Here is a 111,093-nt window from a genome sequence, read left to right on the forward strand (position 1 = left end):
GCGCGCATGTTCACCGACCTCCTGTTGCACGAAATGGGTCCCGACCTCGGCGACACCATGCCGGAGCCCGGGGCCAGGGCATCGGAATGGCGCACGGCGCCTTTGGCCGGCCTGTCGCAGGCCCTGGCCCAGGACACCGGGCTGCTGCATGACGGGCGCGCGCGCACCGTCGAGGAAGCCGTCGCCTGGCATGGTGGCGAGGCCGCCGCCGCCGCGCGGCGCTTCGGCGCGCTGTCCGCGACGGACAGGGCAGCGCTGGTGCGCTACCTTTCCTCCCTTTGATCCATGAGACCGGCACGGATGATCATGTTTCGCACTTTTGCCGCCGCCACGGCGCACCTGCTCATCGGCGCGACGCTCGCCGCCGGCATCCCCGCGCCCGCCCGCGCCGCAAGCCCCGTGCTCGATCCCGTGCCGCTGATCGAGGGCTGGCTGCTGCCGCGCTATGACGCCTTCGCCAGCGCCACCGCCGCGCAATCGGCCGCCTGGGCCGGCTTCTGCGCCAAGCCCGAGGCGGCCGGGCTCGGCGCGCTGAAGGACGCCTACGGGCGCGCGGCGGACGCCTGGAACGCGGTGGAATTCATCACCTTCGGCCCCATCAGCCTGTCGCTACGCACGGATCGCATCTCCTTCTTCCCCGACCGGCGCAACGCCATCGCCCGCGGCCTCTCGGAAATCATCGCCGACCCGGACGCCGCACGGCTGGAGCCGGACCGCTTCGCCCAGTCCAGCGCCGCGGTGCAGGGCCTGCCGGCGCTGGAGCGCCTGCTGTTCGAGGAGGGCGCCGCCGCTGCCCTGACCTCCGGCGACGAAGCCGCTCGGCGCTGCGCCCTGGGAACCGCCATTGCGGTCAATCTCGCGACCATCGCAACGCAGGTCCGCACCGCCTGGGGCGACCGGACCACGGGAGCGCTCGGCGCCATCGCCTCCGGCAAGGGCGATCCGGCGCTGTTTCCCGACGCCGCCGCGGTGCCGGCCATGATCCTCACCGACCTGTCCGGCGCGTTCCAGCGGGTCACCGACACCAAGCTTCTGCCGGTACTAGGCTCCGGCCCCTCCGACGCGAAGCCGGCCCTGGCCGACAATTGGCGCGCGGGGCGTGCGGGGCGCGTGGTGGCCAACATGGTGCGCAGCGCCGATGCGCTGCTGGTCGCCGTGGGTGCGCAGATGCCGAGCCGGCCGCAATGGGTGGTGAACAAGGCGGCCTCGGCGGCCGACGTGGCGGCGGAGAAGATTCCGGCCGATCTGGGCGCCGCCGCCGGAACGGCCTCAGGCGCGGCCGCGCTCCAATCGGCCATCAAGGTGTTCAAGTCGGCGCAGGCCACCGTCTACAAGCCCATCGCCTCCTATTTCGGCATCTCGCTGGGCTTCAACGCCCTCGACGGGGATTGAGCGATGCGCCGGCCCTTCGACCACCTGCCGGCCCCCGGCCGGCGCGGCTTCCTCGCCAGTGCAGGCGCGCTCCTCGCAGCGGCAGCCCTTGAAGGCGCCGGCCTTTCGGGGGCGGCCCGGGCGGCGGGTGTCGCCACGGCGGACGGCGCAGGTGTGGCCGGTGCCAGCTGGATCGCCACGGCGGGCGTGGGCGAGGCGTTTGCGGCGGTAGGGCTGGATCCGGCCATGGCGGCGCAGGTGCGGGCCGGTTCCGCGGTGCGGCTGCACGGCATCGAGGCGAGCCCCAGCGGGCCGCTGGCGGTGGCGGTGGGGCGGCGGCCGGGACATATCGCCTTCGTCTTCCACATGGAACGCGGCGGCGTCGTGGCCTCCTTCGGGCCGGGCGAGGGGCGCGTCTTCTCCGGGCACGGACGCTTTTCGGCGGATGGTCGGCACCTGCTCACCAATGAGATCGAGCGGCCGCAGGACGGCACCCACCACATGGGCCGGGGCGTCGTCGCCCTGCGCGCGGTGGCGGACGGCTTCGCCATCGCGGCCGAATGGCCGAGCGGCGGCGACGGCCCGCACGACCTGATGCTGTCGGGGAGCGCCCTCGTCGTCGCCAATGGCGGCATCGAGCCCCACACGCCGGAGGCGCGCGACGCCGAGGTGACAGGCTCGGGCATCACCCTTCTCGACCCGGCCACGGGGACGATGCGCGGCGAGGGGCGTCTGGCGCCGGACCTCGCCAGCCTGTCCCTGCGCCATCTCTCCCGCGACGGGCGCGGCGGCACCGTGGTGGCGGCCCAGGACCTGCTGGCCGACGGGGTGGCGCGTCCGCTCCTTTTCCGCATCGGCGCCGATGGCGTGCTGACGCCGTTCGACGGGCCGGAAGCGGAACTGCGGGCGCTGCGCGGCTATGTGGGCTCGGTGGCCTTCGACCCCTCCGGTGCCTTCGTCGCCTGCGCCTCGCCCCGCGGCGGACGGGTGGCGATCTGGCAGGCGGACGGGCGCTATGTGGGGGCGGTGCCACTCATGGACGGCTGCGGCCTCGCACCGGGACGGGACGCCGGCACCTTCGTCGCCGCCTCGGGCTATGGGGAGGTCATCGCCATCTCTGCCGGCCCGCAGGAGGTGGGCATCATCGCGCGCCGCACCGGTGGCCCGCGCTTCGACAACCACATGGCCCGCGTGGGCTGAAGCCGCCGGCTGTCACGCAGCCCTTTCCCATTCATGCAATGATCGCCATGATCCACGCCCACGGGGGCGCGGCAAGCGCGAGGCATGGCTATGAAATGGGTCGTCCTGGTGGGCAGTGTGCGCAAGGCGTCTCTGAACGGGGCACTCGCCCGCGCCCTCGATGCCCTCGCCCCGGAAGGGGTGAGCGTGGAGATCCTGCCCTCGGTCGCGCAGATGCCCATCTATGACGGGGACATCGAGACGGCGGGCTTTCCCGGCCAGGTGTCCTCCGTGGGCGAGCAGGTTAAGGCGGCGGACGCGCTGGTGATCGTGACCGCCGAATACAATTATTCCATCCCCGGCGGCCTGAAGAATGCGCTGGACTGGCTGTCCCGCCTCAAGGACCGGCCGCTGAAGGGCAAGCCCACCCTCATCATGTCCGCATCTCCCAGCACCATGGGTGGGGCGCGGGCGCAGTATCACCTGCGCCAGGTGCTGGTGGCGGTGGACGCGCACGTCATGAACGTGCCGGAAGTGATGGTGGCGCAGGCCCACGCCAAGGTCGCCGATGGCGCCCTTGCGGACCCCGCCACGCGCGATTTCGTGGCCGGCCAGCTGGCCGCGTTCCATGCCTTCGTGCGCAAGGTGAAGGCGGGCGAGGCGGCGGAAGGCTGAGCGCCGGGAGCCAAGCCGCACTCCGGCCGGCGCCCGGTGGGCTTCACGCGGCGCCGGTATAGTCGGCGAACGACATGGGCGTCTCGTAGACCCGCACGGCGGCCAGCGTCGGCAGCAGCGGCTTCATCCGCGCCCAGATCCAGGCGGCGATGAGCTCGGCCGTGGGGTTTTCCAGCCCCTCGATCTCATTCAGGCAATGGTGATCCAGCTGCGCCAGAAGCGGGCCGAACGCCTGCTCCACGTCGAAGAAGTCCACCACGAAGCCCGTCACCGGGTCCACCGGCCCCTCCAGCGCAAGGTCCACGCGGTAGGAATGGCCGTGCATGCGCCGGCAGCGGTGCGTCTTCGGCACATTGGGCAGGAAATGGGCGGCTTCGAAGGTGAAACCCTGGGTGATCCGCACGCGGCCGGGCAGCGGGCGCTGTGTGGGGTTGGAGGTCATGGAATGCCAATCATCTTGTGGGTCTGAAGGGAAAGCCGCCAGCGCGGGTGGGACAGGCAATAGGCCACCGCCGCCCGGGTGTTGGCGTGGCGCTCGGGGCCGTCCATCGGCTGCAGGAAGAAATGGGCAAAATCGAGCCCCGCGAAGGCGTCCGGGGAAAGCTCCTGTTGCGGGAAGACGAGCTTCAGCTCCTGCCCGCGGGTCTGCACCAGGGGTGCGCCGGCCTTGGGGCTGACGCAGATCCAGTCAAGCCCGGGCGGCGCGGCGAGGGTGCCGTTGGTCTCCACCGCGATCTCGAAGCCAGCGCCATGCACCGCATCCACCAGCGCCGCATCGAGCTGAAGCAGCGGCTCCCCGCCGGTGAAGACGACGAAGCGGCGCGCGGCGGCATCGGCCTGCGGATCCGGCCCCCAGGTGGCGGCGATGGCGGCGGCCAGGGCGGTGGCATCGGCGAAGCGCCCTCCGCCCTCCCCGTCCAGCCCCACGAAATCCGTATCGCAGAAGCGGCAGGTGGCCGCGGCGCGGTCCTCTTCCCGGCCGGACCACAGGTTGCAGCCCGCAAAGCGGCAGAACACCGCCGCGCGGCCCGCCTGGGCGCCCTCCCCCTGCAGGGTCTTGAACATTTCTTTGACAGCATAGGCCATGGGCCGATGCCTTTAGACCGAAGGCGTCCCGGGGGGAAGCCGGGCCTATTGCACCGCGGGCGCCTGAGCGGCAGGCTCCTGACCGGCGGGGGCCGGGCCGGTGGCGTTGGGCCGCAGCAGGCGGAACCGGTCGAGGCCGCTGATCTGCACGCCGTCCATGGACACTGCGGCCGGCGCAGCCTCGGTGCCGGCGGACGCCCGGGCGATGGCGCCCCGCAGTTGCGGCGCCATTTCAGCAAGCTGGGCGAACTTGCCGTGGTTGAAGCTGTCCAGCGCCTTCACGTCGGTCATGTCCACCACGACCGCGCCCAGCTCCACCAGCTCCGCGTCGTTGGTGTAGGCGCCGAGGCGCAATTTGTTGCCGGCGATGAAATCGGAGAAGCCCAGCGCCTTGTCGTCACGCGAGACGATCAGGACGAACGGCTTGGCCGGCTTGCCGAAGCGCTTGAGCTGGCTCTTGAACACGTCCACGTCGATGTCCGGCGCCGCGAGGATGACCTGGCCGAGCCGTTCCACCGGGACTCCGCGCCCGGAGATGCGGATCTGGCGCAGGGCCTCCACCGTCACCCAATTGCCCATGGAATGAGCCATGATGCTCACTTCCTCCGCCCCGCTGCCGAAGGCGAGGCGGATGGTCTCCTCCAGCTTGTCGCGGGCGGCGGTGGCGCTGTTGTTGTCGTAGACATAGGCCTCGGTGGTGGCCCGCGATGCCCAGGTGAACAGCAACGGGACGCCCGGCGCGCGGGAATCGTCGGCCATCTGCGCAAGGCGGAAGAGCGCCTCCGAGAACATGGTGTTGTAGCCGTGGATGAAGATGAACACCTTCCTCTGCCCCACGGGCCGGCGGGCGAGCTCGGACTTCAGATCGTGCAGGAACTCCTGCTCGGTATCGCGATAGAGTGCCTCGCGCACCACCATTTCCGTTCCCGGATCACCCACCGACTGCTTCGGCCATTCGATCTCGCCCGCCTTGTGGGTCGGCGGCACGGTGAGATCGACCTTGGCGAAGCTGAGCGTTGAGGAGCGCTCGCCATTGAACAGCACGCCGGGGCGGCTATCCCGCTCGCGGGTCGAGGCGACGAGGATGACGTGGGGACGGGCCCCGGGCGCGCTGGCCGCGGTGGGGGTGAGGGCATCCGGCCCCGGGCGCGAGGCGCAGCCGGAGAGAAAGGCGGGCGCGAGGACGAACGCGAGAAACAGGGCAACCGGACGCAACGCGTGCACCCATGCGCCCCTCATACCGTCCTGCTGCCACCCTGCCGCGCGCATCTGCACCTGTGCCCCCGTCACTTCATCCACCCTATAGCCGCCCCGGGGCCCGCAAGCCATGGCCGTGGCGGGCAATTTGGCGCGCATGCTGAACAGAACGGTCCACTCAGCGTCCCGCTCCGGGTCATATTCCCTATGGACACCCGCAACAAGCATGCAGCAGGGCAAGTTAGCATGGCGAATTTTACCGATAATTATTGCACCCTCGCAAGCTCGCCTTGCGCGCCCGCGCCTCGCATCCCGCCGGTCCGCAGCGTATTTCGGTGGGGACAGATCAGGCAGAGGCCTCCGCCTCCGGGAGATACCACTATGCAGCTCACCGGCCTCCACCACGTGACCGCCGTCACCGCCGACGCCCCGTACAACCATCGCTTCTACACGCAGACGCTGGGGATGCGCCTGGTGAAGAAGACCGTAAATCAGGATGATACCTCCGCCTATCACCTGTTCTATGCGGACGGGGCCGCCAACCCCGGGACCGACCTCACCTTCTTCGACTGGCCGGTGCCGCAGGAGCGGCGCGGCACCCATGCCGCCGTGCGCACCTTCCTGCGGGTGGCGGATGAAAAGGCACTGGACTATTGGGCGGGGCGCCTCGCCGATGCGGGCGTGACCCATTGCGGCATCGAGACCCGCGACGGACGCGACATGCTCCCGTTCGAGGATCGCGAAGGCCAGCGCCTCGCCCTCATCGTGGACGGCGGGCGCGGACCCGGCGTCCCCTGGGCGAGGAGCCCGGTGCCGGCGCAGCACCAGATCCGCGGGCTCGGGCCCATCCTTCTCTCCGTGCCGGACCTCGCGCCGACGGCGGCGGTGCTCATCCATGTGATGGGCATGCGGGAGGCGCGCACCTATGCGAGCGAGGACGGCCGCGCCGTCCATGTGTTCGAGATGGGCGAAGGCGGGCCGGCGGCGGAAGTGCACGTGAAGGTGGAACCGGGCATCGCCCCGGCGGTGCAGGGCGCGGGCGCCGTGCACCACGTGGCCTTCCGCGTCACCACCTTCGAGGATTACGAGGAATGGGCGAAGCGGCTGAAGGAGATGCGCATTCCCAACAGCGGCAAGGTGGACCGCTTCTATTTCCGCTCGCTCTATTTCCGCGAGCCCAACGGCATCCTGTTCGAGCTGGCCACCGACCAGCCGGGCTTTGCCGCCGACGAGGATGCGGCGCATCTGGGTGAGCGCCTCGCCCTGCCGCCCTTCCTGGAAGGCCGGCGGGCGCAGATCGAGGCCGGCCTGAAGGCGCTGTGAGCGCGCCACGGCCGGGCAGGAACCGCGGCGGGAGGGGGACGGCCCCGCCCCGCCGCCGTTTTGCCTTCATGCCCCGTCAGGCGCGCTCGTCCAAGGGATGGGTGCGCAGGCGCATGGGATCATAGAACGGGGTGCGCACCACGTTGGCCTCGAAGGCCGCATCCGCTTCCTGCACCGTCAGCGTCGTGCCGAGGGCAGTGCAATCGGGACGCAGGGAGACGAGGGCAAGGGATTTCATCAGGTGGCGGCTGTAGGTAGTGGAATTCACCACGCCCACTTCCTGACCGTCCCTGAAGATCCTGGCGTCCGGCGCGATCGCGTGTGGCGCGAGCACCTCGAGCCCGGCCTGGTGGGTGCGCTCGGTACCCTTGCGGGCGAGCAGGGCCGCCTTGCCGCGGAAATCGGACTTGGAGAGGTCCACCGACCAATCCATCAGCACCTCGAAGGGGGTGGTGTCCTTGTGCGGCATGTCGAAGGGGAAGAACAGCAGCGCGCCCTCCACCCGCACGATGTCGAGGCAATCCCACGACACCGCCATGGCGCCGAACGGGGCGCCGGCCTCAAGGATGCGGTCCCACAGGTTCACGGCATCAGCGGCGGTGCAGAACACCTCGTAGCCGCGCTCGGCCGAATAGCCGCCGCGGGCCAGCGACACCGGCACGCCGAACAGGGTGGTGCGGCCGTGCCCGAAATAGGGCAGGCCCTTCAGGTCCATGGGGGTGTGGGGGGAGAGGATGTCGAGGGCCTTCGGCCCCTGCAGGGACAGGATGTGCACGTCGTCGTCGCGCGCAAACGCCACCTCGAAGCCCGCCGCCACCAGCGGCATCGCCTCTTCCAGCGCGCCGCCCCCATGGGAGAGGCGGAAGCTGCCGTCGCCGTCCACATAGACCAGCACGTCGTCGATGAGGCCGCCGTCCTCGCCCACGATGGAGGAGATCATGGAGCGGCCGGCGGGGATCTTCGCGATGTCGGCGGTGAGCAGCCGGTTCAGGAAGGCCAGGGCATCCCTGCCGGACACGGTGATGATCTTGAGCGCGGAAACGTCGATGAGGCCGGCGCGATAGCGCACCGCCGCCGTCTCCTCATAGGGATCGGTGGCGTAATGCTGGGGAATCGCCATGTCGTTCCATGATTCCTCCAGCTTCGACCCCAACTCGCGATGACGCCCGTTGAGGATTGATTGGCGCCAGACGGTTGCGCTCGTCATCCTGTCCCCCTCTTTCCGGCTCTCGGCCTGTGCTGGAGCGGCAAGCGGCAGGGCGGCCCTCGGCCGTCGCACCCGCCGCGACGGGGCACATCCTGTGCGGCGGCGCGCTTGAGTGTCAATTACTTTTCCTCGCAAGAAATTTTTGAAGCCGAGCGCCGTGAAATTGAGCAGCCGGAACGTCTGCAAGCGCTCGCTTCCGGCATTTACAGCCCGGCCGATGGGCAGGCAGCGCCCAACGAATGGGCTTGCACGGTCTGTGATCAATGGCAGAGTGTTTCTACGGCGTCAAAAAAGTTCACTGAGGGGAACAGATCGCCGCCGACAGCCAGGATCGCAACTGCGGGACGGCCCGATCAGCGGCCGGCCCAGGCGGAGCTTAAGTCATGTCCGATGTCAAAATGTGGGGCAAGGAAGAATTCTGGGGCCTCGGCTTCGAATGGGACCCGCAATGGCTCCTCACGCCCGCCCAGAAGGACCTGCAGCGCAAGCTGATCGCCCTGTGCGAATCCACCCTGCGCGCCAACGCCGTGGAAAGCGACGCCAATTACGTCTATCCGCGCAAGAATTTCGAGGCGCTGGCAAGCCTTGGCCTGCTGTCCCTCAACGTGCCGAAGGAACTGGGGGGCCTTGGCGAGAACCATGTCTGCGCCGCCATGGTGGTGGAGACCATCGCCCGCTACGGCTGCCCCTCCACCGCCATGTGCTACACCATGCACCTGGGCGCCACCGCCGCCGCGCTGCTGCGCCACCACGACAACCCCATCCTCACCGACATCCTGAAGCGTCTCGACGCGGACGTGCTCATCGGCACCCTGTCCTATTCCGATCCCGAGACCGGCTCGCACTTCTGGTATCCCATCTCGTCCAAGGCCGAGGCCTTCGGGGACGGCTGGAAGGTGACCAAGAAGGCGTCATGGACCACCTCCGGCGGCTTTGCCGACTGGTACATCATCCAGACCACCAGCCCGGGCTTCGCGGGGGATTACTCAGACCTCTCCTGCTTCCTCGTCACCAAGGACGAGGTGAAGGCCAACCCCTCCGAATGGGACGGCCTGGGCCTGCGCGGCAACCAGTCCGGCCCCATCGTGGTGGAGAACGCCATTCTGCCGAAGGACGCCCTGGTGGGCCCCATCGGCGACGGCGCCAAATCCAACGACGAGGTGGTGGACCCCTTCTTCCTCACCTGCTCGTCCGCCTGCTGGAACGGCATCTCCCTGGCGGTGATCGACATCGCCAAGCGCCACACCACCCGCAAGACCCATAATGACGTGGGTATGCGCGTCGCCGACTACCCCACCATCCAGGATTATGTGGGCGAGGCGATCATGGACACCAACGCCTCGCGCGCCCTCGACTTCCAGATGGCCAAGGCGCTGGACGACGCCACCGGCAATTGCGACTGGTCCATCCACAAGGACCTCGACGCCCTGCCCCGCTCCGCGCTGCTGCATTGGCTGTGGCAGGTGAAGTTCGTGGCCTCCAAGAATGTGGCGCATGTGGTGGACAAGATGCTCCACGCCTGCGGCGGCACCGGCTATCGCCCGGCGCTGCAGATCGAGCGCTACCTGCGCGACGGCAAGGCCGGCTGGGTCATGGGGCCCACCAACGAGGTGCTGCGCCAGTTCGTGGGCAAGGCCTCCCTGCTCGGCTTCGGCTCGCTGGACTATTGGAACAAGTCCATCAACGAGCGGATGCTGAACAACGAGATCAAGAAGATGGACGACGAGGAGAAGCGCGCGCTGGCCGAAAAGCTGCTCGCCGAGATCAAGCCCGCCAAGGTGGCGTAAGCCGCGAACACCACATTTCGCGGCCGGCCTGCCCTTCTCGCGCCGGGAGCGGCAGGCCCCTCACGCATCCGCCGCCAAGAGCGATTATCATGGCGGCGTTCGTCCATTCTTGAGAGCTGCTTTCCAATGACCACCATTGATCTCGACGCCCGAATTGACCCGCGCGAACTGCGCAACGCCCTCGGCCGCTTCGCCACCGGCATCGCCGTGGTGATGGCCAAGGACGAGGAAGGCCCCCTGGGCGTGACCGTGAATTCCTTTTCCTCGGTCTCCCTCGACCCGCCGCTGGTCCTCTTCTGCATGGCGCGCTCGCTGCATTCGCTGGCGCGGCTGGAGAAGGCCAAGGCCTATTCGGTCAATATCCTGCACGGCACACAGGTGGATATTTCCAACCGCTTCGCCCGGGCGGGGGAGGACAAGTTCACCCAGACCGACTGCGTGGACGGGTGCCTGGGGGAGCCCTGCCTCATGTCGTCCCACGCCACCTTCGAATGCGTGCCCTATGCCCATTATGACGGCGGCGACCACGTGATCTTCGTCGGCCGGGTGGTGCACATGCGCGCCGAGGGCGAGGACGATCCGCTGCTCTATTATCGCGGCAGCTACCGGCTGCTGGCGAGCCTGATCCAAGAGGGCTAGATGGACGCATCCCTTCTCCCGCCCGCCGCCCGCCGCATCGCCCCCTCACCGGTTCCGCACGAGCGGGTGAGCGTGCGCGGCGGGGGCTGCGCGGTGGTCCGCCTCCTTGCCGGCGACACCCTGTGCGTGGTCGATCCGGAAGGGCTGCAGAGGGCCGTCGTGCTTGCCGACGACCCTGCCGCGCTGGCGGACCTCGCAGGCCCGGCGGCCGGCACCCTGGCCGACGTGTTGGCGGCGGGGGGAGAAGGCTGCGCCGAGGTCGCGCGGCTGCTGGCGGCGCATGGCGCGCTGGCGCAGGACTTCGCCGGCGTGGCGGTGCTGCCGGGCGACCACCCGGCGGGGGCGCAGGCGCGGCTTGCGGCGCGGGCCGACGCCCTCGTGGTCATCGCCGCGCCCGGCGGCCCCATGGCGCCGGACGCGCAGGATACGGCAAGCGACCTGCGCGTCACCATCGCGCGGGCCGCGGGCCACGGGCGCCCGCTGCCGGAGCCGCTGGCGCCGCTTGCCCTCGACCTGCGGGTGCCGGCGGCGCAGGCCCGCGCCTTCCGGGTGAAGGCGGGCGAGTATATCCAGATCATCGACGTGGACGGGCGCCAATGCTCGGACTTCCTCGCCTTCGACGCGGCGGCTTTGGACGCGGGCCGGGAATTCGGCCTTGACGCCACCACCACCCGCACCCTCATGGGCGCGGCCTATCCGGGACCCGGCCTGCACTCGAAATACTATGACGAACGGCAGATTCCCCTGGTGGAGGTGATCCGCGACACTGTGGGGCGCCACGACACCTTCGCGCTCGCCTGCTCCGCCAAATATTATGAGGACATGGGCTATCCGGGCCACGCTAATTGCTCGGACAATTTCAATGCCGTGCTTGCGCCCTACGGCATCCGCGCGCGGGCGGGGTGGCCGGCCATCAATTTCTTCTACAATACGGCGGTGGACCACACCAACGCGCTCACCATGGACGAGCCATGGTCGCGCCCGGGCGATTATGTGCTGCTGCGCGCGCTGACCGATCTGGTGTGCGCCACCTCGTCCTGCGCCGACGACATCGACCCCGCCAACGGCTGGGAGCCCACCGACATCCACGTGCGCGTCTACGACGCCGCAGAGGCCTTTTCCCGGGGGATCGCGTTCCGCATGAATGCCGAAGCCGAGCCGCGCCTGACGCGCGAAAGCGCCTTCCATCCGCGCCTAGCGCAGATGACCCGCAGCTTCGTGGAGTATCGCGGCTTCTGGCTGCCCACCTGCTTCACCGGCGAGGGGCCCATTGCCGAATACTGGGCCTGCCGGGAGAAGGCGGCCATCATGGACCTCTCCCCCCTGCGCAAGTTCGAGGTGACCGGGCCGGACGCCGAACGGCTGCTCCAGCGCACGGTGACCCGCGACATGCGCAAGCTCAGCGTGGGACAGGTGGTCTATACTGCCCTTTGCTACGACCATGGCGGCATGATCGACGATGCCACCGTCTTCCGCCTGTCGCCCACCAACTTCCGCGTGGTGTGCGGGGAAGAGTTCACCGGAAGCTGGCTGCGCGACAAGGCGTCGGAATGGGGGCTCAACGCCTATGTGCGCAGCTCCACGGACCAGCTTCACAACATCGCCGTGCAGGGCCCCCTCTCCCGGGAGATCCTGTCGGACGTGATCTGGACCGGCCCCACCCAGCCGGCCATGGCGGAGCTGAAATGGTTCCGCTTCGCCGTGGCGCGGCTCGGCGGGCCCATGGGGCCGGCGCTGGTGGTTTCGCGCACGGGCTACACCGGGGAGCTCGGCTACGAGATCTGGTGCCACCCGAAGGATGCCGGCGCGGTGTTCGACGCCATCTGGGCAGCGGGTGCGCCAAGGGGCATGAAGCCGCTCGGTCTTTCGGCGCTGGACACGCTGCGCATCGAGGCGGGGCTGGTGTTCGCAGGATACGACTTCTGCGACCAGACGGACCCCTTCGAGGCGGGAATCGGCTTTGCCGTGGCGGCCAAGGAGGAGGATTTCGTGGGCAAGGCGGCCCTCGCCCGGCGCAAGGCCTCCCCGGCGCGAAAGCTCGTGGGGCTGAGGATCGACGGCAACGACGCGGTGGGCCATGGCGACCCTTTGTACGTGGGACGCGCGCAGGTGGGCGTCGTCACCAGCGCCACCCGGTCGCCGGTGCTGCAGGCGCAGATCGCGCTGGCCCGCATGGACGTGACCCATGCGCAGGAGGGAGCCAGCATCGAGATCGGCAAGCTGGACGGGCTGAGGAAGCGCATCGGCGCCGAAATCGTCCCCTTCCCCCATTTCGACCCGCAGAAGACCCGCGTGCGGGCCTGATGCAGCGGCCTCCGGGCGGGCGCGGCGCGCGAGCGCGCATGTGTGGGTCTTCCGGCTTGCGCGAAGTATTGAAGGCATGCAGCCCGCTGTTGCTGGTCAAAGTCCTGCATGACCAAGTTCCGATCACGCACTGTCCAAAATATAAGCTCGATTTGTCGCCGTCTTCGGCTCATATCGCGATTGACAAAAATTTTTCGTGTTGGGAAAATTCTCAAACAATGAGGGGGCCACGCCGCGCCTGACGGCGACGCGCTGCGAGGCGTCTGCCGGGCACGGCGCCTGCATTTGGGGCCGGCTCCGGCCCGGCGCGGGTGCCGTGGGACCGTGGGAGCACCCATGCCGGCCGTTTATTGTGCGGAGACAAGATGAGCGATCAGGGAATCAAGAGCCGGCCGAAATACGCGCCCCTCACGCCGGAGCCGGCCGGGCGGCATCACCTGCTCGTGGTGGAAGGGGCCGATGTTCCGGCCGAGGCTCTGGCGGCGGGGGTTTCCCCTTCCGCCTTCGAGATCTGGACGGTGGCGCGGCGCAGCGCCGTGCCCGGCAGCCCGGTGATGGAGGCGGCCCCCGGCGCGGTGCGCGCCTTCCGTTCCGCCGCCCAGCTCCTTGCCGCCCTGGAGGAGCGCCTGGCCAGCGAAACCATGGGCCTGCGGCTCTATGCGGCGGGCACGGAGCCCTTCCTCTGGGACACCAGCGGCATCGGCGAGGCCGCGGGCCTGAGCCCGCAGGAAATGCGCTTCGCTCACGTGGGCACGAAGGCCCGCCGCATCTTCTGCGTCCACTGCCGCACGGTGATGGAGAAGGTCACCACCTCCATCGTCGCCTGCAGCGGATGCGGCGCCCAATTGTTCGTGCGCGACCACTTCTCGCGGCGCCTCGCCGCTTTCATGGCCGTCCAGATCGACGCCGAAGTACCGGGCGAGGTGCCCGCGGCGGAGGAGCTTTATTCATGATCGCCGGCGATCCCATCAGCGTGCGGGTGCGCGCGGTCGAAGACCTCGCCCCCAGCCTCAAGCGCTTCTCCTTCGAGCCCGCCCACGGCGGCAGCTTTCCCACCCCGCCGGCGGGCGGCCATGTGATGCTGACCCTGCGCGACGGCGCGCGGGTGATGAAGAATGCCTATTCCCTCGTTTCTCCGCCCATGGAGCGGACACGCTACGACATCATCGTGCGCCTCGTGGCCCAGTCGCGCGGGGGCTCGGTCTTCCTGCACCAAGCGGTGAGGCCCGGCGACGTGATGGAGATGGCCTATCCGGTGAGCCTGTTCCCCCTCGCCGCCAGAGCGAAGAAGCATCTGCTCATTTCCGGCGGCATCGGCCTCACCCCCATGCTGTCCTATCTGCCGGAGCTGAAGGCGCGCGGCGCCCGCTTCGAGCTGCACCAGCTCGCCAGCGGCGAGGAGGCGCCGGTGTTCGAGCGCCTGCTGGCACCCTATGCGGCGGGGGAGGAAATCCGCGTGCATGGCGGCGGCCGGGCCGCCTTCGATCTCGCCGGCCTGCTCGCCCGCCAGCCGCTGGGCACCCATGTCTATGTCTGCGGCCCCCACAGCCTGATGGATGCGGTCACCGGCACCGCCGCCGCCCTGGGCTGGCCCGCGGGCAAGGTGCACAAGGAGAGCTTCGGCGGCGCCACGGGGGGCCTGGCGTTCCGGGCCGTGCTCGCCCGCTCGGGCATCGAGGTGGAGGTGGGGGAGAACCAGACCCTGCTGGAGGCCATCGAGGCGGCGGGCGCCAGCGCCCCCTGCCTGTGCCGCGGCGGCGCCTGCGGCGAATGCGTCACCCCCGTGATCGAGGGCGAGGTGGACCACCGCGACGACTTCCTCTCCGCCGCGGAGAAGGCCGGCGGCAAGCTCGCCATGATCTGCGTGTCCCGCGCCCGCGGGCCTCGCCTCGTGCTCGACCTCTGATCCGTGGAAGGAAACGAGATGACCCTGCAGTTCAAGCCCGCCGAAACCTTCCGCGACACCTTCACCTATGCGAAGTCGCCGGAAGACATCCTGCGCTTTCCCTTTCCCTTCCCCGAAGACGAATACATGTATTCGGTGAACATCGAGCCGCATGTGAAGGGCGGCCCCACCGCCGCGTTCCAGGCGGTGTTCGACATCGACGAGCATTACATCGCCGAGTGCCGCGAGTGCGAGCGGGTGCTGAAGGAGGACCCCAAGCGCTGCCAGGTGCTGCCGCACATGATGGCGGCCGAGTGGGACACCCTGGAACTCATCATGGAGAGCATGGCCGCGGATTATCCCGCGCATTTCTCCCTGACCAAGGCCGGCGACCTGTGGACCTGGGTGAACCGGCCGCTCGGCATCCAGCAGAGCTTCACCTTCGGCAAGGCCGAGACGCTGCCCTGCCCGCCGTTCGAATACATCACCCGCCAGGCGCAGGGCGATTTCACCCTGCAGGACCAGCGCGACGGCAATCTCTATGTGGACGGCGGCCTGGTGACCACCCAGGCCGACTGGTCGCTGGAGTTCGACATCGGCATGAGCTTCCATGAATGGCACGGCCCGGTGCCGCTGGCCCATGAGAAGGGCGTGTTCGACCGGGCGCTGAAATATCTCTTGCGCCTGCAATACGGCCAGCCGGTGCGCCGCCTCAACTGGACCATGACCATCAATCCGCGGCTCGACACCTCGCCGGAGAACTACCCCGTGTGGGGGCCGGACCGCACCACGGTGACGCCGCAGAACGTGGCGGAAAAGGTGCATCTGCGGGTAGAGTTGCAGACCCTGTTCCGCCTGCCGCGCTCGGGCGCCATCCTGTTCGGCATCCGCTGCTATCTCGCCAGCGTGGCGGACATCGCGCGGGTGCCGAAGTGGCGCCGCCGCCTGCACCGGGTGCTGCGCGACCTCAACCCCGCCCTCGTCGAATACAAGGGCCTGGCGCGCTACCGCCCGATGGTGCTGGACCATCTCGCCCCGCTCGACGACGGCGCGCCCACCACCCGGGGCATCGCCCCCGACACCGAGGTGCTGGCGGGCTGAGGCGCGCCTTCCCGCCCCCGGGCAGAGGCGGAGCAGAGGGCCGCCGCTCAGATGGGCGGCAGCCCCAGCCACTTCTGCACGGCGTTGAGCATCAGGTTGACCGAGAAGGCCGCAAGCAAGATGCCCATGACGCGGCGCAGGAGGCTCGTGCCGCTCTGGCCCAGCACCCGGGCGATATGGTCGCCGAGCCAGAAGATCACGAACAGGATCAGCATCATCAGCGTGAGCACGCCCAGCGTCACCAGATGATGCGAGAGGGGCGCATCGCGATTGTTGTCCGAGAACAGCACCATGGCGAGAATCGCCCCCGGCCCGGCGATGATGGGCGTGGCCAGCGGATAGACCGCAAGGGCCGCGACCCCGCGGTCCGGGTCCACCTCCACCGCGCGGTGGGGCATTTCCGCAAAGATCATCGTCAGCGAGAAGAGGAGCAGGATAAGCCCGCCGGACATCTGGAAGGCGAGAATGGAGATGCCCATGGCCTCCAGCAGCACCCGCCCGGCGAAGGTGAACACCACCAGGATGAGGAAGGCGAAGGCCAGGGACAGCGCCGCGGCCCGATGGCGATCGGCGCGGTCAAGGTGGGCGGTGGCGCCGAGGAACAGGCTGAGATGGCTCAGGGGCTCCAGCACCACCCAGAGCGTGACGAGCTGGCTTGCGAACAGATTGACGTCTTCGATCATCGAACCCCCGACAGCCTCTTGTAGCCCGCCCCGATGAACGCGAAAAGAAGCAGGGGGCGACGCATCCGGCCCCGTTCCACCGTCCACCCGAACCGGCTGTGGATGGAGAAGCTGGCGTTCGTTGACCTGACGCAACGCCAACCGAAGGCATGGTATCTTAGGGTGCTCGGGTCTGAGGAGGAAAAGCCAATGATGCAAAACATAAAGAGCGTACTCATCGGCATGACGGAAGAAGGCATCGACGAGCCCTCGTCGGCGCTGGCCTACGGCTTGTCGCTCGCCCAGAAGTGCGGTGCCCATGCCACCATCCAGGCCGCGTCGCTGAAGGTGGTGCTCGGCAATACCTTTGTGAGCAACGTGGCCTCCGGGCTGGTGGCGGCCCATAACCGCCGGCTGCGCCAGCTCGCCGCGGACGTGGCGGAACGTGCGCGGGGCGACGCGGCGGCCGCCGGCGTTGCCGCCTCCGTGGAAACCCCGCAGCTCGCCTATGGCCAGCTGGTGGATGCGTTCGTGGCCCAGGCCCGGGTGCACGACATTGCGCTGCTCGACGCCGAGGTGGCGACCGTGAATGCGGACCGCGGCCTCATCGAAGCCCTGCTGTTCGAGAGCGGGCGCCCGCTCATCGTCGTGCCGCCCGGCTGCGACACGTTCAAGAACCACCGTGTCCTGGTGGCGTGGGATGCCAGCGCGCGAGCGGCGCGGGCGGTCAACGACGCCATGGCCCTGCTCAACTCCGCCGCGGCGGTGGAAGTGCTGGCCATCGGCACCCAGAAGGAGCTGGCCCACGAAGTGCCCGGCGCCGAGCTGGCCCCCCATCTCGCCCGCCACGGGGTGAATGTGACCGTGAAGAACCTGGTCGTCGGCCACGACGGCATTGCGGCGACCCTGCGCGAGCAGGCCTCCCTCTTCGAGGCGGACCTCATCGTCATGGGCGCGTTCAACCACTCCCGCATGCGGGAATGGATTCTCGGCGGCGTGACCGAATCGCTGCTGGCGGACTGCAAGGTCCCGCTGTTCATGTCCTACTGAGCCGGCGCCATGGCCGCCCACCGCCTCGGCCGCTCCGGCCAGAGCACCGAAGGCAAGGCGGCAGCGCCCCATGAGCAAGTGACGGATGCGGAAAAAGGGGGAGCGCTCGCCCACCGCGCAAGCAGTGAAGCGTCACCCTCCGGCGCCCGGATCGCCTCAGGCGACGGGCAGGCCCGCCCTTCGGACATTCCCGCCACGCCCCCGCCGCCCACCTGGCACGCCATCACTCCGCAAGACGCCGCCCGGCGCCTCGGCTGCGGCCTCGACGGGCTGACCCGTGCGCAGGCGCAGGCCCGGCAGGCCAGCCATGGGGCCAATGCCCTGCCCGAGCCCCGGCGCCGCAGCCTTGCGGCCATCATCCTCGCGCAGCTGCGCAGCCCGCTCATCTACCTGCTGCTGGCCGCGGCCGTCCTCTCCGTGGCGCTCGGCGACACCACCGACGCCGCCTTCATCTTCCTGGTGCTCGCCGTGAACACGGCGGTGGGCGCGGTGCAGGAGACCCGGGCGGAGGCTGCGACGGCGGCGCTGAAGCGCGCCATCCGCACCCACACCCGCCTCACCCGCGACGGCACCACCGCGCTGTGCGACGCCGCCGAGCTGGTGCCCGGCGACCGGGTTCTGCTGGAGGCCGGCGACCGGGTGCCCGCGGACCTGCGGCTGATCACCGCCAGCGACCTGAAGACCAGCGAGGCCGCCCTCACCGGCGAATCCCTGCCGGTGGAGAAGGACGCCGCCGCCATCCTGCCCGCCGATACCCCCATGGCCGAACGGCGGACCCTTTTGTTCGCCGGCACCAGCGTGCTCATGGGGCAGGCCGCCGCCCTGGTGGTGGCCACCGGGCGCGACACCGAGCTCGGCCACATCGCCCGCGCCCTCGACGCCCCGGCCACGGCCGCGCCCCTGAGCCGCCGGCTGGAACGCTTCACCCGCATGCTGGGGCTGGCCACCCTGGCGCTGGTGGGGGTGATCCTGGCCGCCCGCCTCGTCGCCGGCGCGCCGCTGGGGGAAACCGTGCTGATGGCGGTGGCCCTTGCGGTGTCCGTCATCCCGGAGGGCCTGCCGGTGGCGGTGACGGTGGCCCTGGCCGTGGCCACCCGGCGCATGGCCCAGCGGCACGTCATCGTGCGCCACCTGCCGGCGGTGGAAGGGCTGGGCGCCTGCACCGTCATCGCCACCGACAAGACCGGCACCCTCACCCTGAACCGCCTTTCCGCCACCGCCGTCATCCTCCCGGACGGCACCAGCGTGGCGGTGGGCGCCGATGCCGACCCCGAGCCGTTCCACCAGGCGCAGGGGCCCAGCCCGGCCGCGGCGCGCGACGCCATCGCCCGCCTCGCCGCTTCCGCCGCCCTGTGCAACGACGCCACGCTTCACCCCCAGGGCGGGCGGCAGGGGGCGAGCGGCGACACGGTGGACATCGCCTTCCTGGTGCTGGCGGCGCAGGCCGGAATCGGCGTGGAGGGACTGCGGGCGGCGCAGCCGCGTCTGCTCCACATCCCCTTCCTGGCGGAGCGCCGGCTCGCCGCCAGCCTGCATGCGGGCGCGGCGGGGCCGGAGCTGCATGTGAAGGGCGCGGCGGAAACCATCCTGCCCCTGTGCGGCCCGGCGGGCGCGGCGCTGCTGGCGCCGGCGGAAGCCCTGGCGCGCGAAGGCCACCGGGTGCTCGCCGTGGCGCGGCGCACCCTGCCCGCCCCGGCCCCCGCCAGCCGCGCCGGGCTGGAGGCGGCGCTGGAAGAGATGGAGCCGCTGGGCCTCGTCGGCTTCATCGACCCCCTGCGCCCGGAGGCCAAGGGCGCGGTGGAGGCCTGCGCCCGCGCCGGCATCGCCGTGAAGATGATCACCGGCGACCATGCCGCCACCGCCCTCACCATCGCCCGCGCGCTGGGCATCGCCCGCTCGCCCGACGACGTGATGACCGGGCGCGACCTTGCCGCCCTCGCCGGGCACCCGGCCGAGGCCGCCCGCCGCATCGCCGCGGCCAGCGTGTTCGCGCGGGTGGAGCCGGCGCAGAAGCTGGAGATCGTGGATGCGCTCCAGGCCCAGGGCCATGTGGTGGCCATGACCGGAGACGGGGTGAACGACGCGCCGGCGCTGCGCCGCGCCGACCTCGGCATCGCCATGGGCCGCGACGGCACCGACGTGGCCCGCGACGCCGCCGCCCTGGTCATCGCCGACGACAATTTCGCCTCGGTGGTGGCCGGCGTGGAGGAAGGCCGCGCCGCTTATGCCAACATCCGCAAGATCATCTATCTGCTCATCTCCACCGGGGCGGCGGAGGTGGCGCTGTTCCTGGCTGCGGTGGCCACCGGGCTGCCCCTGCCGCTGTCCACCGTGCAGCTCTTGTGGCTCAACCTCGTCACCAACGGCGGGCAGGATGTGACGCTGGCGCTGGAAAAGCCCGAGCCGGGCCTGCTCGACCGGCCGCCCCGCGCGCCGGGCGACGCCATCTTCGATCCGCTGATGATCCGCCAGACCCTCGTCTCCGGCCTGTTCATGGGCGCGGCTGCGTTCGGCTGCTTTGCCTGGTGGCTGGCCCAGGGCTGGAGCGAATTCGAGGCGCGCAACGCGCTGCTGTTCCTCATGGTGGCGTTCGAGAACGTGCAGGCCATGAATGCCCGCTCGGAAACCCGCTCGGTGTTCGCCATTCCGCTCTCGGCCAATTGGCCGCTGATGGCCGCCATCGCGCTGGCCCAATCGGTGCAGGTGGCCGCCGCTTATGTGCCGGGCCTGTCCGGCGTGCTGGAGATCGCCCCCATATCGCCCGTCCTGTGGCTGGCGCTGGTGCCCGTGGCCCTCAGCCTGCTGCTGGTGATGGAGGCGGAGAAGGCGCTCAGGCGGCGCCCGTGAGCCCGCCCGCCCCGATTGAGGGCCGGACCACCCCCGCTCAAGACGGCAGGACGCAGCGCTTCACCGCTCAGGTCACCGGCTGCCAGCGTCCTTCCGCGGTGCGGCAGGCGGCGCCGCGGGCGATCTGCGGCCGGTTGTCGATGTAGATGGTGTGGGAATAATCGCGGCAGCTCTGGAAGCCCACGCGATTGTAGGGCGGGCCGGCCACCACCGTGCCCCGGGTGCCGCTGTCGCCCTTCCAGCCGAAGGGGTAGCCGGGGCTGCCGGTTTCCAGGGCGGAGATTTCGGCGTCGTAGGCGCGCTTGCGGTCGGGCTCGTCCAGCCCGTTGCCGATGCTGCCGCTGATGAGCCCGCCGGACACCGCCCCGCTCATGACCGGCGCGGTGGGCAGGGTCGCCATGGCGCTCAGGGAACGGCCGGAGTTGGGATCGGTGGCACAGCCGGCCAGACCCGTCGCGAGCAGCAAGGCGGCGGGGAGGCGGACGGCTACCGTGCGGACGGGCATCTGGTCGATCTCGGGCAACAGGCGACAATGAGGCCGGAATGAGGCGGATGATTGGGGCGACACCGAGGCCTCAATCCCTCATACGCCTGCGCAAGGCACCCCGGAAGGCGGTTTCCCGCCCCCTGTGACATCACGGCCGCACCCGCGGCGCGGGCGGTCAGGGGGCGGACGGGGGCGGCGGGGCCTGCGCCGCGGGCAGGACGATTTCCGCCCGCAGGCCGCCGATGGGGGCGGTGCCCAGCTCCAGATTGCCGCCATAGAGCAGCGCCAGTTCATGGACGATGGACAGGCCGAGGCCGGAGCCGGGCTTGGATTCGTCCAGCCGCCGGCCGCGGCGGCCCACGTCCAGCCGGCGGGCAGGATCGAGGCCCGGCCCGTCATCGTCGATGATGACATGGAAGAACACGCGGTCGCCGGGGGATCGCGGGCGGCCGATGACGACCTCCACCTCGACCCGGGAGGAGGCCCATTTGCAGGCATTGTCCACGAGGTTGCCCACCATCTCCTCGATGTCCTGCTGCTCGCCGCGGAAGCGCACGTCGTCGGCGATCCGCACGTCGATGGCGAGTTCCTTGGCGCGGTGGATCTTCTGCATGGTGCGGGCGAGGGAGGTGACCACCGGGGTGACCTCGCACACGCTCGCCACCACCGAGACCCGCGCCGCCATGCGCGCCCGCTCCAGATGGTGGGCCACCTGGTCGCGCATCACGCTCGCCTGGTCGCGCACCCGGCCGGCGAGGGTGTCCTCGCGGGTGCCGGCCTCGTTCATCAGCACCGAAAGCGGGGTCTTGAGCGCATGGGCGAGGTTGCCCACATGGGTGCGGGCCCGCTCCACGATCTCCTTGTTGGCGTCGATGAGGGCGTTCACCTCCCGCACCAGCGGCGCGATCTCCGCCGGATAGGCGCCTTCAAGGCGCTCCGCCTTGCCCGAGCGCACGTCGGCGAGGGCCTCGGAGATGCGCGAGAGCGGCTTCAGGCCGAACCGCACCTGCGCCACCACCACCAGCAGGAAGGCGGCGGCGAGCACCACCAGCGTGCCGGCGAGGGCGAGGTTGAAGGCGGAAATCTCCTGCTCCAGTTCCACCGCCACGGCCGCCACCGACACCACGTAGCGGTCATCCCCGCCGAGGTCCACGTCGCGCTCGACGATGCGCAGCTTCTCGCCCCGCGGACCCAGCGCATAGCCTTCCCGGATCAGCCCCGGGCGGCCGGAGATGCCCTGCTCGGCCAAAAGCGGCAGCCCCCCGCCGGACAGGGAGCGCGAGGCGCGCCGCGCATCCCCCGCATCGGAGACGCGGGCGATCTGCCAGTACCAGCCGGAATTGGGAAAGACGAACAGCGGGTCGGCGAGGGCGCGCGGCTCGGGCGGGCTCTCCTCGGTCGCGTTGGCGACCTCGGCCACGATGGTCTTCAGATACACGTCGAGGCGCCGGTCGAAGGCGCGCTCCGCCGCGTTCCGGTAGAGCGAGGACAGGACAAGGCCCACCACCACCAGCACCACCACCGTGATGGCCATGGCGGACAGGAACAGGCGGAAGGCCAGGGAGCCGGGGGTGTATTCCGCGGGGCGCGGCGTGGTGCTCATGTCCGCCTTCGCGCGTCAGCGCTTCTCGTCCGGGGCGGCAAGCAGGTAGCCGAGGCCGCGCACGGTCTGGATCACGTCGCTGTCGAGCTTCTTGCGCAGACGCCCCACGAACACCTCGATGGTATTGGAATCCCGGTCGAAATCCTGGTCGTAGAGGTGCTCCACCAGCTCGGCGCGGGACACCACCCGGCCGGCATGGTGCATGAGATAGGCCAGGAGCCGGTATTCATGGGAGGTGAGCTTCACCGGGTTGCCGTTCACGGAAACCCGGCCCGAGCGGGTGTCGAGCCGCACCGGGCCGCAGGAGAACTCGCTGGAGGCATGGCCGGTGGCGCGGCGCAGCAGCGCCCGCAGGCGGGCCAACACCTCCTCCATGTGGAAGGGCTTGGCCACGTAGTCGTCGGCGCCGGCGTCGAAGCCCTGCACCTTGTCGCTCCAGCGGTCGCGGGCGGTGAGAATGAGCACCGGCATCACCTTGCCGGCCCGCCGCCAGTTTTCCAACACGGAGATACCGTCCATCTTGGGCAGGCCGATATCGAGGACGATGGCATCATAGGGCTCGCTCTCGCCCAGATAATGGCCTTCCTCGCCGTCATAGGCGCGATCCACCGCATAGCCCGCGTCGCACAGGGCTTCGAAGAGCTGGCGATTGAGTTCGGGGTCGTCCTCGACCACCAATAGGCGCACGGGTTTCCTCCGGCTGGGCGTCGTTTCCTCATAAGGGAGCGGCGCCCAGAATGACAGAGGCAGCTGGCGGTGTCAGCGCCAGTTGCACAGCCGCCGGCCCACCGCATTGTGGGCCTTGGCCTGCCGGATGGTCGCGTCGCTGTCGGCGGCGGACCAGCGGATGGGGGCGGCGGCGCCGCAATAGACCCTAGTCGCGCCGGAACCCGTCGTCGTCGCGCAGCCGGCCAGCAGCGCCGTCGCGGCGATCGGCAGCAGCACGCGCAGCGTGCGCCGCATCGAGAGAGCGTCGGGCATCGTCTTCTCCTTTCCGGCGGGCGTGGGCGAAGCCCGCCTGGGCGCCGCGGCGATGGGCGAGAACAAGGGCGATCACCGCCCCGGCGAGGGCCGCGGCGCGGGGTCCGGCCAGCCGCGCGAGGGCGACGACGGCAAGCAGGCCGGGAAGGGCGAGGACCCACCAGGGCACCCCATAGGCCAGAAGGTGGAACAGCGTGCTCATGGCCGGCCCGCCGCCTCCGGCACGAGATCGAGCACCTGCGCGCGCCGCTCGGCCCGGGCGGCGCTCCACCACACATAAGCGAGCCCGCCGAGGGTGATGGCGAGGCCGCAAAGGGTGAGGCCGGAGAAGATGGCGGCAAGGGTGGAGGAGGTGGCGGCGTGGGGTGCAAGCTGGCGCGCCGCCTCCGCAACCGCCGAAGCTACGACGCCCCCCGCCACCGCGCCGGTCCCGACCTGCGGCCGCGGCGCCGGGCGGGCGGAGGAGACGGGCGCCTTCGCGCCTTCCCCGGGCACGTCCGGCACCGCATCGTGCACATCCACCGGCAGCGCGCCGCCGCCGGCCCAGGCGGCACCCTTGCGGCGCACGTCGGCGACGCGCCGGGCCCAGCCGCGGCCGAACACCGGCCAGGTCTTCAGCGCCTTGAGCATGGCGAGGCGGCGATCGCAGATGTCGCCCACCAGGCGGGCGGGGTCCGCCGCGGCGCGGGCGGCGGCCAGGGTCACCGCCCCCACCTGCCCGTCGGCCGGCAGGCCCAGAGCGCGCTGGAGCCATTTGGCGGATTGGGCGGGGCCGGAATTCACCGCGCCGTCGAACACCACATAATCGATGCCCGGCGGCAGTTCGTCGGCGCGCACCGCGTCCCAATACTGGCGGCGGTAGATGTCTTCCATCTCCGCCCGCTCCAGCTCGCGCACCGGGCGCGGGGCGAGGCCGCGGGACCGGCGATAGCCGTCGTAGACCCGCTGGATGATGCCCTTCATGGTGGGGCCGCCGGGGTCGGACGGATGGTTCGAATAGCCGCCCTCATGCACCAGCACGGCGGCAAGCGACCGCGCGAAACTGTCCTTGGCCATGGATCACCTTTGCAGGAATTCGAAGGAAGGGTGGCACGCCCCGTGGGGCGTGCCGGTTGGCGGGAGGCCGCGCGCGCAGGTCCGTCCGCCGCCGGGGGGCGGACGCTCGCAACAGCAGCGATGGGGAAGGAAGAGCGCGGCCGCGCGGCGCAGGCTCAGCCTGCGGCGATCACATCCCAGCCCGTCCCGTTGGAGACCAGGCGGACGTATTCGTACTGGGTCGCCAGCACGTAGGTGCCGGCCCCGTCGATGGTCTCCGCGCCGTTGGCGGCGAGGGTGAGCGCATTGGCCGAGGCGTCGGTCTTCTTGACGATGATCGGAATTCCGCTCACCAGCTGCGCGGCGGGCAGGGTCAGCGTGAAGGCGCCGGCGGCGGCGTCGCACGGATAATAGTCGATGGCGAGGATTTCGCCCTGCGTCAGGGTCTTGGCCGCCGTCACCTTCAAAAAGCGCAGCGGATCGTTGCTCACCGTGAGCGCCGGATACTGCGCCGGGCCCACATCCACCAGCATGAATTCGGCAAGCTGAAGGGTGATGGGCTGGGTGGCGGTGGTGGTGTCCACCGTGCGGAACCGCAGGCCCACCTGGATGTTGAGGCTCACCGCCCCGGGGGGAACGTTGAACTCATGATTGCAGGGGGTCAGGGGCAGGTCATAGTAATGGCTGGCCCGCGAGAGGTCGGAATAAAGCGGCCCGCTGAAGGGGTTCGCCCCCCAATCCAGCGACACATAGGACGCCTGACCGAGGCTGGCGGAGCCGTCCACCAGATCGAGGATGGCAAGGTTCGGCGCCGCCGTCCCACCCTTGAGGCGCGGGGCGAGGGCCAGGCCGCAATAGGACAAGGGCTTGCCCCCGTTGGCTTCCAGCCATTCGGCGGTGTTCTCCACATCGAGCCCGGATGCCCCGAACATGAAGGAGAAGCGCAGCCGCCGCCCCTGGTAGCGGGTGAGGTCGATGATGGGGGTGGCCGCGTCGGAGATCTGGAAGTTCACCGAGCCGGCCCCGTTGGGCGTGGCGGTGATGCTCCACACATTGCCGTTCACGCCGGCCACCGGAGCCACGGTGGCCGTCACGGTGGGGGCCGTTCCCGTGCCGGTGGCCACGGTGTCGAACACGCGCGGCGTCGGCAGGCTGTAGCCGTTCATGGCCAGCGTGCGGTAATTGGCGAACAGCCCGTCGCGCACGGTGGTCGAGGCCGGCGCCCCGGTGTTGGCGATGCCGGTGGTGGGGAACAGAAGGTTGGCCGCGTCGTGCACCCGCGGGCGCTGATGCTTACGGGTGGAGGTCAGCATCGGGCCGATGACCGCCCAATTGGCATCGGCGAACAGCTTCGAGGTGCGGGCGTTGGCGTGGATGCCGTCGCCGTTGGTGTAGCCCGCCCGCCAGTTGCCGGGGTTCGCCGGGTCGTTGGCGATGGCATACCAGTCCACCAGCGGCACGGCATTGGTGGCGCAGAAGCCGGTGATGAGCTGGTTGATCGTGTTCACCAGCGCGGCGCGCGCCGCATAGGGCGGAATGGTGGTGACGAAGAAGAACACCCCGGCGGATTTCAGCGCGTCGTGCACCGCCTGCAGGCTTGCCGTGATGTAGGCCGAGCTGTTGAGGGCGATGACGTCATTGGTGCCCATGGTTACGCCCACCACGTCGGGGGCGTATTTGAGCACGTCGCGCGGGACGCGGGCGGAGATCATGGGCGAGGTCTGGCCGCCCACGCCGGCGTTGCGCACCGGCAGCAGCGCGCCGTTGGAGGCCAGCGCGGTCTGCCACGTCATGTCGGGGGAGCCGAAGGCATTCACCTGGGCATCGCCGCTGCCCTGGGTAAGGCTGTCGCCGATGTGGATGTAGCGGTAGATCGGCTTGGCGAGGGGGGAGAGGATGCCGGAGGCGGCCCGCAGGGTTCGGTTGGACATGGTTCAGATCTCCTCGATGAGCAGGTTGCCGGCGTCGTCCATGAGGAGCGCGCCGGCGTCGTCGGTGAGGGCGCGGAAGCCGGGCGGCGGCGGCGGTTCCGCCGGGCAGCAGCAGGTGCTGGGCACGGAGGTGAGGGAGACACCCACGGAGTGTTCCATTCAGGGACCTTTCGGGCTGGGGAAGCACGCGCGCGCCCCCTCCCCCGCCGGGGCACGGCGGAGCGAACGGGGCGCGGCGTGATGGGAAAAAAGGGGAAGCCGGCCGTCAGCGGTCGGCGAGGGCGAAGACGGCGAGGCCCGCGGCCGTGGTGCCCGTGGCCCACACGCGGCGCACCTGGCAGGGCGGCAGCGGCTGGAGGCCGGGCGTGGCGGTGAGGGTCACGCTCTCCTCGTCCGGCGCATCGACGGTGGTCAGGCGGATGTGCGCGACGCCGCCGGCCACCTCGGGGGCCACATAGACCCACAGCGCCTTGGCGTAGGGGTCGAGGTCTTCCACGTCGGAGGGCGTTACGGTGCGCAGCCGCCGGCCGGGAGAGGACAGGGAGGCGGCATGGCCGCCGAGGGGGTCGCGCGCCGGATCGTAGGGCATGGGGACATCTCCGCACGAGCATGCCGGAGCCGGACCGCTGCGCGATCCCGCCTTGGGCCGATGCTCTTTCTGGGGGGGGTGTGGGGCCGGCTCAGGCGCCCGGCACGGCGCAGGCCAGCAGGTGAAGGGCGAGGCGCACGACGCCGCCGGTGAAGGCGCCGCCATTGGCGGTGAGGCGCACCGGGGTCGGCGCATAGACGGCGGTGGGGCCGATGACGCCCGCATTGGTCGCCCCCGCCGCGATGCCGAGGCTGCCGCCGAACTTCGCGGGCTCGCCGGCAATGCCGCAATCGTAGGAGGCCGCCCCGGTCACGGTGACCAGGGTGCGGGTGGAGACGCCGAGGATGATGGCCCGCTCGGGAAAGGCGATGGCGCTGTCCACGGCCGCGCCGGAAAGCGCCACGTCCGCCTCCAGGACGCGCGCCTCGATGGCGGCGCGATGGGGGCTCGCAGCCAGCGCGGACACCCAGGCGCCGCCGTCGAACACGGCGAGGCGCCCCTCGTCGCGGATGAAGGCGAGGAAGCCCGCCGCCACGGGCAGGAAATCGAACGCGCCGGCCTCATAGGCGGCGATGCGGCCCTCCTGCCCGGAGAAGGCGCCGGTGGCCCCCGCCGGCACATGCCAGCGCGCGCCCTCGGCCGGCACCGGCGGCGGGGCGGTGAGGCTCGCGCTCTCCAGCACGAGTTGCACGAAGGCATCCAGGCGGCGCACCGCCTCATTGTGGGTGACATGCTTCTGCGCCTGCGCCGCTGCCAGATAGGGGAGCGCAAGATTGGCCGACTGGTCGGACATGGGGGCCTCGGCTTTGGGGGAAGGAACCGGCGCGCGCCGACGCCCCCGCCGGGCCGGATCGCAGCCGGCGCAGCGCGGTGGGCGGGAACGGGTGGCGGGAACGGGTGGGTGGGGCGGGGCGGCCCGGGGGGCATGCGGCGATCGAAGGGGATCAGGCCAGACGCCCGTGAGGGCTGCCCCCGGCCCCATTGCCCCCCGGCCGCTGTTCACGCCCGCGCGGCATCGGCCGCGAAGCGGGGCCGACGGACCGGGGTGGTCCGCATCGCGTCCATGAGCGGGCAAGCCCGGCGCACCCCTCCGCCCCGGCCCGCAGGAGGGCGCGGCGCAATCGCGCGCGGCGTCAGGAGGCCGGGCCGAGCACCAGGAAATAGCTGCCGCCGCGCACCGTCGTGGCGGCGCGGCTGACGCTCAGGGTCGTTCCCTGCAGCACTACGGTGACCTGCTCCGCGCCGAACGGCGCGACGATCCGCACCGGGGCATCGAGGCGTGGCGGACGGCCCACGGCGGCCTTTTCCTGCGCCTGGATGGCGGCGGCAAGGTCCAGGCGGGCGCGGCGGCCGTCGGCGGCGTCCACCTCCACCACATTGTCCGCCACGGCGGTGGTGATGCCATCCACGGTGGTCACGCTCTGCCGGCGGCCGAAGCCAATCTGGAACGGCCCCAGCACGCGCACCGCCCCGGCGGCGGCGATGAGCGCCGGGCCCGACTTCACCGATAGTGTGAGCACGGGATCGGGCGCCGCCACGGCGCGGCCGGCATCCCGCGGGAAGCCGGAAATGCGCATTTCGATATCCGCCTGCGCCGGGGTGCGGCCCTTGGCGAAGGGGTCGTCCTCGCGCCCGGCGAACAACGGCGCCAGGGTGCCAAGGCCGTGGCTGCGGCCGAGATAGCGCACGATGGACTGGGCCTGCGCCGTCTGCTTCATGTCCAGCTTGCCGGGGGCATCGGGCACCAGCCGCCCGGCCTTCACCAGCCCCTGCGCCGCCAGCAGATCCACCAGGCGCTGCGCCTGGTCGCGGTTGGCGAGGGCGGGAAGGCCGAAGGGGCCGGCGGCAGAGGCGAGGCTCAGCACCAGCAGCACGCCGGGAATGAGCCGCAAGTCGCCGCGCCCCAGCCGGGGCGCGAACAGAAGCGTGATCAGGACCAGCCAGGCGGCGACCAGCAGCAGGTGGCCCCGCTGCACCGTGAAGCCGAACGGCTCGATGCGCAGCCACAGGGCCGCCCCCAGCAGCGCCAGCGGCACCACCAGGAGCGGGAACCACACGGCGCAGAACAGATCGCCGAGCCGCCGGCCCTGGCCGCGCTCGCCTTGCAGCATCATGAAGACGAGGGTGCCCGCCACCCCGAACGCCGGCACATAGCGCCCGATCTGCCCGGCAGGAACCACGCCGAGCCAGGCGATGCGCGCCGCATAGGCCACCAGCAGCGCGCCATAGACCAGCAGCAGCGGCACCGCCACGAACCGCGCCACCGTCAGCGGCGCGCGCACCGGCGCCAAAGCGGCCGGAGCGGCCTCCCCCGGCAGCGGCAGGCGCGAAAGCCACAGGAGCGGCGCCACCAGAGCGAAGGCCACCGGCACCGCATAGTCGCCGGAAAGGGGCGGGATGAGGCCCAGGGTGCCGCGCAGGAACAGCACCCGCACGGCGCCTTCCACCAGCATCGCGCCGATGCTGAGCAGCACCGCGCCCAGGAGCGCCGTGCCCGCCCCGCCGGTGACCCGCGCGGCGTGCCACCAGAAGCCCGCCGCATCCCCCCGCCCCAGCCCGAACGGCGCCAGCAGCACGGCGCAGAAGGCGGCAACGGTCAGCAAAGGGGCGGACGGCTGCGTCACCTGCGGAAAGGCGAGGACGAGCCCGGCAAGGCCGCCCGCCACCACCGCCAGCGCGTGCCGCGCCCAGCCGCGCCAGCCCTGCCCTTCGGCGAAGAGGACAGCGGCGGTTGCGGCAAGAAAGCAGGTGGCGGCGGGCGACAAGATGGCATCCCAGCGGAGCATGGCGCGGGCGCCCGGCAGTGCCGGCGCCGACGTCCGCAGCCATGCCGGCATGCCGGCGGGATCAAGGAAGAAGGCGGCAAGGGCGGCCGCCATGATGAGGAGGGGAACGGGAAACCGCAGCAGAAGCGCGGGCACGCCGCGCCAAAGGACACTCACCGCCACCGCCCTGCCCCCCGTGAGGCTCCCCGCTTACTGCTGCGGCGCCACCTGCACAAGCTGCATGACGGGCCGGCACAACGCGGTGCAAATCCCGGCGGCGCCCGAAAACGCCGCACCGATCACGGCCGGACTTGCGCGGTCACCGCGGCACCGGCGCCGACGCTGGCGGAAAGCTGGGCGATCCGCACCGTGAGCACCGCCTGGGGCGCGCCGAAGTCGGCCAGTTCGTCCGCCGCCCCGTAAAGCGCCAGCGGCTGGGCGGTCTCAAGGCTGCGCACCACGCTGCCGCCGGAAAGGATCTCCACCCGGTAGGCCTCGCTCGCCTCGCCCAGGGGCACCTCGTTGGCGTCCCAGCCGTCGCCGCTCACCCGGGTGCGGCGGATGAAGGAGAGCGCCACCCCCTCCGCCGTGCGCCGTGCCCGCACATGCACCGGCGCCAGCGGCGCCAGCGCCCGGCCGCCCACCGTGGCCGACACTTCGGTGACATCCTCCGCACCGTAATCGTCGCGGGCCGAGCCGATGCGGTAGATCCAGGCCCGCCCCAGGGCCGAAAGGCCGCTGGCCAGCGGCACGAGGGTGCCGTCGAGGCGCACCAGCCGGGTTCCCGCCGGCCATGCCGCCGCCCCCGCGGCCTCGGTGCCGAACTGGCCGCGCAGCAGGCCGCCCAGCCGGTAGGTGGCGGCATCCACAAGCTCGGCCTCGGTGAATTGCACGATCTCCGGCGCCCGCCCCTCGGCCATGAGCACGCAGGCATTGGCGCCGTCCAGCACCGCCGCCGCGCTGGCCGACACCAGCAGGGAGGACTGCACCGCCACCACCATCTGGTTGAAGCGGTCGAAGCGCCACAGGGGTCCCGGCTCCAGCGCGGTCAGCAAGGTGGCGAAGGTGGCCGGCGCGTGCACCAGCGCCACCGTCTCGAAGCTCGCCCCGTCGGCGGAACGCCATGCCGCCAGCGTGCCGGGCCAGGGCGTGGCGGCCGCGGCGAGGTGCTGCAGCGGCACCGGCTCGCCGTCGCCGAGGGCCGGCAGATCCAGCACCATCACCGCCGGCGGGCCGGAGGCGCCGGGCAGCGCCACGGTGCCCTCGGGCAGATCGGGGGCGGCGGCATCGAAGATCTCCGGCTCCACCGACCGTGCGGTGACGGCGAGCGCCTCCGCCGCCTCCATGCGGGTGATCTCCAAGAGCCGCTGGCGCCCGTCGAGGGTGAGGCGCACAAGGTCGCCCGGCACCAGGGCAAGGCGCGACGGCGGCAGGGTGAGGGACACGCTCTCGCACCCCGCCCACAGGTCCTGAAGCCACACGTCGGCGGCCCGGGCCATCACTGCGGCGGAGGCCACCACGGCAAGGTCGGCATGGGCCGCATGCAGGCTGGCCCCGGCGAGCCGGCGCGAGGAGACCGTGGCGCGGCGATACTCCTTCAGCCCATCCACGAAGCCCACGCTGACCTCCAGCGGCAGCTCGCTTTCCTGCGCCCGGGTGAGGGCGACGAGCGGCGCGTCGTCGCCGCGCACCAGCTCGTCGGCGCCGATGTCGGTGACGGGGCCGGTGCCGCGCGGGCGGAACACCAGCCGGCCGTCCGCCTCCCCCGCCTCGAAGGCGAAGGCGCGGGCAAGGGGCTCCAGCGCCGCGCGGGCGGACATGGGCTGCTCCACCACATAGCCTTCCACCGCGCCGGTGAGGGTGTCGCTGGCCACGTCGTCCACGCCGAAATCGGCGCACAGAGTCGCCACCAAAGCGTCGAGGGGCGCGCCGCCGAGGCGGCCGGTGAGCCAGTGGCCGGTGGCCCAATTGGCGCCGTCGGCCCACACCGCGTCGGCCACGGGAAATTGCGGATAGGGCCGCGCATCCCAGGTCCAGGCGAACACGCAGCCCGGCTCCACCATGCGCCCCGCATAGAGGCTGGCGGGCGGGTTGTCGGCATCGCTCGCGCCCGCGGCGGGATCGAAGGCGCCCAGCACCGCCTCCAGCATGCGGCGCTGGATCAGGTCGTCCCGCTGGCCGGAGGAGAAGGGCGGCAGGGCGCCGGCGGCGGATTTCGCATCGGGGAAGGCGCTGGGCCGGTTGGCGCCCTTGTCCACGGCGGGGCAGCCGGTCTCCATCAGGCGGATGGGCTTGGCCCCGGGCACGTAAGCGGTGGGCACGGGGCTGCGCGCCCCGCCGCTGCGCTCGTGGTGGGCATTGGCCCAGAACGACCACAGGTCCTTCTGCCGGTAGATCCAGGGCTCGCCGAAGGCCCCGTCGGTGATCGGGGTGCGGTGCTGGGCGGCGCGGGCCGCATCGTCGGCATAATACCAGTCGAACGCCTCGCCGGCCCGCAGGTTGGCCCGCAGATAGGCGCGCTCATGGATGCTCTGCGCCAGCGCCGCATCGAGATGGTCCGAGCCATCCCGCCAGTCGGCCAGCGGCGGGTACCAGTCGATGCCGATGAAATCCACCGCGGGGGCGCTCCACACCGCATCCAGGGGAAACCGCACGTCGCCATTGGCCATCGCCTGCGCGCCATATTCGGTCCAATCGGCGGCGTAGGACACCAGGGTGTCCGCCCCCACCACCGCCTTCACGTCGGCGGCCAGCTGCGCCAGCGCGGCGGCGGCAGGGAAGGCACCGGTGGCGTCGGTGAGGCGGGTGAGCGCCACCAGCTCGGAGCCGACGAGAATGGCCTCCACGCCCCCCGCGGCCACGGCGAGATGGGCATAGTGCAGCACCATGCGCCGCAGGCTCCATTCATCCGGGCCGCGATAGAGCACGAGGCCGCCGAGGCGGGAGAAGTCGTCGGGCCGGGCGGTGCCGAACAGGGCGGCCACCTGCGCCGCGCAGGCGGCGGTGCCGTCCGCGCTGGCCTCCCGGCCCGGGGCCGGATCGCACACCAGGCGCCCGCGCCAGGGATGGGCCGGCTGGGCGGGGGCGCCGGTCCACGGGTCGGGGCGCGCGTTGCCGGCGGGAATGTCCATCATCAGGAAGGGATTGAGGGTCACCTTCAGGCCGGCGTCGCGGAGCCGCGCAATGGCCTTCACCACGCTGTCGTCGGACGGCGTGCCGCCATAGGCGGCGCGGCCGTCATACTGCGATACGGCGGGGGCGGAGAAGCGGGTCTCGCCGCCCACGGCCCATTGCGCCGGCGATGTCGCCTTGTCGAACCGCTCGCATTTCGGCCGCACGGCGCAGGTGCCGGCGCGCAGGTCGTCACCGAACCACGACACCACCAGCGACACCCGTTCGAGCCGGGGGCAGGCCCCCAGGAGCTGGTCGAGGGAGGCCTCGAAATCGCTGGTGAAGCTGGTGACGTGGCGGTTCTCCGGCCCGTAGCTGGCCTCGCCATACACCTGCCGGATGTTGCGCGTGTCGTAGCCGAACTCGGTGGCGCCGGGGATGAGGGTTACGGCCTTCACCTGCTGCTCCAGCGCGCCCACGGCGCGTTCCACCTCCACGGTGATCTGGGGCAGGCGGTTGCCGTAGTCGGTCAGTTCCAGGTTGCGGAACACCAGATAGGCGATGCCGCGATAGGCCGGCGTGCCGGTGGCGCCCTGCTTCGCCTCGATCCAGGAATCCGGCCCGGCATCCTCGCCGCCGGGGTGGAAGGTGAGGTTGAGGCGGCGGGTGTCCAGGAGCTTGCCGTCGGCCCAGATGCGGCCGAAGCGCGAGACCTTCCCCGCGCACACGGCGACGGCGAAATTGCCGTAATAGGTGTAGGTGGTGGTGGAGCTGGAAAGGCTGCCGCCCTTGCCGCCGAGGGACTGGGTTTCCTCCTTCCGCACTTCCTTGAGCCGGGTGGCCCAGATGACCTGCCCGGCGAGGCGCGCGCGGCCGTAGAGCCTGGGCAGGGCGGCGCCTTCGGTGGAGGCGGTGACGTCGAGATCGGTAAGGCGCGGACCCTCGGTGCGGCGCGTGCGGCCGCCGCCCAGCAGCGCCTGGTCCAGCGCCGCGCCGCCGAGGGTGCCCAGCGCCCGTCCCGCCATGGCCCCGGCCGGGCCGAACAGGGCGCCGCCAATGAAGCTGCCGGCCGCGCCGAGAAGCAGGGTCGCCATGGGAGAAGTCCTTTCAGGGCAGGGCACGTGGCAGGGCCGCGGCGGGGCGCGCGGCAGGGAAGGCGCAGGCGGGTCCGCCGCCGTCAGCCCACGCCGGGAAAGGCGAAGGCGAAGGCGCAGCGGCGCTGCCACCAGGGGGAGAGGTGGCTCTCGCACACGCTCGCGCCGTCATAGGCGTGGATCATCCGCCCGGCCTCGGCGAGGAAGGCGGCGTGCTTGGCCGGCAGGTGGGCGCGGAAGCGGAACAGCAGCACATCGCCGGGGCGCGCCTCGGCCAGCGGCACGGCCACCAGGCAGCGCCGGGCGGTGTCGGCCAGGGTCTCGCGCCGGCCGGCTTCCGCCCAGTCCGGCGCATAGGGCGGCAGGGGCTCCGGCTCGGGGCCGACGAGGGCGCGCCACACGCCCCGCACCAGGCCCAGGCAATCGGCGCCATGGCCCTTCAGAGAGGCGCGGTGAAGGTAGGGCGTGCCGATCCAGGAGCGCGCCTCGGCGAGGATGGCGGCGCGGGTGAGGGGGGCGCTCATTCCAGCAGGCTCCCGTCGTATCCGCCCTCGCCGGGAATGGCGACGGCGAGCAGGAAATCATTCCCCGGCATGTGCGGAAAGCCGCGGAAATTCAGCGCGTTGGCGAAGCGGTCGCGGCAGGTGGCAAAGCGCTTGTCGCAGCCTGCCGTCAGCGCCAGCACGTCGCCCGGCGCCACCGCGAAGGGCGGGCGCTGCCACAGCCGCAGCACCGTGCCTTCCGCATCCAAAAGATGGGCCTTCACCTCGGTGGCGAAGCCCGCATTGGCGCCCGAGGCGAAGCGCAGCCGGCCGCGCGCGAACGCCCCCTGCGCGAAGCCGGAAAGCCCGGAAACGCGCAGGCGCAGCGCCCCTTCCACGGTGCTTACCGTGGCTTCGGCGGCATAAGCGGGGGCGGCGAGATCCACGCCGCAGCGCGCATCCCCGAGGTCGGCATCGCACCTTGCGGAAAGGCGCCGGCCGCGGGTCTGGTTGAGGCCGTCGGCGAGGGCGCGGATCTCGGCGGTGAAGGCGCCGTCGGCGCAGCGCACCTCGCCCAGGATGCCCCGCCGCAGCAGGACGAACCGGGCGGGGTCCTGCCAGTTCACCAGCAGCAGGTCGATGATTGCACCGTCGTAGCGGCCGGCGGAGAGGTCGGCGTCGTCCAGCGCCACATGGCTCAGGGCGCCGGACAGCTCCGCGCCGGTGACCGCCAGGCCGGCCTCGGTGACGCTCTCCGAGCCGGCGATGCCCGATGCGGCCTTCAGCGCCAGCCCGTCCACCACCAGGTCGCGATCATGGTCGGTGAAGCCGAGCACGCGGCCGTCGCGCCGCGTGAGGCGCCAGCCGTGGCACAGGGTGGTGACGCCGGCCTGCAGATGCGCGGCGAGGGCGGGGTCAAGGGTTCGCATGGCAGCCTCACGGGCGGATCTCGATGACGGGAATGCGGGGGATGTCGCCGGCGGCGAAGGCGGAGAGGTTCACCTCCAGGAAATCCGTGTCGAACCGCACCGGCACATCGAAGAGGAAGCCGGCCGTGACGTGCGCGGAGTGGGGCGGCACGGCGGTGTCGGCAAAGCGCACCAGGCCCTGCGTGGCATCGACGGTAAAGTGCGTGTTTTCAATCTGTTCCACCCCATTCACCGCAACCCGCACGCAGCCCGAAACCGGCTTGGAGATGGGCCGCACATAGGGGGCGTGGAGGGCGCCGTAGGTCTTCGCCAGGCAGAAGTCGGCGCGCACCGCATCGCCGGTGCCGAGGGGCTGGTCGAGGGGGGAGATTTCCGCGCCCGGAGGGGCGGAAGAATGGTCCAGCCGGTCGCGCCAGCGGAAGCCGTAGAGACGCCCGCGCCGCTCCTCGAAGAAGGCGACGATCTCGGCCAGCGCGGCCAGGGTCTTCACCCCGTATCCGGCGTCCCAGCGCCGCCGCGAATCAGCCAGCCGGGTGTTGCGTTCCTCGCGGCCGGAAGCGGTCGTGACCACCTCCGTGATGCGCTCTGGACCGCCCGAAGCGCCCAGCGCGACCGCGATGGGGAACAAAATCTCATGAAAGGTGGCCATATGGTGCCCCTCTTCCCCAATTCTTCAGGCAAAACAGTAGAATCGGCCTTGACATAGTTGAACGTGGCGCCTTGACTTTTGTCCGCCCCGTTAAGCATGGAGCGAAAGCATGGCCCCCAAGCCCGCGAAGAAGCCGGCCGCCGCCGCCGAGACGCCTGTCGAAAAGAAGGCCCCTGCCCCCAAGGCTGCGGCCAAGGCCGCTCCGGCGAAGGCTGCGGCTGCGAAGACCTCTGCCCCCAAAACTGCTGCCCCGAAGACTGCCGCTCCCAAGGCTGCTGCCCCGAAGGCTGCTGCCCCGAAGGCTGCAGCTCCGAAGGCGGCTGCACCCAAGGCCGAGGCCGCCAAGACCGCCGCTCCCAAGGCTGCCGCCGCCAAGGCCGCTGCGCCCAAGGCTGCCGCACCGAAGGCTGCCGCTCCCAAGGCCGCTGCACCGAAGGCTGCGGCTCCGAAGGCTGCTGCCGAGACGCCGGCCGTGAAGGCTCCGGCCAAGGCCGCGGCCAAGCCCGCCGCGAAAACCGCTGCGAAGGCCGAGGCCAAGCCGGCCGAAGTGAAGCCCGCGGAAGCCAAGCCCGCCGCCAAGAAGGTGGCTGCGAAGGCGCCCGCCGCCAAGGCTGCGGCTCCCAAGGCTGAAGCCAAGCCCGCCGAAGCCAAGCCCGCGGCAAAGCCCGCCGCCGCCAAGCCTGCCGCCGCCAAGCCGGCTGCGCCGAAGGCCGCTGCCAAGCCTGCCGCCAAGAAGGCGCCGGCTCCCAAGGCTCCGGCTCCCAAGGCTGCCGCGAAGAAGTGATCTTCGCTCCCCGATGGCGGAGCGCGGGGCTTGGCCCCGGAGCATCGCCATCGGAGCGCATTCAGCTCGCCCATGGGCGGGCGTGACAACGGCACCGCGACGCATCCCCGCGCCCGGCCGCTCCTTCACAAGGCGCCCGCGCCGTCTGCGCCCGGGCGGATTGCGCTCTGTTTCCCGCCCGCGTCACACACGCGGCGGGAAGGGTGCCTGGCCCCGCTGATCTGCACCGGGTGAACTGCGCGCCGGAGATATGCGCCCGCGAGACCTGTGTCCCGGAGACCTGTGTCCCGGAGACCCGCGCCTGCGGCCGGCCCATCCGCGGCATGCGCTTGCGCGGCGTTCCTGCCCCAGCGTCCGGCACCGTCCCTGACGGCAATGGTGCGGCGGGGATTTCTCTCGGCCACCCCGGCAGGCTATGGTCCGCGCCGGGCGGAACGGCGCACGCACGGCCGGCCGCCCGCACTGCCTCCCGGAACCTGCGCCATGACCGAAGCCAGCCCCTCCACCGCCCCCCTGCTGCACACCCGGAAAGCGGCACGCCGCCTTTGCCCTGCCCGCCCGCGCCCGGCCGGATGCCTCGCGGCCGGGCTTCTGGCCGCCTGCCTGCTGGCGGCGCCGGCCGCGGCGCAATCCGCCGCTGCCGGGGCGAAGGGCGATACCTCGTGCGCCCAATATGGCCCCGGCTTCCAGAAGGCGCCGGGGTCGGATTCCTGCGTGCGCATGCGCTCCGGCGTGCGGGTGGACGGCTTTGCTGGCGGCGCTCTCACCAGTGCGCCGGGCCAGGGCAATTCCGGCGCCACCAGCCTCGGCAGCACGGCGGAGCCGCAGCCCGTCGATCCGTGGAAGACCCCGCGCTGAAGCGCGAGCCGCTCGAACGCAGCGGCGCTGCGGCTCCAAAGGAGCGGTGAATCGTCCACCACCTTACGGATCAGAAGCCGGTTCTCCTGCCCTCTTCCGCCGGCGCGCGGCCTCAGCTGCTGCGCTGTCCGCGCGCCACCGCCCGCGCCACCAGGCCGGAGACATAGGCATCGGAGCGGCGGAAGCCGGAGAGGTCGGGCGTCGCGATGTTCACCGTCACCCCCGCCCGCCCGCCGCCATCGGCGCTGCGCACGCCGAGCCGGCCATCGGCCCCGCGCGCCAGCGGCAGGATGGCCTCGGCCCCCTTCTCGCCCATGAGGCCGAGGCTGGCGCCGCCCAGCGGGAAATAGGTGGGCGCGGCCACCACGCCGCCGCGGGCGAACGGCATCACCCGCCCCTGCCCCACCACCCCGCCATCGGCGAAGCCCAGCGCGCCGGCGCCGCCGGAGAGGAGCGAGGTGAGGCCGCTCTCCAGCGGCTTCAGGGCGGCGGTGAGGGCGAGGTTGGCGAGGCGCGCGGCCAGTTGCTCCAGCACACTGCCCAGGTCCTTGCCCTGCACCGCCAGCCCGGTGAAGGCGGAGGCCAAGGCTGAGGCGAAGCCGCGGGCGGAAACCTCCACCTCCCCCAGCGCCGCCTTGGCGCTGCGCGTGTCCACCTCGATGGCGATATCCACGGTCTCGGTCACGGGCCTGTCCTCAGCGGGAGGGATCGGGAAAGCGCCGCATGAGCGCATCGAGATCGGTGCGGGAGAGGGCGTCTCGCGGCACCGGCAGCAGGGCGCGGACGGCGGCGGCAAGCTCGCGCGGCGTCATGCGCCAGAAGGCATCGGGGGCAAGCCGCAGCAGGCCGAAGCCGGCGCCCATGGCCTCGTCCCAGGGGAAGGGGCGCGGCGCCGGGGGCCTCACGCCCGCTGCGGCACGGTGGGGGACGCGGGCGGCGCCTCCGGCCCCGGTGTTCCGGTCGGCGAGGCCTCGGCACCGAAAGTGGCGGACAGCAGGTTCGCCACCATGTGTGCGAAGCCGGCCGCCCCGCCCTCGGCGCGCATGCGCTCCACCTCGTCCAGGGTCACGCTCTCGCCGGCGCCGTTGAGGCCGGCGGCGATGATGCGCGCCGCATCCCGGGCCGAAAGGCGGCCGCGGGCGAAGCGCTCGGCCAGCGCCATCAGGTCGTCGGCGCCGAAGGCCGCCTCCAGCTCGGCGAGGGCGCCGAGGGTGAGCACGAGGGTGCGCGGCCGGCCGTCCAGGACGGCCTCGACCTCGCCGCGGCGGGGATTGGGCATCAGCAGTCTCCGTTCAGGGGGGCGGCGCGCCCTCACAGGGCGTCGAAGGTGAGCTCCCCGGCGCTCTCCAGGGTCAGGTCGAAGGTCACTTCCCGGTCGTGCTCGGCGCCGATCTCCAGGGCGGTCACCTGGAACGGGCCGCTCACGGTGCCGAAATCCGGGATCACCACCTGGCACGGGCTGAGCGCGCCGGAAAAGAAGGCCTGGCGCACCAGGGCGTCGGAGGCGGCATCCTTGAACACGCCGGAGCCGGAAACCGAGGCGCGCTTCACCCCCGCCCCGTCCAGCAGTTCGCGCCAGCGGCCGGCGCTGTCGGCGTGGGTCACGTCCACGCTCTGGGCGTTGAAGGCGAGGGTGCGCGATCGCAGCCCCGCCACCGTCACCAGAGCGGTGCCGTCGTGCATCTTCAGAAGCAGGTCCTTGCCCTTCTGCGCGGCCATGGGGATCTCCGAAACATCAGCTGGGCTCGGTGACGGCGCGGAACCGCACCAGAGCGTGGAAGGTGCGCCCGTCCGCCTCGCGGCGGACCTCGGCGGTGGTGGCCCGCAGATTGGCGAGCCGGTGCCCGGCCAAGGCGAGCGGGGCATCGTGCAGCGCCTCCTGCACGGCGGCGGCGAGGGCGAAGGCCTCCGCCCGTCCGCCGGAGCGGGAGAAGGCATGCAGCGTCAGCGCGTGCTCGGTGCCGGCCTCGGTGGCGGTGGACCAGTCGGCCACCACCGCCTCGCCCAGGGCGACGAAGGGAAAGGCCGCATCGGCCGGCGGCACGTCGAAGATGCGCGCACCACCCAGCAGCGCGCCCAGAGGCGCATCCGCCGCAAGGGCGGCGTGGATGGCGGCGCGCAGGGCCAGCGCGGGGCTGTCGAGGGGGGCGCTCACCGGCGCCTCCGCCGGCCAGCCAACAGGCGCGAGACGGTGAGGCGGATGCGGTCCAGAACCGGCTCGCCGGGCCGCTCGAAGCTGCCGCGCAAGCGATCGAGCAGGCCCGCATCGGCCACCCGCACCACCGGGCGCGCGGCATCGCCGGTGATGACGGCGGGCGCGCCGGTCTCGGCGGTGATTTCCCCGGCCAGAGTGTCGGCCGCGCGCGCCGCCGCCGCCGCCGCGACCGGCGGAAGGTGGCGGGCGGAGAGGCGGGCGGAGAGGCCGGAAAGGCCGCGGATGGCGAGGCGTGTCCTCATGGCTGTTCCTCCCGGCAGCGGATGCGCGACAGGCGGCCCCGCCCGTCGGCATCGCTCACCGCCTCCACGTGGAAGACCCGCGCGCCCAGCAGCAGCCGGTCGCCCGGCGCCACGGTGTGGGGCGCGCGCACGGTGATGCGCAGGAGATGGCTCGCCTGCGCCCGCTCCCCGGCGATGCCGAAATCGGCGGACAGGGGCTCGACGGCGCCCCACAGCACGTCCACCGCCAGGAAGGTGCGCGCCACGCCGCCGGCGCCGTCGGGCAGGTCCACGAAGGTCTGGTGGGTCAGGCGGTGGCGCAGGGCGCCGATGCCGCTCACAGCCGCACCACGCGGTAGGGGGCCATGAGCGCGATGGCGGCGGCAGGCAGGCGCGTGGCCTCCCCCGGCCCGTCGCGATGCTCGTGGAAATGGGCGAGGAGCAGCCGCACCGCCTGCACCAGATCGGCCGGCACGTCGGCGGCGAGGGGGCCGTAGCCGGCGGCGATGGAAATGACGATGCCGCCATGGGGGCAGGCCGGCGCGGGCGCCAGCGCCCGGTCCACGCGGATCAGGGCGGGGGCGCGGTCGGCCAGCAGCACCAGCGCGCCGGCAGGCAGCGCCACCGCGCTGCCGTCGGCCGCCGCCACGGTGGCGCCGAGAATCTCGCGCACCGGCGACAGCGGGGTGGGAACGAGGCCGCGCAGGGGCCATGCATCCAGGCGGAAGCGCCAGCTCTGGGTCATCAGGGCGCGGCCGGTCTCCACCTCCACCCGGCGGCGGGCGGCCATGACGAGAGCGTCGATGAGGGCGTCGTCCGCCGCGTGGTCGATGCGAAGGAAGGCCTTCGCCTCGGCGCGCGTGAGCGGCTCGGCGGCGGGACCGGCGAGGAGTTCGGCCATGGGGGGACTCCGGTGGATGGTGGCGGGGTGACGGCGGAACGGAACGGGTGCGGCGGCGGGTGCGGAGCGCTGCGGGCGGACGCCATTGACGCCCCCCGCGGCCGGCTGCAGAAACGGCGGATGATGAAGCCACGCCCCCGCATCGCCGCCCTCGCGGGCTCCGCCGTCCTCGCCCTCGCCGCCGCCCTGGCCGGGCCGGGCCCGGCGCGGGCCATCGTGGGCGGCGCGCCGGCGGCGGCGGAGGTGGCGGCGCAGACGGTGCTGCTGGTGTCCACCCGCGGCGCCTCCTGCACCGGCACCGTGCTGGCGCCGGACCTGGTGCTCACCGCCGCCCATTGCGTGGCGCCCCGGGCGGACTATGCGGTGGCGGTGGTGGGCGAGGGCCCGCCCAGGCTCATCCGGGCGGCGCACATCGCCCTGCATCCGCGCTTCGATGCCGACCAGTTCCAGACCCGCCGGCCGACGCCGGACCTGGCCCTGGTGAAGCTGGCCGAGCCCCTGCCCGCGCGCTTCCACACGGCGCGCCTCGCCCCCGCCGGCGGGCTGCCGGAGAAGGGCACGCAATTCCTGCTGGCCGGCTACGGCATGGTGGCCGACGGCGCGGCGCAGAGCGCGGGCACGCTGCGTTCGGTGGCTTTGCCGTCCATCGGCACCACCGGCGGCATCATGGTGCGCCTCTCGGCGCCGCAGGGGGCGGCGGGCGCCTGCACCGGGGATTCCGGCGGGCCGGCCTTCCACGACGGCAGCGTGGCCGGCGTGGTGGGCTGGGCCACCGGGCCGGGCGGCAGCCGCGGCTGCGGCGGGGTCACCGGCGTCACCCTGGTGTCGCTCCACCGCGACTGGATCGAGGCCACCGCCCGGTCCCTCGGCAGCCCGCTGGGGAGGTAGGCATGGCGCCCGTCCCGCTTTGCTCCAGGCGCGGCGGCGGGCCCATGGCGGCGGTGCTCGCCGCCCTCGCCTGCGCGGTGCCGGCGGCGGGACAGGCGCTGAAGCCGGAAGCCCGGCCGGAGACGAAGCCGGAGAGGACGCCGGAGACGGCGCCGCCGGAAAACCCGCCCGCCGGCCCGGCGCGGGGCGAGAGCGTGGACCATGCCATCTGCCGCCTCATCGACCAGGCGGCGCAGCGCGAGGGGCTGCCGGCCTCTTTCCTCACCCGCCTGATCTGGCGGGAAAGCTCGTTTCGCTCCCATGTGGTGAGCCATGCGGGGGCGCAGGGCATCGCCCAGTTCATGCCCGGCACGGCGAAGATGCGGGGCCTCGTCAATCCGTTCGACCCGGAAGCGGCCATTCCCGCCTCCGCGGCGCTGCTGCGGGACCTTGAACGCCAGTTCGGCAATCTGGGCCTCGCGGCGGCGGCCTACAATGCGGGGCCGGGCCGGGTGAACGGCTTTCTCGCCGGCGGCGGCCTGCCCAACGAGACCCGCGCCTATGTGCGCATCATCACCGGGCGCCCGGCGGAGGACTGGGCGGCGCTGAAGCGCCAGGGCATGCCCGCCCCGGCTTTCCCGCCGGAGCCCTGCCTCGTCACCGTCGCCGCCCTGCGCCAGGGCGCACCGGCCCCGCCGGCGGGGGAGGCGGCGGTGGCGAACCCCTTGTTCGCGCCCTGGGGCGTGCAGATTTCCGGCAATTATTCCAAGGACATCGCGCTCGCCTCCTTCCGCCGGGAGGCGATGCGCCATGAGGCGGTGTTCGCCGCGCTCACCCCGGTGATCGTGGCCACGCGGGTGGGCGGGCGCGGCCCGCGCACCTTCTATCGCGTGCGGCTTCCGGCGAAGACCAAGGCCGAGGCCATGAAGATGTGCGACCGCCTGCGCAAGGCCGGCGGCGCCTGCCTGGTGCTGCCGAACTAGAGCCTGATCCGATCAGCTTGCACCGCAAGCTGATCGGACAACGCGTTCTCTATCCATAAGTGAGAGCACGATCCGCCCACATGGGGGCGGACGCGCGCCCTCAGTTCGCGGCGAACTTCATCAGCTTGGCGGCGTCGAAGTCCTGCACCCCGCCGCCCACCCGCTTGGTGGTGTAGAACAGCACATAGGGCTTGGCCGAATAGGGATCGCGCAGCACCCGCACCCCGGCCCGGTCCACCACCAGATAGAAGCGGCGGAAGTCGCCGAAGGCCAAAGCGTAGGCGTCGGCCGCCATGTCCGGCATGGCCTCGCTTTCCACCACGGCGAAGCCCATCAGGCTGGCCGCCTGCCCCACGGCGGCGGGCGGGGCCCACAGATAGGTTCCGTTCTCGTCCTTCAGCTTGCGCACCGCGCTCTGGGTCCGGCGGTTCATGACGAAGCTGGCGTTCTGGCGGTAGCCGGCCTTCAGCGCATAGACGAGATCCATAAGCGGGTCGGCCGGCGCGGCGGCGGGGAAGGCGCCGGCGGCGCCGGAGGCCACATAGCCCACCTTCTCCCACGTCCAGGCGCTTTCCGCCGCCTTGGCATAGCTGAGGAAACCCTTGGGCCGGGCGATGCCGTCGCCGGAGACGAAGGCCACCCCTTCCTGCTCGGCGAAGGCGGTGTCCACCTCGGCGGCGAGCCATTCCTCCACATTCACCTGGGCGTCGTCCAGCAGCGCCTGGGTGGCGGCCGGCATGGCGTAGAGCTCCATGGCGGGGAAGGCCAGCTCGGCCAGCACCGGGCTGTCGGTCTGCGGGCGGGCGGCGGTTTCGGCGGCCCAGCCGGAAACCGGGCCTGAGGTCATGAAGGGCTTGCGGTAGGTGCCGGCGCCGATCACCCGCACGGTGGAGATGGCACGGATGGGCGAGAGGGCGGCGAGGCGCCGGCCGATCTCGCTTTCGGCCTCATAGGGCACCAGATAGCCGCCGTCGGCCCCGCTGCCGGCGGACAGGGCCTTGGCCTCCAGCGCCTTGAGGCCGCCGGCCTCGCCGTGGCGCACATAGGTTTCGAAGGCGCCCGAATGGGTCATGGCGGGCGCATCGGCGCGGGCGGGGGCGGCGCCCAGATGGGGCCGGCGGGCCTTGGTGGCCATGTCGTCGAGCCGGGCCTGATGGGCATCGAGGGCGGCATCGATGCGGGCGAGCTGCTCGGCGGTCAGCACGTCCTCGCTGCGGCGCTCCACCTCGGCGAGGCGGGCGTCGTTCACCGCCTTGTAGCTTTCGAAGGCGCTGAGAAAATCGGCCACGGCGAGGCGGGCGTCGGCGCCGGCCACCTTGGTCTCGGGCGCGCCGGGCAGGGTGCGGGCGCTCTCGGGTCGGGACATGGGTTCTACCTCGGTTACAGGGGAGGGAATCAGGCGTCCAGCGCCGCGCGCAGGCGCGCCGCGGCGGCGGCCATGAGGGCGGCGGGGGAGGCGGGCGCGCGGGCGATGCGCGCCCCCGGCTGCATGGGGAAGGTGACCACCGACACTTCCCACAGGTCGATGCGGGAGAGCCGGCGCACCCGGGTGCGCGGATCGGTGCGCGCCTCCAGCGCCTTGAAGCCGATGGAAAGGCCGTCCAGCGCCCCCTCGCGGATCAGCGCGGCGCATTCGCGGGCGCGGGCCACCTGGGGCGAGAGGCGGCCGCGCACATAAAGGCCGCGGCCATCCTCGAAGGCCTCGCTCCACACGCCGATGGGCTCGGCGGGATCGTGCTGGTAGAGCAGCCGGAGGCCGGCCGGCCCCTGGCGGGCGAGGCTGGCGGCGAAGGCGCCGGGCAGCACCAGGTCGCGGCCGAGATCGGCGAGGCCGAACAGGCAGGCATAGCCCTCGATGGGGAAGCCCTCGGGCAGGGCGTCCGCCATGGCCTCAGCTCCCCTTGTCCGGGGTGGGCTTCCTGCGGCGGCGGCCCTTCTCCAGCCGCTCCAGGGTGGCGACGAACTCGCGGAACACGGCGCCCGGCGCGGGGGCCGGCGCCTTGGCGCGGGAGGGAGCACCGGTGAGCGCGCGGATGCGCGGCCCCGACGCCTTGTGGAACGGCGAGCGCATGGGAAATCTCCGGGAGGGATGACGGATCAGGAGGGGTCTTCGAAGCGGGCGTTGAAGCGGGCCAGCTCGCGCACGAAATCATCCATGCGGGCATTGGCGCGGGTCATCTCGCCCAGCGCCCGCCACAGGCCGGCGGAGGCGGCGAGCGCCCACAGCAGCAGCGCCAGATGCGCCAGGTCCCCCCGCTCGGCGAAGGTGCGGATGAGGGTGTCCATGGGAGGCTCGCGATCTGAGAAAGCACGGTGGCTTTGATTGAGCGCCGGAGGCCACGAAGCTATGAATGGCTGAGCGGCTATTGACGCGCCCTGAGCGCGCGAAGGTATGCTCTTCTTTTGTCCAGTTTGGCTCAGGGTCAGCTTGGCAGATCGGGGCTAGGGCTTTGGGGGCAAGGCATGACATCGAGCCAGATTGGTACGTTTCAATTTTGGAATACGGTTATTGGCTTTATTGCGAGCATAATCAGCATATTTGGGTTTGTAACAGGATTATTTAATATTGAAGCTCTGCCTGTACCAATCCAAAATCCTGTTATATTTTCATCTATTTCATTTGTATTAATTTATTATTTCTGCTTTTCAGTATCATACATTATATGTTCACGACATAAATCGCATTGGAAATACAATAAATCTGGCAAGTTTATCAAAGATCAACCAATTTTTTACTTTTCAATCATCACGTTAACTATCTTTCTGCCGCCTTGCATTTTGTGGGCGACTATGGCCTACGATTTGAACCACCCATTGGGTAGCGCGTCACAAAAAGAAGATGAGACTTCATTTATGATGCTAACTTTTTTAGCATCATTTTTAATGGTAACAAGCATAGTTGTTATTGATGAAACGCATCGATCTGAGAATCGAGACCGAACGAAAGAGTCTAAAGTTGGACCTGCTAATCGAGTCAAAACCGATGTAAACTAGGTTTATACTACACCCCTCAGTCCCCATACCCCGTCGCCGCCCGCTTCTCCGCATCGGTGAGGAAGTCGGCGGCGCCGATGCGGGCCCAGAGCTCGGTGCGCTCGGCCGAAAGCGCCTCCACCTGGTCGAGGTCGGGCACCAGCGCCAGCCCGCCGCCATAGGCGGGGCCGAGCCAGGAGGAGAGGGCATCGGCCACCCGGCGCACCAGCGGCACCACGCTCTGGCGCCACAATACGCGGTTGGCCTCGGCATAATTGGCATAGGTGTTGTCGCCGGGAATGCCCAGCAGCAAGGGCGGAACCCCCACCGCCAGGGCGATCTCACGGGCGGCGGAATTGCGCGCCGCCTCGAAGTCCATGTCCTTGGGGGTGAGGGAGAGCGGGCGCCAGTCCAGCCCGCCTTCCAGCAGCAGCGGGCGGCCGGCGTTCACCGCGCCCTGGAACGAGGCTTCCAGCTCGCCCTTCAGCCGCTCGAACTGCTCGTCGGTGAGCGCCCCGCTGCCGCCATAGACCAAGGCGCCGGAAGGGCGGGCGGCGTTGTCGATGAGGGCCTTGTTCCAGGCGCTGGCCGCATTGTGCAGGTCCAGGGCCTGGGCGGCGGCCTCCAGCGGGGCGAAGCCGTAATGGTCGTCCACCGGGTTGAAGGCGGTGAGGTGGAGGATGGGCGGCACCTCGGCGCCCGCCACCAGGCTGTCCTGCGGGATGCGCACGGTGTCCGCGCCGAGGGTGTAGTCGAACGCCTCCGGCCAGCCGTCCGGCCCCGGCACCACCCGCACCCGGTCCGGGCGCAGAATGTGCAGCTCGCGCAGGCGGCCATCCACCGCCACCGCCTCCACATAGGCATTGCCGGCCACCAGCAGATGGCTGCACACAGCTTCCATGAAGGAGGAGCCGGCGAGGCGCGGATTGGGCCGGCGGATGAGATCGAGCAGCGGGTGGGTCTCCATCTCCTGCCGCCCGGCCATGAGCAGCAGCGGCACCGCCGACGCCGCCTCGCCGATGAGCCGCACCGCGCGATAGGCGATGGCGTTCCTGGCGTAGCCCTCGCGGGCGAGGGAGGCGTAGTCGCGCGGGGTCCAGCGCGGCCGGCCGGCGGACAGGAGCGCGACGAGCGCCCCGGTGCGGCTGGCCTTCGCCGCGGGCGGGCGGCGGCGGAAGGAGGCGAGAAGGGAAGCGAGCATAAGGGCTCCGAAACGAAACAGGCCGCCCGGGAGGGGGCGGCCTTGGGGCATCTGCGGATGGCTGCGCCCCCTCTGGCCTTGGGGGCGGCCGCGGGCGGCTTCAGCCGGGGCGGCGGGGATCATCGTGGCGGGGCGGCCGGCGATGGCAGAGGCTCGCCAGCGCCACCAGGGCCGCGCTTGCGGCAAAGACCACGCCGGCCAGCTGGAACGGATCGGCCGCGCTCACCATTATCAGCACCGGCACCGCGCCGGCCGGCGGATGGGACATCGCCAGCCCGGGCCGGTGGACAGAAGCGCACCCCGGTTCGGGGGCGGTCGCCTCGGGCGGGCGGCGGCGAAAGGCGGCGCGGCGGGCTGCGAACGTGAGAGTTCCAAAACGAAAAAGGCCACCCGGGAGGGGGCGGCCTTTGTGTTCATTAGGTTCGGTGAGCGATCAGGCAGCGTCGGCGCAGAGCCTCGCAGAAAGGCTTTCCGCCAGCTCCTCTGCTCTCGGTTCATCCGTACGATGGCCTACGAAAATGAAGTGACGAATGACCCAACCCGCAATGCCAGAACGATAGCTCAACGCCAGCATTGCATTAAGCGCCGCCTGTCCCAACAGACGAGCGAGTTCTGGATGACGCCGAAGGAAATCGTCACTGTTCCGACGGGCAATGGCAGGATTAGAGTCGCGAGTTGCGAGACACCAAACCATGGCCCACGCAAATCTCTGGCTTGTGAGCCGACCATTAAGGAAGCCAAGAATCCTTACCACCCACTCCGGAACATCGTTCGACCGCAGCAATTTCCTTGCCGCCAAATTGAACTTGTCCGCATGGCTCTCAAACTGCATCAGGCGACGGGTCTTCCTTTGGGTCCACCACGCAGCCCCAATGAGCAGGATAGCGACAAGAAGTCCGATAAACGCTGTCTGGTTCATGGCACCCGCCCCTTTGCGACAGGCCCCTTCGCTTTTTGGGCCTCTATTTTCTCCAACTTCGATCTCAGATCAATATTCAACTTTTTTCGGTCGTTTTCAATTTTTGCTGAAATTCGTCGGCTTTCCCTCGCGTGGGTCAGAAAGATTCCCAAAATCTTGTCCGCCCGGTATGTGAGGACGACGGCAATCAGGATAAGCAAAATCCATTCCGGACCGAACGATTTGAGTTCATGGACCAAAGCGGCAAGCGACGTCATGGTTCCGGATTCGCCCCCCCGTGTCCGGCCGGTTCAGCTGAAAATGCGAATGGCCACACTTATTAGTCGAGTTCAAGCTTTTTGAAGTGCCCCTCCCCTGCCCTCCGCCGTATCGCCGCGGGCGGCAAAGGCGTATCATCCGCGGCGCCGGGGGGTCCGGCTTTGCCTGCGTCGTCGCGCAATGTGGCGCCGCAGGGGGCCGGATACGGTCTGGGGGACAGCTCGGGAGGGCGTCATGCTCTATGCCCTGGTCCTCATCGTCACCACCACCACGGTCCAGCCCGTGGGCGCCTTCAGCGGCGCCATGGGCTATGCGCCGGGCGGGCCGGCCGGCGCCGCCTTCGTCACCACCCAGACCTCGCAGCAGGTGATCGGCTATTACCGCACCGAGCGCGGCTGCCTCGGCGCCAGCCTGAAGCGCAACCAGAACTGGCCCGATTTCGCCCCGGGACAGAGCGTCACCGGCCTGTGCGTGCAGGTGGAAATTCCCGTGGGCGCGGAGTTTTCGGGGGGCAGCTGAAGCCCCAAGGACGGATCAGCCCATACTGAATCGCCGAGGCGATTCACCGCTTGCGCGGGCCCGCGGAGCGCCGGTCGAAGGCCCGGCCGGTGGCTTCAAAGCCCCCGCACCCGCGGCGCGCCGGGCTTGGGGCCCAGGGCCAGAGCGGTGATGGCCCACACCAGGGCATCCAGCCGGTCCGGCGAGCGGCCGCAGGAGAGGCCGTCGGTGCCGAAGTCGCACATCTCGTCCTCCAGCAGCGGGAAGGCGCCGGCATGGCGCACCCGCCCCTGCTCGTAGAGGGCGGCCACCGGCTCGGCCCGCAGATATTTGCCGCGGGTGGCGCGCACCTCACCCACCGGCACGGCGGGGTCCACCTCGGCGATCACCGCGCGCACCATCTCGCCGCCCTGGTTCACCTCGGCGACGATGAGGTCGGCCTCGAAGCGGCGGAACAGCGCCACCGCCCTGGCCGCCCATTGCGCCGGGCGCAGGCCGGCGGCGCTCTCGTCCGCCAGCACATGCACCACGCCGGCGGCGTCGAGGCCGGCCACCACCAGCCCGCAGGCATCGGCCCCGGCGCGGGAGGAGGCCGGCGGGTCCACCGCCACGCAGATGCGGACCAGCGGCGGCGCCGCCGCCTCCCGCAGCGCCTCGATGGCGGGGCGGGAGAACAGCGCGTCGGGCCGGTCCTCGATGATCTCGCCATCCAGTTCCTGCCGGCCGAGGCGGGTGCCGCCATAGCGCGCCAGCACCTGGCCGAGGAAGCCGGGGGCGAGGTGAAAGGCGTTCTGCGCCGTCTTCGCCCGCGTCACCGCCGTGTGCGGATCGGCCAGCAGCCGGCGCAGCAGGGCGCTGGGGCGCGGCGTGGTGGTGACCATCTGGCGCGGCCGCTCGCCCAGCCTCAGGCCGAACTGCAGCATGTCGAAGGTGGCTTCGGCGCGCTTCCACTTGGCCAGTTCGTCCAGCCATGCGGCGGCGAACTGCGGGCCGCGCAGGCTCTCCGGGTCCTCGGCGGAAAAGCCCTGGGCCACCGCGCCGTTGGGCCATTCCAGCCGGCGCCGGGTGGGCTCCCAGCGCGGGCGCTCGCCGGCGGGATGGATGGCGAGGAGGCCGGAGACGCCTTCCACCATCACCTCGCGCACATCGGCCATGGTCTCGGCCACCAGCGCGATGCGGCCCACCGGGCGATCGGCGAAGGGCGGGCGGCCCAGCGCCAGGCCGCGCACCCATTCGGCGCCGGCCCGGGTCTTGCCGGCGCCGCGCCCGCCCAGCACCAGCCAGGTGGACCAGGGGGCGCCGCCCGCGGCGGCCGGCGGCGGCAGCTGGTCGGGGCGGGCCCACAGCTCCCAGTCGGCGAGGAGAAGGGCGGCCTCTTCCTCCGGCAGGTCACTGAGCAGGCTCGGCGCCAGCCCCGTCCGCGCGCAGGCGGTCAAGGCGGCGCGCAAGCTCGCGGCGGAAGGCGTCGAGGTCTCGCACGGTGTCATGTTCGGCCTCGGCCTTGCGGGTCTTGCGCGCCTCCGCCTCCAGCGCGGAAAGCTCGCGCAGGGTGCGCGCCAGCACCGCGAGGGCGCGGGCATCCTTTTCCGCATCGCCGGCGGCACGGGGCGCTGCGGCCTCAGTCTCCCCGGCGGCGGGCATGGCGCGGGCGAGCCGCTCCTCGATCTCGTCGAGCTGGCGCTCCGCCGCCCGCCACAGCCGCGCCAGAAGGTGGCCGCGGGCCGGCGCGGCGGCCCGCGCGCCGGGCGCCAGGGTGAGCCGCCGGCACACGGGGGCGAGGGTGACGGTGCCGTCGGCGGCCACCTCGCGGTCGATCCAGTAATAGACGCTGCCGGGGGAAAGCCCGGTGCGCGCGGCGATCTGCGCGAGGGGCAGCCCCTCCAGATAGAGCTGGCGCGCAAGACGCGCCTGCGCAGGCGCGCGGCGGGGCGGCGACGGTTTGCGCATGGGGTGATCCTGTGGGCGGGGCGCAGGCCGGGCAGAGGCGCGGCCAAGCAAGGTGAGAGGGCCGTCAGGCACACCTCTCGAACATGAAGGAAAGCTACCGGAGCAGCGTTACGTTGTCAAGGATAAAAATCCTACCCCGCCCCTCCTACCCCGCCCCCTCCTGTCCCGCCTCCTGCGGCTCCTCCGCGCGGTGGATGCGGTTGCGGCCGGCGAGCTTGGCGGCGTAGAGGGCCCGGTCGGCGCGGCCGTAGATGTCGGGAAAGGCTTCGCCCGGGCGGCCCGCGGCGATGCCGGCCGAGAAGGTGTAGGAGAAATCCGGCGCCTGCGGCAGCGGCCGCGCGCGGCGCACCGTCTCCAGCAGGCCGCCGACGATGCGGGCCGCATCCTCCACGCCGGTGCCCGGCAGCACCAGAATGAATTCCTCCCCGCCCACGCGCCCGAAGCAATCGGACCGGCGCAGGCCGGCGGCGATGCCGGTGCAGAAGGCCTGCAGGAGGAAGTCGCCCACCTGGTGGCCGTACTGGTCGTTCACATATTTGAAATTGTCCAGGTCCATCAGGCACAGGCTGCCGCCCGGCCCGCCCGGCGCCAGCATGTCCCCGGCCCGCGCGGTGACGAAGCGGCGGTTGGAGACGCCGGTCAGCTCGTCGGTGAAGGAGGCGGAGATGGCGCGGTCGCGCGCCTGCCGCGCCCGTCGATGCGGAAGCCGGTGACCTCCACGGCGATGGTGAGCATCCAGCCCTCGGCATCCACCGTCTCGGTCACCAGCATCCAGCGCCCATCGTAGAAATCGCTCTCGAAGGTGCGGAAGGCGAGCTTGCCGCGCCGCGAGCGGGCGGAGGTGAGCCAGGCCTCGAAATCGGCGGCGGCGATGACCACGCCGCGCCGGGCCGCATGGTTGCGGCGAACCATCTCTTCCCAGGTGGGCGTCTCGCCCTCGGCGATGAACTGCGCCGCGCGGCACGCGGCATTGGCGTAGCGCATGCGGTCCGCCGGATCATAAAGCGCGACGAGCAGCGGCGTCGTCTCGTAAAGCGCGCGGATGTGTTCGACGATCTCGGTCATGGTCCGGTCGAGCATAGCGCAACGGCCCGGCGGGTGCAGGCCGGCGCGGGCCTCATCCCACCGCAGCGGCGGGGGGTGGCGGTGGTTCCAGGTGGATGCGGTTGCGCCCGGCCATCTTGGCGGCATAGAGGGCGCGGTCGGCGCGGGCGAACAGCTCGGTGAAGGTGTCCCCCGGCCGGGCCGTGGAAATGCCGGCGGAGAAGGCATACGTGAAGTCCGGCCGCTGCGGCAGCGGCCGGGCGAGGTGCACCAGCGCCAGCATGCGCTCCACGATCAGCCCGGCTTCCGCCATGGTGGTGGCGGGCAGCACCAGGACGAATTCCTCGCCCCCCACCCGGCCGAAGCAATCGGAGCGGCGCACCTGGCCCAGGATGCGGGTGGCGAAATCCCGCAGGATGAGGTCGCCCGCCTGGTGGCCGTGGCAGTCGTTGATATATTTGAAATTATCCAGGTCCAGCACGCACAGGCAGCCGCCCGGTCCGGCGGGGGCCAGCATGTCGTCCACCCGCGCGGTGACGAAGCGGCGGTTGGACACGCCGGTGAGGTCGTCGGTGTGGGCGGCGCGGATGGCGAGGTCGCGGGCCTGCCGTACGGTGCGCTCGTCCGGCCGGAAGGCGGTGATGTCGCTGGCGATGCACAGCATCCAGCCGTTCGGGGAAACGCTCTCGGTCATCATCAGCCAGCGGCCGTCGTGCAGGTCGGTCTCGAAGGCGCGGTAGGGCACCTTGCCCCGGCGCGCGGCGGTGGAGACCAGCCAGGTTTCGAAGTCGGCGGCGGCGATCACCGTTCCGCGCCGCGCCGCGTGGTTGCGCCTCATGATCTCGGCCCAGGTGGGGGCTTCCCCGGGTTCGAGGAAGAAGGCGGCGCGGAAGGCGGCATTGGCGTAGCGCAGCCGGTCGAACCCGTCATAGGCTGCCACGAGCACCGGCGTGGTCTCGTAAAGGGTGCTGAGATGGTCGTTTGAGGGTTTCATTCAGGTTGCCACCATAGCCCACCTCTCGCGCAAGCGCAGCGCGGCAATGGGGGGCGCGACGGTTTTTCCCGGTGCGCGACGGCCCCGCCCCCTCCCCTGCCGGCGACAGACGCGGCGGGCCTTTGCGCGCGGATGCGCTGCAGCGTCGGCGCAACGCCCGCCGTGGCGGCGCAGCGCGGCTTGCGCTATGGAGGAAGCGCGCCCGCCCGTTTCCAGCAAGGCCCCGCGAAACATGCTTTTGTCCGCTTTGTCCGCGTTCACGCCTTTCGTGCTGGTGGCGGCCTTCCTCGCCCCGGCGCTGGCCCTGGCGGCGGGCGAGCCGGCGGGCGCCGCTTCCGGCGGCGCGGCACCGGTCTGGCCGGATACGCCCGAGGCCCGGCAGGCCGCCCAGGGGCAGATCGAGGCCCTCAACGCCGCCCTCCTGGCCCAGGCCAGCGCCACCGCCACCCTGGAAGGCTGGTGCGCCGGACACCGCATCGCCAACCCCGCTTTGGTGCGGGCCGAGCGGGTGCGCGCGGCGGAAGGCCCGGCGCCGGAAGCGGTGCGCGCCCTGCTCGGCGCCGGCCCCGACACCCCCGTGCGCCACCGCCGCGTTCGGCTCACCTGCGGCGCGGTGGTGCTCTCGGAAGCGGACAATTACTATTTGCCCGACCGCCTGACGCCGCAGATGAATGCGGTGCTGGACACCACCGACACCCCCTTCGGCAAGGTGGTGCGGCCGCTGGACTTCCGCCGCCGCACCCTGGAAGCCCGCATGGTCTGGACCCCGGCGGACACCGCCGCACCGGCCCTTGCGCATCCGCAACCGGCGCCCCCCCTCGCGGTGCCCGTCTTCGTGCTGGAGCACCGCGCGGTGCTGACCCTGCCCGACGGCACGCCCTTCAGCGCTTTGATGGAGCGCTACACCTCCGGCATCCTCGCCAATCCGGCGCCATAGGCCGCCACAGCGCTCCCGGCAGAACCAGCCCGCCCCCTCTCCCGCTTGCGGGGGAAGGCTGAGGAGGGGGCAAGAGCTCGGTGTTTCGGACCGCTGCAAGGGGCGGAAACGGAGCGCCCCGCAGAACCGCCCCGCCCCCTCTCCCGCTTGCGGGGGAGGGCTGGGGAGGGGGCAAGAGCTCGGTGTTTCGGACCGCTGCAAGGGGCGGAAACGGAGCGCCCCGCAGAACCGCCCCGCCCCCTCTCCCGCTTGCGGGGGAGGGCTGGGGAGGGGGCAAGAGTTCGGTGTTTCGGACCGCTGCAAGGGGCGGAAACGTAGCGCCCCGCAGAACCGCCCCGCCCCCTCTCCCGCTTGCGGGGGAGGGCTGGGGAGGGGGCAAGAGCTCGGTGTTTCGGACCGCTGCAAGGGGCGGAAACGGAGCGCCCCGCAGAACCGCCCCGCCCCCTCTCCCGCTTGCGGGGGAGGGCTGGGGAGGGGGCAAGAGCTCGGTGTTTCGGACCGCTGCAAGGGGCGGAAACGGAGCGCCCCGGCTCCTGAACCACAGGACGAGGCGGAAGCATCCAGCCCCACCCTGCTCTCCCCAGCAAGCGGGGCCGGCCGGGGCAGGGTTGGCGGGGGCCGCCCCGGTGGGCGGCCCGGCCGAAATCAGCAGGTCTGGGCTTCGGCCACCGCCACGGCGGTCATGTTGACGATGCCGCGGGCGGTAATGGTGGGGCCGAGGATGTGGGCCGGCTTGGCGGTGCCCATGAGGATGGGACCCACCGGCAGGGCATCGCCCAGCACCTTGATCATGTTGTAGGCGATGTCCGCGGCGTCGAGGTCCGGCATCACCAGCACGTTGGCGACCCCGCTCAGCTTGGAATGGGGGAAGCTGTTGCGGCGGATCTCCTCCACCAGCGCGGCGTCGGCCTGCATCTCGCCATCCACCTGCAGGTCCGGCTCGCGCTCGCGCAGGAAGGCGAGGGCGGCCCGCACCCTCTTGGCCGCCAGCGTCTCGTGGCTGCCGAAATTGGAGTGGGAGAGCAGCGCCACCCGCGGCTCCAGCCCGAACCGGCGCACATGGGCGGCGGCCAGCACCGTCATTTCGGCGAGGTCGGCGGCGCTGGGCTCGGTCTGGATCTGGGTGTCGCAGATGAAGAAATTGCCCTTGGGGGTGATGAGCAGCGACAGCGCCGCCAGCTCCTGCACCCCGGGCGCGAGGCCGATGATGTCGCGCACCTGGCGCAGGTGCCGGGTGAAGCGGCCCTCGATGCCGCACAGCATGGCGTCCGCCTCCCCGCGCCGCACGGCGAGGGCGGCGATGACGGTGGGGTGGGTGCGCACCAGCGTGCGGGCAGCGGACGGGGTGACGCCGCGGCGGCCGGCCACTTCCACATAGTCGCGCACATAGTCGCGATAGCGCGGATCATCCTCCGGGTTCACGAGGTCGAAATCGTGCCCGGGGCGGATGGAGAGGCCGAAGCGCTTGATGCGGGCATCCACCACATTGGGGCGGGCCACCAGGGTGGGGCGGGCGATGCCTTCCTCCACCACCGCCTGCACGGCGCGCAGCACCCGCTCGTCCTCGCCCTCGGCATAGATCACACGCTTGATGTCGCGCTTCGCCTGGGCGAACAGCGGCCGCATGATGAAGCCCGAGCGGAAGACGAAATGGTCCAGCTGCTCGCTGTAGGCGTCGAAATCCATGATGGGGCGGGTGGCGATGCCGGTGTCCATGGCCGCCTTGGCCACCGCCGGGGCGATGCGCAGGATGAGGCGCGGATCGAACGGCGAGGGAATGAGCGAATCGGGGCCGAACATGCGGGTCTCCCCGCCATAGGCCCGCGCCACCACGTCGGACGGCGTCTCGCGCGCCAGCGCCGCGATGGCCTCCACCGCCGCCATCTTCATCTCGGCGTTGATGTCGGTGGCCCCCACGTCCAGCGCCCCGCGGAAGATGTAGGGGAAGCACAGGACATTGTTGACCTGGTTGGGGAAGTCGGACCGGCCGGTGCAGATCATGGCATCGGGCCGGGCCTCGCGCGCCAGCTCGGGCATGATCTCCGGGGTGGGGTTGGCCAGCGCCAGGATGAGCGGGTGGTCCGCCATCTTCTTCACCATGTCGGGCGTGAGCACGCCGCCGGCGGAGAGGCCGAGGAAGATGTGGGCGCCGTCGATCACCTCGTCCAGGGTGCGCTTGTCGGTCTTCTGGGCGAACTTCTCCTTGTAGGGGTCCATGAGGGTATTGCGGCCGTCATAGACCACGCCCTCGATGTCGCAGACCCAGATGTTCTCCCGCCGGGCCCCGAGGGTGACCAGCAGGTTGAGGCAGGCCAGCGCCGCCGCCCCCGCGCCGGAAGCGACGATCTTGAGGTCCTCGATCTTGCGGTTGCCCACCTCCAGCGCATTGCGCACCGCCGCGCCGACGATGATGGCGGTGCCGTGCTGGTCGTCGTGGAAGACCGGGATCTTCATGCGCTCGCGCAGCAGCCGCTCGACCTCGAAGCACTCGGGGGCCTTGATGTCTTCCAGGTTGATGCCGCCGAAGGTGGGCTCCAGGGCGCTCACCACCTCGACCATGCGCTCCACGGTGAGGGCGTCGATCTCGATGTCGAACACGTCGATGCCGGCGAACTTCTTGAACAGGACCGCCTTGCCCTCCATCACCGGCTTGCCGGCGAGCGGGCCGATATTGCCGAGGCCGAGCACCGCGGTTCCGTTGGAGACGACGCCGACGAGATTCGCGCGGATGGTCAGCTCGGCCGCCTGCAGGGGATCCGCCGCAATGGCCTCGCAGGCCGCCGCGACCCCGGGGGAATAGGCCAGGGCAAGGTCGCGCTGGTTGCCAAGCGGCTTGGTCGCCTGGATTTCCAGCTTCCCCGGCTTCGGAAGGCGATGGTAGATGAGCGCGCCCGAACGAAGATCATCGGAAATATTGGACGCCATGCCCCTCCCCCTCCCCAGCGCGGACCACCGCGTGAAACGCGCGGCAACCTAGCTCCCGCATCTTCCCGTGTCACGGTCGGGCGCACAATTTTGGGGTATGCTTGAATCGCATGGCGGCCCTGCGCGCGCCGGCAAGCGGGAAGGATCGCAGATGAGCAAGAGGATCGGCCTTCGCATTGCGGCGGGATTGGCCGTGCTGGCCGTGCTTTCAGCCGGCGGCTATTTCGGCTTCGTGGAATGGGCGCGCGCGCGGGTGCGGGCGGAGGTGGACGCTGCTTTCTCCACCCTGCGCGCGACCGGGGCCAAGGCCAGCTTCGTCGATGCGCACTATGATCCGCGCGAATCCGCCATCACCATTTCCGGCATCTCCGTGGTTTCCGCCGACGGCTCCGCCACCGTCACCATCGACCGCCTGCTCGCCCGCGGCGGCGAGCGCCCGCGTGACCGGCGGGTGGCCCTCGATGCCCTCGACATCGACGGGATGCAGGTGACCCTCACCGGCGATTCGGCCGCTGGCGGCACCATCACCTACAAGCTCCCGCAGGTGATGATCGACCGCTACACCGGCCCCCTCGCTTTGATCGCCGCCGGCGAGGGCACCGGGCCGTTCGGCGCCATGCGCGTGGCCTTGCGGCAGATCGCCGCCACCACCGCCGCCAAGGTCACCATCCCGGAAATTCACACCCGCTTCGTCGCCGCCGGCGTGCCGCCGACCGAGGCGACCTACACCAATGTCGCTGCGGAAGGGGTCAATGCCGGCACCATCCGCAGCCTCATCGTGGACAAGGCCGTCTTCTCCATGGCGCCTGCCACTGCGGAAGGAGCCGCGGCGCAGAAGGCGCCAGGGCGCATCAGCGGGCAGCTGCAGGGGATCGTGGCGGTGCAGATCGACACCGCCCCGCTCCTCGCCATGACGGCGCCGGACGCGACCGGCAAGGTGGCGGACACCTACGGGCGCATCTACGGCAAGATCGTCACCGGCCCCTATTCCATGACCCAGGAGAACGGGCCCACCATCACCGCCGCGGCGCTCCTGGTGGAGCATGCCGGCCTCAAGCCCTCCGCCTTCGACCCCAAGCGCGTGGCCGCCTTCAACGCCCTGACCCTCAAGGGCGCCAGCCTGACCCCGGAGGAGGGCCGGCGGGCCATGGAGCTTCTCCCGCGACCTGCTGGACGGCGTCGCCTTCCGCACCGTGGCGGTCACGGACTTCAGGATGCGGCAGCCGGGCGAAGAGTCCCGCATCGCTGCGCTCCGCATGGAAGGCCTCGCCGCCGGCGTGCTCGACGCCTTCACCCTGGAGGGCGTGGAAGCCAGCGCCCCGGGCAGCGCCGCGCCGGCAGGCGCCAAGGGCCGCCTGGGGCGGTTCACGCTGCGCCGCCTCGACCTCAACCAGATGTCCCGCCTTGCCGCCGAGGCACAGTCGCCCTCGCCCCTGTCGGCGCTGATCCTGTTCAAGGTCATGTCCGGGCTGGAGCTGTCGGACCTCGAAGTCCCCCACGGGGATGCGCCGGACGCCGGCCCGGTCCGCATCGGCCGGCTCACTTTGGGCTGGACCGGTACGCGGGGCGGCGCCCTTCCCACCGGGCTGGACTTCACCTTGAGCGACGTGACCGGCCCGATCCGGCTGGAGGACGGGGAGCCCTTCACCTATCTGGTGAATGCCGGCATGAAGCAGGCCTCCATCTCGCTGGCGCTCAAGGCCGCCTATGATGCGGACGCCCGCACCCTCACCTTCGCCCCCGTGGCATCCGAGGTGAAGGGGGCCTTCCGCCTGAACGTGGAGACCACGGTGGCGGAGGTGCCGCCCTCCGCCTTTACCGACGCCACCGGCTTCGTCTCCGCCTGGCCGCAGGCCGCTGCCGGCCCCGCCAAGCTGACCCTCACCGACCTGGGCCTTGCCCGGCTCATGGTGGCGCAGCTGGCCGCGGCCGAGGGCGTGAGCGAGGACGCCTATCGTCAACAAGTGGTGGAGCTGGCCGAGGCGATCGCCGCCGACTTCGCCACCGTCTCGCCGGATGCGGCGCAGGTGGGGGCGGCGGTGGTGTCGTTCCTGCGCCAGCCGGGCACGCTGACCATCACCGCGACCCCCAAGGGCCGGGTGCCGCTGCTGGCGCTGGCCGCCACCGACGACCCCGCCGCGCTGCTGGAGGCATTCACCTTCACCGCAACGGCGGCGCCGTGAGTGGCGCCCTGCGCGAGGCGGCGCGGGTGGCAGCGCGCCGGCACCGACGGCGCCTCCCGCCCCATGACCTGTGGGCAAGTGGCGACTGGGCAGGTGGCGACTGGGCAGGTGGCGTCACCCCGGCCGGAGCCCCCTCTAACGGGAGCCGGCGCCGGGCGTGTTGAACAGGACCACCAGCTTCATGATCTGCTGCTGGATGGAGGCGTTCACCTCGGCCGGCTTCTCCTCCTCCACCCGCACCAGCTTGCGGCCGAGGGGGCTGGCGTAGAAAGCGGCGAGCTGCTTCAGCTCGTCGAGGGTGAAGGCGCTGGCATAATAGGTGGCGAACACCAAAAGCAGGTCCGCGCGGATGCCGGCGGACTCCTTGAGCAGGACGGTGCGCGCCTCGCCCTGCCGGTCGGCCGGCAGCTTCTCCACCACCTGGCCGATCATGCGGCCCACGCGCCCGTCAAGGCCGGGCTCCACCGACAATTCCGCCACCTGCCGCGCCAAAGCGGCCTTGTCGGTGGCCTCGTCGGCCATGGCCGCCGCCGGGCACAGCACGGCAGCGACCACAAGCATCGCATAGGCAATCCGCATGAGCGTCCTCCCCGGGGTGGCGGGCGCATCCATCGCGCGCCCGGCTCAGGCCCCAAGGGAAGCAGCCTATACTTATTTGGCCTGCGGCACCGGGCGGATGTGCAGCTCGCGCAGTTGCTTCGGGCTCGCCTCGTTGGGCGCGCCCATGAGCAGGTCCAGGGCCTGCTGGTTCATGGGGAAGATGGAGATTTCGCGCAAATTGGTGGTGCCGCACAACAGCATGACGATGCGGTCCACGCCCGCCGCCATGCCACCATGGGGCGGCGCGCCGTACTGGAACGCGCGATACATGCCGCCGAAGCGCTCCACCACGGTGGCCTCGTCATAGCCGGCGATCTCGAACGCCTTCACCATGGCCTCGGGGCGATGGTTGCGGATGCCGCCCGAGGCGATCTCATAGCCGTTGCAGGCGATGTCGTACTGGAACGCCTTGATGGTGAGCGGGTCCTGGGTGGTGAGCGCGTCGAGCCCGCCCTGGGGCATGGAGAAGGGGTTGTGGGAGAAGTCGATCTTCTTCTCCTCCTCCGAATATTCGTAGAAGGGGAAATCGACGATCCAGGCCAGCTCGAAGCGGTCCTTGTCGATGAGGTTCAGCTCCTCGCCCACCTTGGTGCGGGCAAGGCCGGCGAACTTCACGAACTTGTCCGGGTCGCCGGCGACGAAGAAGGCGGCATCGCCCGCCTTGAGGCCGAGCTGGTCGCGGATGGCCTCGGTGCGTTCGGGGCCGATGTTGTTGGCGAGCGGGCCGGCGCCCTCCCCGCCTTCACGCCACATGATGTAGCCCAGCCCCGGCTGGCCCTCGCCCTGCGCCCACGAATTCATGCGGTCGCAAAAGGCTCTAGAGCCGCCGCCGGGGGCGGGGATGGCCCACACCTCGTTCTTCTCCACCTCCAGCATGCGGGCGAACACCTTGAAGCCCGAGCCGCGGAAAGGCTCGGAGACGTTCTGCATGACGAGGGGATTGCGCAGGTCCGGCTTGTCAGTGCCGTACTTGCGCAGGGATTCGGCATAGGGAATGCGCGGCCAGTTCCTGGTCACCGGCTTGCCGCCGGCGAAATCCTCGAACACGCCGGTGATGACCGGCTCCATGGCGGCGAACACGTCGTCCTGCTCGACGAAGCTCATCTCCAGGTCGAGCTGGTAGAATTCGCCCGGCAGGCGGTCGGCGCGCGGGTCCTCGTCGCGGAAGCAGGGGGCGATCTGGAAGTAGCGGTCGAAGCCGCTCATCATGATCAGCTGCTTGTACTGCTGGGGCGCCTGCGGCAGCGCATAGAACTTGCCGGGATGCAGGCGGGACGGCACCAGGAAGTCGCGCGCGCCTTCCGGCGAGGAGGCGGTGAGGATGGGGGTCTGGAACTCGAAGAAGCCCTGCGCCTTCATGCGCGCGCGCATGGAATCGATGATGGCGCCGCGGGTCATGATGTTGCGGTGGAGCTTCTCGCGGCGCAGGTCGAGGAAGCGGTACTTCAGCCGCGTCTCCTCGGGATATTCCACGTCGCCGAACACCGGCAGCGGCAATTCCGCGGCCGGGCCGAGGACTTCCAGCTCGGCGGCATAGACCTCCACGGCGCCGGTGGCGAGATCGGGATTTTCCGTGCCCTCGGGGCGCAGGCGCACCTTGCCGTCGATGCGGATGACCCATTCGGAGCGCACCTTCTCGGCATCCTTGAAGGCGGCGCTGTCGGGGTCCACCACCACCTGGGTGAGGCCGTAATGGTCGCGCAGGTCGATGAACAGCACGCCGCCATGGTCGCGGATGCGGTGGCACCAGCCGGACAGGCGGACGATCTCGCCCACATCGGCGGTCGAAAGCGCGCCGCAGGTATGGGAGCGGTAGCGGTGCATGGGGTCGCCCTTTCAAGGCTGAATGGATGCGACGCGGTCTTTCGACCCACCGCCGGCCACCCCGCGCGCAGCCGCAGCGGCGCGCGCAGGGCGCCCGAGGCTGCGACCGGTGCCGGGGCGCGGCGTCTGCGCGCACCACGGCACGCAAGTCCGCGTCTGAGGCGGGGCGAAGGTGCATGTGCCCCGGCCCTTGTCAAGCACGAGTGCTGTTCATGAGAAATCAAAGCATGTTAGCATGCGCCCGCGGCCTCGCCCGAAGGGCTTGGAGGCGCAGGGGGCGAGCAATCAAGGGGTCGGCATGACGACGCCGCAAGGGCGCGACAGCGGGCGGAACGAGGCCCGCCGGCCCGGAGGGCTGGGCCCGGTCCCGCTCGCCATCCTCACGGTTCTGCTGATCGCCGTGGTGGTGGGGGTGGCTGCCGCCCTCGTGGAAGGCCTGCGCCAGGATGGCATGGCGGATCGCCGCCGCGAGTTGCAGAACCTCGCCCTCACCATCGCCGAGCAGACCGCGCGGGCGTTCCAGGGCCTCCAGATCATCCAGAACGACATCATCGACCATATGGAGGAACTGCAGATCGAGGACCGCACCCAGCTTGCCGCCGGCATGGGAGGCAAGGCGATCCACGACATGATGCGCGACAAGATTTCCGGCCTGCCCTTTCTCGACGCCATAACCCTGGTCGACGCCACCGGCCGGCTGGTGAATTTCTCGCGCTACTGGCCCATTCCCGAGGTCAACGTGGCGGACCGCGACTATTTCAAGGTCCTGAAGGCCATGGACGGGCCGCCGCTGTTCGTGAGCGAGCCGGTGCCGAACCGCGGCACGGGCACGGCCACCATCTACCTCGCCCAGCGTCTCACCACGCCGGACGGACGCTTCCTCGGGCTGGTGCTCGGTGCCATGGAGCAGGCCTATTTCGAGCGCTTCTACGGCACCATCCGCCTCAGCGCCGACGGACAGATTGCGCTGGTGCGCCGTGATGGCGCACTGCTGGCGCGCTTCCCCGGCAGCGCCGGCACCGCGCACCAGGATGCCGCCGTCCGCGCCCGCATCGCCGCCGAGATTTTCAAACCCGCCTTCGCGGAGGCGGTTCCGGCCGGCGTGCTGGACGAGAAGGCCCGCATCGCGGCGGTGCAGCCCATCGGCAACCTGCCGGTCGCGGTGGTGGTGAGCGAGAGCGCGGGAGCCGTCAGCCGGCAGATGTGGGAGCGCGTGCTGCCCATCCTGCTTACCGCGGGCCTGCTCTGCCTCACCATCGCCCTCGTCAGCTTCGGCCTGGGCCGCCACATGCTGCGGTCGCGCGCCTTCGCCGAGACACAGCACGCCATGGCGCGCACCGATCCGCTCACCGGCCTCGCCAACCGGCTCGGCTTCGCCGACGAGATGGAGCGGCACGTGGCTGCGCCGGGCGAGCCGGCTGCCTTTGCGTTGCTCTTCCTCGACCTCGACTATTTCAAGTCGGTGAACGACACGCTGGGCCATGACGTGGGTGATTCCATGCTGGTGGAGGTGGCCCAGCGCCTGCGCCGGCGGCTTCGGGCCTCCGACACCGTCGCCCGGTTCGGCGGGGACGAGTTCGCGATCCTCCATCTCGGGCCGAACTCCGACAGCGATGTGATCGACTTTGCCCGCGGCATCATCGAAACCCTGCAGGAGCCGTTCTTCCTGGGCGACCACAGGGTGGTGGGCAGTTGCAGCGTCGGCATCGCCTTGTGCCCCAAGGACGGGGTGCAGGTGGCGGGCCTGCTGAAGAGCGCCGACCTCGCCCTGTATCGCGCCAAGAGCGACGGGCGCGGCGTCGCCCGCATGTTCCAGGAGGAGATGGAACGCAGCGCCCGGGAACGACGCCTCCTGGAGCTTGATCTCCATGCTGCCTGGAAGGGGCACCAGTTCTTCCTGGCCTACCAGCCGATCTTCGAGGCGCGCAGCGGCCGCCTTGCCGGCTTCGAGGCGCTCGCCCGCTGGCATCACCCCCAGCGCGGGCTCGTGCCGCCCGATGTCTTCATTCCGCTGGCGGAGGAAACCGGCCTCATCTTCCCCCTTGGGGCCTGGGTGCTGATGGAGGCCTGCCGGGCTGCGGCACAGTGGCCGGACCCCATCTTCATCTCCATCAACCTGTCCGCCCTCCAGTTCCGCGGCGGGCAGGCCCTGCACCAGGTGCGCTCGGCCCTCGATGCATCCGGCCTGCGGCCCGACCGGCTGGAGATCGAGATCACCGAATCCACCCTGCTCCAGGAAGGCCCCGTGGTGCGGGCGACGCTGCAGCAGTTCCGCGAGGAGGGAATCACGGTCGCCCTGGATGATTTCGGCACCGGCTATTCCTCCCTGCGATACCTGCGCATGCTGAGCATCGGGCGCATCAAGGTGGATCGCACCTTCGTCGAGCAGATCGAGACCTCGCCGGAGAGCCTCGCCATCACGCGGGCCATCGTCAGCCTGGCCGGCACCCTTTCGCTGCGGTGCACGGCGGAAGGCATCGAGACGGAAGGCCAGCGCAAGATCATGGTGGAGGAAGGCTGCACCCACCTCCAGGGCTATCTCCTCGGCCGCCCCGGCACCGCCGAGGAGGCCCTGATGCGCACCATGGCGGTGGCTTAAGGGCGATCCCGCCGCGCCCCGCCTGCCGCACCGCAAGGCGGCCACTGCAACCGGAAGTCTGGCGCATCGCGAATTCCGCACCATTGACGAAGGGGCCGGGCGGTCGCCTAAACTGAAGCGGCAACAGGAGCCTGAACGGCCGTGGTGCTGCGAGGCGAAAGCCCAAGATCAAGTGCGTACCGGCACGCCGCACGGCGCGAGGCCGGGTCACATGGGTTCGTATGGGCAGAGAAGCGGCTGTTCATCGCCGCCCTGGCCTTGATGGCGATCGTCATCGCCACCACGCTCGTCATCATCAGCACCCTGTGGCGCGAGGGCCTCAGGTTTCAGGTGAAATCGCTCAACAACCTCGCCATCTCCCTGTCGGAGGAAACCAGTCGCGCGTTCCAGGCCATCGAGCTGGTGCAGACCGGCATCGCCGATGCCCTGCGCAATGCCGGGGTTACCAGCCCCGAAGCCCTGGCCGGCGCCATGTCGCCCCGCTCCGCCCACGACCAGTTGCGGGCGCGCATCTCCGGGCTGCCCTTCATCGACGCGCTGAGCCTCATGGACAACAAGGGGCACGTCCTCGTCACCACCCGGGTCTGGCCCGCCCCGCCGGTGGACAATAACGACCGCCTTTACTTCCAGATCCTTGAGAGTGGTCCCCCGGGGATGACCTATCTCACGGAGCCCATGACCGGCCGCATCTCCCATTTGCCCAACATTTTCCTCGGCCGCCGCATCGACGCGCCGGACGGCCAGTTCCTGGGCGTGCTGCTCACGGCCCTGGACCGGTTCTATCTGGAAGCGACGCTCTCGCACCTGGACCTTGGCCCCGGCGGCCTCATCGCCCTCGTCCGCACCGACGGCACCGTGCTTGCCAGCGCGCCCCCCCTCTCCCCCGCCGCCGGCACCGCCAGCGGCGCGGCGCAGCATGGCCGCCAACGCATCGCCGCAGCGCTCGCCGCTCTGCCCCCCGGCGGCGGCCGCCTTTCTGCCGGCATCCTCGACGATCACGAACGGCTATCGGTTGTCCGCCACATCAAGGCGGGCGTCCCGGTCAGCGTCATCGTGAGCGACACGACGGAGGCGGTGGAAGCAACGCTGCTGCGGATGCTGCTGCCCATCGTCGTCGCCGCCCTCCTGTTCTGCCTCCTCATCGGCCTTGCCGCCATCTTCGTCGCCCGGCACCTGCGCGACCAACGCGAACTGACCGCCTTCGAGCGTCACATGGCCCGCACCGATCCCCTCACCGGCCTGCCCAACCGGCTGCGCCTGACCGAGCAGATCGACCACCTGCTGACCCACGAGCGCGACACACCTTTTGCCTTGCTGTTCCTGGACCTGGACTCCTTCAAGGTGATCAACGACACGCTGGGCCATGACGTGGGCAACACGCTGCTGCAAGCGGTGGCAAGGCGCCTGACGGAGACGCTCCAGGCGGACGGCCTCCTGGCGCGGCTGGGCGGGGACGAGTTCGCCATCGTGCGCAAGGGCATCCGCGAGAAGCAGGGGGCGCGGGACCTCGCCACGGCGGTGGTCGCCGCCATCGGCGCGCCGCATCTGGTGGACCGCCATCGCTTGGCCATCGGCTGCTCGGTGGGCATCACCATCAGCCCGCGGGACGGCGATTCCGTGCTCAGCCTCCTGAAGAATGCGGACCTGGCCCTCTATGCGGCCAAAAGCGAAGGCCGGGGTGCCATCCGGGAGTTCTCCGACCGCATCGCCCAGGCCGCCAAGGCCCGGCAGGAACTGCAGTTCGAGCTCGACGAGGCCTGGCGGCTGCACCAGTTCCACCTCGTCTACCAGCCCATCTTCGATGCCGCGACGCGGCGCCTCGCCGGCTTCGAGGCGCTGCTGCGCTGGCAGCATCCCGTGCGCGGGCAAGTGTCTCCCGCCGATTTCATCCCCGTGGTGGAGGAGACCGGGCTCATCATGCCCATCGGCGCCTGGGTGCTGGAGGAGGCCTGCCGTGCCGCCATGTCGTGGCCGGACCACCTGTTCATCTCGATCAATCTTTCCCCGGTGCAGTTCCGCGACGGCAAGGTCACCGAGCAGGTGCTGGCCGCCCTTGCACGGACCGGCCTGCCGAGCCGGCGGCTGGAACTGGAAATCACCGAATCGGTTCTGCTGAACGAAGGCGCGACCGTGCATTCGGCGCTCGATGCCCTCCGCCGGGAGGGAATCACCATCGCCCTCGATGATTTCGGAACGGGCTATTCCTCCCTATCATACCTCCACAACCTGCCCATCGGCCGAATCAAGGTGGATCGTCTGTTCGTCCAGGGGGCCGGGAGCAGCCCGTCGAATCGCGCCATCCTCCATGCCGTGCTGGGGCTTTCGCACGCGCTCTCGCTGACCAGCACCGCCGAGGGCATCGAGACGGAGGAGCAGGTGAGCCTCATGAAGCTGGAAGGATGCACGCACCTCCAGGCGTTCCTGCTGGGGCGGCCGGCCTCCGCGGAGGCGGCCCTGCGTCTCGCGTGCGCCGCAGCATGACAAAATCGCGCCACATTCCCTTTTCCCGGCGGCGTCGCGTAGGTATGTTTCGCACATGGACCCCATCACTTCGACCGAGGCGCTGGCAGCCGCCTGCGAGCGTTTAGCCCGCCATCCCTTTGTCACGGTTGACACGGAATTTCTGCGGGAGACCACGTTCTGGCCCAAGCTCTGCGTTGTGCAGGTGGCTTCGCCGGACGAGGCCATCATCATCGACGCCCTCGCCGACGGCCTCGACCTGGCGCCCTTCTTCCGCCTCATGGGCAATGAGCGGGTGATGAAGGTGTTCCATGCCGGCCGGCAGGACATCGAGATCATCTGGCACCAGGCCCGGCTGATCCCCCATCCGGTGTTCGACACCCAGGTGGCGGCCATGGTTCTGGGGTATGGCGACAGCATTTCCTATGACCAGCTGGTGCAGCGGACCACCGGGCACAGCCTCGACAAATCCTCGCGCTTCACCGACTGGTCGCGGCGGCCCCTCAGCCAGGCCCAGCTCACCTACGCCATCGCCGACGTGACCCACCTGCGCGACATCTATGTGAAGCTGACATCCGATCTCGACGCCCGCGGCCGGGGCGAGTGGGTGGGCGAGGAGATGCACGTCCTCACCTCCCCCGCCACCTACGAGCAGGCGCCCGAAACCGCCTGGGAGCGGCTCAAGTCGCGGGTGCGCAAGCCGCGGGAGCTGGCGGTCCTGGTGGAAGTGGCGGCCTGGCGCGAGAGCGAGGCGCAGGCCCGCGACCTGCCCCGCGGGCGCGTCATCAAGGACGACGTGATCGGCGAGATCGCCCTCCAGCAGCCGCAGACCCCCGAAAAGCTGGCGGAGCTGCGCACCCTGCCCAAGGGCTTCGAGCGATCGCGCTATGGCGAGGCGGTGCTGGAGGCGGTGAAGCGGGGCCTCGCCCGCGACCCCAAGTCCCTGCCCCGCATCGAGCGCGACAAGGCCCTGCCCAATGGCGCCGGCGCCACCGTGGAACTGCTGAAGGTGCTGCTGCGCATGACGGCGGAGCAAAATGCCGTGGCCGCCAAGGTGATCGCCACCACGGAAGACCTGGAGCGCATCGCCGTCAGCGACGATGCCGACGTGCCGGCGATGAAGGGCTGGCGGCGGGAATTGTTCGGCGAGCGGGCGCTGGCCCTGAAGGCCGGCCGCCTCGCCCTGGCGGTGGATCGCGGCAAGGTGGTGGCGGTGGAGCAGGGGGCCGCGGAGAAATAGGCCGGCGCGCCGGCGCCCCCTCCCCCGTCCCGCCTCCCGGCCGCTTCACATCCCGCCGCGTTGCATCCCGGCGAGCTCAGCTGGAGCCGGCGATTGTACCCTCAGCCGCTGATGCGCTCCACCTCGGCGCCGCAGCGCGAGAGCTTCTCTTCCAGCTTCTCGAAGCCGCGGTCCAGGTGATAGACGCGCTGCACCATGGTTTCCCCTTCCGCGGCAAGGCCGGCGATGACGAGGGAGACCGAGGCGCGCAGGTCGGTGGCCATCACCGGCGCGCCGGTGAGCCGCTCGACGCCCTCGATGGTGGCGGTGTCGCCGTCCAGCTGGATCTTCGCGCCCAGGCGGGCCAGCTCCTGCACATGCATGAAGCGGTTCTCGAAGATGGTTTCGGTGATGCGCGAGCGCCCTTGCGCCCGGGTCATGAGCGCCATCAGCTGGGCCTGGAGGTCGGTGGGGAAGCCCGGATAGGGGGCGGTGGAAACCTCCACCGGCAGGATTCCCGCGCCATTGCGGCGCACCCGGATGCCCTCGTTGGTGGCGTCGATCTCGGCCCCCGCCTGGCGCAGGATCTCCAGCACGCTTTCCAGCAGATCGGGCCGCGCGCCCGCCAGCATCACGTCGCCGCCCACCATGGCGGTGGCCATGGCATAGGTGCCGGTCTCGATCCGGTCGGGCAGCACCGCATGGCGGGCGGCCTTCAGCCGCGGTACGCCGTCCACATGGATGGTGGAGGTGCCGGCGCCGGAAATGTGCGCCCCCATCTTCACCAGGCAGTCCGCGAGGTCCACGATCTCCGGCTCGCGGGCGGCATTCTCGATGATGCTTTCGCCGCGGGCCAGCGCGGCGGCCATGAGGGCGGTGTGGGTGGCCCCCACCGACACCTTGGGGAAGACGATGCGCGCGCCTACAAGGCCGTTGGGCGCCTTCGCCACCACATAGCCGGCGTCGATGTCGATATCCGCACCCAGGGCACGCAGGGCATCGAGATGGAAATCCACCGGCCGCGTGCCGATGGCGCAGCCGCCCGGCAGGGAGACGCGGGCGACGCCCATGCGGGCGAGCAGCGGCCCCACCACCCAGAACGAGGCCCGCATGCGCGAGACGAGATCGTAGGGGGCCGTGGTGTCCACGATCACCCGCGCGTCGATCTCCAGCGTCTGGCCGGCGCAGGGATCATCCCCGTTGCGCTTGCCGTTGGTGGTGATGTCCACCCCGTGATTGCCCAGGATGCGCTGCAGCAGGGCCACGTCCGCCAGGCGCGGGACATTTTCGAGAATCAGCTTCTCCTCGGTGAGGAGGCTCGCGATCATCAGCGGGAGCGCTGCATTCTTGGCACCGGAAATGGGAATGGTGCCGTTGAGCTCGTGTCCGCCGACGATGCGAATCTTGTCCATGCTGTCCTTGGTCCCTGGCTGAGGTCCCGGCGCGCCGCCGGTGCCCGCGGTCCCTGCCGATTTCAGGTGGAAGGGGGAATGTCTAGCCCGCCTCGCCCTCCGGCACAATCCGTGGCGCACCGGAGGCGGCAGGAGCACCACTTCCGCGTGCAGATACCTCCGCATCCGGCGCGCCGCCGTCACCCTGCCCTTGCGGCATGGGCGGACCGGCCGGCACGGAGCCGGGCCCGGCCTGCGGCAAATCCGGCCCCGGGGCCGGCGACGCCGGCGCGGGTTCCTCGCGGCGCGCGCGCGCCTGGGCTTTGCGCCGCAGGAGGTTGGCGCGCAGCGCGGCGGCGAGCCGCTCGGATTTTTCCTTCTCGTCCGCCATGTCCCGGCCACCTGAGGCAGAGCCGCCCGCATGACATGGCCTGAGGCCTTGCCGGGGCGTGGTCAATCCGCACCACATCCTGCGCGGGGCTGGTCCCGCCCAGCGGCTGCGGCGCAATCGCATCCCCGCGGCGTCTAGCGCCGCGGCGTTTCACCCGCAAGGCCGCGGCGTTACTGGTCAGGTGCCGGGGAGTGTGCTAACGAGCCCCATTGCCGGGCCGGGCGGGGGCGCCTTTCGGGGGCTCCTTCGCCTGCGCGCGGGGCGGGGATGTATGGGCCGGATTCGCTCCTCCCTCGCGACTGAGGGGGCTGGGCACGGCATAAAAAAGGCATTATGCCCTCCTCCAGCCGCCGAACGGCAACGGGATTATCCGAACAACGAGGGTTGCATCGATGAGTGACATCGCCGAGCGGGTGAAGAAGATTGTCGCGGAGCATCTGGGCGTGGAGGCCGACAAGGTCACGGAGACCGCCTCCTTCATCGACGATCTCGGCGCCGACAGCCTCGACACCGTGGAACTCGTGATGGCCTTCGAGGAGGCCTTCAACTGCGAGATCCCGGACGATGCCGCCGAGACCATCCTGACGGTTGGCGACGCGATCAAGTTCCTCGAGAAGAACGCGGCTTGAGCCTGACGCGTCTTCATTCGACGGTCGCGCGGCGCCTTGCGCCCGCGGCCGTTGTCGTACCAGGCCGGACGCCGCGCGCGTCGGCGGTCAGCCTCCCGGAGTTTTCCTCATGAGACGTGTTGTCGTCACCGGCCTCGGCATGGTGACGCCGCTCGGCTGCGGCGTCGAGCCGACATGGCGGCGGCTGCTCGCCGGCGAGAGCGGCGTGAAGCAGGTCGGACATTTCGACGTGTCGGACCTCGCCTGCAGGATCGCCGCCAACATTCCCCGCGGCGACGGCTCGGACGGCACCTTCAATGCCGACCAGTGGATGGAGCCCAAGGAACAGCGCAAGGTGGACGAGTTCATCGTCTTCGCCATGGCGGCTGCCACGCAGGCGCTGGACGATGCCGGCTGGCATCCCTCCACCTATGAGGACCAGATCACCTCCGGCGTGCTGATCGGCTCCGGCATCGGCGGCATCGAGGGCATCGCCGAGGCCTCCCTGCTGCTGAAGGACCGCGGTCCGCGGCGCATCTCCCCCTTCTTCATTCCCGGCCGGCTCATCAACCTTGCCGGCGGCTACGTCTCCATCCAGCACGGGCTGAAGGGGCCGAACCACGCGGTGGTCACGGCCTGCTCCACCGGCGCCCATGCCATCGGCGACGCCGGGCGGCTGATCGCGCTCGGCGATGCGGACGTGATGGTGGCGGGCGGCACCGAATCGCCGGTGAACCGCCTCTCCATCGCCGGCTTCGCCGCCTGCAAGGCCCTGTGTACCGCCTTCAACGACGACCCGACCCGCGCCTCCCGTCCCTATGACAGGGACCGCGACGGCTTCGTCATGGGCGAGGGCGCGGGCGTGGTGGTGCTTGAGGAGCTGGAGCACGCCAAGGCGCGCGGCGCCAGGATCTATGCCGAGCTGGTGGGCTATGGCCTGTCGGGCGACGCCTTCCACATCACCGCCCCGTCCATGGACGGCGACGGCGCCTTCCGCTGCATGTCGGCGGCGCTGAAGCGGGCGGGGATGACGGCGGACGACATCGACTACATCAACGCCCACGGCACTTCCACCATGGCTGACGAGATCGAGCTGAAGGCGGTGGAGCGGCTGCTCGGCAATGCGGCCGCCAAGACCGCCATGTCGTCTACGAAATCGTCCATCGGCCACCTCCTGGGGGCTGCCGGCGCCGTGGAAGCCATCTTCTCTGTGCTGGCCATGCGCGACCAGATGGCGCCGGGGACGCTGAACCTCGACAATCCTTCGGTGGAGACACCCATCGACCTCGTGCCGCTGAAGGCCAAGCCCCGCAAGATCGACGCGGTGCTGTCCAATTCCTTCGGCTTCGGCGGCACGAACGCGTCCCTGATTTTCCGCCGCTATGCGGCCTAGCGGTTCGACCGAAACGGACGATTCCCATCCGTTTCGAAAAGTTGATCCACCAGATCAAAGGCTTGTGGTTCGACCGCGATAGATGGGTTCCATCTGTCGCGTCGAACCACGAGGGCGGAACGGGCGTTATTCAGTAAGCGTGCGAGCGGACCGCGCTCCAGGGGGTCCACGGCGACGGATGGCCCCATCCGCCGCGAAGGGCCGGCTCACGCCACTGCGGTCTTGGGGCTCCGCGTTTGCAGTTGCGGGTCACCATCCGTTTCGCCTGATCCGCCTCGCCGCCCGACACCGGCGGCACCGTCCCGCAGGCAACCCGCCGGCGGGACGGAACTGCGCGGGCGCCGGGTTACAGGATCGGGCATCTTCCGGCCGCATCTTGCTGCCATCCGGTTGCCACGACGGTCGCTTTTGCTAGGTTCGGAGCGGTTTCGACCATCGCCGTTCAATTTGCGGCGCGCGCCCGGCCTGCCGGGCCCGCTCGGGAGCCTCCGGCCAGAGGTTCCGCCGCGTGCCTTTGCCGACGACAGGGGAGCCCTTGATGGCCCAGTCCAACGACGGATCACCGCAAACCGGCATGCCTCGCCCGGAGGCGCCATCCGAGGCTGCCGGCGGCGAACCGCCGCGCACCGTCGCTCCCGGGCCGGTCGCCGCGGCTGCCCCGGAAGGTGCTGAAGCATCGGCGGCGCCCGCGACCGGGCAGGCCGCAGCCAAGCCCACCGTAGACAAGACCACCGCTGCCAAGCCCGCTGCTGCCAAGCCCGCTGCTGCCTCCGCCCCCCCTCCTGCGCCCGGCCCGGCGCCGAAGGCGGCCGGCAAGCCCGCACCCAAGCCCGCCCCCAAGCCTGCGCCGCGTTCGGCAGCAAAGGCGGCGCGCAAGCCGCCCGCCAGCGCCATGCCGCGCCCCTCGCGCGCCGCACGTCACCCGGCGGTGACCATCGGCAGCGGCATTTTCACCTTTCTCCTGTTTCTGGCCGTCGGCGGCGGCCTTGCCGCCTGGTACGCCCAGCGCGCCTTCTATGCGCCCGGCCCCCTGGCCACGGAAAAGACGGTGAACATCCCGCGCGGCGGCATCACCGACATGGCCGAACTCCTCCAGCACGAAGGCGTGATCGACAATTGGCTGGTCTTCGTGGCCGGCCAGCGCATCGCCCGCTCGGACGCGGAGCTGAAGGCCGGCGAATATGTGTTCAAGCCGGGCCAGTCGGTGGCCGGCGTCATCGACACCATCGCCTCGGGCAAGGTGGTGCTGCACCAGATCACCATTCCCGAGGGACTGACCAGCCAGCAGGTGGTCAAGCGCCTGATGGACAACGAATTGCTCACCGGCAATCCGGCCGTGCCCCTGGAAGGCACGCTGCTGCCGGAGACCTACCGGATCCAGCGCGGCATGTCCCGCGAGAAGCTGCTGCGCGACATGGCCGAGGCCCAGCAGAAGCTGGTGAAGGCCCTGTGGGCCAAGCGCGCGCCGGACGTTCCCCTGCGCAGCCCGCAGGAGCTCGTCACCCTCGCCTCCATCGTGGAGAAGGAGACCGGGCAGGCGGACGAGCGGCCCCAGGTGGCCGCCGTGTTTGTCAACCGCCTCAACAGGAAGATGCGGCTCCAGTCCGATCCCACCATCATCTACGGCATCGCGGGCGGCCGCGGCAGCCTCGGCCGGCCCATCAGCCGCACCGACATTTCCACCCCCACCGCCTACAATACCTATGCCATCGACGGGCTGCCGCCCGGCCCCATCTGCAATCCGGGGCGCGATGCACTGGCGGCGGTGGCCAACCCGCCGAAGACCAAGGACCTGTTCTTCGTTGCCGATGGCACCGGCGGGCACGCCTTCGCGGAAACGCTGGCCGACCACAACAAGAACGTCGCCCGCTGGCGCACCATCGAGCAGGGCGGCACCCCGCCGCCGGTCACCGGGACGCCCGCAGCGGCGCCCGCGGCCAGAAGCAATTGACCACGCGGGCGGCATCGGGCCGCAGTCGGGATTGGCAATGACACGCGCTTCCACCTCTCCGGCCAGCCGCATGGCGGCGCCGTCCTCGCCGCTCGCCAGCATGACGGGCTTTGCCCGCGTTGCCGGAGATCAGGGCCCCTGGCGCTTCGGATGGGAGGTGCGGGCGGTGAACGGCAAGGGCCTCGACCTGCGCCTGCGCCTGCCGCCGGGCTTCGAGGTGCTGGAAGCGGACGTGCGCACCCGCACCGGCCAGGCGCTCACCCGCGGCTCGGTGTCCGCCACCCTCGCCGCCACCCGCGAAGGCGAGGCGGTGTCGGTGCGGGTGAACGAAGCCGCGCTCCAGTCCCTGTTCCATGCCGTGAAGACGAGCGCGGAGCGCCTGGGCGCCCCGCTGCCCGGCCTGGAGGCGCTGCTTTCGGTCAAGGGTATGGTGGAGATCGCCGAAGTGGAGGAGAGCGAGGAGGATCGGCGCTCCCTCATGGCCGCCATTCTCACCAGCTTCGACCGCGCGCTGCGGGAGCTGGGCGCCATGCGGGCCCGCGAAGGCGAGGCGCTGCGTGCCGTCCTCACCGACCGGCTGGACGCCATCACCGCCCTGGTGGTCCGGGCCGAGCGCCTGCCGGAACGCAGCGTGGAGGCGGTCAAGGCCCGCATCGCCGACCAGGTGCGCGTGCTGATGGAGGCCGCCGCCCTGGACCCCGACCGGCTTCACCAGGAGGCCGTGCTGGCGGTGACCAAGGCGGACGTGCGCGAGGAGCTGGATCGCCTCACCGCCCACCTCGCCGCCGCGCGCGAGCTGCTCTATTCCGGTGGGCCGGTGGGCCGGCGCCTCGACTTCCTGGCGCAGGAGTTCAACCGCGAGGCCAACACCCTGTGCGCAAAGTCCAATTCGGTGGCGCTGACACAGATCGGCCTTGACCTGAAGCTGCTGGTGGACCAGTTCCGCGAGCAGATCCAGAACCTCGAATGAAGCCGCCCGCAATGCCCTCCTCCGCCTCCTCCGTGTCCCCGCACTTCGCGCTGCCGGGCTGGAAGCCGGGCTCGCGCTCCGGCCTCGCCCGTCGCGGCCTCATGCTGGTGCTCTCCTCCCCGTCGGGGGCGGGCAAGACCACCCTGTCGCGCAAGCTCCTGGCCAGCGACGACCGCATCACCATGTCGGTATCCGTCACCACCCGCCCCCCGCGGCCCGGCGAGGTCGATGGGCGGGATTATTTCTTCGTGGATGTGGCCACTTTCCACCGGATGCGGGACGAAGGGGACCTGCTGGAGCACGCCACCGTGTTCGACAATCTCTACGGCACGCCCCGCGCGGCGGTGGAGGCGGCGCTGTCGGCCGGGCGCGACGTGCTGTTCGACATCGACTGGCAGGGCACCCAGCAGCTGGGCGAAAGCGCCCAGCAGGACCTGGTGAAGGTGTTCCTGCTGCCGCCCACCGCCGCCGACCTGGAACAGCGCCTGCGCGCCCGCGCCCAGGATTCGGACGAGGTGGTGCACCAGCGCATGGCCAAGGCGTCGGACGAGATCAGCCACTATACCGAGTATGACTACATCATCATCAACCATGAGGTGGATGACAGCCTGGCCAAGCTCACCGCCATCCTGCAGGCGGAGCGGCTGAAGCGGCGGCGGCTGACGGGGCTCTCCAGCTTCGTGAAGGGCCTGCGCGACGCATTGTGAGCCGGCGGCGCGGCGCCCCCGCTCCCGTCCATCCCCATCCGGTAACCGAGGTGTGATCGGCCGGGTTGCGGCGGACAGTTTCTGTTCCATCCAGCCGGATCGCGTTCTCTATCTTGGCGTTGGAGGGCGATTCACCGATCAAATTGGTTCAATTTGATCGGATCGCGCTCAAGAGCACGCGCCGATCAGCTTGCATCGCAAGCTGATCGGATAACGCGTTCTCTATCTTGGAGCTGGAGGGCGATTCACCGATCAAATTGGTTCAATTTGATCGGATCGCGCTCTAGCCTGCCGCAAGGTCGGGAGGGAGCGGCATTGAGTCTGCCGAACATCATCACCCTGCTGCGGATCCTGCTGGTACCGGCGGTGGTCTGGTCGATCGCGTCGGGCGAGGCCCTGCTGGCATTCTGGCTTTTCCTTGCGGCCGGCGTTTCCGACGCGCTCGACGGCTTCATCGCCAAGCGTTTCCACATGCAGACCGAGCTTGGCGCCTATCTGGACCCGGTGGCCGACAAGGCGCTGCTCGTCTCCATCTATGTGGCCCTCGCGGTGGCGGGCCTCATTCCCCGCTGGGTCGCCATCGCCGTGGTGTCCCGCGATGTCATGATCGTGGGCGCCGTGGTGCTGTCCATGGTGATGGACAGGAAGGTCGCCATCAGCCCCCTGCTCGTCTCGAAGGTGAACACGGCGATCCAGATCACCTTTGCCGCCTTCGTGCTCGCCACGGCGGGTTTCGGCCTTGTCCTGCCCGGCCTGTTCAATCTGGGCCTTGTCGCGGTTGGGCTCTTGACGGCCCTTTCCGCCGCTGCCTATCTCGCGGCATGGACGCGCCACATGGCACGCTGATGGGCGCGTCGGCTGGCCGGCGACCGGCGAGTGTGGCGCACGACGCCGGCGCAGGTCGCGGGGAGGTGCGATGCCGGTTCAGGTCCAACTGCGCTTCTGGGTCGGGGCCCTGATCCTCGCCCTTGTCGGCCTGTGGCTGCTCAGCGGCATCCTGCTGCCGTTCGTGGCAGGCATCGTGCTGGCCTATTTCCTCAACCCCGTGGTGATCCGGCTGGAGCACGTGGGCATTGCCCGCACCCTGTCCGCTCTGGTGGTGGTGGGGCTGCTGCTGCTGGTGGTGATGCTGTTCTTCCTGCTGGCGCTGCCCATCCTGTCGTCGCAGCTGTTCGAATTCATCCAGCGCCTGCCATCCTACGTGGCGCGGCTGCAGGGGCTGCTGACGGAAGAGAACCGCGAATGGCTGAGCGGCATCGTCGGCGACCGCCTGCCGGACATGCAGCGCTCCATCTCCGATCTGATGACCCAGGGCGTCACCCATCTCCTCGGCCTTCTGTCTTCGGTGTGGTCCGGCGGGCAGGCGCTCATCTCCCTGTTCGCGCTGCTGGTGGTGACGCCGGTGGTGGTCTTCTACATCCTGTGCGACTGGGACGAGATGGTGGCCTTCGTGGACCGGCTGGTGCCCCTGCCCCACCGCCCGGTGGTGCGCGACCTTGCCAAGTCCATGGACATGGCGGTGGCGGGCTTCGTTCGCGGACAGGCCATGGTGTGCCTGCTGCTGGGCACCTTCTATGCCGTCTCGCTCTCCATGGCGGGGCTCAATTTCGGCCTGCTCATCGGCATCGTGTCGGGCGTCATCACCTTCATTCCCTATGTGGGCTCGCTCACCGGCTTCGTGCTCGCCATGGGCGTGGCCATCGTCCAGTTCTTCCCGGACTGGGGGATGATCGGCACCGTGTTCGCCATTTTCATCGTCGGCCAGGCGGTGGAGGGCTATGTCCTGTCGCCCAAGCTGGTGGGCGACAGCATCGGCGTGCATCCGGTCTGGCTCATGTTCGCTTTGTTCTCCTTCGGCTACCTGTTCGGCTTCGTGGGCCTGCTGCTGGCGGTGCCGCTGACCGCCGTGGCCGGGGTACTGGTGCGCTTTGCCATCCAAAGATACCTCCATTCTCCCCTCTACATGGGGCCGGAGACCGACGCCTTGCCGCCGCCGGGCGCCCCCTGAGCCATGGCCGACCGCGACCCGCGCCCCCGCCAGCTTCCCCTCGACCTGCCGGGCCGGCCGGCACTGCGGCGCGAGGATTTTCTCGCCGCGCCCGGCAACAGCGCCGCCCTCGCCCTCATCGACGCCTTCCCGAACTGGCCGGCGCGGGTGGTGTGCCTGGTGGGCCCCGAGGGCGCGGGCAAGAGCCACCTTGCCGCCATCTTCGCCGAGCACGCCGGGGCGCAGACCGTGGCGGCCCGCGACCTGGTGCGCGAGAAGGTGCCGGATGCCCTTTCCACCGGCGCGCTGGTGCTGGAGGACATGGAGGCCGGCGCCTTCTGCGAGGCCGCCCTGTTCCACCTGCTCAACCTCGCCCGCGAGCAGCACGCCTATCTGCTGATGACCGCGCGGACGCCCCCCTCCGGCTTCGCCCTGGCCACCGCCGACCTCTCCTCCCGCCTGCGGGCGGTGCCGGTGTTCGAGATCGCGCCCGCCGACGATGCGCTGCTGGCGGCGGTGCTGGTGAAGCTGTTTGCGGACCGGCAGCTGGCGGTGGACGAACCGACGGTGCAGTATCTGCTGCTGCGGATGCAGCGCTCGGTGGCCGGCGCCCAGCGTGTGGTGGAGGCCCTCGACGCGGCGGCGCTCGCGGCGCGCCGGCCGGTGACGCGGGCCTTCGCCGCACAGGTGCTGCGCGAGCGACCGGCGCTCGGCACCGCCGACGAGGATGATTGATGCCCTCTGAACCACAGGGGCCGGAGCGACCACCCGGCCGCACATGCCGTCATAGAGCGGTCATCTAAGGCGGCCATGGTCCGGCCAAACTGCGGGGGACCGAGCATGGGAATGAACGAGGCTGCAGCTGTCGCCGAGATGAGCATACCGGCGGAAACCGCGGAAATCCTTGAGCTGGCGCAATCTCCCCAGCGCTTCATCAATCGCGAGATTTCCTGGCTGCACTTCAACCGGCGTGTGCTGGAGGAGGCGGCGAATCGCAACCACCCGCTGCTGGAGCAGTTGCGCTTCCTCTCGATCTCCGCCAACAACCTGGACGAATTCTTCATGGTCCGCGTGGCGGGCCTGAAGGAGCAGGTGCGCGAGGGCGTGCAGACCCGCAGCCCGGACGGCCTCACCCCTTCCGAGCAGCTCTCGACCATCCTCACCAGCGCCGCCCAGCTCATCTCCGACCAGCAGGGCCGCTGGCTTGAGCTGCGCAGCGACCTCGCGGCTGCCGGCATCGTGCTGGTGGACGGCGCGGAAGCCTCGGCCGGGGATCTGGCGCAGCTTGAGCGCCACTTTCTCAACTATGTGTTCCCGGTGCTGACGCCGCTGGCCATCGACCCGGCGCACCCCTTCCCCTTCATCCCCAATCTCGGCTTCTCCCTCGCCCTGCAGCTGGTGCGCCAGTCGGACGGGCGGGGCATGAATGCGCTGATCCGCATTCCGGCGAAGGTGGAGCGCTTCATCCGCCTGCCGGACACGGGCTCCGGCGCCATGCGCTTCATCACCCTGGAGCAGATGATCGGCCTGTTCATCTCCCGCCTGTTCCCCGGCTATGCCGTGAAGGGGCAGGGCGTGTTCCGGGTGATCCGCGACAGCGACCTCGAAATCGAGGAAGAGGCGGAAGATCTCGTCCGCCTGTTCGAGACCGCCCTCAAGCAGCGCCGCTATGGCGAGGTGATCCGCATGGAAGCGGACGCCGCCATGCCGGAGGAACTGCGCTCCTTCGTCGCCCGCGAACTCGACGTGAACGGCGACGAGATCTTCGTCGTGGGCGGCGTGCTGGCGCTCAACGAATTCTCGCAGCTGGTTTCCGTGGACCGGCCGGACCTGAAGTTTCAGGCCTACAATGCCCGATTTCCCGAACGCATCCGGGACCACGGCGGAGACTGCTTTCTGGCAATTCGCGAGAAGGACATTCTGGTTCACCACCCTTATGAATCCTTTGACGTGGTGGTTCAGTTCCTTCGCCAGGCCGCACGAGACCCCAACGTCGTCGCCATCAAGCAGACCCTCTACCGAACCTCCTCCGACAGCCCCATCGTGAAGGCGCTGGCCGAGGCGGCGGAGGCCGGCAAGTCGGTGACCGCGCTGGTGGAGCTGAAGGCCCGCTTCGACGAAGAAGCCAACATCCGCTGGGCCCGCGACCTGGAACGCGCCGGCGTGCAGGTGGTGTTCGGCTTCATCGAGCTGAAGACCCACGGCAAGCTCTCCATGGCGGTGCGCCGCGAGGGGGCGCAGTTGGCCACCTATGTCCATGTGGGCACGGGTAACTACCATCCCATTACCGCCCGCATCTATACCGACCTCAGCTTCTTCACCGCTGACCCGGTGATCGCCCAGGACGTTGCGCGCATCTTCAACTTCATCACCGGCTATGCGACCCCCGGCGAGCTCGACGCCATGGCGGTGTCGCCCACCACGCTGAAGCCGCGCCTGCTGCAGCACATCGCGGACGAGATCGAGCACGCCCAGGCCGGGCGCCCGGCGGCCATCTGGCTGAAGTGCAACTCGCTGGTGGACCCGGAGATCATCGACGCGCTGTATGTGGCGAGCAGCGCCGGCGTGCAGGTGGATTGCGTGATCCGCGGCATCTGCTGCCTGCGGCCCGGCATTCCCGGCCTCAGCGAGAACATCCGGGTGAAGTCCATCGTCGGGCGCTTCCTGGAGCATTCGCGCATCTACTGCTTCGGCGCCGGCCACGGCCTGCCGAGCCCGCAGGCGGTGGTCTACATCTCGTCGGCCGACCTCATGCAGCGCAATCTCGACCGTCGCGTCGAGACCCTGTGCCCCATCACCAACCCTACGGTTCACGAGCAGGTGCTCGACCAGATCATGGTCGCCAACCTGATCGACAACCAGCAGAGCTGGCTGGTATTGCCCAACGGGGCGTCCGAACGCATAGTCCCCGCCCCGGGCGAGGAGCCGTTCAACGCCCATCAATATTTCATGACCAACCCGAGCTTGTCTGGACGTGGAAAGTCTCTCAAAGATTCTTCGCCTCGGAGCCTCTTCGTCCGGCGCTGAAGGCGGTGAAAATCCGCATCGGGCGCCGGGACGCATCGTCTCCGGCGCTCCTGTGGCCGTCATCGACATCGGCTCCAACTCGGTTCGTCTTGTCGTCTATGAGGGCCTCGGCCGCGCGCTGACCCCCATCTTCAACGAGAAGGCCCTGTGCGGACTTGGTCGCGAGGTCCTGTCCACCGGCCGCCTGCCGGAGGATGCGGTGGAGCGCGCCTTCGCCGCGCTGAAGCGCTTCCGCGCGCTCTGCGACGCCATGCAGGTGGGCGAGGTGCACGCCCTGGCCACCGCCGCCGCGCGCGACGCGGAGAACGGACCGGCCTTCATTGCCGCGTGCGAGGCCATCTGCGGCACCACCATCGAGCTGCTCACCGGGCGGCGCGAGGCGGAGCTGGCGGCCTATGGGGTGGTGGCGGGCATCCACGCGCCGGACGGCATCGTCGGCGACCTGGGCGGCGGTTCCCTCGAACTCGTGGACGTGAAGGGGCGCGAGATCGGCGCGGGGGTCACCCTGCCCCTCGGCGGCCTCGCCCTGCAGGACCGCTCCGCGCGCTCCACCCGCAAGGCCGAGAAGATCGTCAAGGACACCATCCCGGAAGCCGGCCTGCTGGACAGCCTCGCCGGCCGCACCTTCTACGCCGTGGGCGGCACCTGGCGGGCGCTGGCGCGCCTGCACATGTTCCAGAAGGGCTACCCGCTGCATGTGATGCACGGATATGTGATTCCGGCCCGCGAGGCGCTGGACTTCACCCGCATCGTCCACCGCGCGGACACCGAGGCCCTGGCCCATATCGACGTCGTCTCCGACGCCCGCCGGCCGCTGCTCGCCTATGGCGCGCTGGTGCTGGAAAACATCGTGCGGCAGGGCAAGCCGGCGGAGGTGGTCATTTCCGCCCTCGGCGTGCGCGAGGGTCTGCTCTATTCGCAGCTTCCCGCCGAAACCCGCGCGGAGGACCCGCTGCTGGTGGCGGCGCAGGAACTCAACGTGCTGCGCTCGCGCTCGCCGCGCCACGGCGAGGATCTGGTGGCCTGGACCGACACCTTCTTCGCCTCCTCCCCGGTGCTGGAGGAAGCCGACGACGAAACCCGCCTGCGTCGGGCCGCATGCCTGCTGGCGGACATCGGCTGGCGCGCGCACCCGGATTATCGCGGCGAGCAGAGCCTCAACATCATCGCCCACGCCGCGTTCGTCGGGCTCGATCATCCCGGCCGGGCCTATATCGCGCTCGCAGTCTATTTCCGGCACATGGGTCTGGGCGCCGATGAATCGGAAACGCGGATCCTGGAGCTGGTGACCACCGGCATGCTCGACCGCGCCCGCATTCTCGGCGCCGCCATGCGGGTGGCCTATGTGCTCTCGGCGGCCATGCCCGGCATTCTGCCGCGCACCCCCATGAAGGCCCGGGGCGACCAGCTGGTGCTGACCATGCCGCGGGACCTGACCGCCCTGGTCAACGAACGGGTGCAGAGCCGCCTGCGGCAGCTCGCCCGCCTCATCGGCCGCGAGCCGGTGATGGAGCAGTGCGACTGAAGCCGCCCGCCCCGTGAGCACCCGGCGCGGCACCCGCGCCGGGCGGCGGTCGCAAGTCCGCCCGAATTTGCCGGCAGTGTCTGCCCCATGAAACAGCTCGTGAACCTCTTCGGCGGCCTGGCGGGTCTTGTGGTGGCGGGCCTCGTGGGGCTCGCCCTCTTCACCCTCGTGGGCGGCCTCATCCTTGTGGCCGGCATCGTCGTCACCGCCCTCCTCGTGGGCGGCGGCGTCTATGCGCTCGTCACCGGCAGGACGCCGGGCTTCGGGGCGCGCCGGGAGGCCTTCTCGGTCCGCGTGTTCGACCTGCGCACCGGCCGGCCGACCGGGGGCGCGCCCTATGGCACGCCGGACGAGGGCGGCATGATCGACGTGACCCCGCCGAAGGCACAGCGCCGGGACTGACCCGCCGCCCCATGGCGCCGGGCCGGGAAAGTCCCGGCCACGGCACGGTCAGCCGGTGGCGGCTTTCCTCGCGAGGGTGATGGAGCCGTCCGCCGGCGGCATCTTCTCCGTGCCGCGACGGTGTTTCAGCCTCGTCCAGACGGAGATATCGAGCCCGGTCAGGTGCTCGAACCGGGCCATGTCGTCGGCATAGATGTCCGCCAGCAGGTCCGCATCGGCTGCAGCGAGCGGCGCGCGGAACGTCCCCTCGAACACCCGCTCCTGCGCAATCCTGTGGTCCGGCAGGCCCAGGAAGTCGAACACGCGGCGCAGCGTGCTGTCGTGGTCGCTGGAAAGGTCTTCCTGCCGCAGCATAAGCACCTGCTCGCGGGGGAAGAGCGAAAGCAGCCGCGCCGACTGTGCGCCGTAGAAGCCGCGCTCCACATAGGAAAAGCGCCGGATGGCCTGGTCGTCGGGTGCCACCCCGGCCATGCGGTTGCGGCCGGAGCGGATGGCGGTGGAGAAGTCGAGGGTCTCGTACCCCCGCTCCCGGGTCATCCGCCAGTGAGCATGGGCCCGCATCACCGGGTCGCGGAAAATGACGATGATGCGCATGCGGGGATTGTAGGCCGCAAGCCGCTCCAGCGCCTGCGGCCACCAGATGTAGGAGGGCGTCGCCTCCCCGCGCAGTCCGCCCCAGCGCCAGGGAAACTTGCGGTGATACTCGCCGTAGGCCGGCGCATTCCAGCACCGCCGGTCATCGTCGAAGAAGTGCAGTTCCTTCAGATCGGGAACCGTGACCTTCGGATGCTTGGCAAGGAAGTGAAAGAGTGCCGTCGTCCCGGCCTTCTGCACGCCGACGACGACAAACTGCACACGCGGACCACGTGCGAACATGGAAGGGCGGCTCCAGGGCATGGAAACCGGGCCCGCGCGCATGGCGCCGACCCGCTCCCGTCATGTGCCGCCCCCGGACACGACGTTAATCAACGGTACCGCGCTGAGGAAGGCGTATTTTGTTACCGAACGTAAATGACACCTTCCAGACGCTTCGCACATGTAACGCCGACAGACGTCGCGCGCGGATACGGATTCTGTTACCGCCCCCTCCCGCGCCGGCGGGATCACGCGGGCGCGGTGATATGATCAGCGATATCCACGGGGAGGCGGCGCAAATAGCCGTGGTGAGGGGAGCGAACGCGGGACATGGATGGAGGACTTGGCTCCGGCGCTTTTTTTGCGCTGATGGTACTCTGCGCCGCGCTGGCGATGCTCACCGTGATCAGCCATGCGGTTGCGCTGGCCATCGTCCGCCGGCGGCTCATCTGGCGCATTCGGGGCCAGGTCTATGCCAACCACGTGTTCCGGGAGGCGGTGATCCTCAGTTCCACGGTGCTGAGCCTCAGCCTCGCCCATCTGTTTGAAATCTGCATCTGGGCCGCGGCCTATGTCGCCCTCGGCGCCATCTCGGACCCGCACGACGCGCTTTATTATTCCATCTCCACCTACACCACGCTGGGGGCGGACGATGTGTCCATCGCCCGGACCTTCCGCGCCGTCGCCGCGTTCGAATCCCTCATCGGCCCCATGATGGTGGCGTGGTCCACGGCGTTTCTGGTGGAATTTACCGTGCGCATGCGCGGGGCGCAGAAGAGCGGCGACGGCTGAATCCGGCACGCGGGGGTTCGGCGGGGCGCGGCGGGCGATGAGGTTGCGCAGGGCCCTGCCCCGGTCACCGGCGGCCCACGCCGGGGCCGCGGCGGGGCCACGGCCGGCGGGATTCGCCGGCTCCTTTTTCGCACCGCCAACGCGCACTGATCAGCAGGCCATGCAGGCAGATTTTCAGCCCCAGCCGAACCGCCTCGGCACTTCATCCGGGGCCGGGCCGACCTAGAGCACGCGCCGATCAGCTTGCATCGCAAGCTGATCGGAGAACGCGTTCTCTATCCTTAAGTGAGAGGGCGATTCACCGCTCAAATTGAGTCCATTTGATCGGATCGCGCTCTAAACCGAGGTCGGGTAGTTCGGGCTCTCGCGGGTGATGGTCACGTCATGCACGTGGCTTTCACGCAGGCCGGCGGAGGAGATGCGCACGAACTGCGCCTTCTCGCGGAATTCCTTCAGGTCCTTGCCGCCCACATACCCCATGGCGGCGCGCAGGCCGCCGGCGAGCTGGTGCAACACGGCCCCCACCGGTCCCTTGTAGGCCACCTGCCCCTCGATGCCCTCGGGCACCAGCTTCAGCGTGTCGCGCACCTCGGCCTGGAAATAGCGGTCCGCCGAGCCCCGGGCCATGGCGCCCACCGAGCCCATGCCGCGATAGGCCTTGTAGGAGCGGCCCTGATAGAGGAACACCTCGCCCGGGCTCTCGTCCGTGCCGGCGAGCAGCGAGCCCACCATGGCGGCGGAGGCGCCCGCCGCCAGCGCCTTGGCGAGATCGCCGGAATATTTGATGCCGCCGTCGGCGATCACCGGCGTGCCGGTGGCAAGGGCGGCTTCCACCGCATCCATCACCGCCGTGAGCTGGGGCACGCCGACACCGGCGACAATGCGGGTGGTGCAGATGGAGCCCGGGCCGATGCCCACCTTCACCGCATCCGCCCCGGCATCGATGAGGGCCCTGGCCCCCTCCGCGGTGGCGATGTTGCCGGCGAGGATCTGGGTCCTGTTGGACAGGCGCTTGATGCGTTCCACCTGGTCCAGCACCTTGCGGGAATGGCCGTGGGCGGTATCCACCACCACCAGGTCCACGCCGGCATCAATGAGGCGCTCGGTGCGCTCGAAGCCGTCCGCGCCCACCGTGGTGGCGGCGGCGACGCGCAGGCGGCCCTGCTCGTCCTTGGCGGCGTTGGGATAGGCCACCGCCTTTTCGATGTCCTTCACGGTGATGAGGCCCACGCAGCGCTCGTTCGCATCCACCACCAGCAGCTTTTCGATGCGGTACTGGTGGAGCAGGCGCTTGGCCTCATCCTGGCTCACCTGGCCCTCGCGGACGGTGATCAGGCGCTCCCGCGTCATCAGCTCGGCCACCCGCTGGCCGGGATCGGTGGCAAAGCGCACGTCGCGGTTGGTGAGGATGCCCACCAGCCGCCCCGGCAGCCCGCCGGTGCCCCGCTCCACCACCGGAATGCCGGAGATGCTGAAGCGCTTCATCAGGGTCAGCGCATCGGCCAGGGTCTCGTCCGGGTGGATGGTGACGGGGTTCACCACCATGCCGGATTCGAACTTCTTCACCTGCCGCACATGCTCCGCCTGCATTTCCGGCGAAAGGTTGCGGTGGATGACGCCGATGCCGCCGGCCTGGGCCATGGCGATGGCGAGGCGCGATTCGGTCACCGTGTCCATGGCGGCGGAGATGATGGGCAGGTTGAGGGTGATGGAGCGCGTGAGCTGGGTGGCGACATCCACCTCGCCGGGCATCACCTCCGAGGCACCGGGCTTCAGCAGCACGTCGTCGAACGTCAGCGCCTCGCGGAATGCCGGGCGGCCATTGGCTGCAGCATCGACGGGCGGGTTCGAAATCGGGGCGGTCATGGCCAACTCCTGGTGGCGGGCCGAAGGTCGGGCCGCTGGATCGGGGTGGGAGCGGGCTGCGTCTTCACACCCCGCTACGAGTTGGCAGTGGCCGATACCATGAGTGCACGACGAATAGAAGACCCGTTGCGAACCGTTCGCCGCATGGGAGCCCTGCGCCGCGGCGACAGGGGCGGTGGCGCGGCCGCTCAACGGGTGATCAGGATCACCGTATTGCCCCGCCCATAGGTCTGCACCAGGGAATAGAGAGTGGCCGCATTGCCGGGATGCAGGCGGATGCAGCCATGGGAGGCGGGCGAGCCGAGCTGGTTCACCGCATAGCTGCCGTGGATTGCATATCCACCGCTGTAGAAGATGGAATAGGGCATGGGCGAATTGTAGTACTTGCGTGAGAAATACGACCTGTACAATCTTTGCGGGCGATAAGCCCCCGTGGGCGTGACATAGCCGCGGCGCGCGGTGGAAACCGGCCAGGAATATTGGGGAATTCCGTTCACCGTCACCGTCATGCGCTGGGAAGAGAGGTCCACCCGCGCCACCACCGCCGCCGCCTGCGCCCCGGCCAGGGCGCCGGAGAGGAGCACAAGGGCCGCCCCGGCCGCCATCGCCCGCCAGATCCGCGCTGCCAACGCTCCCGCCCAGCCTGCACCCATCGCCCGGCCCCCTTGTTTCCCCAGCGAAATGATACTGCCATGCCACAGGTGCCGCGCAAGGCCGCCCGGCCCGGCGGCGGCGGCGCGCTGATGACAAGCGGGGGCGGTCCGCTCTACTGTCCGGCGCCCGATTCAAGCGCTGGACCGGCTTTGAATGCGTCCGGCACGTGTCCGGGGCGCGGAGATCAATCCATGGTGATGATGCTGCTCGGCCTTTTCGTGTTCCTCGGCATCCATGTGGTGGGAAGCCTCGGCGGCCTGCGCTCCGCCCTCATCGCGCGGCTGGGGGAAGGCCCCTACAAGGGCTTCTTCTCGCTGCTGGCGGTCAGCGGCCTGCTGCTCACCGCCTATGGCTTCGCCCTGTGGCGCGCCGCCGGGCCGCTCCAGCTGTGGAACCCGCCGGTGGGCATGCGGCACCTGACCCTGCTGCTGATGGTGTTCGCCTGCATCGCCGTCGTCGCCGCTTATGTGCCCAGCCACATCCGCGCCGTGCTGAAGCACCCCCTTCTGGTGGGCGTGAAGACCTGGGCCCTGGCGCACCTTCTCGCCAATGGCGACATGGCCTCCATGGTGCTGTTCGGCGCGGTGCTGGCCTGGGCCGTCTTCATCCGCATCGCCCTCAAGCGGCGGGGCGACCCGCTGCCGGTGGCGCCGAGGAATTATGCGGGCGATGTCCTCGCCGTGGGCGGGGGGCTGGTGCTCTATGCCGCGCTCGCCTACCTATTCCATCCATATGTGGTCGGCGTGCCCGTCGCCTGACGCCGCGTGCCGCCTGCCGGAAATACATGAGGAACGCCATGTCCATTCAGGCCGATGCCCGCCGCATCTCGGCACCGGAGATCCAGGCGCGCAAGGGCGGCGAGCCCATTGTCTCGCTCACCTCCTACCACGCCCATACGGCGCGGCTGCTGGACCGCCATGTGGACGTGATCCTGGTGGGGGACAGCCTCGGCATGGTCATGCACGGGCTGGAAACCACCGTGCCCGTGACGGTCGAGATGATGATCGTGCACGGCCGCGCCGTGGTGCGCGGCACCAAACGCGCGCTCATCGTGGTGGACCTGCCCTTCGGCAGCTACGAGGCGAGCCCCACCGAGGCCTTCCACACCGCCGCCCGCGTGCTGAAGGAAACCGGCGCCGGCGCGGTGAAGCTGGAAGGCGGCCGCCGCATGGCCGAGACCGTGCGCTTCCTGGTGGATCGCGGGGTGCCGGTGATGGGCCATGTGGGCCTCACCCCCCAGGCCATCAACACCCTGGGCTCGTTCAAGGCCCGCGGCCGCGACGATGCCGAGGCCTCCATCATCCTCGACGACGCCCGCGCCATCGCCGAGGCCGGCGCCTTCTCCATCGTGCTGGAGGCCATTGCCGAGCCGCTGGCCCGCCGCATCACCCAGGAGGTGGCCCCGCCCACCATCGGCATCGGCGGCTCGCCCGCCTGCGATGGCCAGATCCTGGTGCTGGAGGACATGCTGGGCCTCGGCGACCGGGTGCCCAAGTTCGTGAAGAAATACGCCAATCTCGGGCCGGACATCGAGAAGGCCGTGGCCAGCTATGCCGAGGAGGTGCGGGCGCGCACCTTCCCCGGTGCGGAGCATGTCTATGCCCCGCGGGTGGTGAAGCCGGCGAAAGCCTCCTGATGGCGGCGCTCCCCGGACGGACCGTCCGTGCGCTCGCCGGCACCGCCCTTGCGCTCCTTGCCCTGGCGTCGGCGGTGCCGGCGCAGGCGGCGGAAGACTGCTTCATCGTCACCGACCTGGAGAGCGGACGGGTCCTGGCCAAGCAGGGCCTGTGCGCGGCCCGCCACCCGCCCAACTCCACCTTCAAGGTGGCCCTGGCCCTCATGGGCTTCGATGCCGGCCTGCTGAAGAGCGACGACCGGCCGGTCCTCACCCCGCCGCCGGGGCCGGAGCCGCAGCGCGAGGAGGCCCGCGGGCCGCAAACCCCGCGCTCATGGATGGTCAATTCCGTGGTCTGGTACTCGCAGGCCCTGGTGCGCGAGCTGGGGGAGGAGCGCCTGCGCGCCTATCTCAAGGGCTTTGCCTACGGCAACGAGAATATGGGCGGCGTGAAGGGGCAGGAGGCGCCCGGCGCCAACTTCTGGCTCTCCTCCTCCCTGCGCCTCTCGCCCCGCGAGCAGGTGGATTTCCTGCGCCGGATGCTGAAGGGCGAATTGCCCGTGTCGCCGGAGGCGGTGGCGGGCACCATGCGGCTCATGGCCCTGCCGGAGCAGCCGGCGGGCTGGCAAGCCTTCGGCAAGACCGGCTCGGGCTTCCAGCGCCTGGAAGACGGCAGTATCGACCCGACGCGGCCGTTCGGCTGGTTCGTGGGCTTCGCGCAGAAGCAGGGGCATACGGCCGTGTTCGTGCGGTACACCGCCTTGGACATCGCCTCCCCCGAGCCCCTGGGGCTGGTGGCGCGGCGGCAGGCGCTGAACGCTTTGGCCCCGGTTCTGGCCGCCCAGAAGCCATGAGGGGCGCAGCGGGCCGCGCCCCGGCGCCGACCGGCAAGCGAGCCTGAGGCGCGCCATGCGCGTCTCGCTCCTGGTCAGCGCCTTCGTCGCCGCTTTGGTCGGGTTCGGCGGCACCCTCGCACTTGTTCTGGCGGCGGCCGCCGCCGTGGGGGCGAGCCCGGCGCAGGCCTCGTCCTGGGTCTGCGCCCTGTGCCTGGCGGTGGCCGGCACCAGCGCCCTTCTTTCCATCCGCCACCGCATGCCGGTCATCACCGCATGGTCCACACCGGGCGCGGCCCTGGTCGCCGGCTTCGGCGGCGGCATCGGCATGGAGGCGGCCACCGGCGCCTTCCTCTTCGCCGGCCTGCTCATGGTGCTGTGCGCCGCGGTGAAGCCCCTGGGCACGCTGGTGACGCGGATTCCCGTGGCGGTAGCGGCGGCCATGCTGGCCGGCGTGCTGGTGCGCTTCGTGACGGCGCTGGCCGAGCAGGCGGTGGCGAACCCGGCTCTGGTGCTGCCGGTGATCGCCTTGTTCTTCATGACGCGGCGGCTGGCGCCCACCTTCGCGGTGCCGGTGGCCCTGGTTGCCGGCGTGGCCGGTGTGCTGCTGACGGGCGGCGCCGCGCCGCCGGCGGACGCCCTCGCCTTCTCCAGCCTGGTATGGACCACGCCGCGTTTTGACCCCGCGGTTCTGCTGGGCCTGGGCCTGCCCCTGTTCCTCGTCACCATGGCCTCGCAGAACCTGCCGGGATTCGCGGTTCTGCGCGCCGCCGGCTATGTGCCGTCGGTGCGCTCCATTCTGGCGGTGACGGGCCTTGCCTCCCTGCTGACGGCGCCGTTCGGCGCCCATGCCACCAACCTTGCCGCCATCACCGCCGCTTTGTGCACCGGGCCGGAGGCGCATCCCGACCCGCGCCGGCGCTGGCAGACGGGGCCGGCCTATGCCGGCTTCTACGGGCTGCTGGCAGCGGCGGGGGCCTCGCTGGTGGCGGTGTTTGCCGCCCTGCCCTCGGCCCTGGTGGCCACCATTGCGGGGCTGGCGCTGCTCTCGCCCCTCACCGGCGCACTGACCGCGGCGCTGGCGGAGGAACGGCACCGGGTGGCGGCGGTGGCCACCTTCGCCACCACCGCATCGGGCATCTCGGCGCTGGGGCTGGGCGCGCCGGTCTGGGGGCTGGGCGCCGGACTGCTGATCCTCGCCATGGATACCCTGCGGCGGGCGCGGACATGAAAATCCCGCGGGCGATGGGATCACCCGCGGGATCGGATGCTTCAGCCGGGGCTGCCGCCAAAGGAGCGGTCCCCGAAAGGAGCTGCCCCGCAGCGAAATCGCCAGGGACAGCGCAGGGGCTCAGCCCGCCTTGCGGGCCTTCATCTGCTGCGCGATGGCGATGATCTCGCCCACGAAGCCGCGGCGGAACAGGGACACGGCGAGGACGAAGATGACGCCCTGGATCACCAGCACCCATTCGCCGAGGCCGGCGAGATAGTTCTGCATGGTCACGATCACCGCCGCGCCGACGATGGGCCCGAGGATGGTGCCCATGCCGCCCACCAGTGTCATGAGGATGACCTCGCCGGACATCTGCCATGCCACGTCGGTGAGGGAGGCCAGCTGGAACACCAGCACCTTGGTGGAACCGGCAAGGCCCGAGAGCGCGGCCGAGAGCACGAAGGCGAGCAGCTTGTACTGGTTTGCCCGGTAGCCCAGCGAGATGGCGCGCGGCTCATTCTCGCGGATGGCCTTGAGCACCTGCCCGAACGGCGAATGGATGGTGCGGTAGATCACCAGGAAGCCGAACAGGAAGATGGCCAGCACCACATAATAAAGGTTGATGTCCTTGGTGATGTCGATCACCCCGAACAGCGCCCGGCGCGGCACCGCCTGCAGGCCGTCCTCGCCGCCGGTGAAGGGGGCCTGGAGGCAGAAGAAAAAGAACATCTGCGCCAGAGCCAGCGTCACCATGGCGAAATAGATGCCCTGGCGGCGGATGGCCAGAAGCCCGGTGAGCAGGCCCAGGAAGGCGGCGAACGCGACGCCGGCCAGGATGCCCAGCTCCGGCGAGAGGCCCATCACCTTGATGGTGTGGGCGCAGATATAGGCCGAGCCGCCGAAGAACATGGCATGGCCGAACGACAGAAGCCCGGTGAAGCCCAGCAACAGGTTGAAGGCGCACGCGAACAGCGCGAAGCACATCACCTTCATGAGGAACACGGGATAGACGCCGAACGGGGCCACCAGCATGACACCCACGGCAAGGATGCCGAAGATGACGGTGAGGCTGGAGGCGCCGGAGGCGGTGGCCGCGGGCACGCCGGCGGAGGGGGAGGAGGTGGAGCTCATCGGATCGGCCTCACTTCGCAGTGCCGAACAGGCCGGCGGGCTTCACCATGAGCACGATGGCCATGATGACGAAGATCACGGTGGACGATGCCTCCGGATAGAACACCTTGGTGAGCCCCTCCACCACGCCGAGGCCGAAGCCGGTGACGATGGCGCCCATGATGGAGCCCATGCCGCCGATCACCACCACCGCGAACACCACGATGATGAGGTTGGAGCCCATGGTGGGGCTCACCTGGTAGGCGGGCGCGGCGAGCACGCCGGCCAGCGCGGCCAGGCCCACGCCGAAGCCGTAGGTGAGCGTGATCATGCGCGGCACGTCGATGCCGAAGGCCTGCACCAGGTCCGGCCGCTCGGTGGCGGCGCGCAGGTAGGAGCCGAGCTTGGTGCGCTCGATGACGTACCAGGTGGCGAAGCACACCACCACGGATGCTACAACCACGAAGGCGCGGTAGTTGGGCAGGAACATGAAGTTGAGGTTCGTGCCGCCCGGCAGGGGATTGTTGTAGGGCAGGCCCGAGGAGCCGTACTGCCGCCGGAACAGGCCTTCGAGGATGAGGGCGAGGCCGAAGGTGAGCAGCAGGCCGTACAGATGATCGAGGTGGTAGAGCCGTTTCAGCAGCGTCCTCTCGATCACCATGCCGATGATGGCGACGATGATGGGCGACAGCACCAGTGCGCCCCAGAACGGGATGCCGGCATAGTTCAGCAGCATCCACGCCCCGAACGCGCCCATCATGTATTGCGCGCCGTGGGTGAAATTGATGACGTTCAAAAGGCCGAAGATCACCGCGAGCCCGAGGCTCAGCATGGCGTAGAAGGCGCCGTTGATCAGGCCGAGAAGTAGCTGCCCGAACAGGGCCTGCGGGGGAATGCCGAGGAGCTCGAACATCGAAGATCCGTCTCGTCACGAGGAAGCGGACCGACCCTGAAGGCCGGCCCGCTTGGGGGTCTCAGATCAGCCCTTCTTCACCAGGGGGCAGTCGCCCTCGCCGATGGGACGGAAGGCCTCGTTGGCGGGAATGGTCGCCTTCAGGGTGTAGTAGTCGTAGGGGCCCTTGGACTCCGACGGCTTCTTCACCTCGAACAGGAACATGGGGTGGATGTGGCGGCCGTCGGCCCGCACCTCGCCCTTGCCGAACAGCGGGTCGTCGGTGGGGATTTCCTTCATCTTGGCCACCACGGCCGCGCCGTCCTTGGCCGACTTCAGGGCTTCCACCGCCTTGAGATAGTGGGTGACGCCGGAATAGACGCCGGCCTGCACCATGGTGGGGCGCTTGCCGCCGTTGGCCGCCGCGAAGGCGTCGGCGAACTTGCGGTTGGCGTCGGTCATGTCCCAGTACCAGGCCGAGGTCAGGTTCAGGCCCTGAGAGACCTTGAGGCCGAGGGAGTGGATGTCGGTGAGGAAGATGAGGAGGCCGGCGAGCTTCTGGCCGCCCTCGACGATGCCGTATTCCGACGCCTGCTTGATGGAGTTGATGGTGTCGCCGCCGGCATTGGCGAGGCCGATGATCTTGGCCTTGGAGCTCTGCGCCTGCAGCAGGAAGGACGAGAAGTCCGCATTGTTCAGCGGCACGCGCACCTTGCCCAGCACCTTGCCGCCGTTGGCCAGCACCACCGCTTCGGTGTCACGCTCCAGCGCATGGCCGAAGGCATAGTCGGCGGTGAGGAAGAACCAGGTGTTGCCGCCGGTCTTCACGATGGCCTTGCCGGTGCCGTTGGCGAGCGCCCAGGTGTCGTAGGTCCAGTGCACCGTGTTGGGGGTGCAGGCCTTGCCGGTGAGGTCGGACGAGGCGGCGCCGGAATTGATGAAGACCTTGTTCTTTTCCTTGGTGACGCCGTTCACCGCGAGGGCGACGCCCGAGTTGGGCGTATCGACGATCACGTCCACGCCGTCCACGTCGTACCACTGGCGGGCCACCGAGGTGCCCACGTCCGCCTTGTTCTGGTGGTCGGCGAAGATCACCTCCACCTTCATGCCCTTGGCGGCGGCGCCGAAGTCCTCGACCGCCTTCTTGGCGGCCCAGACGGAGCCCTGCCCGCCGAGGTCGGCATAAAGGCTCGACTGGTCGTTGAGCACGCCGATCTTCACCGGGATCGGGCTCTGGGCGAAGGCGGCACCAGCGCTGATAAGGCTGCTGGCCGCCAGGAAAATGGCTGCGAGACGCATGTTTCTCCTCCCACCGGCTCTGCCGGTCTTCTCTATCAGGAACCCGGCTTCAGACGCCGAGGAACGCTTCGAGACGCGCCGCGTTTTCCGCGATCTTGTCGTTGGGCACCATGTCCACCACCCGTCCGTGCTCGACCACATAGTGGCGGTCGGCGACGGTTGAGGCGAAGTGGAAGTTCTGCTCCACGAGCAGAACCGTGAAGCCCTTCTTCTTGAGCGTGCGGATGATCTCGCCGATATGCTGCACGATCACCGGCGCAAGGCCCTCGGTGGGCTCGTCCAGCAGCAGGAGCTTGGCGCCGGTGCGCAGGATGCGGGCGATGGCCAGCATCTGCTGCTCGCCGCCGGAAAGCTTGGTGCCCTGGCTGTTGCGGCGCTCTTCCAGCCGCGGGAACAGCTCGTGCACCTCGTCCACGCTGAGGCCGCCGGGCAGCACCACGGGCGGCAGCAGCAGGTTCTCGCGCACCGAGAGCGAGGCGAAGATGCCGCGCTCCTCCGGGCAGATGGCGATGCCCAGCCGGGCGATCTTGTTGGGCGCCAATCCAACCGTTTCAGTGCCCTGGTAGCGGATGGAGCCGGCGCGCTTGCGCAAAAGGCCCATGATGGCGCGCATGGTGGTGGTCTTGCCCGCGCCGTTGCGGCCGAGCAGGGTCACCACCTCGCCGGGATGGACGTCGAAGCTCATGCCGTGCAGCACATGGCTTTCGCCATAATGGCCGTGCAGGTCCTTCACTTCGAGCAGCGGAGTGCCGTTCACGCCCATCTCAGTGCGCTCCCCCGGTGCCCATATAGGCCTCGATGACCTGCGGGTTCTTCGACACTTCCGCGTAGGGCCCCTCGGTGAGGATCTCGCCGCGCGCAAGCACGGTGATCATGTCCGAAAGGTCGGCCACAACCGAAAGGTTGTGCTCCACCATGAGGATGGTGCGGCCGGCCGAGACCCGCTTGATGAGGTCCGCCGTGCGGGCGATGTCCTCGCGCCCCATGCCGGAGGTGGGCTCGTCCAGAAGCAGCATCTCCGGCTCCAGCGCCAGGGTGGTGGCGATCTCCAGCGCGCGCTTGCGGCCGTAGGGCAGCTCCACCGCGAGATTGCCCGCATACTGGGTCAGGTCCACGTCGGCGATGAGCTGCATGGCGCGGTCGTTGAGCGCGTCGAGGCTTTTTTCCGACTTCCAGAAATGGAACGAATTGCCCATGGGCCGCTGCAGCGCGATGCGCACGTTCTCCAGCACGGTGAGGTGCGCGAACGTAGCCGAGATCTGGAACGAGCGGACCATGCCCAGGCGGGCCACGTCCGCCGGCGGCGTGCGCGTGATCTCCCGTCCGTTCAGGCGGATGGTTCCGCGCGTCGGCTCCAGGAACTTCGTGATCAGATTGAAGCACGTGGTCTTGCCCGCGCCATTCGGCCCGATGAGGGCGTGAATGGTGTGTCGCCGGATTCGCAGGTCAACGTTCTTGACCGCCGCAAATCCTTTGAATTCCTTGGTAAGACCCGTTGCTTCAACGATGTAGGGCACGTCTGAGACAGTGTCCATGATCGTAAGGCGCCCTCGCTGTTCGGTCCACGGGCGCGCACCGCGCTCCCCGGGCCCTGATCCTCCGGAACGGCACCTTGAGCGGTGCACTTGGACTTTCGGCGCAAGCTAGCACGCAGCGCCGTGGGAGCGTCAATAGACTGCCTCACAGACCAATGTCTATCTCGATCTTAAGGTAATTCTGTGGGGTGCGGTTTGCGTCCGTCAGTCCGCCGGACGGGCGATCAGGCGCAGCCGGCGGGGCGAGGCGGCGCTCGGTTGCAGGGATGCATTCCCTTAGGGAATCTGCGATCTCAAGCTCTTGCGGACGCCCGGGCATGCATGCCGGCCGGCAAAGCCGACCGGAACCAGCGCGCAACCGCCCACCGGCACGTTGGTCCGGGCCGATGCCGAGATGGTGATCTGCCACCCCCGCCCAGGCGCCGTCACATGCAGCGCGAAGGCCCCGGCATCGGCGTGGTCCGGCGCGGCAGCCTGTCTGCCATGGTCGGACCCCGCCTTTATCTATGTGCTGATGAATATACCTGGCGACGGCGGCCGGCCATGGCGCCGGGCATCACTCCGGCAGGGTGCGGGTCTGGGCGTGGTAGGCCTCGTTGGGGCGCATGTCGGTGGCCGCGGCGATTCGGTTCGACATGTTGAAGAAGGCCGTCACCGCCGCCACGTCCCAGATGTCCCGCTCGGAAAGGCCGACGCGGCGCAGGATGTCCCGGTCCGCCTCCTCCACCTCCTGCGGCCGCTCGGTGAGCTTCACCGCAAAGTCCAGCATGGCGCGACGGCGCGGATCGAGCCGGGCGGCACGGTAGTTCATCACCATCTGCTCGCCCAGAACAGGATCGCCGGAGAGCTGGCGCACCGCCGCCCCGTGCGCCGTGAGGCAGTAATAGCAGCGATTCACGCTCGAAACGACCACCGCGATCATCTCCCGCTCCAGCTTGGAAAGGCCGGAGGGCGCGAGCATCAGGTCGTTGTACATGGCCGAGAAGGCCGAGAGCTTGGCGAGATCGAAGGCATAGGCCTGCAGCACATTGGGGACGAAGCCGATCTTCTCCAGGCATTTGTCGAAATAGGCCTGGGTCGGCGCATCGAGATCTGTGGGCGAAAGGCCGAGGGCGATAGCCGGCAGGTCGTCCCGCACGCGCTCCGGCGAGGTTGCGGCCGCGCCGCGGGATTTCGACGGCGTGGCGCCAGCCTCTTTATCAGGCACGCCGGTTTTTTTTGCTGTCCTGCTTTTGCCCTTTTCCGCGCCCACGCCTGCCTTAACTTTCCCAGCCATAGCGTCGCCTCGTCATTTTCGCGTCGTTGCTCTCGATCAGGACTTGTCCCAGCGTCGCCGGTGCAAAGAGCGAACCGCCGGATGAGCCGCGGACCACTGTGAGGAATGGCCATGAACGTCATGGGATTTCAAGCCGGCGATGGTGTCGTCGGGCCATCGCCCGACCTGGCGGAACTCGTCGCGCATCTGACGATGCTCGCGCCCGGGCTGCCCGCAGGCTTCGCCGCGACCTTCGTGTCCGCCGTAGCGCCGGAAGACCTCGCGCCGCTCACGCCCGCCTGCCTCGCCCTGCTGCTCACCCAGGCCTGGGCCCATGTGGCCGCGCGGCCCGCCGGCCAGCCCAGCGTGCGGGTGTTCACCCCAGACCTCGACCATGCGGCCGTCACCGTCATCGAGGCGGTGAACGACGACATGGCCTTCCTGTTCGATTCGGTGGCGGGCGAGCTTGCCGACCGCGGGCTGGAGCTGCGGCTCGCCGCCCATCCCATCCTGCATGTGGAGCGCGACGCCGCCGGCGCCGTCACCGGGCTGGAAGAGCCCACGCGCAAGGGCGAGCGCTCCGAGGACAATCGCGAGAGCCTCATCCACATCCACGTCTCGGCCATCGACGCGGCGGAGCAGGCCCAACTGCGCGCCTGCCTCGAACAGACCCTTGCCGACGTGCGCGCGGCGAACGAGGACTTCCTCGCCATGCGCAAGCAGGTGAAGAGCCTCAGCAAAGGCTACCGGCGCGAGAAGCGCCCCTATGACGACGACGCCACCGAGGAAGCCGCCGACGTGCTGGAGTGGCTCACCGAGGACAATTTCATCTTCCTCGGTCTCCGGCAGTATGAGCTGACCGGCGACGGCGGCCTCGCGCCGGAGGCCAACAGCGGCCTCGGCATCCTGCGCGATCCCTGCGTGCACGAGCTGCGCCTGGGCGACAAGCCGGTGGTGACCACGCCGGAGATCAAGGCCTTCCTTGACGCACCCACGCCGCTCCTGTTCACCAAGGCGAGCCTGCGCTCCCGCGTTCACCGCCGCGACGTGATGGACTATGTGGGCATCAAGACCCACGACGAGCGGGGCCGGCTCACCGGCGAGGTTCGCCTCATCGGCCTGTTCGGCTCCACCGCCTATACCCATTCGGTGCGCGAGATCCCCTATCTGCGGCTGAAGGCGGCCTCGGTCATCAAGGGCGCGGGGCTGGAGCCGGAGAGCCATTCGGCGCGGGCACTGGAGACGGTGCTGGAAACCTATCCGCGCGACGACCTGTTCCAGATCGACGCCGGCACGCTGCTGGCCCACGCCCGCGAGATCCTGTCGCTCTACGACCGCCCGCGCGTGAAGGTGCTGGCCCGGGCGGACCGCTTCGACCGCTTCGTCTCGGTGCTCGCCTTCCTGCCGCGCGAGCGGTTCGACGCACAGGTGCGCGACCAGATCGGCGCCATCCTCGCGCGCACCTATGGCGGCGAATTGGCGACCTTCAGCCAGGCCTTCGTGGCCGGCCTGCCGCTCACCCGCGTGCAATACATGATCGACCGCAGCGAAGGCCGCATCCCGCAGGTGGACCGGCCGACGCTGGAGCAGGAAGTGGCCGCCGCCATCCTCACCTGGAGCGACCGGCTGAGCGCCGCCATCTGCGCCGCGCCCGGCCTGTCGCCGGAGGCGGCGGCGCTGCTGCGGCGGCGCTATGCCGGCGCCTTCGGCCGCAGCTATGTCGCCGCCTTCGACGTGGCCACCGCGCTGGCCGACATGGACCGGCTGGAGCGGCTGTCGCCCGAGCGCCCGGTGGCCCTCGACTTCTACCGCCGCCCGGAGGACGACGAGCGCCGCATCTCCCTGCGCCTGCTCTCCTTCGGCGCCCCGCTGCCGCTCTCCAGCCGCGTGCCCATGCTGGAGAACATGGGCCTGAAGGCGATCAACGAGCGCACCTACCGCATCGAGCCCGCCGGCGCGGATGCCGAGCGCAGCTGGCTGCATGACATGACGCTGGAGCGCGTGAGCGGCGGCGTCATCTCCGTGGAAGGCTCCTCCGGCCGGCTGGAGGACTGCCTGAACGCGGTGCTGCGCGGCACCGCGGAGAACGACGGCTACAACGGGCTGGTGCTGGACGCCGGCCTCAACTGGCGCGAAGCAGCGCTGGTGCGCACCCTGGGCCGCTACCTGCGGCAGGCGGGCATTCCCTTCAGCCAGGACTATATCTGGCAGACGCTGAACGCCCACCCGCAGCTCGCCGCGCACATCGCGGCCCTGTTCCACGCCCGCTTCGATCCCGCCCTCGACCCCGCACCCGAAGCCCGCGCCACCCGCGAGGCGCCGCTGCGCGCCGCCATCGACGAGGATCTGTCGGCGGTGTCGAGCCTCGACGAGGACCGCATCCTGCGCCGCTTCGTCAACCTCGTGGACGCGGCCATCCGCACCACCTTCTACCAGCGCGACGGCGAGGGGCGGCCGCGGGAGGCCATCGCCATCAAGTTCGAGAGCGCCAAGGTGGAGGGCCTGCCCCTGCCCCGGCCGCTGTTCGAGGTGTTCGTCTATGCGCCGCGGGTGGAAGGCGTGCACCTGCGCTTCGGCAAGGTGGCGCGCGGCGGCCTTCGCTGGTCCGACCGCCCGCAGGACTTCCGCACCGAGGTGCTCGGCCTTGTCAAGGCGCAGCAGGTGAAGAATGCGGTGATCGTGCCGGTGGGCGCCAAGGGCGGCTTCGTGCCCAAGCACCTGCCGGCGGGCGGCACCCGCGAGCAGGTGATGGCGGAGGGCACCGCCGCCTATGAGATCTTCGTCTCCTCCCTGCTCGACCTGACCGACAACCTGAAGGGCGGGCAGGTGGTGCACCCCGCCGACACGGTGCGCCTCGACGCCGACGACCCCTATCTCGTGGTGGCGGCGGACAAGGGCACCGCCACCTTCTCCGACACCGCCAACGCCATTTCCGCGCGCCACGGCTTCTGGCTGGACGACGCCTTCGCCTCCGGCGGCTCGGTGGGCTACGACCACAAGGCCATGGGCATCACCGCCCGCGGCGCCTGGGAGGCGGTGAAGCGCCACTTCCGGGAAATGGACCTCGACATCCAGACCACCCCCGTCACTGTGGCGGGCGTGGGCGACATGTCCGGCGACGTGTTCGGCAACGGCATGCTCCTGTCGGGCGCCATCAAGCTGGTGGCCGCCTTCGACCACCGCCACATCTTCCTCGACCCCGCGCCCGACCCGGCCACCTCGTTCGCCGAGCGCCGGCGCCTGTTCGATCTGCCCCGCTCCTCCTGGGCCGATTACGACGCCAGCCTCATCTCGAAGGGCGGCGGCGTGTTCCCGCGCAGCGCCAAGAGCCTCGATCTCTCGGAAGAGGTGCAGGCGCTGCTGCGCTTTCCCAAGGCGCAAGCCACCCCGGCCGAACTCATCACCGCCATCCTGAAGGCGCCGGTGGACCTCCTCTTCTTTGGCGGCATCGGCACCTATGTGCGCGCCTCCACCGAAACCGACGCCCAGGCCGGCGACCGCGCCAATGATGCCGTGCGCATATCCGCCGCCGACCTCAACGCCCGGGTGATCGGCGAGGGGGCCAATCTCGGCATGACCCAGCGCAGCCGCATCGAGGCGGCACGGCGCGGGGTGCGGCTCAACACCGACGCCATCGACAATTCCGCCGGCGTGAACACCTCCGACGTGGAGGTGAACATCAAGATCGCCCTCGCCCAGCCGCTGGAGCGGGGCGACCTTACGCCCGCCGACCGCATCACCCTGCTGCGGGACATGACCGGCGAGGTGGCCCAGCTGGTGCTGCGCAACAATTATGCGCAGACCCTGGCGCTCTCCCTCGCCCAGCAGAAGGGGGCGGACGACCTCGCCTTCCAGCAGCGGCTGATGCAGATGCTGGAGATGCGCGGCGAGCTGGACCGCGCCGTGGAATTCCTGCCCTCGGACCCGGAGATCGCCGACCGGCGCTCCCGCGGCGAGCACCTGACGCGGCCGGAGCTGGCGGTGTTGCTGGCCTATGCCAAGCTCGCCCTCAACGCCGACCTCATCGCCTCCAACGTGCCGGACGACGCCTATCTCTCCGGCGAGCTGGTGACCTACTTCCCGCAGGAGATCCGCGAGCGGTTCCCCCACGCCATCGAGACCCACCGCCTGAGCCGGGAGATCATCGCCACCGGCCTTGCCAACGCCATCGTCAACCAGGGCGGGCCCTCCTGCCTCGCCCGCATCGCCGACCAGACCGGCGCCGATGCCGCCACCATCGCCCGCGCCTTCGCGGCGGTGCGCGACAGCTACCACCTGCCGGAGCTGACCTGCGCCATCGACGCCCTGGACAACCGTGTGGACGGCGCGGTCCAGCTCTCCCTCTACGGTGCGGTTCAGGACCTGGTGGTGGGGCGCACCATCTGGTTCCTCGGCAATGTGTCCTTCGCCGACGGCATCGCCGGGGTGGTGGAGCGCTATCGCTCCGGCATCGCCGCGGTGGCGGCGGCGCTGGAAGAGAGCCTGCCCGAGGCGTGGCGCGCCCCCCGCGAGGTCCGCATCGCCGAGTTGATGGCCCAGCGGGTGCCGGAGGATCTCGCCCGGCGCCTCGCCTTCATGCCGGCCATGGCGGCGGCCTCCGACATTGCCCTCCTGGCCGAAACCACGGGCAAGGCCATTCCTTCCGCCGCCAGCACCTTCTTCGCCGCCGGGCGCTATTTCGGCATCGATGGGCTGCTGACGCAGGCCCGCACCATCGTCGCGCCGGACTATTACGACCGGCTCGCGCTGGACCGCTCCCTCGCGCAGCTGGAGACCTTCCTGCGCCGCATCACCGAACAGATGCTGCAGGAAGATGCGGCGGGCGAGGCGGCGGTGGAGGCGTTCGTGGCCGCCCGGCGCGACGAGGTGGAGCGCATGCGCCGCACCGTGCGGGACATCGCCGCCTCCGGCCTCAGCCTCTCCAAGCTGACGCTGGCGGCAAGCCTGCTGGGCGATCTCGTGCAGCGCTAGGGGTTCGACCGCGACAGATGGAGCCCATCTGTCGCGACCAGGTCGAACCACAACGCCTTGATCCACCAGAGCACGCGTGGACGGAACAGGCCGTTGCCGGTGGTCATGCGCCGGCACCGACCGCACCGGCACCCAGCGCCGGCACCTGCGGGGGCCGACTTCAGGGCCGCGCGGGCGTCACGCGGGCGCCCGTTCCGCAGGCGGGGTGGCGACCTGCGGCGCAGCATTGCTTTCCTCCGGCCACGGCGACTGGAGCGGGGCGCGGATGACCCGGAGGGCACCGCCCCTGATCCGCACGGTGATATCCTCGCCCTCGCGCAAGAGGCCCTCCCGCGGCGCCTTGCCCTGTGGCGGGGTGTGATTCTGTTCGCCCCGGTCGGCCACCACGATCCGAAGGTCGCGCGCCGCGCCCGCCGCGCCTTCATCCGCCCTGCACCGGCGCAGGGCATCGGCTGCGCCTTGCGATCCACCGGCGCAACCCGCCAGGCATCACCAAGACCCCGGGGGCCGGCGCCCCCAACCCGCGGCACATCGCCGCCCCCTCCGCCTTTCACGCTAGGTAAATATACATGACATTAAAGTTGGCATAAAAATACCTCAACATTGCGCCGATTCTGTATCGCAAATTTGCAATTGTTCGTCCGGTGGGTGACTGGATATGCTTCCTTCTCTGCGCCGCATCGCACAACTCAATTCGAGCATATTTGTACCCTACGCGGCAGGGCGCCTTCGGAGCCCTCTGAAAACCTGGGTCTTAATCGCCCTGCAAAGGACTCCGCGCACATTTTCGGAACTCTACTGGCGCTCCGGCTGGAGCGACACAAGGCGCAACCTTCTGTATACGCTGATGATACTTGGCCGCGAGAATTTCATCGAGCGACGGGAGGCCCCGAAGAACGAAGTCGTCTATGCGCTGACGCCGCAGGGTGCCGACCTCGCCGATCTCGTCGCCGCCGTGCACGACTGGGTGGAAGGCTGCGAGATTCGATCCCGGAGCTTCCCGCTTCGCGCCGACCTTCATGCATCATCAGCCGGCCCGCACCTGCAGGGTGCCCGCAGATGTGGCGGGCGGTCTCGTCGCGGCGGTCGAGTGACCGCAGGCCCGGGCACTCGACCGCAACCCACGGGTGCCCGAGTTCACGCACGGGCCTGCGGCGCCGCAGCCGAGGATTTCCGCCCGGCCGTGCTTCCCTCCGTCCATGGGGCCTGCCACTCTCGGGCATGGCCTCCCCCACCACAGACCTTCCGGCAGCGCTCCCTTCCGCCCGAACCGCCGCGCGCCGCGCCGTGTTCGGCTGGATCCTGTTCGATCCGGCGTGCCAGCCCTATTTCACCCTCATCACCACCTTCATCTTCGCCCCCTATTTCGCCTCGGCGGTGGCGCCGACGCCGGCGGACGGGCAGGCCCTGTGGGGCTTCGCCACGGGCGCCGCCGGGCTCGTCATCGCTTTGTGCTCGCCGGTGCTGGGCGCGGTGGCGGACGCGGCCGGGCGGCGCAAGCCCTGGATCTTCGTGTTCGGGCTGATGCTGATGGCCGGGGCCGGCCTGCTGTGGTTCGCCGAGCCGGGCAACACCGCGCGCATCCCGCTCATCCTCTCGGCCTTCGCCCTCGGCACCATCGGCGTGGAATTCGCCACGGTGTTCAACAATGCCATCATGCCGAGCCTGGTGGCACCGGAGCGCCTCGGGCGCCTGTCCGGGGCGGGGTGGGCCGCGGGCTATTTCGGCGGCCTTATTTCCCTGGTGCTCATGCTCGCCTTCTTCGCCACCCAGCCGGAAACCGGACTGACCCTGCTGGGCCTGCCCCCGGCATTCGGCCTCGATGCCGCCGCGCGGGAGGGGGACCGCTTCGTCGGCCCCTTCACCGCCCTGTGGTTCGCCGTTCTGGTGCTGCCCATGTTCGCCTTCGTGCCCGATGCGCCCAGGGCGCTGCCGCTGAAGGCGGCGGTGAAGGCGGGCCTTGCCGAGATGCGGGCGCTGCTGCCGAAACTGAAGTCGCGCCCGGTGCTGGCCCGCTTCCTCCTCGCCAACATGGTCTATGCCGACGGGCTGGTGGCCCTGTTCGCGTTCGGCGGCATCTATGCGGCCGGCACCTTCGGCTGGGGCTCCATCGAGATCGGCATCTTCGGCATCCTGCTCACCCTCACCGGCACCGCGGGGGCTCTGGCGGGGGGCTGGCTGGACGACCGGCTGGGCTCGCGCGCGGTGATCCTCGCGGCGCTGGGCACCCTGCTTTTCGCCGCCATCGGCCTGTTGTCGGTGGACCGCGACGCGGTGCTGTTCGGCCTGCTGCCCACGGCGCCCGGAAGCGGCCTGTTCGGCACCGTGCCGGAGAAGGTCTATGTGGGCCTCGGCCTGCTCATCGGCCTGATGGCCGGGCCGCTCCAGGCGGCATCGCGCACCCTTCTGGTGCGCCTCGCCCCGGCGGAGAACCTCGCCGAATGCTTCGGCCTGTTCGCCCTCTCCGGCAAGATCACCTCCTTTGCCGCGCCCACCTCGGTGGCGGTGGTGACGGCCGCCACCGGCAGCCAGAAGGCGGGGGTGGCGGTGCTGGTGGTGTTCTTCAGCCTCGGCGCAGCCCTGGTGGCGGGGGTGCGGGAGCACCGGCCCGCCGGCCGGTGACGGGCGGGTCCGGCCCCTCCACAGGGCCAGGCCCCTCCCGGCCTTGCCCCGGCCGGCGGGGCGCGGGACAAGGGGGGCGGGACAAGGGGGGCGACGAGGATTGACGCGCTCCGGCTCGTTGCGTTCGCACACGGCTTTTCACGCTCGAAGATGCTTAGAAAGGAAGGACGCCATGACGCTCCGCTCCATCCGCTTCAATCCCGCGCCCGCGCTGGAAAAGGCCGCCACCACGGTCCACGAGTGGTATCAGGACCGCACCGGCGCCTTTTCCGCCGGCTTCTGGGCCTCCGAGCCCTCCGAGATCGAGGTGAGCTATGACGAGGACGAATTCTGCGTCCTCGTCGAAGGCACGGTGGAACTGACCGATGCGTCAGGGCACACCGAGACCTACGAGGCAGGCGCCGCCTTCCTCATTCCCTCCGGCTTCAAGGGCATCTGGAAGAGCGTGACGCCGGTGCGCAAATTCTATGTGGTGCACCTGCCGAAGGCACCCGCCGCCTGAGCCGGCCTTCCTCCCCCGGCTTCAACCTGCGCTCCAGCTGGAGCACCAGCTGCATCACCGCCTATGGCAACAAGCCGCTCAACGAGAAGAATTATCTCTGCGGCTGCCAGTGAGCCAGCGCGGCGGGCACAGCGCACATCCACCCGGCGAAAGCCCGCCACCGGCGGGCTTTTCTGCGCCGGCCGGCGGGTCCGTGTGCCGGACCGGACGGGCATCTGAAACGGCAGCGCTCGCAATCGAGCCCCTGCGGTGCCATTTTGTTCTGCAAGAGAATCATATCGCTGAATCAGATTGGTGATTCAACACTGCAGGCTCACGTCCCGAGACCCCCCGTTTTGAACACGCCCTTCGACCCCCGCCGCCGCGACCCCCGGCAGAATGAGGCCGCCCCCGCGCTTCCCGGCCTCAAGCCCGGCGGCATCGCCGCGCGCGCGCGCGCCGGCATCGCCCCCGCCGCGCCGGAAGGCTCCTATCTCGCCGGGCTCAACCCGGAGCAGCGCGAGGCGGTGGAGACGCTGGAAGGCCCGCTCCTGGTGCTGGCCGGCGCCGGCACCGGCAAGACACGGGTGCTCACCGCCCGTGTGGCGCATATCCTCTCGCAGGGCCGGGCCTTCCCCTCGCAGATCCTGGTGGTGACCTTCACCAACAAGGCGGCGCGGGAGATGAAGGACCGCATCCACGCCATGGTGGGCGACCAGATCGAAGGCATGCCCTGGCTCGGCACCTTCCATTCCATCGGCGTGCGCATCCTGCGGCGCCACCACGAGCTGGTGGGGCTGAAATCGGGCTTCACGATCCTCGACACCGACGACCAGATCCGCCTGCTGAAGCAGTTGCTGGCCGCCGAAAACATCGACGAGAAGCGCTGGCCGGCGCGCCTGCTCGCCTCCACCATCGACAGCTGGAAGAACCGCGGCCTCTCGCCGAAGGACGTGCCGGTGGGCGAGGGCGCCGTCTTCGCCAACGGCAAGGGCGGCATGCTCTATGCCGCCTATCAGGCGCGGCTGAAGGCGCTGAACGCGGTGGATTTCGGCGATCTGCTCCTGGAAGGCATCCGCCTGTTCCGCGAGAACCCGGACGTGCTCGCCGAATATCACAAGCGCTTCAAGTATCTGCTGGTGGACGAGTATCAGGACACCAACGTGGCGCAGTATCTCTGGCTGCGGCTGCTGGCGCAGGGCTCGAAGAATGTGTGCTGCGTGGGCGACGACGACCAGTCCATCTATGGCTGGCGCGGCGCCGAGGTGGACAACATCCTCAGGTTCGAGAGCGACTTTCCCGGCGCCAAGGTGATCCGCCTGGAACGCAACTACCGCTCCACCGGCCACATCCTGGCCTCCGCCGCCCACCTCATCGCCCACAATGAGGGGCGGCTGGGCAAGACCCTGTTCTCCGAGGGCGAGGAGGGCGAGCACGTCACCGTCACCGGCGCCTGGGATTCGGGCGAGGAGGCCCGCGCCGTGGGGGACGAGATCGAGGCGCTGCAGCGCGCCGGGCATCCCTTGCGGGAAATCGCCATCCTGGTGCGCGCCTCCTTCCAGATGCGCGAGTTCGAGGACCGCTTCGTCACCCTCGGCCTGCCCTACCGCGTCATCGGCGGCCCGCGCTTCTACGAGCGGGCGGAAATCCGCGATGCGCTGGCCTATCTGCGCTGCGTGAACTCGCCGGCCGACGACCTAGCCTTCGAGCGCATCGTCAACGTGCCCAAGCGCGGCATCGGCGATGCCACGCTGAAGCAGGTGCACGACGTGGCCCGCGCCGCCGGCCTGCCCCTGCAGGAAGCGGCCCGCGCCCTCACCCAGAGCGAGGAGCTCAAACCCAAGGTGCGCGCCACCCTGCGCGGCCTCATCGAGAGCTTCGATCGCTGGCGCGAGCAGGCGCGCACCCTCTCCCACACCGAGCTGGCCGAGATCGTGCTGGACGAGAGCGGCTACACCGAGATGTGGCAGAAGGACCGTTCGGCGGAAGCGGCGGGGCGGCTGGAAAACCTGAAGGAGCTGGTGCGCTCCATGGAGCCGTTCGAGAATTTGCCCGGCTTCCTGGAGCACATCTCCCTTGTCATGGATGCCGACAACGGCGCCGGCGAGGATGCGGTTCAGGTGATGACCCTGCATTCCGCCAAGGGGCTGGAGTTCGACACCGTGTTCCTGCCCGGCTGGGAGGAGGGCCTGTTTCCCCACCAGCGGGCCCTGGACGACCAGGGCAAGGCCGGGCTGGAGGAGGAGCGCCGCCTCGCTTATGTGGGCATCACCCGCGCCCGGGCCTCGGCCCGCATCTGGTTCGCCTCCAACCGGCGCATCCACGGCATGTGGAATTCCACCGTGCCCTCCCGCTTCCTGGATGAGCTGCCCGATGCCCATGTGCGGGTGGAGGAGAGCCGCGGCGGGGCGGGCTGGGGCGGATCGAGCTATGGCGGCAACAGCTATGGCCAAAGCCGGTTCGACCGGGCCGAGCCGTTCGCCGCCTCCTCTTATTCCACCCCCGGCTGGCAGCGGGCGCAGAACCAGCGCGGGCGCGAGGGCGGGTCCGGCGGCGGCTTCTCGGAACGCGGCGGCGCGCGCTATGATGCCGGCGCCTCCGGCCGGCGCGGGTCCATGGTGATCGAGGGCACGCTGATCGCCACCTCCACCGGCGCGCCGTCCGCATTCAAGACCGGCGAGCGGGTGTTTCACATCAAGTTCGGCTATGGCGAGATCACCGGGATTGATGGCAACAAGCTCACGGTGCAGTTCGACAAGGCCGGAGAAAAGCGGGTGATCGAAACCTTCGTGGAGAAGGTCTGAAGGCCCGCGCCGTGCGTATGACCACTGCAGGGGCCGGTCAGGCGCCGGTGGCCGTGGCCGTTATGCCTGGCACGAGGCCCTGTTTCGCCTGTAGAGTTCCGCTGGCGCCTTCGTCCCCTGCTTCCCCTGTTCCCGGGATGCTTCGGCGAACGCCCTCTCCCGCTGCCTGACCCGAGCCGCCATGGCCGCCTTGAACATATTCCTGCTCGTCGTCGAGGTGCTGGTCTATTTCGGCGCCATGCTCGCCCTGTTCCGGCTGCGCGACCGGCTGGGCCTCGGCGTGTTCTTCTGCGCCCTCGGCAGTCTTCATTTCATGGAGACCTATCTGGCCGCCGCCTATTATGTGCAGCTGCCTTTGGGCATTTCCCTCTCGCCCGGCTCCGTGGTGTTGTTCTCAGGCAAGCTCGCCCTGCTGCTTCTGGTCTACATCCGCGAGGATGCCCTTGTGGCGCGCCAGCCCATCTATGGGCTGATGCTGGGAAACCTGCTGCTGCTCGCCCTCGTCTTCCTGTTGCGGCAGCACCATGTGGTGCCGGCCCCCGGGGCGCCGGGGGACCTCTCGTTCATGGACCAGCTCGGCGTGCTCATGGTGTGGAGCACCCTGCTCCTGTTCATCGACTGCATCGCCATGATCCTCATCTACGAGCGCCTGGCGCAGAACCTGCGGCGGGCACCGGTGCTGCTTTTGTGGCTGACCCTCGCGCTGGTCCTCACCTTCGACCAGATCGGCTTCTTCGGGGTGCTCCACCTCGCCATGGGGGTGCCGGTTTCGGCCGGCATCGGCGGATGGGTGGGCAAGCTGGCCGCGGCTGGTCTCTATGCAGTGATGCTGGCCTTCTACCTCGCCCGCTTCGAGGTGCGCGGATCGCCGGACCGCCGCCGCCTCTCCGACATCTTCGAGGCCCTCACCTACCGCCAGCGCTATGAACGCCTGGAGGTGACCTCCCGCCGCGACCCGCTGACCAATGTGCTGCACCGTGGCCAGCTCGAACCCCTGGGACGCGACCTGGTGGCGGTGGCCAAGACCACCGGCCGGCCGGTGAGCCTGCTGCTGGTGGACGTGGACGACTTCAAGGACGTGAACGACCGGCATGGCCACCTCGTCGGCGACACGGTGCTGCGCCTCCTCGCCGAGGGACTCACCGACGTGCTGCGCCAGGGCGACTATGTGGTGCGCTATGGTGGCGATGAATTCGCGGTGTTCGCCCCCGGCGTGCCCCATGCATCTGCGCTGCAGCTCGCCGCCATGCTGGCGCGGCGGACCACGGACGCGATCTTGCCCGAGGGCGTGGCGCTGCAGACGCTCTCCATCGGCGTTGCGACCACGCCGCAGGACGGGGAGACCTTGACGGAACTGCTTGATGCAGCCGACAAGCGCCTTTACGCGGCCAAGGCGGCCGGGCGCAACCGGGTGGTGGGCGCCTCCGGCGCCTGATCCGCGCCGAACTTTTTCAAGGACGATGCCGCGCCCATGCTCGAAGGCCTGCCCCCCAACGACGCCACCCATGTGATGCGGGTCGCCGCCCCGCGGCGCGAGGCGCAGCGCATCGCCGACCTCATCTCCGAGACGTTCGACCCGGCCGAGGTGGCGGTGGCGAACTTCGAGCGCACGGACGCGGAATGGGTAGTGGAGGTCTATGCCGGCGCGGCCTTCGATGCCGAGCGGCTGCAGGAAATGGTGGAGATCGCCGCCGGGCCGGAACTGGCCGCCGGCGTCACCTTCGGCGATGTGGAGCAGAAGGATTGGGTGGCGGCGAGCCTCGAAGGCCTCGCGCCGGTGAAGGTGGGGCCGTTCGTGGTGCACGGCGCCCATGATCGCGGGCGGGTGCCCGGGCATTGCATCGGCATCGAGATCGAGGCGGCGCTCGCCTTCGGCACCGGCCATCACGGCACCACCCAGGGCTGCCTGTGCGCCATCGTCGATGCGGCGCGGCGGGGGCGCCCGGCGCGGGTGCTGGATGTGGGAACGGGGACCGGCGTGCTGGCCATCGCCGCTGCGCGGCAGTTCCACACCCGGGTGGTGGGAAGCGACATCGATGCGGTGGCGGTGCGCACGGCGCGGGCAAATGCGCGGGCGAACCAGGCGCCGGGCATCCTCATGGTACACGCCGCCGGTGCCGGCGCCCGGACGCTGGGCGAGAAAGGCCCCTACGACCTCATCCTCGCCAATATCCTGCTGCCGCCGCTGAAGCGTCTGGCGCGCCCGCTGCGGCGCCTGCTGGCGCCGGGCGGCCGCATCGTCCTGTCCGGCCTCCTGTCCGCCCAAGTGCCGGCGGCCCTCGCCGCCTATCGCAGCCAGGGCCTGCGTCTGGTCTCCCAGAGGCATATGGAGGGATGGGCAACCCTCACCCTCGCCGCGGATGCCGGGCGTCCGCGGTAGGGCGCTTCAGCGCCGCCCCTCTCCAGGAGGGGCGGGCATAAGAAAAAAGGCGGGCACGTCGGAAGAAGCGGACGACCTCAGGCGATGGGGTCGCGGCCGTGCACCTGCACGTAGCGGGACAGTTCACGCTCCGCCTGCTCGGTGCGGGCGGCAATGATGGCATCCATCAGCCGGGCCCAGAAGCCCTTGTTCGCACCTTCGGCCTTCGCCGCGGAAACAGCCTTGCGCGCACCCGAAAAAGACCGGTCGGTATAAGTAACGGCGCTCATGAGAGGCCTCCTGCTCTTGGGCCCTGGAACCTGCGGTCCCAGCAAGCCTTATCGCAGCGCAATATAGGACGCGCCGCATCGCAGCAGAAGCGCTGGAACATCATGCCAGCCCTGCACGCAGTGCAAGCTCGCAGGATGCACAACGGCCGGCGAAGCGGTGGCTGCGCCGGCGTTGCGGACAATCACGATGGCAGCCGGGCCTAGCCCCCGGCGCAAGCGGCGGCGCCCTCGGTTCAGAAGCGCGCGGGCATGGTGACCCGGCGGCCGAGGCCGTCGAGCGGCGCAAGGCCGGCATGGGCGGCGCGCATGGTGGCGATGCGCTCCAGCACGTCGTCGGGGAACGGCACCACGCGCCGCGACTTCAGGTCCACATGCAGGGCCATCTGCTCGGATGTGGCCGAAACCCAGCCTTCGGTGGCATGATGCAGCGTCTGGAACAGGTGGAGTCGCTTCTCGTCATAATCCAAGAGCCGCAGCGTCACCCGCACGGGAGATTCCGGTGGCAGCTCCCGCAGGTAGCGGATATGGGATTCCGCCGTGAAGAAGGATGCGCCGCGCTTTCTGGCATAGCTGGGTCCGAGCCCGAGGAGCGAAAGCGCCTCGTCCATGGCCCGGTCGAAGATGAGCGTGTAATAGGCCACGTTGAGATGGCCATTATAATCGATCCACTCTCCCTCGACCTTCATGGAGGAGGAAACGAAGGGAGCGAAAAACACGGGTTCGAAGTCGATCCGGTCCAACATGGCCGCCTCGCTCAGTCAGCTTGAATTTGCCGCTTGTGAGCGCACTGTGACGCGAGAACGGGCATTCGTCACGCCCGAAAACGGCTCTGGAAGGTCGCGAATCGCGAATCAAAAATGTCACTGTCAAGGTGATTTTAGTCGGAAACGGCCCATTCGTACCGTCTGTTATCCACAAGGTGATCCACAGGCGGCCGATGCCCAAGGACAAAGTTAAGGATTTGTAAATGGTTGTTGCAGCCGCGAAATCCGAGCTCTCGCTCCACGAACGAGTCTTCGCCGCCGTGCAATCCCTGCGCTCCGCGCTGGATCACAAAGTCGTGACGAGCCTCGCCGTCCGGGAGCAGCATGCCAACATCACCACCTACCTGCCCAACGAACCGGCGGACGCCGTGGTGTTTGCCGAGTGCACGCAGGATGTGCAGACGGTGGTGCGGACCTGCGCCGAGCACGAGGTCCCGGTGATCCCCTGGGGCGCCGGCACCTCCCTGGAGGGCCATGTGAATGCCCCGCTGGGTGGCATCTGCATCGACCTGTCGCGCATGAACCGCATTCTGGAGGTGAACACCGCGGACCTCGACTGCGTGATCGAGCCCGGCGTCACCCGCAAACGCCTCAACGAGGAGTTGCGCGACCAGGGGCTGTTCTTCCCCATTGACCCGGGGGCGGACGCCTCCCTCGGCGGCATGGCCTCCACCCGCGCCTCCGGCACCAATGCGGTGCGCTACGGCACCATGAAGGACAACGTGCTGTCGCTGAAGGTGGTGACCGCCACCGGCGAGGTGCTCACCACCGCCACCCGCGCGCGCAAGTCCTCCGCCGGCTACGACCTCACCCGCCTGTTCGTAGGGGCCGAGGGCACGCTGGGCATCATCACCGAGCTCACCCTCAAGCTGTACGGCATACCGGAGGCCATCTCCGCCGCCGTCTGCCCCTTCCCCAGCGTGGAGGCGGCCTGCAACACGGTGATCGCCACCATCCAGAGCGGCATCCCGGTGGCCCGCATCGAGCTGCTCGACGAAATGCAGGTGCGTGCCTCCAACGCCTACGCCCGGCTCGACCTTGCCGAGACCCCCACCCTCTTCCTCGAGTTCCACGGCACCAAGGCCAGCGTGCACGAGCAGGCCGACCGCTTCGGCGAGATTGCGGCGGAGTTCGGCGGCGGCCCCTCGGTGT

102 protein-coding genes and 2 pseudogenes (2 of these 104 running past the window's edge) are annotated in these 111,093 nt (G+C 69.9%); 48 read left to right on the forward strand and 56 right to left on the reverse strand.

The window, feature by feature from the left end; genetic code table 11:
* The 4 genes from ACI7BZ_RS19870 to ACI7BZ_RS19885 form a co-directional block, all read left to right on the forward strand.
* Positions 1-282, forward strand: the 3' end of a protein-coding gene (locus tag ACI7BZ_RS19870; protein ID WP_414118859.1) for a di-heme oxidoredictase family protein. 1,002 nt of this gene lie to the left of the window's left edge; only the last 282 of its 1,284 coding nucleotides appear in the window; the start codon falls outside the window, past its left edge; the stop codon is at positions 280-282.
* Between the two features lie 18 nt (positions 283-300).
* The gene (locus ACI7BZ_RS19875) at positions 301-1,392 is read left to right on the forward strand and encodes an imelysin family protein (protein WP_414118860.1); all 1,092 of its coding nucleotides are present in this window, start codon (positions 301-303) and stop codon (positions 1,390-1,392) included.
* A gap of 3 nt (positions 1,393-1,395) precedes the next feature.
* Entirely contained in the window at positions 1,396-2,571 is a 1,176-nt protein-coding gene (locus tag ACI7BZ_RS19880; protein ID WP_414118861.1) for a DUF1513 domain-containing protein, read from the forward strand.
* A 90-nt stretch (positions 2,572-2,661) separates the two neighbouring features.
* A complete protein-coding gene (locus ACI7BZ_RS19885; protein WP_414118862.1) occupies positions 2,662-3,225 on the forward strand; it encodes an NADPH-dependent FMN reductase in 564 nt (187 codons plus the stop codon).
* A 43-nt stretch (positions 3,226-3,268) separates the two neighbouring features.
* Here the strand turns inward: ACI7BZ_RS19885 and queD are convergent, their stop codons facing one another.
* Genes queD through ACI7BZ_RS19900 form a run of 3 tightly spaced genes read right to left on the reverse strand, consistent with a single transcriptional unit; the run spans position 3,269 to position 5,535 of the window.
* Positions 3,269-3,628 carry a 6-carboxytetrahydropterin synthase QueD gene (queD, locus tag ACI7BZ_RS19890; protein WP_414119221.1) on the reverse strand — a complete coding sequence of 120 codons (360 nt, stop codon included), beginning with the start codon at positions 3,626-3,628 and terminating at the stop codon, positions 3,269-3,271.
* Positions 3,629-3,663: 35 nt separating this feature from the next.
* Positions 3,664-4,311 (reverse strand): 7-carboxy-7-deazaguanine synthase, encoded by a 648-nt coding sequence (queE, locus tag ACI7BZ_RS19895; protein WP_414118863.1) that lies wholly within the window; start codon positions 4,309-4,311, stop codon positions 3,664-3,666.
* A 45-nt stretch (positions 4,312-4,356) separates the two neighbouring features.
* Entirely contained in the window at positions 4,357-5,535 is a 1,179-nt protein-coding gene (locus ACI7BZ_RS19900; protein WP_414118864.1) for an alpha/beta hydrolase, read from the reverse strand.
* 354 nt (positions 5,536-5,889) lie between these two features.
* Here ACI7BZ_RS19900 and ACI7BZ_RS19905 point away from each other — a divergent pair, with 354 nt between their 5' ends.
* Positions 5,890-6,831 carry a ring-cleaving dioxygenase gene (locus ACI7BZ_RS19905; protein ID WP_414118865.1) on the forward strand — a complete coding sequence of 314 codons (942 nt, stop codon included), beginning with the start codon at positions 5,890-5,892 and terminating at the stop codon, positions 6,829-6,831.
* 76 nt (positions 6,832-6,907) lie between these two features.
* On the opposite strand, the gene ACI7BZ_RS19910 is transcribed toward ACI7BZ_RS19905, so the two are convergent.
* On the reverse strand, positions 6,908-8,038 hold the full coding sequence (locus tag ACI7BZ_RS19910) for an aminomethyl transferase family protein (RefSeq protein ID WP_414118866.1): 1,131 nt from the start codon (positions 8,036-8,038) through the stop codon (positions 6,908-6,910).
* 383 nt (positions 8,039-8,421) lie between these two features.
* Here ACI7BZ_RS19910 and ACI7BZ_RS19915 point away from each other — a divergent pair, with 383 nt between their 5' ends.
* From ACI7BZ_RS19915 to ACI7BZ_RS19940, 6 genes are all read left to right on the forward strand, one after another.
* Positions 8,422-9,825 (forward strand): acyl-CoA dehydrogenase family protein, encoded by a 1,404-nt coding sequence (locus tag ACI7BZ_RS19915; protein ID WP_414118867.1) that lies wholly within the window; start codon positions 8,422-8,424, stop codon positions 9,823-9,825.
* A gap of 126 nt (positions 9,826-9,951) precedes the next feature.
* Positions 9,952-10,464: a flavin reductase family protein gene (locus ACI7BZ_RS19920; protein ID WP_414118868.1), complete on the forward strand. Its 513-nt coding sequence runs from the start codon at positions 9,952-9,954 to the stop codon at positions 10,462-10,464.
* Complete coding sequence (locus ACI7BZ_RS19925) at positions 10,465-12,768, forward strand: trimethylamine N-oxide demethylase (RefSeq protein ID WP_414118869.1); 2,304 nt, start codon at positions 10,465-10,467, stop codon at positions 12,766-12,768.
* A gap of 365 nt (positions 12,769-13,133) precedes the next feature.
* Positions 13,134-13,721 carry a dimethylamine monooxygenase subunit DmmA family protein gene (locus ACI7BZ_RS19930; RefSeq protein WP_414118870.1) on the forward strand — a complete coding sequence of 196 codons (588 nt, stop codon included), beginning with the start codon at positions 13,134-13,136 and terminating at the stop codon, positions 13,719-13,721.
* Positions 13,718-14,674 (forward strand): PDR/VanB family oxidoreductase, encoded by a 957-nt coding sequence (locus ACI7BZ_RS19935; RefSeq protein WP_414118871.1) that lies wholly within the window; start codon positions 13,718-13,720, stop codon positions 14,672-14,674. Before ACI7BZ_RS19930 ends, ACI7BZ_RS19935 begins: the two co-directional genes overlap by 4 nt.
* Before the next feature lie 18 nt (positions 14,675-14,692).
* Positions 14,693-15,754, forward strand: coding sequence for a heme-dependent oxidative N-demethylase family protein (locus tag ACI7BZ_RS19940; RefSeq protein ID WP_414118872.1), 1,062 nt, complete (start codon positions 14,693-14,695; stop codon positions 15,752-15,754).
* A 47-nt stretch (positions 15,755-15,801) separates the two neighbouring features.
* Here ACI7BZ_RS19940 and ACI7BZ_RS19945 read toward each other — a convergent pair whose 3' ends face one another.
* Positions 15,802-16,437: a MarC family protein gene (locus tag ACI7BZ_RS19945; RefSeq protein WP_414118873.1), complete on the reverse strand. Its 636-nt coding sequence runs from the start codon at positions 16,435-16,437 to the stop codon at positions 15,802-15,804.
* A 189-nt stretch (positions 16,438-16,626) separates the two neighbouring features.
* Here ACI7BZ_RS19945 and ACI7BZ_RS19950 point away from each other — a divergent pair, with 189 nt between their 5' ends.
* Together ACI7BZ_RS19950 and ACI7BZ_RS19955 are read left to right on the forward strand one after the other, a co-directional pair.
* The gene (locus tag ACI7BZ_RS19950; protein WP_414118874.1) at positions 16,627-17,466 is read left to right on the forward strand and encodes a universal stress protein; all 840 of its coding nucleotides are present in this window, start codon (positions 16,627-16,629) and stop codon (positions 17,464-17,466) included.
* A gap of 9 nt (positions 17,467-17,475) precedes the next feature.
* Positions 17,476-20,313, forward strand: a complete 2,838-nt coding sequence (locus ACI7BZ_RS19955) for a cation-translocating P-type ATPase (protein WP_414118875.1) — start codon at positions 17,476-17,478, stop codon at positions 20,311-20,313.
* A gap of 67 nt (positions 20,314-20,380) precedes the next feature.
* On the opposite strand, the gene ACI7BZ_RS19960 is transcribed toward ACI7BZ_RS19955, so the two are convergent.
* The 14 genes from ACI7BZ_RS19960 to ACI7BZ_RS20025 all read right to left on the reverse strand — a co-directional run bounded on the left by ACI7BZ_RS19960 (position 20,381) and on the right by ACI7BZ_RS20025 (position 35,969).
* Positions 20,381-20,818: an RT0821/Lpp0805 family surface protein gene (locus ACI7BZ_RS19960; protein ID WP_414118876.1), complete on the reverse strand. Its 438-nt coding sequence runs from the start codon at positions 20,816-20,818 to the stop codon at positions 20,381-20,383.
* Between the two features lie 157 nt (positions 20,819-20,975).
* Positions 20,976-22,403 (reverse strand): ATP-binding protein, encoded by a 1,428-nt coding sequence (locus tag ACI7BZ_RS19965; RefSeq protein WP_414118877.1) that lies wholly within the window; start codon positions 22,401-22,403, stop codon positions 20,976-20,978.
* 15 nt (positions 22,404-22,418) lie between these two features.
* Positions 22,419-23,090, reverse strand: coding sequence for a response regulator transcription factor (locus ACI7BZ_RS19970; protein ID WP_414118878.1), 672 nt, complete (start codon positions 23,088-23,090; stop codon positions 22,419-22,421).
* A 187-nt stretch (positions 23,091-23,277) separates the two neighbouring features.
* Entirely contained in the window at positions 23,278-23,586 is a 309-nt protein-coding gene (locus tag ACI7BZ_RS19975; protein ID WP_414118879.1) for a hypothetical protein, read from the reverse strand.
* Positions 23,583-24,440 carry a glycoside hydrolase family 108 protein gene (locus ACI7BZ_RS19980; RefSeq protein WP_414118880.1) on the reverse strand — a complete coding sequence of 286 codons (858 nt, stop codon included), beginning with the start codon at positions 24,438-24,440 and terminating at the stop codon, positions 23,583-23,585. The genes ACI7BZ_RS19975 and ACI7BZ_RS19980 overlap by 4 nt, the downstream gene beginning before the upstream one ends.
* Before the next feature lie 155 nt (positions 24,441-24,595).
* Positions 24,596-26,350, reverse strand: coding sequence for an SGNH/GDSL hydrolase family protein (locus ACI7BZ_RS19985; protein WP_414118881.1), 1,755 nt, complete (start codon positions 26,348-26,350; stop codon positions 24,596-24,598).
* 3 nt (positions 26,351-26,353) lie between these two features.
* Entirely contained in the window at positions 26,354-26,509 is a 156-nt protein-coding gene (locus ACI7BZ_RS19990; protein ID WP_414118882.1) for a hypothetical protein, read from the reverse strand.
* 106 nt (positions 26,510-26,615) lie between these two features.
* Positions 26,616-26,939 (reverse strand): spike base protein, RCAP_Rcc01079 family, encoded by a 324-nt coding sequence (locus ACI7BZ_RS19995; RefSeq protein WP_414118883.1) that lies wholly within the window; start codon positions 26,937-26,939, stop codon positions 26,616-26,618.
* Between the two features lie 91 nt (positions 26,940-27,030).
* On the reverse strand, positions 27,031-27,732 hold the full coding sequence (locus ACI7BZ_RS20000; protein ID WP_414118884.1) for a DUF2793 domain-containing protein: 702 nt from the start codon (positions 27,730-27,732) through the stop codon (positions 27,031-27,033).
* A 340-nt stretch (positions 27,733-28,072) separates the two neighbouring features.
* Positions 28,073-29,881, reverse strand: a complete 1,809-nt coding sequence (locus ACI7BZ_RS20005; protein WP_414118885.1) for a DUF4153 domain-containing protein — start codon at positions 29,879-29,881, stop codon at positions 28,073-28,075.
* A 122-nt stretch (positions 29,882-30,003) separates the two neighbouring features.
* Entirely contained in the window at positions 30,004-33,909 is a 3,906-nt protein-coding gene (locus ACI7BZ_RS20010; protein ID WP_414118886.1) for a baseplate multidomain protein megatron, read from the reverse strand.
* Between the two features lie 83 nt (positions 33,910-33,992).
* Positions 33,993-34,433, reverse strand: a complete 441-nt coding sequence (locus tag ACI7BZ_RS20015) for an NlpC/P60 family protein (RefSeq protein WP_414118887.1) — start codon at positions 34,431-34,433, stop codon at positions 33,993-33,995.
* Positions 34,430-35,320 carry a phage/gene transfer agent baseplate hub protein gene (locus tag ACI7BZ_RS20020; protein WP_414118888.1) on the reverse strand — a complete coding sequence of 297 codons (891 nt, stop codon included), beginning with the start codon at positions 35,318-35,320 and terminating at the stop codon, positions 34,430-34,432. Before ACI7BZ_RS20020 ends, ACI7BZ_RS20015 begins: the two co-directional genes overlap by 4 nt.
* Before the next feature lie 7 nt (positions 35,321-35,327).
* The gene (locus ACI7BZ_RS20025) at positions 35,328-35,969 is read right to left on the reverse strand and encodes a phage distal tail protein, Rcc01695 family (RefSeq protein WP_414118889.1); all 642 of its coding nucleotides are present in this window, start codon (positions 35,967-35,969) and stop codon (positions 35,328-35,330) included.
* Between the two features lie 109 nt (positions 35,970-36,078).
* Here ACI7BZ_RS20025 and ACI7BZ_RS20030 point away from each other — a divergent pair, with 109 nt between their 5' ends.
* Together ACI7BZ_RS20030 and ACI7BZ_RS20035 are read left to right on the forward strand one after the other, a co-directional pair.
* Positions 36,079-36,753, forward strand: a complete 675-nt coding sequence (locus ACI7BZ_RS20030) for a hypothetical protein (protein ID WP_414118890.1) — start codon at positions 36,079-36,081, stop codon at positions 36,751-36,753.
* 483 nt (positions 36,754-37,236) lie between these two features.
* Positions 37,237-37,611, forward strand: a complete 375-nt coding sequence (locus tag ACI7BZ_RS20035) for a hypothetical protein (protein ID WP_414118891.1) — start codon at positions 37,237-37,239, stop codon at positions 37,609-37,611.
* 112 nt (positions 37,612-37,723) lie between these two features.
* Here the strand turns inward: ACI7BZ_RS20035 and ACI7BZ_RS20040 are convergent, their stop codons facing one another.
* The 8 genes from ACI7BZ_RS20040 to ACI7BZ_RS20075 are packed head-to-tail and all read right to left on the reverse strand — an operon-like array spanning position 37,724 to position 40,948.
* Complete coding sequence (locus tag ACI7BZ_RS20040) at positions 37,724-38,296, reverse strand: phage tail tape measure protein (RefSeq protein ID WP_414118892.1); 573 nt, start codon at positions 38,294-38,296, stop codon at positions 37,724-37,726.
* 10 nt (positions 38,297-38,306) lie between these two features.
* Complete coding sequence (locus ACI7BZ_RS20045) at positions 38,307-38,474, reverse strand: rcc01693 family protein (protein WP_414119222.1); 168 nt, start codon at positions 38,472-38,474, stop codon at positions 38,307-38,309.
* Between the two features lie 38 nt (positions 38,475-38,512).
* Positions 38,513-38,890, reverse strand: coding sequence for a gene transfer agent family protein (locus ACI7BZ_RS20050; protein ID WP_414118893.1), 378 nt, complete (start codon positions 38,888-38,890; stop codon positions 38,513-38,515).
* 32 nt (positions 38,891-38,922) lie between these two features.
* Positions 38,923-39,330, reverse strand: a complete 408-nt coding sequence (locus tag ACI7BZ_RS20055; RefSeq protein ID WP_414118894.1) for a phage major tail protein, TP901-1 family — start codon at positions 39,328-39,330, stop codon at positions 38,923-38,925.
* A 16-nt stretch (positions 39,331-39,346) separates the two neighbouring features.
* Positions 39,347-39,766: a DUF3168 domain-containing protein gene (locus tag ACI7BZ_RS20060; protein ID WP_414118895.1), complete on the reverse strand. Its 420-nt coding sequence runs from the start codon at positions 39,764-39,766 to the stop codon at positions 39,347-39,349.
* Positions 39,763-40,068: a hypothetical protein gene (locus tag ACI7BZ_RS20065; protein WP_414118896.1), complete on the reverse strand. Its 306-nt coding sequence runs from the start codon at positions 40,066-40,068 to the stop codon at positions 39,763-39,765. Before ACI7BZ_RS20065 ends, ACI7BZ_RS20060 begins: the two co-directional genes overlap by 4 nt.
* The gene (locus ACI7BZ_RS20070) at positions 40,065-40,388 is read right to left on the reverse strand and encodes a head-tail adaptor protein (protein ID WP_414118897.1); all 324 of its coding nucleotides are present in this window, start codon (positions 40,386-40,388) and stop codon (positions 40,065-40,067) included. The genes ACI7BZ_RS20065 and ACI7BZ_RS20070 overlap by 4 nt, the downstream gene beginning before the upstream one ends.
* Entirely contained in the window at positions 40,385-40,948 is a 564-nt protein-coding gene (locus ACI7BZ_RS20075; protein ID WP_414118898.1) for a head-tail connector protein, read from the reverse strand. Before ACI7BZ_RS20075 ends, ACI7BZ_RS20070 begins: the two co-directional genes overlap by 4 nt.
* A gap of 120 nt (positions 40,949-41,068) precedes the next feature.
* Here ACI7BZ_RS20075 and ACI7BZ_RS20080 point away from each other — a divergent pair, with 120 nt between their 5' ends.
* Together ACI7BZ_RS20080 and ACI7BZ_RS20085 are read left to right on the forward strand one after the other, a co-directional pair.
* Positions 41,069-41,836, forward strand: coding sequence for a S1 family peptidase (locus ACI7BZ_RS20080; protein ID WP_414118899.1), 768 nt, complete (start codon positions 41,069-41,071; stop codon positions 41,834-41,836).
* A 2-nt stretch (positions 41,837-41,838) separates the two neighbouring features.
* Complete coding sequence (locus ACI7BZ_RS20085) at positions 41,839-42,798, forward strand: transglycosylase SLT domain-containing protein (protein WP_414118900.1); 960 nt, start codon at positions 41,839-41,841, stop codon at positions 42,796-42,798.
* Between the two features lie 100 nt (positions 42,799-42,898).
* Here ACI7BZ_RS20085 and ACI7BZ_RS20090 read toward each other — a convergent pair whose 3' ends face one another.
* Genes ACI7BZ_RS20090 through ACI7BZ_RS20105 form a run of 4 tightly spaced genes read right to left on the reverse strand, consistent with a single transcriptional unit; the run spans position 42,899 to position 45,084 of the window.
* A complete protein-coding gene (locus ACI7BZ_RS20090) occupies positions 42,899-44,164 on the reverse strand; it encodes a phage major capsid protein (protein ID WP_414118901.1) in 1,266 nt (421 codons plus the stop codon).
* A gap of 29 nt (positions 44,165-44,193) precedes the next feature.
* A complete protein-coding gene (locus ACI7BZ_RS20095) occupies positions 44,194-44,685 on the reverse strand; it encodes an HK97 family phage prohead protease (RefSeq protein ID WP_414118902.1) in 492 nt (163 codons plus the stop codon).
* Positions 44,686-44,689: 4 nt separating this feature from the next.
* A complete protein-coding gene (locus ACI7BZ_RS20100; protein WP_414118903.1) occupies positions 44,690-44,869 on the reverse strand; it encodes a hypothetical protein in 180 nt (59 codons plus the stop codon).
* Between the two features lie 26 nt (positions 44,870-44,895).
* Positions 44,896-45,084 carry a hypothetical protein gene (locus tag ACI7BZ_RS20105; protein ID WP_414118904.1) on the reverse strand — a complete coding sequence of 63 codons (189 nt, stop codon included), beginning with the start codon at positions 45,082-45,084 and terminating at the stop codon, positions 44,896-44,898.
* A gap of 177 nt (positions 45,085-45,261) precedes the next feature.
* Here ACI7BZ_RS20105 and ACI7BZ_RS20110 point away from each other — a divergent pair, with 177 nt between their 5' ends.
* The gene (locus ACI7BZ_RS20110) at positions 45,262-45,792 is read left to right on the forward strand and encodes a hypothetical protein (RefSeq protein WP_414118905.1); all 531 of its coding nucleotides are present in this window, start codon (positions 45,262-45,264) and stop codon (positions 45,790-45,792) included.
* 16 nt (positions 45,793-45,808) lie between these two features.
* Here ACI7BZ_RS20110 and ACI7BZ_RS20115 read toward each other — a convergent pair whose 3' ends face one another.
* The 4 genes from ACI7BZ_RS20115 to ACI7BZ_RS20130 all read right to left on the reverse strand — a co-directional run bounded on the left by ACI7BZ_RS20115 (position 45,809) and on the right by ACI7BZ_RS20130 (position 48,148).
* Complete coding sequence (locus ACI7BZ_RS20115; RefSeq protein ID WP_414118906.1) at positions 45,809-46,972, reverse strand: phage portal protein; 1,164 nt, start codon at positions 46,970-46,972, stop codon at positions 45,809-45,811.
* Positions 46,973-47,072: 100 nt separating this feature from the next.
* Positions 47,073-47,240 (reverse strand): hypothetical protein, encoded by a 168-nt coding sequence (locus ACI7BZ_RS20120; protein ID WP_414118907.1) that lies wholly within the window; start codon positions 47,238-47,240, stop codon positions 47,073-47,075.
* 165 nt (positions 47,241-47,405) lie between these two features.
* Positions 47,406-47,891: a hypothetical protein gene (locus ACI7BZ_RS20125; protein ID WP_414118908.1), complete on the reverse strand. Its 486-nt coding sequence runs from the start codon at positions 47,889-47,891 to the stop codon at positions 47,406-47,408.
* Positions 47,888-48,148, reverse strand: a complete 261-nt coding sequence (locus ACI7BZ_RS20130) for a hypothetical protein (protein ID WP_414118909.1) — start codon at positions 48,146-48,148, stop codon at positions 47,888-47,890. Before ACI7BZ_RS20130 ends, ACI7BZ_RS20125 begins: the two co-directional genes overlap by 4 nt.
* Positions 48,149-48,383: 235 nt before the next feature.
* Here ACI7BZ_RS20130 and ACI7BZ_RS20135 point away from each other — a divergent pair, with 235 nt between their 5' ends.
* On the forward strand, positions 48,384-48,668 hold the full coding sequence (locus ACI7BZ_RS20135) for a hypothetical protein (RefSeq protein WP_414118910.1): 285 nt from the start codon (positions 48,384-48,386) through the stop codon (positions 48,666-48,668).
* A gap of 95 nt (positions 48,669-48,763) precedes the next feature.
* Here the strand turns inward: ACI7BZ_RS20135 and ACI7BZ_RS20140 are convergent, their stop codons facing one another.
* The 4 genes and pseudogenes from ACI7BZ_RS20140 to ACI7BZ_RS20155 all read right to left on the reverse strand — a co-directional run bounded on the left by ACI7BZ_RS20140 (position 48,764) and on the right by ACI7BZ_RS20155 (position 52,632).
* Entirely contained in the window at positions 48,764-50,134 is a 1,371-nt protein-coding gene (locus tag ACI7BZ_RS20140) for a DNA-packaging protein (protein WP_414118911.1), read from the reverse strand.
* Positions 50,037-50,594 (reverse strand): terminase gpP N-terminus-related DNA-binding protein, encoded by a 558-nt coding sequence (locus tag ACI7BZ_RS20145; RefSeq protein WP_414118912.1) that lies wholly within the window; start codon positions 50,592-50,594, stop codon positions 50,037-50,039. Before ACI7BZ_RS20145 ends, ACI7BZ_RS20140 begins: the two co-directional genes overlap by 98 nt.
* A gap of 145 nt (positions 50,595-50,739) precedes the next feature.
* Positions 50,740-51,659, reverse strand: a pseudogene (locus ACI7BZ_RS20150) (GGDEF domain-containing protein).
* A gap of 52 nt (positions 51,660-51,711) precedes the next feature.
* Complete coding sequence (locus ACI7BZ_RS20155; protein ID WP_414118913.1) at positions 51,712-52,632, reverse strand: GGDEF domain-containing protein; 921 nt, start codon at positions 52,630-52,632, stop codon at positions 51,712-51,714.
* A 238-nt stretch (positions 52,633-52,870) separates the two neighbouring features.
* On the opposite strand from ACI7BZ_RS20155, the gene ACI7BZ_RS20160 reads away from it, so the two are divergent.
* Positions 52,871-53,569, forward strand: coding sequence for a hypothetical protein (locus ACI7BZ_RS20160; RefSeq protein ID WP_414118914.1), 699 nt, complete (start codon positions 52,871-52,873; stop codon positions 53,567-53,569).
* Positions 53,570-54,214: 645 nt separating this feature from the next.
* On the opposite strand, the gene ACI7BZ_RS20165 is transcribed toward ACI7BZ_RS20160, so the two are convergent.
* Together ACI7BZ_RS20165 and ACI7BZ_RS20170 are read right to left on the reverse strand one after the other, a co-directional pair.
* Complete coding sequence (locus ACI7BZ_RS20165) at positions 54,215-56,494, reverse strand: NADP-dependent malic enzyme (protein WP_414118915.1); 2,280 nt, start codon at positions 56,492-56,494, stop codon at positions 54,215-54,217.
* A 208-nt stretch (positions 56,495-56,702) separates the two neighbouring features.
* Positions 56,703-57,539 (reverse strand): hypothetical protein, encoded by an 837-nt coding sequence (locus ACI7BZ_RS20170; RefSeq protein WP_414118916.1) that lies wholly within the window; start codon positions 57,537-57,539, stop codon positions 56,703-56,705.
* Positions 57,540-57,708: 169 nt separating this feature from the next.
* Between ACI7BZ_RS20170 and ACI7BZ_RS20175 the strand changes: the two genes are divergently transcribed.
* Positions 57,709-58,677: an aq_1923 C-terminal domain gene (locus tag ACI7BZ_RS20175; protein ID WP_414118917.1), complete on the forward strand. Its 969-nt coding sequence runs from the start codon at positions 57,709-57,711 to the stop codon at positions 58,675-58,677.
* 135 nt (positions 58,678-58,812) lie between these two features.
* Here the strand turns inward: ACI7BZ_RS20175 and ACI7BZ_RS20180 are convergent, their stop codons facing one another.
* The gene (locus tag ACI7BZ_RS20180; RefSeq protein ID WP_414118918.1) at positions 58,813-59,256 is read right to left on the reverse strand and encodes a DUF2059 domain-containing protein; all 444 of its coding nucleotides are present in this window, start codon (positions 59,254-59,256) and stop codon (positions 58,813-58,815) included.
* A 72-nt stretch (positions 59,257-59,328) separates the two neighbouring features.
* Positions 59,329-61,101: an aspartate--tRNA ligase gene (gene aspS, locus ACI7BZ_RS20185; protein WP_414118919.1), complete on the reverse strand. Its 1,773-nt coding sequence runs from the start codon at positions 61,099-61,101 to the stop codon at positions 59,329-59,331.
* Between the two features lie 298 nt (positions 61,102-61,399).
* Here aspS and ACI7BZ_RS20190 point away from each other — a divergent pair, with 298 nt between their 5' ends.
* From ACI7BZ_RS20190 to rnd, 3 genes are all read left to right on the forward strand, one after another.
* On the forward strand, positions 61,400-63,700 hold the full coding sequence (locus tag ACI7BZ_RS20190) for a putative bifunctional diguanylate cyclase/phosphodiesterase (protein WP_414118920.1): 2,301 nt from the start codon (positions 61,400-61,402) through the stop codon (positions 63,698-63,700).
* 261 nt (positions 63,701-63,961) lie between these two features.
* Positions 63,962-66,181 carry a putative bifunctional diguanylate cyclase/phosphodiesterase gene (locus ACI7BZ_RS20195; protein ID WP_414118921.1) on the forward strand — a complete coding sequence of 740 codons (2,220 nt, stop codon included), beginning with the start codon at positions 63,962-63,964 and terminating at the stop codon, positions 66,179-66,181.
* Between the two features lie 55 nt (positions 66,182-66,236).
* Positions 66,237-67,400, forward strand: a complete 1,164-nt coding sequence (rnd, locus tag ACI7BZ_RS20200) for a ribonuclease D (RefSeq protein WP_414118922.1) — start codon at positions 66,237-66,239, stop codon at positions 67,398-67,400.
* Positions 67,401-67,501: 101 nt separating this feature from the next.
* Here rnd and murA read toward each other — a convergent pair whose 3' ends face one another.
* The gene (gene murA, locus ACI7BZ_RS20205; RefSeq protein ID WP_414118923.1) at positions 67,502-68,791 is read right to left on the reverse strand and encodes a UDP-N-acetylglucosamine 1-carboxyvinyltransferase; all 1,290 of its coding nucleotides are present in this window, start codon (positions 68,789-68,791) and stop codon (positions 67,502-67,504) included.
* 82 nt (positions 68,792-68,873) lie between these two features.
* Entirely contained in the window at positions 68,874-69,161 is a 288-nt protein-coding gene (locus tag ACI7BZ_RS20210; protein ID WP_414118924.1) for a hypothetical protein, read from the reverse strand.
* Between the two features lie 392 nt (positions 69,162-69,553).
* Here ACI7BZ_RS20210 and ACI7BZ_RS20215 point away from each other — a divergent pair, with 392 nt between their 5' ends.
* The 11 genes from ACI7BZ_RS20215 (at position 69,554) to ACI7BZ_RS20265 (ending at position 81,731) form a co-directional block, all read left to right on the forward strand.
* Complete coding sequence (locus ACI7BZ_RS20215) at positions 69,554-69,790, forward strand: acyl carrier protein (RefSeq protein ID WP_282889809.1); 237 nt, start codon at positions 69,554-69,556, stop codon at positions 69,788-69,790.
* Between the two features lie 109 nt (positions 69,791-69,899).
* Positions 69,900-71,162, forward strand: a complete 1,263-nt coding sequence (gene fabF / locus ACI7BZ_RS20220; protein ID WP_414118925.1) for a beta-ketoacyl-ACP synthase II — start codon at positions 69,900-69,902, stop codon at positions 71,160-71,162.
* 538 nt (positions 71,163-71,700) lie between these two features.
* Entirely contained in the window at positions 71,701-73,113 is a 1,413-nt protein-coding gene (gene mltG / locus ACI7BZ_RS20225; protein WP_414118926.1) for an endolytic transglycosylase MltG, read from the forward strand.
* 37 nt (positions 73,114-73,150) lie between these two features.
* Entirely contained in the window at positions 73,151-74,083 is a 933-nt protein-coding gene (locus tag ACI7BZ_RS20230; protein ID WP_414118927.1) for a YicC/YloC family endoribonuclease, read from the forward strand.
* A gap of 101 nt (positions 74,084-74,184) precedes the next feature.
* A complete protein-coding gene (gene gmk / locus ACI7BZ_RS20235; protein WP_414119223.1) occupies positions 74,185-74,790 on the forward strand; it encodes a guanylate kinase in 606 nt (201 codons plus the stop codon).
* A gap of 315 nt (positions 74,791-75,105) precedes the next feature.
* Positions 75,106-75,636 (forward strand): CDP-alcohol phosphatidyltransferase family protein, encoded by a 531-nt coding sequence (locus ACI7BZ_RS20240; protein WP_414118928.1) that lies wholly within the window; start codon positions 75,106-75,108, stop codon positions 75,634-75,636.
* Positions 75,637-75,706: 70 nt separating this feature from the next.
* Complete coding sequence (locus tag ACI7BZ_RS20245; protein ID WP_414118929.1) at positions 75,707-76,798, forward strand: AI-2E family transporter; 1,092 nt, start codon at positions 75,707-75,709, stop codon at positions 76,796-76,798.
* Positions 76,799-76,801: 3 nt separating this feature from the next.
* Positions 76,802-77,512, forward strand: a complete 711-nt coding sequence (locus tag ACI7BZ_RS20250; RefSeq protein ID WP_414118930.1) for an HdaA/DnaA family protein — start codon at positions 76,802-76,804, stop codon at positions 77,510-77,512.
* A 111-nt stretch (positions 77,513-77,623) separates the two neighbouring features.
* Positions 77,624-79,804, forward strand: a complete 2,181-nt coding sequence (locus ACI7BZ_RS20255; RefSeq protein ID WP_414118931.1) for an RNA degradosome polyphosphate kinase — start codon at positions 77,624-77,626, stop codon at positions 79,802-79,804.
* A 52-nt stretch (positions 79,805-79,856) separates the two neighbouring features.
* Positions 79,857-81,329, forward strand: a complete 1,473-nt coding sequence (gene ppx, locus ACI7BZ_RS20260) for an exopolyphosphatase (protein ID WP_414118932.1) — start codon at positions 79,857-79,859, stop codon at positions 81,327-81,329.
* An 87-nt stretch (positions 81,330-81,416) separates the two neighbouring features.
* Positions 81,417-81,731, forward strand: coding sequence for a hypothetical protein (locus ACI7BZ_RS20265; RefSeq protein ID WP_414118933.1), 315 nt, complete (start codon positions 81,417-81,419; stop codon positions 81,729-81,731).
* 48 nt (positions 81,732-81,779) lie between these two features.
* On the opposite strand, the gene ACI7BZ_RS20270 is transcribed toward ACI7BZ_RS20265, so the two are convergent.
* The gene (locus ACI7BZ_RS20270; RefSeq protein ID WP_414118934.1) at positions 81,780-82,607 is read right to left on the reverse strand and encodes a sulfotransferase family protein; all 828 of its coding nucleotides are present in this window, start codon (positions 82,605-82,607) and stop codon (positions 81,780-81,782) included.
* A 309-nt stretch (positions 82,608-82,916) separates the two neighbouring features.
* Here ACI7BZ_RS20270 and ACI7BZ_RS20275 point away from each other — a divergent pair, with 309 nt between their 5' ends.
* Positions 82,917-83,378: an ion channel gene (locus ACI7BZ_RS20275; protein WP_414118935.1), complete on the forward strand. Its 462-nt coding sequence runs from the start codon at positions 82,917-82,919 to the stop codon at positions 83,376-83,378.
* Between the two features lie 336 nt (positions 83,379-83,714).
* Here the strand turns inward: ACI7BZ_RS20275 and guaB are convergent, their stop codons facing one another.
* Positions 83,715-85,244, reverse strand: a complete 1,530-nt coding sequence (guaB, locus tag ACI7BZ_RS20280) for an IMP dehydrogenase (RefSeq protein WP_414118936.1) — start codon at positions 85,242-85,244, stop codon at positions 83,715-83,717.
* Between the two features lie 188 nt (positions 85,245-85,432).
* On the reverse strand, positions 85,433-85,897 hold the full coding sequence (locus tag ACI7BZ_RS20285) for a L,D-transpeptidase (protein WP_414118937.1): 465 nt from the start codon (positions 85,895-85,897) through the stop codon (positions 85,433-85,435).
* Positions 85,898-86,089: 192 nt separating this feature from the next.
* Here ACI7BZ_RS20285 and ACI7BZ_RS20290 point away from each other — a divergent pair, with 192 nt between their 5' ends.
* The 4 genes from ACI7BZ_RS20290 to ACI7BZ_RS20305 are packed head-to-tail and all read left to right on the forward strand — an operon-like array spanning position 86,090 to position 89,577.
* Positions 86,090-86,656, forward strand: a complete 567-nt coding sequence (locus ACI7BZ_RS20290; protein ID WP_414118938.1) for an NnrU family protein — start codon at positions 86,090-86,092, stop codon at positions 86,654-86,656.
* A 38-nt stretch (positions 86,657-86,694) separates the two neighbouring features.
* Entirely contained in the window at positions 86,695-87,534 is an 840-nt protein-coding gene (gene panB / locus ACI7BZ_RS20295) for a 3-methyl-2-oxobutanoate hydroxymethyltransferase (protein ID WP_414118939.1), read from the forward strand.
* Complete coding sequence (locus ACI7BZ_RS20300) at positions 87,534-88,367, forward strand: penicillin-binding transpeptidase domain-containing protein (protein ID WP_414118940.1); 834 nt, start codon at positions 87,534-87,536, stop codon at positions 88,365-88,367. The genes panB and ACI7BZ_RS20300 overlap by 1 nt, the downstream gene beginning before the upstream one ends.
* A 43-nt stretch (positions 88,368-88,410) precedes the next feature.
* Positions 88,411-89,577 carry a benzoate/H(+) symporter BenE family transporter gene (locus ACI7BZ_RS20305; protein ID WP_414119224.1) on the forward strand — a complete coding sequence of 389 codons (1,167 nt, stop codon included), beginning with the start codon at positions 88,411-88,413 and terminating at the stop codon, positions 89,575-89,577.
* A gap of 120 nt (positions 89,578-89,697) precedes the next feature.
* Here ACI7BZ_RS20305 and ACI7BZ_RS20310 read toward each other — a convergent pair whose 3' ends face one another.
* The 6 genes from ACI7BZ_RS20310 to ACI7BZ_RS20335 all read right to left on the reverse strand — a co-directional run bounded on the left by ACI7BZ_RS20310 (position 89,698) and on the right by ACI7BZ_RS20335 (position 95,533).
* Positions 89,698-90,690, reverse strand: a complete 993-nt coding sequence (locus tag ACI7BZ_RS20310) for a branched-chain amino acid ABC transporter permease (protein ID WP_414118941.1) — start codon at positions 90,688-90,690, stop codon at positions 89,698-89,700.
* 10 nt (positions 90,691-90,700) lie between these two features.
* A complete protein-coding gene (locus ACI7BZ_RS20315) occupies positions 90,701-91,582 on the reverse strand; it encodes a branched-chain amino acid ABC transporter permease (protein WP_414118942.1) in 882 nt (293 codons plus the stop codon).
* Positions 91,583-91,648: 66 nt separating this feature from the next.
* On the reverse strand, positions 91,649-92,860 hold the full coding sequence (locus tag ACI7BZ_RS20320; RefSeq protein ID WP_414118943.1) for an ABC transporter substrate-binding protein: 1,212 nt from the start codon (positions 92,858-92,860) through the stop codon (positions 91,649-91,651).
* Positions 92,861-92,909: 49 nt separating this feature from the next.
* On the reverse strand, positions 92,910-93,623 hold the full coding sequence (locus ACI7BZ_RS20325; RefSeq protein ID WP_414118944.1) for an ABC transporter ATP-binding protein: 714 nt from the start codon (positions 93,621-93,623) through the stop codon (positions 92,910-92,912).
* Between the two features lies 1 nt (position 93,624).
* Positions 93,625-94,395, reverse strand: a complete 771-nt coding sequence (locus ACI7BZ_RS20330) for an ABC transporter ATP-binding protein (protein WP_414118945.1) — start codon at positions 94,393-94,395, stop codon at positions 93,625-93,627.
* Positions 94,396-94,951: 556 nt separating this feature from the next.
* Complete coding sequence (locus ACI7BZ_RS20335; protein ID WP_414119225.1) at positions 94,952-95,533, reverse strand: peroxidase-related enzyme; 582 nt, start codon at positions 95,531-95,533, stop codon at positions 94,952-94,954.
* 249 nt (positions 95,534-95,782) lie between these two features.
* On the opposite strand from ACI7BZ_RS20335, the gene ACI7BZ_RS20340 reads away from it, so the two are divergent.
* The 7 genes and pseudogenes from ACI7BZ_RS20340 to ACI7BZ_RS20370 all read left to right on the forward strand — a co-directional run bounded on the left by ACI7BZ_RS20340 (position 95,783) and on the right by ACI7BZ_RS20370 (position 108,908).
* Positions 95,783-100,621, forward strand: a complete 4,839-nt coding sequence (locus tag ACI7BZ_RS20340) for an NAD-glutamate dehydrogenase (RefSeq protein WP_414118946.1) — start codon at positions 95,783-95,785, stop codon at positions 100,619-100,621.
* Positions 100,622-101,279: 658 nt separating this feature from the next.
* Positions 101,280-101,582 (forward strand): annotated as a pseudogene (locus tag ACI7BZ_RS20345) (hypothetical protein); the annotation flags it as partial.
* A 260-nt stretch (positions 101,583-101,842) separates the two neighbouring features.
* Complete coding sequence (locus ACI7BZ_RS20350; protein WP_414118947.1) at positions 101,843-103,243, forward strand: MFS transporter; 1,401 nt, start codon at positions 101,843-101,845, stop codon at positions 103,241-103,243.
* 172 nt (positions 103,244-103,415) lie between these two features.
* Positions 103,416-103,745, forward strand: coding sequence for a cupin domain-containing protein (locus tag ACI7BZ_RS20355; protein WP_414118948.1), 330 nt, complete (start codon positions 103,416-103,418; stop codon positions 103,743-103,745).
* Positions 103,746-104,080: 335 nt separating this feature from the next.
* Positions 104,081-106,528 carry an ATP-dependent helicase gene (locus tag ACI7BZ_RS20360; protein ID WP_414118949.1) on the forward strand — a complete coding sequence of 816 codons (2,448 nt, stop codon included), beginning with the start codon at positions 104,081-104,083 and terminating at the stop codon, positions 106,526-106,528.
* A gap of 181 nt (positions 106,529-106,709) precedes the next feature.
* Complete coding sequence (locus ACI7BZ_RS20365; RefSeq protein ID WP_414118950.1) at positions 106,710-107,963, forward strand: GGDEF domain-containing protein; 1,254 nt, start codon at positions 106,710-106,712, stop codon at positions 107,961-107,963.
* A gap of 36 nt (positions 107,964-107,999) precedes the next feature.
* A complete protein-coding gene (locus tag ACI7BZ_RS20370; RefSeq protein ID WP_414118951.1) occupies positions 108,000-108,908 on the forward strand; it encodes a 50S ribosomal protein L11 methyltransferase in 909 nt (302 codons plus the stop codon).
* 77 nt (positions 108,909-108,985) lie between these two features.
* On the opposite strand, the gene ACI7BZ_RS20375 is transcribed toward ACI7BZ_RS20370, so the two are convergent.
* Positions 108,986-109,177 carry a hypothetical protein gene (locus ACI7BZ_RS20375; RefSeq protein ID WP_414118952.1) on the reverse strand — a complete coding sequence of 64 codons (192 nt, stop codon included), beginning with the start codon at positions 109,175-109,177 and terminating at the stop codon, positions 108,986-108,988.
* 233 nt (positions 109,178-109,410) lie between these two features.
* Complete coding sequence (locus ACI7BZ_RS20380; RefSeq protein ID WP_414118953.1) at positions 109,411-109,920, reverse strand: thioesterase family protein; 510 nt, start codon at positions 109,918-109,920, stop codon at positions 109,411-109,413.
* Positions 109,921-110,144: 224 nt separating this feature from the next.
* Here ACI7BZ_RS20380 and ACI7BZ_RS20385 point away from each other — a divergent pair, with 224 nt between their 5' ends.
* Positions 110,145-111,093, forward strand: the 5' portion of a protein-coding gene (locus ACI7BZ_RS20385; protein WP_414118954.1) for an FAD-binding oxidoreductase. 464 nt of this gene lie beyond the right edge of the window; only the first 949 of its 1,413 coding nucleotides appear in the window; it begins with the start codon at positions 110,145-110,147; its stop codon lies off the right edge, out of view.

The organism is Xanthobacter sp. AM11 (assembly GCF_047444035.1).
Taxonomy (GTDB): Bacteria; Pseudomonadota; Alphaproteobacteria; order Rhizobiales; family Xanthobacteraceae; genus Xanthobacter.

Bases quoted from the DNA above. Each gene is read 5' to 3' on its own strand.
- ACI7BZ_RS19875 (WP_414118860.1), top strand. From the start codon at position 301: ATGATCATGTTTCGCACTTTTGCCGCCGCCACGGCGCACCTGCTCATC.
- ACI7BZ_RS19880 (WP_414118861.1), top strand. From the start codon at position 1,396: ATGCGCCGGCCCTTCGACCACCTGCCGGCCCCCGGCCGGCGCGGCTTC.
- ACI7BZ_RS19885 (WP_414118862.1), top strand. From the start codon at position 2,662: ATGAAATGGGTCGTCCTGGTGGGCAGTGTGCGCAAGGCGTCTCTGAAC.
- queE (WP_414118863.1), bottom strand. From the start codon at position 4,311: ATGGCCTATGCTGTCAAAGAAATGTTCAAGACCCTGCAGGGGGAGGGC.
- ACI7BZ_RS19905 (WP_414118865.1), top strand. From the start codon at position 5,890: ATGCAGCTCACCGGCCTCCACCACGTGACCGCCGTCACCGCCGACGCC.
- ACI7BZ_RS19910 (WP_414118866.1), bottom strand. From the start codon at position 8,038: ATGACGAGCGCAACCGTCTGGCGCCAATCAATCCTCAACGGGCGTCAT.
- ACI7BZ_RS19915 (WP_414118867.1), top strand. From the start codon at position 8,422: ATGTCCGATGTCAAAATGTGGGGCAAGGAAGAATTCTGGGGCCTCGGC.
- ACI7BZ_RS19920 (WP_414118868.1), top strand. From the start codon at position 9,952: ATGACCACCATTGATCTCGACGCCCGAATTGACCCGCGCGAACTGCGC.
- ACI7BZ_RS19925 (WP_414118869.1), top strand. From the start codon at position 10,465: ATGGACGCATCCCTTCTCCCGCCCGCCGCCCGCCGCATCGCCCCCTCA.
- ACI7BZ_RS19930 (WP_414118870.1), top strand. From the start codon at position 13,134: ATGAGCGATCAGGGAATCAAGAGCCGGCCGAAATACGCGCCCCTCACG.
- ACI7BZ_RS19935 (WP_414118871.1), top strand. From the start codon at position 13,718: ATGATCGCCGGCGATCCCATCAGCGTGCGGGTGCGCGCGGTCGAAGAC.
- ACI7BZ_RS19940 (WP_414118872.1), top strand. From the start codon at position 14,693: ATGACCCTGCAGTTCAAGCCCGCCGAAACCTTCCGCGACACCTTCACC.
- ACI7BZ_RS19945 (WP_414118873.1), bottom strand. From the start codon at position 16,437: ATGATCGAAGACGTCAATCTGTTCGCAAGCCAGCTCGTCACGCTCTGG.
- ACI7BZ_RS19950 (WP_414118874.1), top strand. From the start codon at position 16,627: ATGATGCAAAACATAAAGAGCGTACTCATCGGCATGACGGAAGAAGGC.
- ACI7BZ_RS19955 (WP_414118875.1), top strand. From the start codon at position 17,476: ATGGCCGCCCACCGCCTCGGCCGCTCCGGCCAGAGCACCGAAGGCAAG.
- ACI7BZ_RS19960 (WP_414118876.1), bottom strand. From the start codon at position 20,818: ATGCCCGTCCGCACGGTAGCCGTCCGCCTCCCCGCCGCCTTGCTGCTC.
- ACI7BZ_RS19965 (WP_414118877.1), bottom strand. From the start codon at position 22,403: ATGAGCACCACGCCGCGCCCCGCGGAATACACCCCCGGCTCCCTGGCC.
- ACI7BZ_RS19975 (WP_414118879.1), bottom strand. From the start codon at position 23,586: ATGAGCACGCTGTTCCACCTTCTGGCCTATGGGGTGCCCTGGTGGGTC.
- ACI7BZ_RS19980 (WP_414118880.1), bottom strand. From the start codon at position 24,440: ATGGCCAAGGACAGTTTCGCGCGGTCGCTTGCCGCCGTGCTGGTGCAT.
- ACI7BZ_RS19985 (WP_414118881.1), bottom strand. From the start codon at position 26,350: ATGTCCAACCGAACCCTGCGGGCCGCCTCCGGCATCCTCTCCCCCCTC.
- ACI7BZ_RS19990 (WP_414118882.1), bottom strand. From the start codon at position 26,509: ATGGAACACTCCGTGGGTGTCTCCCTCACCTCCGTGCCCAGCACCTGC.
- ACI7BZ_RS19995 (WP_414118883.1), bottom strand. From the start codon at position 26,939: ATGCCCTACGATCCGGCGCGCGACCCCCTCGGCGGCCATGCCGCCTCC.
- ACI7BZ_RS20000 (WP_414118884.1), bottom strand. From the start codon at position 27,732: ATGTCCGACCAGTCGGCCAATCTTGCGCTCCCCTATCTGGCAGCGGCG.
- ACI7BZ_RS20010 (WP_414118886.1), bottom strand. From the start codon at position 33,909: ATGGCGACCCTGCTTCTCGGCGCGGCCGGCAGCTTCATTGGCGGCGCC.
- ACI7BZ_RS20015 (WP_414118887.1), bottom strand. From the start codon at position 34,433: ATGAGCGCCCCCCTCACCCGCGCCGCCATCCTCGCCGAGGCGCGCTCC.
- ACI7BZ_RS20020 (WP_414118888.1), bottom strand. From the start codon at position 35,320: ATGCGAACCCTTGACCCCGCCCTCGCCGCGCATCTGCAGGCCGGCGTC.
- ACI7BZ_RS20025 (WP_414118889.1), bottom strand. From the start codon at position 35,969: ATGGCCACCTTTCATGAGATTTTGTTCCCCATCGCGGTCGCGCTGGGC.
- ACI7BZ_RS20030 (WP_414118890.1), top strand. From the start codon at position 36,079: ATGGCCCCCAAGCCCGCGAAGAAGCCGGCCGCCGCCGCCGAGACGCCT.
- ACI7BZ_RS20035 (WP_414118891.1), top strand. From the start codon at position 37,237: ATGACCGAAGCCAGCCCCTCCACCGCCCCCCTGCTGCACACCCGGAAA.
- ACI7BZ_RS20045 (WP_414119222.1), bottom strand. From the start codon at position 38,474: ATGGGCGCCGGCTTCGGCCTGCTGCGGCTTGCCCCCGATGCCTTCTGG.
- ACI7BZ_RS20050 (WP_414118893.1), bottom strand. From the start codon at position 38,890: ATGCCCAATCCCCGCCGCGGCGAGGTCGAGGCCGTCCTGGACGGCCGG.
- ACI7BZ_RS20055 (WP_414118894.1), bottom strand. From the start codon at position 39,330: ATGGCCGCGCAGAAGGGCAAGGACCTGCTTCTGAAGATGCACGACGGC.
- ACI7BZ_RS20065 (WP_414118896.1), bottom strand. From the start codon at position 40,068: ATGAGGACACGCCTCGCCATCCGCGGCCTTTCCGGCCTCTCCGCCCGC.
- ACI7BZ_RS20075 (WP_414118898.1), bottom strand. From the start codon at position 40,948: ATGGCCGAACTCCTCGCCGGTCCCGCCGCCGAGCCGCTCACGCGCGCC.
- ACI7BZ_RS20080 (WP_414118899.1), top strand. From the start codon at position 41,069: ATGATGAAGCCACGCCCCCGCATCGCCGCCCTCGCGGGCTCCGCCGTC.
- ACI7BZ_RS20085 (WP_414118900.1), top strand. From the start codon at position 41,839: ATGGCGCCCGTCCCGCTTTGCTCCAGGCGCGGCGGCGGGCCCATGGCG.
- ACI7BZ_RS20090 (WP_414118901.1), bottom strand. From the start codon at position 44,164: ATGTCCCGACCCGAGAGCGCCCGCACCCTGCCCGGCGCGCCCGAGACC.
- ACI7BZ_RS20095 (WP_414118902.1), bottom strand. From the start codon at position 44,685: ATGGCGGACGCCCTGCCCGAGGGCTTCCCCATCGAGGGCTATGCCTGC.
- ACI7BZ_RS20100 (WP_414118903.1), bottom strand. From the start codon at position 44,869: ATGCGCTCGCCGTTCCACAAGGCGTCGGGGCCGCGCATCCGCGCGCTC.
- ACI7BZ_RS20105 (WP_414118904.1), bottom strand. From the start codon at position 45,084: ATGGACACCCTCATCCGCACCTTCGCCGAGCGGGGGGACCTGGCGCAT.
- ACI7BZ_RS20110 (WP_414118905.1), top strand. From the start codon at position 45,262: ATGACATCGAGCCAGATTGGTACGTTTCAATTTTGGAATACGGTTATT.
- ACI7BZ_RS20115 (WP_414118906.1), bottom strand. From the start codon at position 46,972: ATGCTCGCTTCCCTTCTCGCCTCCTTCCGCCGCCGCCCGCCCGCGGCG.
- ACI7BZ_RS20120 (WP_414118907.1), bottom strand. From the start codon at position 47,240: ATGTCCCATCCGCCGGCCGGCGCGGTGCCGGTGCTGATAATGGTGAGC.
- ACI7BZ_RS20125 (WP_414118908.1), bottom strand. From the start codon at position 47,891: ATGAACCAGACAGCGTTTATCGGACTTCTTGTCGCTATCCTGCTCATT.
- ACI7BZ_RS20130 (WP_414118909.1), bottom strand. From the start codon at position 48,148: ATGACGTCGCTTGCCGCTTTGGTCCATGAACTCAAATCGTTCGGTCCG.
- ACI7BZ_RS20135 (WP_414118910.1), top strand. From the start codon at position 48,384: ATGCTCTATGCCCTGGTCCTCATCGTCACCACCACCACGGTCCAGCCC.
- ACI7BZ_RS20140 (WP_414118911.1), bottom strand. From the start codon at position 50,134: ATGACACCGTGCGAGACCTCGACGCCTTCCGCCGCGAGCTTGCGCGCC.
- ACI7BZ_RS20145 (WP_414118912.1), bottom strand. From the start codon at position 50,594: ATGCGCAAACCGTCGCCGCCCCGCCGCGCGCCTGCGCAGGCGCGTCTT.
- ACI7BZ_RS20155 (WP_414118913.1), bottom strand. From the start codon at position 52,632: ATGAAACCCTCAAACGACCATCTCAGCACCCTTTACGAGACCACGCCG.
- ACI7BZ_RS20165 (WP_414118915.1), bottom strand. From the start codon at position 56,494: ATGGCGTCCAATATTTCCGATGATCTTCGTTCGGGCGCGCTCATCTAC.
- ACI7BZ_RS20170 (WP_414118916.1), bottom strand. From the start codon at position 57,539: ATGCTCCACCAGGAGCGCCGCGGCGGTGATGGTGGGCCCGTTCTCCTG.
- ACI7BZ_RS20175 (WP_414118917.1), top strand. From the start codon at position 57,709: ATGCGGCAGCCGGGCGAAGAGTCCCGCATCGCTGCGCTCCGCATGGAA.
- ACI7BZ_RS20180 (WP_414118918.1), bottom strand. From the start codon at position 59,256: ATGCGGATTGCCTATGCGATGCTTGTGGTCGCTGCCGTGCTGTGCCCG.
- aspS (WP_414118919.1), bottom strand. From the start codon at position 61,101: ATGCACCGCTACCGCTCCCATACCTGCGGCGCGCTTTCGACCGCCGAT.
- ACI7BZ_RS20190 (WP_414118920.1), top strand. From the start codon at position 61,400: ATGACGACGCCGCAAGGGCGCGACAGCGGGCGGAACGAGGCCCGCCGG.
- ACI7BZ_RS20195 (WP_414118921.1), top strand. From the start codon at position 63,962: ATGGCGATCGTCATCGCCACCACGCTCGTCATCATCAGCACCCTGTGG.
- rnd (WP_414118922.1), top strand. From the start codon at position 66,237: ATGGACCCCATCACTTCGACCGAGGCGCTGGCAGCCGCCTGCGAGCGT.
- murA (WP_414118923.1), bottom strand. From the start codon at position 68,791: ATGGACAAGATTCGCATCGTCGGCGGACACGAGCTCAACGGCACCATT.
- ACI7BZ_RS20210 (WP_414118924.1), bottom strand. From the start codon at position 69,161: ATGGCGGACGAGAAGGAAAAATCCGAGCGGCTCGCCGCCGCGCTGCGC.
- ACI7BZ_RS20215 (WP_282889809.1), top strand. From the start codon at position 69,554: ATGAGTGACATCGCCGAGCGGGTGAAGAAGATTGTCGCGGAGCATCTG.
- fabF (WP_414118925.1), top strand. From the start codon at position 69,900: ATGAGACGTGTTGTCGTCACCGGCCTCGGCATGGTGACGCCGCTCGGC.
- mltG (WP_414118926.1), top strand. From the start codon at position 71,701: ATGGCCCAGTCCAACGACGGATCACCGCAAACCGGCATGCCTCGCCCG.
- ACI7BZ_RS20230 (WP_414118927.1), top strand. From the start codon at position 73,151: ATGACACGCGCTTCCACCTCTCCGGCCAGCCGCATGGCGGCGCCGTCC.
- gmk (WP_414119223.1), top strand. From the start codon at position 74,185: ATGCTGGTGCTCTCCTCCCCGTCGGGGGCGGGCAAGACCACCCTGTCG.
- ACI7BZ_RS20245 (WP_414118929.1), top strand. From the start codon at position 75,707: ATGCCGGTTCAGGTCCAACTGCGCTTCTGGGTCGGGGCCCTGATCCTC.
- ACI7BZ_RS20250 (WP_414118930.1), top strand. From the start codon at position 76,802: ATGGCCGACCGCGACCCGCGCCCCCGCCAGCTTCCCCTCGACCTGCCG.
- ACI7BZ_RS20255 (WP_414118931.1), top strand. From the start codon at position 77,624: ATGAACGAGGCTGCAGCTGTCGCCGAGATGAGCATACCGGCGGAAACC.
- ACI7BZ_RS20265 (WP_414118933.1), top strand. From the start codon at position 81,417: ATGAAACAGCTCGTGAACCTCTTCGGCGGCCTGGCGGGTCTTGTGGTG.
- ACI7BZ_RS20270 (WP_414118934.1), bottom strand. From the start codon at position 82,607: ATGTTCGCACGTGGTCCGCGTGTGCAGTTTGTCGTCGTCGGCGTGCAG.
- ACI7BZ_RS20275 (WP_414118935.1), top strand. From the start codon at position 82,917: ATGGATGGAGGACTTGGCTCCGGCGCTTTTTTTGCGCTGATGGTACTC.
- guaB (WP_414118936.1), bottom strand. From the start codon at position 85,244: ATGACCGCCCCGATTTCGAACCCGCCCGTCGATGCTGCAGCCAATGGC.
- ACI7BZ_RS20285 (WP_414118937.1), bottom strand. From the start codon at position 85,897: ATGGGTGCAGGCTGGGCGGGAGCGTTGGCAGCGCGGATCTGGCGGGCG.
- ACI7BZ_RS20290 (WP_414118938.1), top strand. From the start codon at position 86,090: ATGGTGATGATGCTGCTCGGCCTTTTCGTGTTCCTCGGCATCCATGTG.
- panB (WP_414118939.1), top strand. From the start codon at position 86,695: ATGTCCATTCAGGCCGATGCCCGCCGCATCTCGGCACCGGAGATCCAG.
- ACI7BZ_RS20300 (WP_414118940.1), top strand. From the start codon at position 87,534: ATGGCGGCGCTCCCCGGACGGACCGTCCGTGCGCTCGCCGGCACCGCC.
- ACI7BZ_RS20310 (WP_414118941.1), bottom strand. From the start codon at position 90,690: ATGAGCTCCACCTCCTCCCCCTCCGCCGGCGTGCCCGCGGCCACCGCC.
- ACI7BZ_RS20315 (WP_414118942.1), bottom strand. From the start codon at position 91,582: ATGTTCGAGCTCCTCGGCATTCCCCCGCAGGCCCTGTTCGGGCAGCTA.
- ACI7BZ_RS20320 (WP_414118943.1), bottom strand. From the start codon at position 92,860: ATGCGTCTCGCAGCCATTTTCCTGGCGGCCAGCAGCCTTATCAGCGCT.
- ACI7BZ_RS20325 (WP_414118944.1), bottom strand. From the start codon at position 93,623: ATGGGCGTGAACGGCACTCCGCTGCTCGAAGTGAAGGACCTGCACGGC.
- ACI7BZ_RS20330 (WP_414118945.1), bottom strand. From the start codon at position 94,395: ATGGACACTGTCTCAGACGTGCCCTACATCGTTGAAGCAACGGGTCTT.
- ACI7BZ_RS20340 (WP_414118946.1), top strand. From the start codon at position 95,783: ATGAACGTCATGGGATTTCAAGCCGGCGATGGTGTCGTCGGGCCATCG.
- ACI7BZ_RS20350 (WP_414118947.1), top strand. From the start codon at position 101,843: ATGGCCTCCCCCACCACAGACCTTCCGGCAGCGCTCCCTTCCGCCCGA.
- ACI7BZ_RS20355 (WP_414118948.1), top strand. From the start codon at position 103,416: ATGACGCTCCGCTCCATCCGCTTCAATCCCGCGCCCGCGCTGGAAAAG.
- ACI7BZ_RS20365 (WP_414118950.1), top strand. From the start codon at position 106,710: ATGGCCGCCTTGAACATATTCCTGCTCGTCGTCGAGGTGCTGGTCTAT.
- ACI7BZ_RS20370 (WP_414118951.1), top strand. From the start codon at position 108,000: ATGCTCGAAGGCCTGCCCCCCAACGACGCCACCCATGTGATGCGGGTC.
- ACI7BZ_RS20375 (WP_414118952.1), bottom strand. From the start codon at position 109,177: ATGAGCGCCGTTACTTATACCGACCGGTCTTTTTCGGGTGCGCGCAAG.
- ACI7BZ_RS20380 (WP_414118953.1), bottom strand. From the start codon at position 109,920: ATGTTGGACCGGATCGACTTCGAACCCGTGTTTTTCGCTCCCTTCGTT.